Source organism: Rhodopila globiformis, assembly GCF_002937115.1.
Lineage (GTDB): Bacteria > Pseudomonadota > Alphaproteobacteria > Acetobacterales > Acetobacteraceae > Rhodopila > Rhodopila globiformis.
Genome location: NZ_NHRY01000245.1, coordinates 1 through 100874, shown reverse-complemented (window position 1 = coordinate 100874; position 100874 = coordinate 1). Strand labels below are relative to the sequence as shown.

At 68.0% G+C, this 100874-nt stretch carries 79 protein-coding genes; 46 read left to right on the top strand and 33 right to left on the bottom strand.

Annotated features, from left to right (window positions below; genetic code table 11):
- On the bottom strand, positions 1-1161 hold a 1161-nt coding region (locus CCS01_RS25155), incomplete at its 3' end, for a beta strand repeat-containing protein (RefSeq protein WP_158258589.1).
- Between the two features lie 852 nt (positions 1162-2013).
- Here CCS01_RS25155 and CCS01_RS25150 point away from each other — a divergent pair.
- Complete coding sequence (locus CCS01_RS25150) at positions 2014-2766, top strand: class I SAM-dependent methyltransferase (protein WP_146101952.1); 753 nt, start codon at positions 2014-2016, stop codon at positions 2764-2766.
- Between the two features lie 159 nt (positions 2767-2925).
- On the opposite strand, the gene CCS01_RS25145 is transcribed toward CCS01_RS25150, so the two are convergent.
- The 3 genes from CCS01_RS25145 to CCS01_RS25135 form a co-directional block, all read right to left on the bottom strand.
- Entirely contained in the window at positions 2926-3687 is a 762-nt protein-coding gene (locus CCS01_RS25145) for an SDR family NAD(P)-dependent oxidoreductase (RefSeq protein WP_104521509.1), read from the bottom strand.
- Between the two features lie 27 nt (positions 3688-3714).
- Entirely contained in the window at positions 3715-4752 is a 1038-nt protein-coding gene (locus CCS01_RS25140; protein WP_104521508.1) for an LLM class F420-dependent oxidoreductase, read from the bottom strand.
- Between the two features lie 762 nt (positions 4753-5514).
- The gene (locus tag CCS01_RS25135; RefSeq protein ID WP_104521507.1) at positions 5515-5724 is read right to left on the bottom strand and encodes a hypothetical protein; all 210 of its coding nucleotides are present in this window, start codon (positions 5722-5724) and stop codon (positions 5515-5517) included.
- 141 nt (positions 5725-5865) lie between these two features.
- Here CCS01_RS25135 and CCS01_RS25130 point away from each other — a divergent pair, with 141 nt between their 5' ends.
- Together CCS01_RS25130 and CCS01_RS25125 are read left to right on the top strand one after the other, a co-directional pair.
- A complete protein-coding gene (locus CCS01_RS25130) occupies positions 5866-7023 on the top strand; it encodes a lactonase family protein (RefSeq protein WP_158258588.1) in 1158 nt (385 codons plus the stop codon).
- Between the two features lie 245 nt (positions 7024-7268).
- Positions 7269-8165 carry a S1C family serine protease gene (locus CCS01_RS25125; protein ID WP_104521505.1) on the top strand — a complete coding sequence of 299 codons (897 nt, stop codon included), beginning with the start codon at positions 7269-7271 and terminating at the stop codon, positions 8163-8165.
- Between the two features lie 8 nt (positions 8166-8173).
- Here CCS01_RS25125 and CCS01_RS25120 read toward each other — a convergent pair whose 3' ends face one another.
- Positions 8174-9640, bottom strand: coding sequence for an oligosaccharide flippase family protein (locus CCS01_RS25120; RefSeq protein WP_104521504.1), 1467 nt, complete (start codon positions 9638-9640; stop codon positions 8174-8176).
- 489 nt (positions 9641-10129) lie between these two features.
- Between CCS01_RS25120 and CCS01_RS25115 the strand changes: the two genes are divergently transcribed.
- The 3 genes from CCS01_RS25115 (at position 10130) to CCS01_RS25105 (ending at position 13740) form a co-directional block, all read left to right on the top strand.
- A complete protein-coding gene (locus tag CCS01_RS25115; protein ID WP_104521503.1) occupies positions 10130-10801 on the top strand; it encodes a hypothetical protein in 672 nt (223 codons plus the stop codon).
- Between the two features lie 687 nt (positions 10802-11488).
- On the top strand, positions 11489-12997 hold the full coding sequence (locus tag CCS01_RS25110) for a S10 family peptidase (RefSeq protein WP_158258587.1): 1509 nt from the start codon (positions 11489-11491) through the stop codon (positions 12995-12997).
- A complete protein-coding gene (locus tag CCS01_RS25105) occupies positions 12994-13740 on the top strand; it encodes an SDR family NAD(P)-dependent oxidoreductase (protein WP_104521501.1) in 747 nt (248 codons plus the stop codon). The genes CCS01_RS25110 and CCS01_RS25105 overlap by 4 nt, the downstream gene beginning before the upstream one ends.
- 492 nt (positions 13741-14232) lie before the next feature.
- Here CCS01_RS25105 and CCS01_RS25100 read toward each other — a convergent pair whose 3' ends face one another.
- A complete protein-coding gene (locus CCS01_RS25100) occupies positions 14233-15417 on the bottom strand; it encodes a CaiB/BaiF CoA transferase family protein (RefSeq protein WP_204848431.1) in 1185 nt (394 codons plus the stop codon).
- Between the two features lie 105 nt (positions 15418-15522).
- On the opposite strand from CCS01_RS25100, the gene CCS01_RS25095 reads away from it, so the two are divergent.
- Genes CCS01_RS25095 through CCS01_RS25085 form a run of 3 tightly spaced genes read left to right on the top strand, consistent with a single transcriptional unit; the run spans position 15523 to position 18146 of the window.
- Positions 15523-16971: an MFS transporter gene (locus CCS01_RS25095; RefSeq protein WP_104521499.1), complete on the top strand. Its 1449-nt coding sequence runs from the start codon at positions 15523-15525 to the stop codon at positions 16969-16971.
- A 26-nt stretch (positions 16972-16997) separates the two neighbouring features.
- On the top strand, positions 16998-17813 hold the full coding sequence (locus tag CCS01_RS25090; protein WP_104521498.1) for an aspartate dehydrogenase: 816 nt from the start codon (positions 16998-17000) through the stop codon (positions 17811-17813).
- Between the two features lie 6 nt (positions 17814-17819).
- Positions 17820-18146 (top strand): hypothetical protein, encoded by a 327-nt coding sequence (locus tag CCS01_RS25085; RefSeq protein WP_104521497.1) that lies wholly within the window; start codon positions 17820-17822, stop codon positions 18144-18146.
- A 630-nt stretch (positions 18147-18776) separates the two neighbouring features.
- Here CCS01_RS25085 and CCS01_RS25080 read toward each other — a convergent pair.
- A complete protein-coding gene (locus CCS01_RS25080) occupies positions 18777-20783 on the bottom strand; it encodes a cache domain-containing protein (protein WP_104521496.1) in 2007 nt (668 codons plus the stop codon).
- A gap of 322 nt (positions 20784-21105) precedes the next feature.
- Positions 21106-21519 (bottom strand): Rieske (2Fe-2S) protein, encoded by a 414-nt coding sequence (locus CCS01_RS25075; protein WP_104521532.1) that lies wholly within the window; start codon positions 21517-21519, stop codon positions 21106-21108.
- A gap of 136 nt (positions 21520-21655) precedes the next feature.
- Between CCS01_RS25075 and CCS01_RS25070 the strand changes: the two genes are divergently transcribed.
- Positions 21656-22756 (top strand): ABC transporter substrate-binding protein, encoded by a 1101-nt coding sequence (locus tag CCS01_RS25070; RefSeq protein ID WP_104521495.1) that lies wholly within the window; start codon positions 21656-21658, stop codon positions 22754-22756.
- 66 nt (positions 22757-22822) lie between these two features.
- On the opposite strand, the gene CCS01_RS25065 is transcribed toward CCS01_RS25070, so the two are convergent.
- From CCS01_RS25065 to CCS01_RS25055, 3 genes are all read right to left on the bottom strand, one after another.
- Entirely contained in the window at positions 22823-24526 is a 1704-nt protein-coding gene (locus tag CCS01_RS25065; protein WP_104521494.1) for an ATP-binding protein, read from the bottom strand.
- The gene (locus CCS01_RS25060) at positions 24519-26051 is read right to left on the bottom strand and encodes an ATPase domain-containing protein (protein WP_104521493.1); all 1533 of its coding nucleotides are present in this window, start codon (positions 26049-26051) and stop codon (positions 24519-24521) included. Before CCS01_RS25060 ends, CCS01_RS25065 begins: the two co-directional genes overlap by 8 nt.
- Before the next feature lie 187 nt (positions 26052-26238).
- Positions 26239-27021, bottom strand: a complete 783-nt coding sequence (locus CCS01_RS25055; protein WP_193540167.1) for a DUF6125 family protein — start codon at positions 27019-27021, stop codon at positions 26239-26241.
- Positions 27022-27704: 683 nt separating this feature from the next.
- Here CCS01_RS25055 and CCS01_RS25050 point away from each other — a divergent pair.
- The 5 genes from CCS01_RS25050 (at position 27705) to CCS01_RS25030 (ending at position 32127) form a co-directional block, all read left to right on the top strand.
- Positions 27705-28040, top strand: coding sequence for a hypothetical protein (locus CCS01_RS25050; protein ID WP_104521492.1), 336 nt, complete (start codon positions 27705-27707; stop codon positions 28038-28040).
- Positions 28041-28043: 3 nt separating this feature from the next.
- The gene (locus CCS01_RS25045; protein WP_104521491.1) at positions 28044-28451 is read left to right on the top strand and encodes a phage holin family protein; all 408 of its coding nucleotides are present in this window, start codon (positions 28044-28046) and stop codon (positions 28449-28451) included.
- Positions 28452-28909: 458 nt separating this feature from the next.
- A complete protein-coding gene (locus CCS01_RS25040; protein WP_104521490.1) occupies positions 28910-29539 on the top strand; it encodes a hypothetical protein in 630 nt (209 codons plus the stop codon).
- 75 nt (positions 29540-29614) lie between these two features.
- Positions 29615-30145 carry a peptidoglycan-associated lipoprotein Pal gene (gene pal / locus CCS01_RS25035; RefSeq protein ID WP_104521489.1) on the top strand — a complete coding sequence of 177 codons (531 nt, stop codon included), beginning with the start codon at positions 29615-29617 and terminating at the stop codon, positions 30143-30145.
- Positions 30146-30324: 179 nt separating this feature from the next.
- Positions 30325-32127, top strand: coding sequence for a putative bifunctional diguanylate cyclase/phosphodiesterase (locus CCS01_RS25030; RefSeq protein ID WP_104521488.1), 1803 nt, complete (start codon positions 30325-30327; stop codon positions 32125-32127).
- 283 nt (positions 32128-32410) lie between these two features.
- Here the strand turns inward: CCS01_RS25030 and rlmN are convergent, their stop codons facing one another.
- Genes rlmN through CCS01_RS25015 form a run of 3 tightly spaced genes read right to left on the bottom strand, consistent with a single transcriptional unit; the run spans position 32411 to position 34741 of the window.
- A complete protein-coding gene (gene rlmN / locus CCS01_RS25025; protein WP_104521487.1) occupies positions 32411-33574 on the bottom strand; it encodes a 23S rRNA (adenine(2503)-C(2))-methyltransferase RlmN in 1164 nt (387 codons plus the stop codon).
- Positions 33571-34104, bottom strand: coding sequence for an invasion associated locus B family protein (locus CCS01_RS25020; protein WP_104521486.1), 534 nt, complete (start codon positions 34102-34104; stop codon positions 33571-33573). The genes rlmN and CCS01_RS25020 overlap by 4 nt, the downstream gene beginning before the upstream one ends.
- Before the next feature lie 49 nt (positions 34105-34153).
- A complete protein-coding gene (locus CCS01_RS25015; protein ID WP_104521485.1) occupies positions 34154-34741 on the bottom strand; it encodes an RNA methyltransferase in 588 nt (195 codons plus the stop codon).
- Between the two features lie 22 nt (positions 34742-34763).
- Here CCS01_RS25015 and CCS01_RS25010 point away from each other — a divergent pair, with 22 nt between their 5' ends.
- From CCS01_RS25010 to thrC, 4 genes are all read left to right on the top strand, one after another.
- On the top strand, positions 34764-36011 hold the full coding sequence (locus tag CCS01_RS25010; protein WP_104521531.1) for a class I SAM-dependent methyltransferase: 1248 nt from the start codon (positions 34764-34766) through the stop codon (positions 36009-36011).
- 560 nt (positions 36012-36571) lie between these two features.
- Entirely contained in the window at positions 36572-37585 is a 1014-nt protein-coding gene (locus tag CCS01_RS25005; protein ID WP_104521484.1) for an NADP-dependent oxidoreductase, read from the top strand.
- Positions 37586-37739: 154 nt separating this feature from the next.
- Positions 37740-38735, top strand: coding sequence for a glycosyl transferase family protein (locus tag CCS01_RS25000; RefSeq protein WP_158258586.1), 996 nt, complete (start codon positions 37740-37742; stop codon positions 38733-38735).
- Positions 38736-38753: 18 nt separating this feature from the next.
- A complete protein-coding gene (gene thrC / locus CCS01_RS24995; RefSeq protein ID WP_104521482.1) occupies positions 38754-40184 on the top strand; it encodes a threonine synthase in 1431 nt (476 codons plus the stop codon).
- A gap of 85 nt (positions 40185-40269) precedes the next feature.
- Here the strand turns inward: thrC and CCS01_RS24990 are convergent, their stop codons facing one another.
- Both CCS01_RS24990 and CCS01_RS24985 read right to left on the bottom strand, forming a co-directional pair.
- A complete protein-coding gene (locus CCS01_RS24990; protein ID WP_275112956.1) occupies positions 40270-40713 on the bottom strand; it encodes an RES family NAD+ phosphorylase in 444 nt (147 codons plus the stop codon).
- A gap of 26 nt (positions 40714-40739) precedes the next feature.
- The gene (locus tag CCS01_RS24985) at positions 40740-41396 is read right to left on the bottom strand and encodes an antitoxin Xre/MbcA/ParS toxin-binding domain-containing protein (protein ID WP_158258585.1); all 657 of its coding nucleotides are present in this window, start codon (positions 41394-41396) and stop codon (positions 40740-40742) included.
- Between the two features lie 384 nt (positions 41397-41780).
- On the opposite strand from CCS01_RS24985, the gene CCS01_RS24980 reads away from it, so the two are divergent.
- From CCS01_RS24980 to CCS01_RS24955, 6 genes are all read left to right on the top strand, one after another.
- Positions 41781-42761: a D-2-hydroxyacid dehydrogenase gene (locus CCS01_RS24980; RefSeq protein ID WP_104521479.1), complete on the top strand. Its 981-nt coding sequence runs from the start codon at positions 41781-41783 to the stop codon at positions 42759-42761.
- Positions 42761-44530, top strand: coding sequence for a monovalent cation:proton antiporter-2 (CPA2) family protein (locus CCS01_RS24975; RefSeq protein WP_104521478.1), 1770 nt, complete (start codon positions 42761-42763; stop codon positions 44528-44530). Before CCS01_RS24980 ends, CCS01_RS24975 begins: the two co-directional genes overlap by 1 nt.
- A gap of 394 nt (positions 44531-44924) precedes the next feature.
- On the top strand, positions 44925-45845 hold the full coding sequence (locus CCS01_RS24970) for an ABC transporter permease subunit (protein WP_204848430.1): 921 nt from the start codon (positions 44925-44927) through the stop codon (positions 45843-45845).
- Between the two features lie 286 nt (positions 45846-46131).
- Entirely contained in the window at positions 46132-47457 is a 1326-nt protein-coding gene (gene livM / locus CCS01_RS24965) for a high-affinity branched-chain amino acid ABC transporter permease LivM (protein WP_104521477.1), read from the top strand.
- A gap of 3 nt (positions 47458-47460) precedes the next feature.
- The gene (locus CCS01_RS24960; RefSeq protein ID WP_104521476.1) at positions 47461-48261 is read left to right on the top strand and encodes an ABC transporter ATP-binding protein; all 801 of its coding nucleotides are present in this window, start codon (positions 47461-47463) and stop codon (positions 48259-48261) included.
- On the top strand, positions 48258-48980 hold the full coding sequence (locus CCS01_RS24955; protein ID WP_104521475.1) for an ABC transporter ATP-binding protein: 723 nt from the start codon (positions 48258-48260) through the stop codon (positions 48978-48980). Before CCS01_RS24960 ends, CCS01_RS24955 begins: the two co-directional genes overlap by 4 nt.
- Here CCS01_RS24955 and CCS01_RS24950 read toward each other — a convergent pair.
- On the bottom strand, positions 48878-50188 hold the full coding sequence (locus tag CCS01_RS24950; RefSeq protein ID WP_104521474.1) for an MFS transporter: 1311 nt from the start codon (positions 50186-50188) through the stop codon (positions 48878-48880). The genes CCS01_RS24955 and CCS01_RS24950 overlap by 103 nt on opposite strands.
- A gap of 541 nt (positions 50189-50729) precedes the next feature.
- Between CCS01_RS24950 and CCS01_RS24945 the strand changes: the two genes are divergently transcribed.
- Positions 50730-51791, top strand: a complete 1062-nt coding sequence (locus CCS01_RS24945; RefSeq protein WP_104521473.1) for a ketopantoate reductase family protein — start codon at positions 50730-50732, stop codon at positions 51789-51791.
- Positions 51792-52002: 211 nt separating this feature from the next.
- Here the strand turns inward: CCS01_RS24945 and CCS01_RS24940 are convergent, their stop codons facing one another.
- On the bottom strand, positions 52003-52773 hold the full coding sequence (locus CCS01_RS24940) for an ABC transporter substrate-binding protein (protein ID WP_204848429.1): 771 nt from the start codon (positions 52771-52773) through the stop codon (positions 52003-52005).
- The gene (locus tag CCS01_RS35785; protein WP_204848428.1) at positions 52670-53212 is read right to left on the bottom strand and encodes an ABC transporter substrate-binding protein; all 543 of its coding nucleotides are present in this window, start codon (positions 53210-53212) and stop codon (positions 52670-52672) included. Before CCS01_RS35785 ends, CCS01_RS24940 begins: the two co-directional genes overlap by 104 nt.
- 237 nt (positions 53213-53449) lie before the next feature.
- Here CCS01_RS35785 and CCS01_RS24935 point away from each other — a divergent pair, with 237 nt between their 5' ends.
- Together CCS01_RS24935 and CCS01_RS24930 are read left to right on the top strand one after the other, a co-directional pair.
- The gene (locus tag CCS01_RS24935) at positions 53450-54823 is read left to right on the top strand and encodes a paraquat-inducible protein A (protein WP_104521472.1); all 1374 of its coding nucleotides are present in this window, start codon (positions 53450-53452) and stop codon (positions 54821-54823) included.
- Entirely contained in the window at positions 54820-56520 is a 1701-nt protein-coding gene (locus CCS01_RS24930; RefSeq protein ID WP_104521471.1) for a PqiB family protein, read from the top strand. The genes CCS01_RS24935 and CCS01_RS24930 overlap by 4 nt, the downstream gene beginning before the upstream one ends.
- Positions 56521-56729: 209 nt before the next feature.
- On the opposite strand, the gene thiD is transcribed toward CCS01_RS24930, so the two are convergent.
- From thiD to folP, 3 genes are all read right to left on the bottom strand, one after another.
- Complete coding sequence (gene thiD, locus CCS01_RS24925; protein ID WP_104521470.1) at positions 56730-57533, bottom strand: bifunctional hydroxymethylpyrimidine kinase/phosphomethylpyrimidine kinase; 804 nt, start codon at positions 57531-57533, stop codon at positions 56730-56732.
- Complete coding sequence (gene glmM / locus CCS01_RS24920; protein WP_104521529.1) at positions 57533-58903, bottom strand: phosphoglucosamine mutase; 1371 nt, start codon at positions 58901-58903, stop codon at positions 57533-57535. The genes thiD and glmM overlap by 1 nt, the downstream gene beginning before the upstream one ends.
- Before the next feature lie 69 nt (positions 58904-58972).
- Positions 58973-59836 carry a dihydropteroate synthase gene (folP, locus tag CCS01_RS24915; protein WP_104521469.1) on the bottom strand — a complete coding sequence of 288 codons (864 nt, stop codon included), beginning with the start codon at positions 59834-59836 and terminating at the stop codon, positions 58973-58975.
- Positions 59837-60959: 1123 nt separating this feature from the next.
- Here folP and CCS01_RS24910 point away from each other — a divergent pair.
- The 3 genes from CCS01_RS24910 to CCS01_RS24900 are packed head-to-tail and all read left to right on the top strand — an operon-like array spanning position 60960 to position 65811.
- The gene (locus tag CCS01_RS24910; RefSeq protein ID WP_104521468.1) at positions 60960-62906 is read left to right on the top strand and encodes a PrkA family serine protein kinase; all 1947 of its coding nucleotides are present in this window, start codon (positions 60960-60962) and stop codon (positions 62904-62906) included.
- A gap of 38 nt (positions 62907-62944) precedes the next feature.
- The gene (locus tag CCS01_RS24905) at positions 62945-64249 is read left to right on the top strand and encodes a YeaH/YhbH family protein (RefSeq protein WP_104521467.1); all 1305 of its coding nucleotides are present in this window, start codon (positions 62945-62947) and stop codon (positions 64247-64249) included.
- Positions 64246-65811, top strand: a complete 1566-nt coding sequence (locus CCS01_RS24900) for a SpoVR family protein (protein ID WP_104521466.1) — start codon at positions 64246-64248, stop codon at positions 65809-65811. The genes CCS01_RS24905 and CCS01_RS24900 overlap by 4 nt, the downstream gene beginning before the upstream one ends.
- A 207-nt stretch (positions 65812-66018) precedes the next feature.
- Here the strand turns inward: CCS01_RS24900 and CCS01_RS24895 are convergent, their stop codons facing one another.
- The gene (locus CCS01_RS24895; protein WP_104521465.1) at positions 66019-67452 is read right to left on the bottom strand and encodes an NAD-dependent succinate-semialdehyde dehydrogenase; all 1434 of its coding nucleotides are present in this window, start codon (positions 67450-67452) and stop codon (positions 66019-66021) included.
- 253 nt (positions 67453-67705) lie between these two features.
- Here CCS01_RS24895 and CCS01_RS24890 point away from each other — a divergent pair, with 253 nt between their 5' ends.
- A complete protein-coding gene (locus CCS01_RS24890; RefSeq protein ID WP_104521464.1) occupies positions 67706-68176 on the top strand; it encodes a copper chaperone PCu(A)C in 471 nt (156 codons plus the stop codon).
- A 193-nt stretch (positions 68177-68369) separates the two neighbouring features.
- On the opposite strand, the gene CCS01_RS24885 is transcribed toward CCS01_RS24890, so the two are convergent.
- A complete protein-coding gene (locus CCS01_RS24885; RefSeq protein WP_158258584.1) occupies positions 68370-69905 on the bottom strand; it encodes a peptide ligase PGM1-related protein in 1536 nt (511 codons plus the stop codon).
- A gap of 329 nt (positions 69906-70234) precedes the next feature.
- Between CCS01_RS24885 and CCS01_RS24880 the strand changes: the two genes are divergently transcribed.
- Positions 70235-72025 carry a cation:proton antiporter domain-containing protein gene (locus CCS01_RS24880; RefSeq protein WP_104521463.1) on the top strand — a complete coding sequence of 597 codons (1791 nt, stop codon included), beginning with the start codon at positions 70235-70237 and terminating at the stop codon, positions 72023-72025.
- Positions 72026-73908: 1883 nt separating this feature from the next.
- On the top strand, positions 73909-74223 hold the full coding sequence (locus tag CCS01_RS33175; RefSeq protein WP_146101951.1) for a hypothetical protein: 315 nt from the start codon (positions 73909-73911) through the stop codon (positions 74221-74223).
- A 130-nt stretch (positions 74224-74353) separates the two neighbouring features.
- Here CCS01_RS33175 and CCS01_RS24875 read toward each other — a convergent pair whose 3' ends face one another.
- The 4 genes from CCS01_RS24875 to CCS01_RS24855 all read right to left on the bottom strand — a co-directional run bounded on the left by CCS01_RS24875 (position 74354) and on the right by CCS01_RS24855 (position 79788).
- Positions 74354-76684 (bottom strand): xanthine dehydrogenase family protein molybdopterin-binding subunit, encoded by a 2331-nt coding sequence (locus tag CCS01_RS24875; protein ID WP_104521462.1) that lies wholly within the window; start codon positions 76682-76684, stop codon positions 74354-74356.
- Positions 76685-77410: 726 nt separating this feature from the next.
- Positions 77411-77941 carry a DUF3617 domain-containing protein gene (locus CCS01_RS24865; RefSeq protein WP_104521460.1) on the bottom strand — a complete coding sequence of 177 codons (531 nt, stop codon included), beginning with the start codon at positions 77939-77941 and terminating at the stop codon, positions 77411-77413.
- A gap of 84 nt (positions 77942-78025) precedes the next feature.
- On the bottom strand, positions 78026-79243 hold the full coding sequence (locus tag CCS01_RS24860; protein WP_104521459.1) for an AmpG family muropeptide MFS transporter: 1218 nt from the start codon (positions 79241-79243) through the stop codon (positions 78026-78028).
- 26 nt (positions 79244-79269) lie between these two features.
- Positions 79270-79788, bottom strand: coding sequence for a GNAT family N-acetyltransferase (locus tag CCS01_RS24855; RefSeq protein WP_104521458.1), 519 nt, complete (start codon positions 79786-79788; stop codon positions 79270-79272).
- Positions 79789-80605: 817 nt separating this feature from the next.
- On the opposite strand from CCS01_RS24855, the gene CCS01_RS24850 reads away from it, so the two are divergent.
- From CCS01_RS24850 to CCS01_RS34450, 10 genes are all read left to right on the top strand, one after another.
- Complete coding sequence (locus tag CCS01_RS24850; protein WP_239992387.1) at positions 80606-82816, top strand: peptidase domain-containing ABC transporter; 2211 nt, start codon at positions 80606-80608, stop codon at positions 82814-82816.
- Positions 82779-84194: an HlyD family type I secretion periplasmic adaptor subunit gene (locus CCS01_RS24845; protein WP_104521457.1), complete on the top strand. Its 1416-nt coding sequence runs from the start codon at positions 82779-82781 to the stop codon at positions 84192-84194. Before CCS01_RS24850 ends, CCS01_RS24845 begins: the two co-directional genes overlap by 38 nt.
- A 32-nt stretch (positions 84195-84226) precedes the next feature.
- Positions 84227-86029: a tetratricopeptide repeat protein gene (locus CCS01_RS24840; protein ID WP_104521456.1), complete on the top strand. Its 1803-nt coding sequence runs from the start codon at positions 84227-84229 to the stop codon at positions 86027-86029.
- Between the two features lie 3 nt (positions 86030-86032).
- Complete coding sequence (locus tag CCS01_RS24835; RefSeq protein WP_104521455.1) at positions 86033-89122, top strand: glycosyltransferase; 3090 nt, start codon at positions 86033-86035, stop codon at positions 89120-89122.
- 182 nt (positions 89123-89304) lie between these two features.
- The gene (locus tag CCS01_RS24830) at positions 89305-90297 is read left to right on the top strand and encodes a hypothetical protein (protein WP_104521454.1); all 993 of its coding nucleotides are present in this window, start codon (positions 89305-89307) and stop codon (positions 90295-90297) included.
- Positions 90298-90473: 176 nt separating this feature from the next.
- On the top strand, positions 90474-91802 hold the full coding sequence (locus tag CCS01_RS24825) for a glycosyltransferase family 4 protein (RefSeq protein WP_104521453.1): 1329 nt from the start codon (positions 90474-90476) through the stop codon (positions 91800-91802).
- Positions 91803-91947: 145 nt separating this feature from the next.
- Positions 91948-92790 carry an enoyl-ACP reductase FabI gene (gene fabI / locus CCS01_RS24820; protein WP_239992386.1) on the top strand — a complete coding sequence of 281 codons (843 nt, stop codon included), beginning with the start codon at positions 91948-91950 and terminating at the stop codon, positions 92788-92790.
- A gap of 11 nt (positions 92791-92801) precedes the next feature.
- Positions 92802-93905, top strand: coding sequence for a chorismate synthase (gene aroC / locus CCS01_RS24815; RefSeq protein ID WP_104521451.1), 1104 nt, complete (start codon positions 92802-92804; stop codon positions 93903-93905).
- 590 nt (positions 93906-94495) lie between these two features.
- Entirely contained in the window at positions 94496-95677 is a 1182-nt protein-coding gene (locus CCS01_RS24810; protein ID WP_104521450.1) for a hypothetical protein, read from the top strand.
- A gap of 111 nt (positions 95678-95788) precedes the next feature.
- Complete coding sequence (locus CCS01_RS34450) at positions 95789-95965, top strand: peptide chain release factor 1 (RefSeq protein ID WP_193540166.1); 177 nt, start codon at positions 95789-95791, stop codon at positions 95963-95965.
- Here CCS01_RS34450 and CCS01_RS33170 read toward each other — a convergent pair.
- Complete coding sequence (locus tag CCS01_RS33170) at positions 95933-96307, bottom strand: hypothetical protein (RefSeq protein ID WP_146101950.1); 375 nt, start codon at positions 96305-96307, stop codon at positions 95933-95935. The two genes, CCS01_RS34450 and CCS01_RS33170, sit on opposite strands and share 33 nt — an antisense overlap.
- 33 nt (positions 96308-96340) lie before the next feature.
- On the opposite strand from CCS01_RS33170, the gene CCS01_RS24800 reads away from it, so the two are divergent.
- A complete protein-coding gene (locus CCS01_RS24800) occupies positions 96341-96610 on the top strand; it encodes an HU family DNA-binding protein (RefSeq protein ID WP_104521449.1) in 270 nt (89 codons plus the stop codon).
- Between the two features lie 350 nt (positions 96611-96960).
- On the opposite strand, the gene CCS01_RS24795 is transcribed toward CCS01_RS24800, so the two are convergent.
- From CCS01_RS24795 to CCS01_RS24780, 4 genes are read right to left on the bottom strand one after another with little or no spacing between them, the layout of a single operon-like run.
- Entirely contained in the window at positions 96961-97710 is a 750-nt protein-coding gene (locus tag CCS01_RS24795) for a TlyA family RNA methyltransferase (protein ID WP_104521448.1), read from the bottom strand.
- A 10-nt stretch (positions 97711-97720) separates the two neighbouring features.
- Positions 97721-97966: an exodeoxyribonuclease VII small subunit gene (xseB, locus tag CCS01_RS24790; RefSeq protein ID WP_104521447.1), complete on the bottom strand. Its 246-nt coding sequence runs from the start codon at positions 97964-97966 to the stop codon at positions 97721-97723.
- A gap of 12 nt (positions 97967-97978) precedes the next feature.
- Entirely contained in the window at positions 97979-98911 is a 933-nt protein-coding gene (locus CCS01_RS24785) for a histone deacetylase family protein (RefSeq protein ID WP_104521446.1), read from the bottom strand.
- A gap of 1 nt (position 98912) precedes the next feature.
- Positions 98913-99164 (bottom strand): sulfurtransferase TusA family protein, encoded by a 252-nt coding sequence (locus tag CCS01_RS24780; RefSeq protein WP_104521445.1) that lies wholly within the window; start codon positions 99162-99164, stop codon positions 98913-98915.
- A 77-nt stretch (positions 99165-99241) separates the two neighbouring features.
- On the opposite strand from CCS01_RS24780, the gene CCS01_RS24775 reads away from it, so the two are divergent.
- Positions 99242-100144: an ROK family protein gene (locus CCS01_RS24775; protein ID WP_104521444.1), complete on the top strand. Its 903-nt coding sequence runs from the start codon at positions 99242-99244 to the stop codon at positions 100142-100144.
- The last annotated feature ends 730 nt before the right edge of the window (positions 100145-100874 follow it).

Sequence of the window (100874 nt, the reverse complement as noted above, 5' to 3'; positions counted from 1 at the left end):
GCCACCGAGAGTCACGGTCTGGTTGGCGGCGCTCGCCGATATCGTGGCGTAAGCGCCGGTGACCGAGGCATCCAGCACCGAACCAGTTGTCGTGTCGCCGAGGACGGCGACGCTGTCGCCGGTGACCATCAGGTTGTTGGTGCCGGAGCCGGCCAGATCGAGGCCATTCGAGCCGCCGAGCGTCGCGTTCACCGTTCCCGTGCCGCCGGCCAGGGTGGCGGCGCTGCCGGCGACGGAGATATTGCTGGTGCCGGAGCCAACGAAATAGAGGGCGTTGGCGCCATCGGTCGGGTTGGCGCCGCCGAGGGTCACGTTCGCGTCCCCCGTGCTGCCGGCCAACGTGGCGCTGGCGCCGGTGACCACTAGGTCGTTTGTGCCGGAGCCGGCGAAATCGAGTGCGTCGGCGCCGCCGAGGGTCACGGTCTGATTGTCGGCGCCTGCCGACACCGTGGCGTAAGCGCCGGTGACCGAGGCGACCAACGTCGCACCAGCGGTCGCGCCGCCGAAGATGGCAACACTGTCGCCGCTCGTGTTGACGGTGGTGGACCCGTGCGCGGCGACGATCGTGTCGCCGGTGCCGCTCGCGTTGATCGTGGCCAGGTCGCCTGCGGCGATGATCCGGTCCTGGTCGCCCTGCGACACCACAAGATCGCCGGTGCCCGTGACGTCGATGATATTGAGGCCGCCGCCGAGCCCGACGGTGCCCGCGCCAGCCGCAAAGATCGTGTTGAACCCGAAGGCGCTGGAAATCATATAGTTGCCCGTCGCTCCGACGAGGAGGTTCCCGTTCGTCCCCGCCACGGTGCTGTTGCCGGAGACGATGAACTCGCCGCCGTAGTCGTTGACGAGAAGGGCGGTGTTGCTGGCGACCACCGTCGATGCGGAGCCAAGGGTATCAGCGGCAACCACGGCGGTCCATGACGGGGAGGACGCCGGAACGTTGGCGCTGGTGACGTCGCCTGTCAGCAGCAGTTCCGTGACCGGGGTTGTCGCCGGCGCTGACCCGTTGACGGTTACGATATCAAGTGTTTTCGGCGTAGCATTCCAGGCTGCCCCCAGCATGGCGCTGATTTGCTGGGCCAGACCCATGACATCGCCTGAACCGTGGCTGACGGTGACAACACCGTTCGGACCAGGAACCGTTACCCCTGCTGTCGCCATCGTCCTCTCCGTTTGTGTCTCGGCTGCGAGCCGTAGGTTGGCCAGCCGCCATGACACGTTGGCCGACCCGCGATCACTTGGTCACACAGCCTTCTGGCGCGGCCGGAGGGCCGCCAATGGCTGCGGAACTGAACCGATCGCTGACAGTATAGCGGAGACACATTATCACACAAGTATGAAAATTACGACTTCATGTTTGTTCCGAAAAGTTATCCACAGCCTATCCGGAGTCAGGAAGCCGGCCTTTGCGCCCTCCGTCCTGTGCGGACCGCAGACGGACCCGAGGCAGCGTGGCGCGGCCCCCGGCATCCAGGCTTCGGCGCCATGATGCACCGGCGCGCTCCAGGCTGTCGCAAGACCTGACCGGGCCATATACTTGCCGATACTGTACCCGGCCGGATTCGGCCGGGCCGATCTTCAGGCGCGCCGGATGTGCGGCATGGTCCGGATGTGCGGCATGGTGAAGCGGCCGGCGGCGGCATGACGGCAGATTGACACCGCACGCCGCGGCCGCGAGGCCGCCCGGCGCCGTGCAGGCAAGCGTCCCGCCCCCGTCGGCCCATGCACCGGATTGGCCCGCCGGCTGCCGCGATCGGCACATCCGTCACCGCCAAACACATCCATACCTATATAATATGTCAGTATATGCAACCGGCATGGCTCGGCCGGAGCCGGCCGCGTTCGCCGATCCGGGCCGCGGCCCTGGTGGATCGCCAGGTGGCGGCGCAAGCCGCACACCGGCGGGCAGTCCGCCGGCCGGTTGGCGCGCGGCGCCTGACCGGGGGGCGGCGGTTTCCTGTGGACGCGCGCGTCCGCTCCTGCCATGACCGTGCCATCATGGAGGGTCCCCGCATGTCCATCACTGCCGACACCGCGCCCGTTCCCATGCTGACCGGCCCGCGGCACGAGGAAGTCCTGGCGGCGCTGCATCAGCTTCTGACGCCGCGCACCTACCTGGAGATCGGGATCGAACAGGGCCAGACGCTGCGCGCGGCGCGGTGCCCGAGCATCGCCATCGATCCCGTCTTCAGCATCGACCAGAGCATCATCGGCGAGAAGCCCGAGTGCCTGCTGTACCGGATGCCCAGCGACCGGTTCTTCGACAAGCATGATCCGGTGACGCTGCTGGGCGAGCAGCTCGACCTGGCGTTCCTCGACGGGCTGCATCTGTACGAATTCCTGCTGCGCGATTTCATCAACGTGGAGGCGTGCTGCCGCCGGAACTCGGTGATCGTGCTGCATGACTGCGTCCCGACCGACCTCTACCTGGCGCGGCGGGATCGTCAGGACGAGTCGCTGCGGGCGCAGACCCGAATTCCCGGCGGCTGGTGCGGCGACGTCTGGAAGACCGTGCTGATCCTGCGCGCCTACCGGCCCGACCTGCGGATCGAAACTTTCGATTCGGCTTACACCGGCGTGGTACTGGTCACCAATCTCGATCCGGAGTCGCAGGTCCTGACCGAGCGGTATGTCGAGGCGGTGGAGTCGTTCGCCGAACTCAGCCTGCAGGACTACGGCCTGCACCGCTACATCGACGAGCTGGCCATGCGCGACGCCCGCAGCCTGTTCGACCCAGTGCAATTGGCGCGCTACGTCTGGATGTAGGGACGACCGCGGCGCGCCGGCCGTCCGCCGGGCCGATGGCGGGCGCGGCAGGGCGCTGGAGCGTTTTCAGCCTGACTGGAAACGCTCCAGCTCATAATTTCACGAGCAATTTCATCGGCCTGAAATCGCTCCGCGATTTCCAGTCAGGCCGATATTGCTCTAGCCGGACAGGCCGCCGGTGACGTCGATCGTCAGGCCGGTGACGAAATCCGCGTCCGATGAGGCCAGGAAGCAGATCACCCTGGCCTGGTCCGCTGCCTCCGCCACGCGCCGCAGCGGCGTGGATTCGATCTGCGCCGCCTGCGCCTCGGGCGAGCGCTGGTTCCAGTGCGGGCGAATCCGTTCCGTCAGCGTCAGGCTGGGGGCAATGGCGTTGATATTGATCCCGAACGGGCCCAGCTCGAACGACAGCTTACGGGTGAAGGCGATGATGCCGCCCTTCGCCGCGGCATAGGCGGCGCCGCTGGCCGCGCTGGTGCCGCGGCCTGCGATCGAGGCGAGGTTGACGATCTTGCCCGCCTGCTGGCGCTTCATCACCGGCACCACGGCATGAGTAAACAGGAACGTGCCGTCCAGGTTGAAGGCGATCACTCGGTGCCAGTCGTCCAGCGAGTGCTCCTCCACCGTCGCCGAGGGCTTCGCAATGATCGTGCTGCCGCCGACGGCGTTGACCAGGATGTCGATGCGGCCGAACTGCTTCACCACGCCGTCGACGGTGGCGTCGACCTGCGCCTGGTCCAGCGCGTCGCACAGCCGCCCGTGCGCCTGTGGGCCCAGCGCCTGCACCGCGGCGGGCAGGCGGTCCGGATGGTTGTCCACGCAGACCACGGTGGCGCCCTCCCGCGCCATGATCTCGGCGGTGGCGCGGCCGATGCCGTTGGCGGCGGCGGTGATCAGCGCGATCCTGCCAGTGAAGCGCATTGTCGTTCCTCCCTTCGATGACGGCGGTCAGGCGTGGCGGGCGGCCTCGGCCATGATCTCGATCGCCTCGGGCTGGGCCGAGCGCACGGTCAGGCCGGTGGCGCCGGAGTCGGCCCAGGCGCGGAAGCGCTGGCGGATGCGCGCGGGGGGGCCGACGAGGGATTTCATGTCCACCCACTCGTCCGGCACCGCGGCGGTGGCTTCCTCCTTGCGGTGCGCGAGGTAGAGTTCCTGGATGCGGTCCGCCGCGTCGCCGAAGCCGCGGCGGATCATCTGGTCCTTGTGGAAGTTCTTGTCCTTGTGGCCCATGCCGCCGACGTACAGCGCGACCTCGGGCTTCAGCCGGGCGAGCGCGGCCTTCACGTCGCCGGCGACCTCGACGTGCGCCGTTGCCTGGATCTCGAAGTTTTCGAGGCTCTTGCCGGTGCCGGCGCGGCGGAAGCCTTCCTCCAGCCAGGGGCGGTATTCGTCCATGCAGCCGGGGACGAAGCCCATCGGCAGCCAGCCGTCGGCGATCTCCGCCGTCAGCTTGACGGTCGATTCGTTGCCGGTGGCGAGGAAGATGGGGATGGCGGGGTTCATGTGCAGGATGGACTTCAGCGGCTTGCCGACGCCGGCGGCGCCCTCGCCATGATACGGCAGGCTGATTTCCTTGCCGTCGTGCGTCACCGGTTCCTCGCGGCGGAAGATCTTGCGCATGATGGCGACGGTGTCCTTCAGCCGGTAGTACGGGCGGCCCCAGGGCTGGCCGTACCAACCCTCGACGATCTGCGGGCCGGACACGCCCAGCCCGGCGATGAAGCGTCCGCCGCCGGCCAGCGCATCGACGGTGCCGGCGCACATCGCCGCGTTGGCCGGGGTGCGGGCGGCCAGCTGCATGATTCCGGTGCCGAGACGGATTCGTTTCGTCACCGCCGCCAGGAACGCAAGCGGCGTGACCGCGTCGGAGCCGTACGCCTCGGCCGACCAGACGGAATCGTAGCCAAGCTGTTCGGCGCGCTGCACCAGGGCGACGGGCAGGTCCATCCGCGCCTTGGAGTATCCGATCGACAGTCCGAGTTTCATGGTGCGCTCCTGTGCGGAACCGGGTGGGGATGTTGTTCCGGCTGGATCGTGCCGGCATGGTCCATGTGAGGCGGATCGCGCCGTTGCAGTCCCGGCACGGCGTGGGCGCCGGGGAGCGGAGCCGTTGCGTGCGTGAACGGGCCTGGCGTTGCGCTTTGTCGTGGTGGTCGGGCGGGTGATCCAGTGCGTCCCGGGATGGGGCCGGGGCGCGCCCGGCTCCGCATTTTCGACACGGAGTTAGCCAGCCGGCGCGCCGGCACCGCAATGGCCGAAAATGGGCGAGATCGGTGCCACCCCGTCATGGCCCGGCTTGTCCGGGCCACCCGTCGCGGCATAAGTGCTTGAATAGGTGGCCCGGACAAGCCGGGCCATGACGCTCGCGAACAAGCGTCCCGAAGCGTATTTTCATGGTAGAAGACGGAGATTCCACGAAGGGCCACGAAGGTGTCCGGGGGCGGCGACCCGGTCGGGCGACTGGCCCCTTTCGGCGGCATCAGGCGCTTCGCGCGAAGCGCAACAGTCCCTTCCTTCGTGGCCCTTCGTGGAATCGCCGTCTTCTCCGTGTTGAAAATCGGCTGGTGCGACGGCACGATCGTGGACCGGTAGCCGCCACTGCCAGCCGCGTTCCTGCGCACGCCCGCCGCACCCGCGGCGCCATCACCGGAAACGAAATGCCCGGATCGCCCGATCGTCTTCAAATCGCCGGTTGCCCGGACGGTTGCAGCGGCAACCACGGCCGTGACATGGAAGAAACGTTCCCTGTTACGCTCGATGCCCATGACAGCGCTCCGCCGCCTGGCGCCCCGCTTCCGCCATGCGCTGCTGCGGCTGCTCCGGCGTCAGCCGCACGATGTCCTGGTGCGGGATCTTGCCGGTCTGGTTCAGCGGGATCATCTGGCCGACATGCGCGTACTCGCTGCCGGCCGACCAGGGGCGCGGCAACGGGCGTTCGTGGAACACACCGAATTTCATCGACGCTCCTCCTGCCGGCCACGCTTGCAGTGCCCCCGGAAGGTGTCAAGCCGAGCGGCGCCCGGTTGCGGCCCTCCGGCCGATGGCATAGCCTGCCCGTAACGATAAGCCTGAGATGCCAAGCCTGGGGGGAAGATGACCATGACGCTGCGCTTCGCGCTGATGACCGCTTGCGGGCTGCTGGCGGCGATGCCGGTCCGTGCCGGCACCCATGACATCCTGATTGGCCTGGACGAGAAGATCAGCTTCGGCCCCAACGGCCAGGTCAACGGCCCGCCGGGCAAGGACGCCGTGCTGGTCATGGACGTCACCGATCCCGCGAAGCCGCGCATCCGCGCCTCGCTGCCGCTGATGAACTCGCTGCTCGGGCCGCCGGTGAACCTGCAGATCACGCCGGACGGGCGGCTCGGGCTGGTGGCGAATTCCGTCGTGATGAAGCAGGACGGCGGCGCCTGGAAGCCCGTGCCGGACAACCGCCTGTTCGTCATCGACCTGACGGCCGACCCGCCGAAGCTGGCGGACACCGTGACGGTCGGATCGCAGCCCTCGGGCCTGGCGATCGCCCGCAACGGCGCCCTCGCGCTGGTCGCCAACCGCGCGGGCAAGAGCGTGTCCGTGTTGTCGATCCACGACGGCGCGGTGAAATCCCTGGGCGAGGTGCCGCTGGGGCACCAGGCCGCGGCGGTGGCCATCACCCCGGACGGCAAGCGCGCCTTCGTCTGCCTCAACAAGGCCAACGCCGTCGCCGTGCTGGACATCGACGGCGACAAGGTCAGCTACGACAAGGCGCTGGACATCCCCTCGGCGTTCAATCCCTACAACATCGACGTCACGCCGGACGGCAAACACGTGTTCGTGGCGAATACCGGGGCGATGAAGAACAATGCCGACGCCATCGTGACGATCGAGGCCACCGGCCCGCATCCGCACGTGGTCGACATCATGACGCCCGGCAGCGGCCCCGAGGGATTTGCCGTCGCGCCGGACGGCAAGTGGGCGGCGACGCCGCTGCTGCTGGGCACCGTCGCCAAGGACAGCGACTGGTTCAGGACGCGCGACGGCGAACTGGCGGTGATGGCCATCGGCCCCGACGGCCGGCTGGCGGTAACCGGCCGGGCGAAGCTTGGGGCAATTCCCGAGGGCATCGCCTTTAGCCCGGACAGCGCCTACGTCTACGTCGGCAACGACCGCGACAGGACCCTGCAGGTGTTCCGCATCGCCGACGGCAAGCCGCAGCCCGTCGGCGGAGCCATCACGCTGCCTGGTTCGCCCGCCTCGATGCGCGGCCCGGCCCATTGAGGCCGGCCAGGAGGCGCGGAACCAGGCAGGCCCCCACCGGCAGCGCACCGGCAGGGCGTTGCAACCGGCACCCAGTCTTCCGCAATTTCACGTAACATTCTCTGGCAATGATGATCTGGACTTGCGATCATGCAGCCGATATCAGCGGGGAGTTTCAGGTCACCGGACTGGTCGTGGAATGATGATGGGTGCATGCGTATCAGCCAGCCGATCGGCCTGCCGTGGCTAATCGACCCGGAAATACAATGACATTCCCGCTCGCCGCGCTGTCCGATTCGATCGCCCATCTCGCCGGGCTTGCGGCGCCGTTGCTCACGGCCATCCGCACCGGGCCGAACCGGCACGTGACTGGGCTGCTGTGTCCAGGGGCGGTGATCGTCACCACCGACCAAGCGCTGCCGGCGCTGGCATCCTATACCGTGGTGCTGCCGGATCGCTCGCTGGCGCCGGCGGGCCCGGGCCCGCGCCACACCGCGTCCAACCTGGCGACGCTGCGTCTCGACGCGGCCACGCCAATCAGCCTGCCGGAGATCGGCCTGGCGGCCCTGGGGCGCCTGGTGGTGGTGCTCGGGGCCGACAGCGACGCCACCCCCACCGTGCGGCTGACGGTGATCCACAGCTTCCTGCGCACGCCGGAGGGACCGGCCCCGGTGCTCGACATGGCGGCGGACACGCTCAACCCGGGCAGCCTGGCACTGGATGCCGAGGGCTGCCTGCTCGGCCTCGCCGCCGCCGGGCCGAACGGCGAGGCGATGGTCATCCCCGGCGCCGCCATCGGCGGCATGCTGCGGCCGCACCAGACGGCCCGGCTGTCCGCGTCCGCCGCGTTTCCGCCGCCCGCCCGCCGGCGCGGCTGGCTGGGCGTGGCCTTGCAGCCGATAACCGTGCCGGACCAGCTTGTCGCGCGGGCCGGCCAGGCCTCCGGGCGGATGGTCATCAACATCACCACCGGCGGTCCGGCGGACCGCGCCGGGATGCTTGTCGGCGACGTGCTGCTGTCGCTGAACGGCACCGGCGTCACCGGCCAGCACAGCCTGCGCGACTTCCTCGCCGAGGAACGCATCGGCAGCACGGTGGAGGTCCGGCTGCTGCGCGACGGCGCGCTGGTCACCACGCACCTGATCATCGCGCAGCAGCCGTAGGGCAACGCCTATTCGCCGGGAACCGGCTGCTTCTGCCGCATCCGGCGGCGGAGCCATTGCAGCGCCAGCGACCGCACCTCACCCACGTCGAGCGCCAGCGCGCTGGCCACGTAGAGCCCGGCGCCGAGCGCGACCGCTGCGAACAGGCCGGACCAGCCGAGCGGAAAGCGGACCAGGACCAGTCCCACGCCCATCGGCACGACGGCCAGCACGCAGCGGATCGCCTGCCCCAGCGGCAGCCAGACCGGAAACAGCCGCCTGACGAGAATCCAGCCGCTGACGACCGTCAGCCACTGGCACAGCAGCGCGGTCCAGGCGGCGCCGAACATGCCGTAGCGGGGTATCAGGATCAGGTCCAGCGCGATGTTCAGGATCATCGCCGGGACATACGTCCACAGCATGGCCAGCGGGTTACCGGACAGATGATAGCCATGATCGACGAAATGCGCCCGCAGGCCACGAGCCAGCGCGGTGTGGCACATGATCGGCAGCAACGCGGCAACGCCCGCCCGGAAGGCGGGGCCCACCAGGGACGCGGCGACATAGTCCGAGGTCAGCGCCAGCCCGACGCAGGTCGGCAGGGTCACCGCCAGCAGGGCGACGCCGTTCCGCCCGACCTGCAGCCGTGCCGCCTCCTGGCCCTGGTGCTCCAGCACCTGCACGACATAGGGAAACGTCGCGGTGGTGATCGAGGTGCAGATCACCGTCGTCGGCCGCTCCACCAGGCTGTAGGCGACTGCGAAAATGCCCAGCGCCTCGGCCCCGCCCAGCGAGCCCAGCAGGAACCGGTCGCTGTTCTGCAGGATGGTGCCGGTCGCCGCCACCGCCACCAGCGGCGCGGCATAGGCCAGCAGCTTGCCCAGCTCCGTCCTGTCGAGTGGCACGGCCCCCGGCTGGAACGGCGAGGCAACGCGGCGGATATCAGCCAGCGAGCACAGGATCGCGGCAATCAGCAGCCCGAGGATGATCGAATCCGCCCCGCGGCCCAGCAGGAACAGCGCCAGCAGACCGAGGCCAAACCCCAGGATGGCGTGCACGCACTCGATCGTGTTGTAGCGCCGCATCCAGTTGGCCGAGCGGTTGACCGACTGGTTGAGCTGCACCAGCGAACGGAACAGCATCATCGGCAGGGCCAGGATGGCGGCCAGGCGGTACTGCGCCGGCAGGTCCACCAGCAGCATCGCGCCGATGGCGGGCGCGGTCACGGCGGCGGCCAGGGCGTAGAAGAGGATGTAGGCTTCCTTCAGCAATCCGCCCTCGCGCCTGGCCAGGGCGGCGCCGGGGAAGAACCGCATCACCGCAACCGGCAGGGCGTAGAACAGCGACCCCTGCAGAACCAGGGCGGCCGAGAAGATGTAGCTGTACGTGCCGAACCCGGCCGGCGACAGCAGCCGGGTGTAGGCGAAGATCATCAGGACCGCAACGATCGCCGGGATGACGTTGGCTGGGATGTAGCCGAGTATCTGTCGGTACAAGGGTGCGATGCCTCATGAGAATGTGACGGCCGCACCCGCTCCTACGTCCGACACGTCTGTACGGTCCTGGAGATCCAAAACCGTCTCCAGTGCGTATATGGTCGCCAGCACGCCGGACGCTTTGGCCGCCGTAATAATGGCCGGGCGCGCCGGAGGGTACCAAATCACGTTGGCATGACGATCCATGATGCCGGCCGCATCATATTTAGCCGCGAAGGCCGGTGGTGGGAAGGACGATAATGCCTGCCTCCGTCGCGTCGCACCGCGCTGACGGACCGGCTTCGCACGGAGGAGCTGGCCTGTGTCGCCGCGTTGCAGACCCGGGTAACCCGGGATTTCGCGCCTGAATGGGACGCCGCCGCCATCATCGCGGCGGTGCCGCTCGAGGCGATCCCGGCCGGCCATTGCCCAGGACATGCTCGAGAGCGAAGGCGCCGCCGGCCTGCATCGCACGCAGGCCGACGACGCGCCGTACATCCTGACATCCTGGTGCCGTACGGGCCGAGCTGGTCGCTCGCGGCCAGTCACCTGGTGCTGCAGATGCTGGCCAACCCGACGGGCGCCGCGCGCCGCCGCGGGCCGTCGGCGCTGTCCGGGCAGGGGACCGTGGAATACCTGGTCGATGTTTGCGCGCCCTGCCAGGACGTCACCGCGGCCTATGCCATCGACGGCATCGCGGTGTCGGACTTCTGCACCCGCCGGTTCTTCGGCGGCCCCGCCCCCCCGGGCGCCGCCAGCTTCACCGGCGCGGTGCGGGAGCCGTTCCAACCCGCCGCCGGCGGCCAGGTGACCTGGCTGGCCGACGACGGCCTGCTGTACCAGGCGCACGCCGACGAGACCGGGCGGAGCCGGGTGCAGGGCGGGTTTTCCGCCGCCAGCCGCGGCAGCCTGTCGCTGCGCGAGCTGACCGACCTGCTGACCCCGCACCGGCTGGAGGCCCTGGCGAATGCCTCGCCCACGGCCGCCCTGCTGGACGCCCGGCAGGACGCGCGCCGGGTCCGGGTGGCGAACCTCGCGCGTTACCGCGACGACATCGCCTGGCGCTTCGGCCACGTGGCCTGGCCGGCGCCGCAGCCGCGCCCGGAGCCGATGCCGCGCGTCCGGGTGGCACGGCATCTCGGCAGCGAACCGATCATCTACGCCGCCGGCCCCGCCGCGTAAGCGCCGCAGCAGACCGCAGGTCGGTTGGGACGGGAGGACGGCGTTCCTTCATCGTCATGGCGGGCGCAGTCCCCATTGGCGTTAAAATAGGGCTGGCTGTTGCCTCCTCGTCATGGCCCGGCTTGTCCGGGCCACCTATTCCAGCACTGTGCCGCGACAGGTGGCCCGGACAAGCCGGGCCATGACGGAATGGCAAGCATCGTGCCGCCGCCACGCTATTTTAACGCCAATGGGGCGCAGGCTCGCCATCCACGCCTGGCGGTGTCGAGGCCGTGCAAAGGCGTGGCTGGCGGCCCGGAGCCTGTGCCAGGGCTTGTCCCATGCGTCTCAGGATAAGCGGGCTTGCGGAGCAAGGGTTTCTCCCTCACCGTCATGGCTGGGCGGCAGTCCCGGCCATCTGCGCTGCAACGGCGGGGGGTGGGTGGCCGGGACTGCCGCGCGGCCATGACGGAGAGAGAACGGCCGCGGCACCAAATCCTTCTCCAGCCATCGTCTTATCCTGATATGAATGGGGGCTTGTCCCGGGTAGCCCTCCTTGACGGGAAGAGGCAGCCTGCCTCGAGCACGATTCCCGAAAGGAGGGAATCTTGCGCCGCCGGCTTCCCTGCGCCGGTTCCCGGTCCATCATGCAACCCGCGTCTCCGGGCTTGCGTCCGGAATACCCTCAACCATCGGACAGGTTTCCCAATGTTGCCGATCGTCATGTCGCTTGCGAGACTGATTTGGCTGTTCCTGCTCGTCCCGGCCATCGTTGCGTCGCCAGGATGGGCCGCCGAACCGGCGCACGTCGCGGAGCCGGCGCACCTGCCGCCGGATGTCACGTCGCATCAGACACTGGACCTGCCGGGGCGCGTGCTCCACTTCACCGCCACCGCCGGCAGCGTCCGGCTGCGCGACGGCAAGGAGTCGCCGCTGACCGACATCGCCTTCGTCGCCTACCAGATCGAGCAGGCCGATGCGGCGCGGCGTCCGGTGACCTTCGTGTTCAATGGTGGGCCTGGCATGGCCTCGGCCTGGCTGCAGGTCGGCGGCGTCGGACCGTGGCGCGTGCGGCTGGATCCGCGCACCGACGGCCCATCGGCCTCGCCCGTGCCGGTGCCCAATGCCGATACCTGGCTGGATTTCACCGATCTGGTGTTCATCGATCCGCCAGGGACCGGCTATTCGCCCGTCCTGACGACCGACTCCGACGCCCGGCGACGCCTGTGGTCGGTTGGCGGCGATATCGACGCGCTGGCGCTGGCGATCCGCAAGTGGCTCGATCACAGCGGCCGGATCGTCTCGCCGAAATACATCCTGGGCGAGAGCTATGGCGGCTTCCGCGCACCGCGCCTGGCCCGCAAGCTGCAGTCCGAGGACGGGGTGGGCGTCAGCGGCCTGGTGCTGCTGTCGCCGCTGCTGGACTCGCACGACGAGAGCGGCTTCGCCGACGCCCTGGGCTGGGTGGACCTGCTGCCGACCGAGGTGGCGGTGGCGCGCGCCTTGCACGGACCGGTCTCACGGGCCGACCTGGCGGATGTCGAGGCGTACGCGGCCAGCGACTACCTGGTCGACATCCTGCGCAGCGAGCACGATCCGGCCGCGGCCGATCGGCTGGCCACGCGGGTGGCGGCGTTGACGGGGCTGGATCCGGCGCTGGTGCGGCGGATGCGCGGACGGCTGGATCCGGATGTGTTCCAGCAGACGGTGGCGCCGGGGCGCGTGGCCAGCGTCTATGACGGCACCGTGACCCGTCCCAATCCGACCCCGCGGCAATTGTCCGCCTCGTTTCCAGATCCGGTGCTGGGGGGGCTGGCCGCGCCGGTGACCGAGGCGATGCTGGCGCTGTACACCGGCCCGCTGAACTGGCGGCCGGACCGGACCTATCACCTGTCGAACGATGCGGTGTTCGAGCACTGGGACTGGGGCCATGGCCTCAGCCGCCCGGAGTCGCTCAGCGCCTTGCAGGCGGCGCGCTCGGTCGATCCGCATCTGCGGGTGATGGTGGCGCACGGGCTGTTCGACCTGCGCACGCCGTATTTCGGCTCGGTCCGGCTGCTGGGCATGCTGCCGCACCTGGACGGCGTGGCGCCGGTGGTGCTGCGGGTCTATCCGGGCGGCCACATGTTCTACTTCGGCGATGCCGCCAGGGCCGCGTTGCATGACGACGCCCGGAAGGTGTTCGATCCGTCCAGGCCACTGGAGGACACGCCATGAACATCGACTTCACCGGCCGCCGGGCAGTCGTCTGCGGCGGCAGCCGCGGCATCGGACGTGCCGTCGCGCTGGGTTTCGCGGCGGCCGGCGCCGACGTCTCGATCTGCGCCCGCGGCGCCGGGACGCTGGAGGAGACCCGGGCGGAGATCGCGGCGCACGGCCATCAGGCGCATGCCGGGTGCGTCGACCTGAGCGATTCGACGGCCATCGGCGGCTATGTCGCGCAGGCGGCCGCGGCGCTGGGCGGGATCGACGTGCTGGTGAACAACGCCTCGGCGTTCGGTTCGGCGGACAACGAGCAGGCCTGGGTGGACAGCCTGGCGGTGGACATGCTGGCGATCGTGCACGCGACGCAGGCGGCGCTGCCGTTCCTGAAGCAGTCGAAGGGGAGCGTGATCAACACCTCCTCGATCGCGGCGCTGCGCTCGGCGGCGCGGCAGCCGCCGTATGGGGCGATCAAGGCGGCGGTGATCCACTACACCAACACCCAGGCGGCGCTGTATGCGCGGGACGGCATCCGGGTGAACGGCGTCGCCCCCGGGTCGATCGAGTTTCCCGGTGGCATCTGGGATCGGCGCAGGACGGAGAATCCCAAGCTGTACGATGCCGTGCTCGGCACCATTCCGTTCGGGCGGCTGGGGCGGCCGGAGGAGGTGGCGAGCGTGGTGATGTTCCTGGCCTCGCCGCTGGCGGGCTGGGTCACCGGCCAGACCATCGTGGTGGATGGCGGGCAGACGCTGTAGCGGGGGGCGGTGCAAGGTCGTCTCCCTACCGTCATGGCCGGGCGTGTCCCCATACGTATCAGGATAAGCTGGCGACTGGAGAAAGGTTCGGCGGCGCGTGCCGTTTCTCCCTCGTCATGGCCCGGCTTGTCCGGGCCACCTGTCGCGGCACACGTGCTGGAATAGGTGGCCCGGACAAGCCGGGCCATGACGATCAGGGAAAGGCCGTTCTCCAGCCACCGCCTTATCCTGATACGCATGAGGCGTGTCCCGTCCATAACCGTTAGGCAACGAACCTCGCCCGTTGCCTCTCATCGCGGTGCGGGCGCAGCACACTGGTTGGCCCCGTGCATCGGTGTGTGTATCCGCGGAATCCGTGATGAACCGATACTCCCGCACCTCGCGATCGATGACGGTGTCGGCACCCGCATATGGTCCGCTGTGGCCATGAGACAGCTCCGGACGCCGCCTGTGCAAAGCGCCTGCTGACAGGGAAATCCGAAATCCCGTTCGTCAGGCCGGCGCGATGGACTCTATTTCTTGGTCGGAATATCCAACCTCCTTCAGGATCTCCCGCGTGTGCTCGCCCAGCGCCGGCCAGGGGCGGTGCACGTTGGGCGGGGACTTCGAGAACCGGGCCGGGATCGCCGGGATGATCGTGTCGCCTTCGGTTGGATGCCGGTACGGCTCGAAATAGCCCGTCTCGGCCAGGTACGCATCGCCGAACAGGTCGGCCAGCGTGTTGGCCTTGCCGCAGGGGATGTCGGCGGGGCGCAGTTCCGCAAGCCATTCGTCGGTGGTGCGCTGCTTCATGCCCTCGGTCAGCGTGGCGTACAGCGCGTCGATGTTGGCCGAGCGGGCCTGCACCGAACTGAAGCGCGGATCGTTGATCAGGTCCGGCACGCCCATGGCCTCGAACAGCTTGCCCCACTGCGCGTCGCTGTGGGCGATAACGCTGATGTAGCCGTCCTTCGTCCGGTACGGGCGGCGGTGCGGGGTCAGCATCCTTGGATAGCCGAGGCCCTTTTCCGGTTCGTTGAAGGTGCCGTGCCACAGGTGCTCGACCAGCGTGAAGGACAGGATGGTTTCCATCATCGGCAGGTGGATTTCCTGCCCCTCGCCGGTGCGCTCGCGGTGGAACAGCGCCATGCCGATCATCGAGGCGAGCATGGCGCCGGTCAGCTTGTCGACGATGACGGTGGGGAAGTAGCGTGGCGCCCCGTCGGGCCCGGCGTTCAGCGCAGCAATCCCGGACACGCCCTGGATCAGGTCGTCGTAGGCCGGGAATTCCTGCATCGAGCTGCCCTTGCGGAAGCCGCTGGCGCAGGCGTGGATCAGCCGCGGGTTGCGCGCCGACAGCGTTTTGTAGTCCAGCCCCAGGCGCTGGGCGGCGCCGAGGCGCATGTTGTGCACGAACACGTCCGCCGTCTCGGCCAGGCGCAGCAGGGCTGCCTTCGCCGCCGGCTGCTTCAGGTTCAGCGCGATGCTGCGCTTGTTGCGGTTGAGGTTGGCGAAGTAGCTGCCCATCCCGGGCGCGCGGCTGGGGCCGATGTGGCGGGTGGAGTCGCCGTCGGTGGTTTCAACTTTAATGATATCGGCGCCCATGTCGCCCAGGATCTGGGTACACATCGGGCCGAGCACGACGGTGGTGACGTCGATGACCCGGATGCCGGCGAGCGGGCCAGTGGGTTTGGTCACGGAGGTTTCCTCGGTTGCTTTGCGTGTGCGCAGCATCACCGCCAGCCCGGCTCCTGGCAATGGCCGCCATCGCCACAGCCGCGTTGTCCGCGTTAGTCTGCGCCCATGTCCGCGCCGCCCGAAGCCCTGGCTTCCCCTCACCGCCGCGTCCGTCCGCGCACCATCCTGATGATCGTCGCCAGCGCGATGTTCATGGAGCAGCTCGACGGCACCGTGCTGGCCACCGCGCTGCCGACGATGGCGCGCAGCTTCCATGCCGATCCGCTGCACATGAACGTGGCGCTGACGTCGTACCTGCTGACGCTGGCGATGTTCATCCCGGCCAGCGGACGCATCGCGGATCGTTTCGGGTCAAAATCGGTGTTCCGGGCCGCCATCGGGTTGTTCACGCTGGGCTCGATCTGCTGCGCGCAGGCGCCGACGCTGTGGGCGCTGGTGGCGGCGCGCATGCTGCAGGGCGCGGGCGGGGCGATGATGTCGCCGGTCGGGCGGCTGGTGATGCTGCGTGTCGTGTCGAAGGCGGAACTGGTGCAGTCGATGGCCTGGCTGATGATCCCCGCCACCATCGGGCCGATCGTCGGGCCGCCATTGGGTGGTTTCATCGTCACCTACCTGTCGTGGCACTGGATCTTCTATGTCAACGTGCCCATCGGCATCCTCGGGATCGTCCTGGTGACGATCTTCATCGACGAAATGAAGGAGCCGGTGCGGACCAAGTTCGATCTGCGCGGCTTGTTCCTGTCCGGCACCGCGCTGGCCTGCCTGATGTTCGGCATCGAGGTGGCGAGCCGCGGCGTCGGCTCCGGCTGGATCATTGCCGCGCTGCTGGGCGCGGGGGCGGCCTCGGCCGGGCTGTATACGGTCCATGCCCGCCGCACCGAACGGCCGATGCTGGATTTCCGCCTGCTGCGCATCACCACGTTCCGCATGTCGCTGCTGTGCGGGTCGCTGTCGCGCATCGCCGTGGGGGCGATGCCGTTCCTGCTGCCGATGATGTTCCAGCTTGGCTTCGGCATGTCGGCGGCCGAGAGCGGATCGGTCACCTTCGTCGGTTCCATCGGCTCGCTGGCGATGCGGGCCTGCGCGCCGGCTTTCCTGCGCTGGCTGGGCTTCCGCACCGTGCTGACCTGGGTGGGCGCGCTGGCCACCGGGCTGTTGGCGGCCAGCGCCGCGTTCCGGCCGGACTGGCCGCTGCCGCTGATCTATGCCGTTCTGCTGGCGAACGGGTTCTTCCAGTCGCTGCAGTTCATGGCCTACAACACCATCGCCTATGCCGACGTCACCGGCGAGGACATGAGCGCGGCGACCAGCTTCTACACCACGTTCCAGCAGATGGCGCTGACGCTGGGCATCGCGGTGTCGGCGGCGGCGCTGGCCGCCTCGATCGCGGCGACCGGCCACGCCCAGCCGATGCTGCCGGACTTTTCCGCCGCGTTCCTGTTCGTTGCAGCCGTATCGTTCCTGGCGCCGCTGCTGGCGACGCGGCTGGACAAAGGCGCCGGAGCGGAACTGTCCGGCCATCGGGAACGCCCCGGCAGGGCAAAAATCGTGTAGGATGCGGAACCGGGAGGGCAGAGAACATGAGCAGCACGGTCAGCAAGACGGTCGCCATTGCGGGCCTCGGCGCAATCGGCTTGCCGCTGGCGCGTGCCCTGGACGCCGGCGTCGAGGGCCTGCGGCTGATCGGCGTCGCCTGCCGCGATCCGGTGAACGCGCGGGCGCGGCTGGCCGACTTCCAGGCCGAGCCGCGGCTGATGAGCCTGGCCGAGCTAGCCGAGGCCGATATCGTGGTCGAGGCCGCCTCGGCGGCGGCGTTCGAACAGGTCGCGCTGCCGGCGATCGAGGCCGGGCGGATTTTCGTTCCGGCCTCGTGCGGCGCGCTGCTGCCGCGGATGCACCTGGCGCGGCTGGCGCAGCAGACCGGCGCGCGCATCGTCGTTCCGACCGGCGCCCTGCTCGGGCTGGACGCGGTGCGCGCGGCGGCCGAGGGGCCGATTGACAGCGTAACCATCGAGACGCGCAAGCCGCTGGCCGCCCTGGCCGGCGCGCCATACCTCGTGCAGAATGGCATCGAGGTGGCGGACCTGAGCGAGCCGCTGCTGGTGTTCAACGGCAACGCGATGGAGGCTGCGGCGGGCTTTCCGGCGAATGTGAACGTGGCGGCGGCGCTGGCGCTGGCCGGCGTCGGGCCGGTGCGCACCAAGGTGCGGATCTGGGCGGACCCGTTCGTGACCCGGAACGTCCATACCATCAACGTCGATGCCGAAGCGGCCCGGTTCAGCATGACGATCGAGAACGTGCCCAGCGCCGGCAATCCAAGGACCGGCCGCCTGACCGGGCTGTCCCTGCTGGCCTGCCTGCGCGGGCTGGTTTCCACGCTCAAGGTCGGAAGCTGAGCCGCCGTGGGCGAGGCGCTGACCTACCTGTCAACGATCGCCCTGTTCAGCTTCGTGACCAGCGCGACGGCGCTGATGCGGCACGAGATGATGCTGCTGGCCTGCATTCCGGCAGTGTTCGTGGCGCTGATCATGGGCTTCGTCATGGCGATCTACACCCAGGAGACATTCGGCTGGCCGCTGACCGTCGCGGCGCTGGCGGTGGGCGTGCCGCCGGCCTGGCTCCTGGCCCGGCGGCTTCGGCCGAAGGACCTGCTGATTGCAATCTATCTCGTCTGGGCCGTGGCGCTGGTCCTGGTTCTGGTCGCGGTCGGCTTTCCGGATCGCAGTTGAGCGTCGGTGCCGGCGGGGAAGGCTGGCCGGCGGCGCGATCGCGGACAATGGGCAAGGGGCCGTTGCTTCTCCGTCATGGGTGGGCGTGCCCGCATAGGTGAGGCGAGTTCGGAGAAAGATATGGCGGCCGGGACCGTTCTCTCTCCGTCATGGCCGGGCGTGTCCCGATGCGTATCAGGATAAGACGACGGCCGGAGAAGGATTTGGCGCCGCGGCCGTTCTCTCACCGTCATGGCCGGGCGTGTCCCTACGCAATGCACACATCTCGGAAACGGTCCGCCGCGGCGTTTCCCTTTCGTCATGGCCCGGCTTGTCCGGGCCACCTATTCCAGCACGTGTGCCGCGACAGGTGGCCCGGACAAGCCGGGCCATGACGATGGGGGAACGCTCTCGGAGCCCAGGCAAGCACTTGATTTTACGGTCATTTCCGACTCGTTTCAGAGATCTGTGCATTGCGTAGGGCGTGTCCCGGCCATCTGCGCTTCAACGGTGGGGGGTGGATGGCCGGGACACGCCCGGCCATGACGATAGAGAGACGACCTGGCGGCGCGAAGGGACGACCCTTGCGACGCAAGGAGAGGACCTCGCGATGCAAAGCGACGACCCTTGCGACGCAGGAAGACGCCCCCGCTACGCCGCCGCCGCCCGCTGCCGTGCGGAAATGCCGTCGAGCGCGCGATCGAGCTGGGCGAGCGCGGCGGGATCCTGCCGGAAGGCCAGGGCGATGGATTTCCCGTCGGCGCGGACGACGCGGGCGAGGACGCTCGCCGTGGCGCCCGGCAACTCGACCCGCACGTCGTTGCCGCGCTCCAGCTTCGCGGCGTGCCGCAGCGCCATGCCGCTGCGGGAGATGTCGATGATTTCAAGCGTCACATCCGGCTGTCCGGCGATCTGCAGCCGGGCGGTGGCGCCCTGGCCCGGGATGCGCTCGTAGCGGCGGCGGTCCTGCTCGGCGGTGTTGGCCATGGCGTCGAGGAAGTTCCTGATCTCGCCGTCGAGGGTCTCGGCGGTGTCGTGGAACTCCCCCGCCACCTGCAGCACGCGGTCGCTGGTGTGGCTCGCCGTCTCGGACATCGCCGAGGCATCCTGCATCGCGCTGGCCGCCTGCCGGGTCGCCGACGTGACTGCCTGGACGCTGTCCACGATCCCGCGCGTCACCGCGGCCTGCTGGTCGACCGCGGTGGCGATCGCTGCGGCGATCTGGTCGATCTCGCCGATGGCGGTGCCGACGTCGCGCACGGAGCCGACGGCGTCGCTGGTGGCGGCGCGCACGGCGACGATCTGGTGCGTGATGTCGTCGGTCGCCTTCGCGGTCTGTGTCGCCAGCGCCTTCACCTCGCTGGCGACCACGGCGAAGCCCTTGCCGGCCTCGCCAGCGCGCGCCGCCTCGATGGTGGCGTTCAGGGCCAGCAGGTTGGTCTGCCTGGCGATGCCGGCGATCAGCGCGGCCACGTCGCCGATCTGCTCCGTCGCCTTGACCAGGCTGCTGATTTTCGCGTCGGTCGCGGTCGCCCGCTCGACCGTCAGGCGCACGGCGTCGGTGGCGCGCGACACCTGCCGGTGCACGTCATCGATGGTCGTGGACATTTCCCCGGCCGCCGCCGCGACCGCTGCCAGGTTCTGCGAGGACGCCGTGGCGCCGTCGGCGGTTTCGCCGGCCAGTTGCCGGGTGCGGCCCGCGGCGGTGGACATGTCCGCGGCCTGGGCGCACATCGCATCCGCCGCGCGGCTCAGCCCGCTCATGACGCTGGAGATCGACTGGCTGAAGTCCAGCGTGTTCTGGTCCATGGCGGCCTGGCGGCGGTCCTTTTCCCGGCGCACCACCGCGGCCTCCTGCTCCAGCGCCCTGGCGTGCCGCGCGTTCTGCCGGAACACCAGCATGGCCTGCGCCATGCGGCCGATCTCGTCGCCACGGTCGAGCGCCGGGATGTCGGCTGACAGGTCGCCGTCCGCCAGGCGCCGCATGGCGGCTGCCATGTTCATCACCGGCCGGGTGATGCCGGTGCCCAGGATCCAGATCAGGCCGCCGACGACGATGCTGGTGACGGTCGTTACAATCGCAAGGACAGCCGCGACGTTGTGACGGGCCTGGACGACGTCGTCGATATAGACGCCGGAGCCGACGACCCAGCCCCAGGGCTTGAAGCCTTCCACGTACGACAGTTTCGGCACCGGCGCGGTGTCGCCCGGCCGCGGCCAGAGATAGGACACCGTGCCGGAGCCCGCGCGGCGCACCGTCTCGACAGCCGCAACGAACAGGCGCTTCCCGTTGGGATCGGCAAAATTGCTCAGATCCTTGCCGTCGAGCCCCGGCTTGATCGGGTGCATGACCATGCGCGGCTGCATGTCGTTGATCCAGACATACTCGTTGCCGAAGTAGCGCACCATGCGGACCGCCGACAGCGCGGCCTCCTTGGCCTGCGGTTCGGTCATGCGGCCCTGGCGGACCTGGGCCTCGTAGCCGGAGACGATGGCCACGGCGCTCTGCACCACGCCGCGCAGCGTGGCGACCCGGCCTGCTTCCAGGCGTTGGGCTTCCCAGGCGTAGGCAGTCGCCGCGGCCAGGCCCAGGATCAGCAACGTTGCCGCGGTGACCAGGTGAAGCCGCCACGCGATAGGCAGAGCCTTGAGAGTCACGATTGCCTCATGGAATCAGGTTGCGGATTGGCTTTAATGATCCGTCCGTAACTTTGTCCATGGATTTTGAGTTTTTGCGGATTTCCTTTGTTGCGACTTGTGTTTTTCGATTGCGACCGGCGCGGCGCATCGTCATGGCGGCCGCAGGGCCGCCATCCACGACTTGCGGTGCCGATATCAGCAGAAGGCGTGGACGGTGGGCCTGCGCCCACCATGACGTTGTGGCAACGGCCGTGCCGCCGGCCCACTAAGTTGGCGCCTATGCGGACAAGCCGGGCCATGACGATGGAGCAATGACCCCGCCCGCGCGACCGTCGCCGCCCTAAAGCTCCACCACCACGTACTGCTGTTCCACCGTCACCGGGATGGTTTCGGCGACGTACGGCCCCTGCACCACGCGCTGGCCCTCGGCGACCTCGACGGGATAGCTGCGCAGGCTGATCTTCGCCGGGTCGCAGAAGCTCTGGCCGGTGCGGATGTCGAACTCCCAGCCGTGCCAGGGACAACGCAGGATCTCGCCCTTGCGGGAGTAGCGGTACTCGCCGGGCTGGCTGGATTCGATCAGGCCGGTCAGGATGCCCTCGCACATCGGACCGCCCTGGTGCGGGCACCGGTTGAACAGGCCGAAGAATTCGCCACCCAGGTTGAAGACGGCGATCTGCCGCCCGCGGATGGTTACCAGTTTCCGTTGCCCGGGCGAAATTTCCGCCACGGTCGCCACGACATGCTTGCTCATGATCCCGAACGTTCCCGTCTGCTGGATGGCGCCGGCCAAACCGCCGGCAGGCTAGCCAGGGGACGCCGCCGCCGCAACCGCTTGACCCGGGCCGACGCCGCGCCTATGCGCTGCGCGAAACAACACGGAAACGATCATGCGCCGGCTGCCGCGTCGGTTACTTGTCGCGCTTGCGTTACTGTCCACTGTCGCAACGGCCCGTGCCGGCAGCATCCGTTTCGGCGCCGTGCTGCCTCTCACCGGCCCCGCCGCGCCCATCGGCGCGCAGCAGAGGATGGGCATCCAGGCCGCGGTGGACCAGGCCAATGCCGCCGGCGGCGTGCGCGGCAACCGGATCGATGTCCTGTTCGAGGACAGCCAGGCCAACCCGCACCAGGCGGTCCTGGCCTTCAACCGGCTGGCGGATACGCAGGACGTGCCGGTGATCTTCACCGCCCGGTCCGGACCGACACTGGCGATGGCGCCGCTGGCGACGCGCCGCAAGATCCTGCTGGTCAACGCCGGCGCCCAGGCCGACAGCCTGGCAACCGCCTCGCCGTACCTGGTGAACACCGTGCCGCCAATCCGCGACGAAATCGCAATCCTGTCGCAGTACCTGGTCGCCGAGGGCCGGAAACAGGGCGTCATCCTGTACGAGGACGCCGCCGCCGGCATCGCCGCCCGCGACGACTACGTGAAGTACTTCGCGGAAGCCGGCGGCACCATCCTGGCGCAGCAAGCGTGGCAGTTCGGCAAGACCGACTTCCGGCCGGCGCTGCTGGATCTCGCCTATGCCAGGCCCGACGTCATGCTGGTGGCGATCACCGCCGGCCTGCTGCCGATGGCGGAGCAGTACAGGCATCTCGGCCTGGACTTCATGGTCGCCGGCACGACATGGCTGGCCGATCCCGCGATGATCGCCAGCCTGGCGGCCGAAGGGTTTGTGCATACACAATTACGCATCGATGCGCCGCCGGAACTGGCAGCGGCGTTCAAGGCGAAGTTCGGGATCGGCATGGACGAGCCCGCCCGCCAGTACTGCAACGCCACGCAGATTGTCCTGACCGTGGCCGACCGTGTCCTGGCCGAGGGCAAGACGCCGACGGGCACGACCATGCGCGACACGCTGTTGCGGATCCGCACGTTCCAGGGGCTGGTTCCGCTGACGTTCAACGGCAACACCGCCTCGGCGCCGCTGGAGATCGATGTCATCAGGGGCGGCAAGGACGTCACCGTAAAGCCGAGCGGCATCGACTGACCGAAGCGGCCTGACGCCGCGGCGATACGCTGCGGAAACGGCCCCGGATGGTGCTGCCGCCTGCCCTCACGGCCCGGGCAACAGCTCCCTGATCCGGTTTGCCAGGGCGTCCAGCGCGAACGGCTTGGTCATGACCTGCGCGCCCGGTCCCGGCCATCCGCCGCGCGACCGTGTGGCCTCGGCATAGCCGGTGATGAACAGCACCTTCAGGCCGGGCCGCTCCCGCCGGGCCGCGTCGGCAAGCTGCTGGCCGTTCATGCCACCCGGCAGGCCCATGTCGGCGACCAGCAGGGCGACGCCAGGCGACGATTTCAGCAGGCGCAAGCCGGCCGGGCCGTCCGGGGCTTCCAACGGCTCGCAGCCAAGCGTCCTGAGCACCTCGGTGACCACCGTGCGGACGGCGGGCTCGTCGTCCACCACGAGAACCGTTTCGTGCCGGCCGAGCGGCCGGGCGGCCAGCGGCGCCGGCCCGGCGGCCGTCGTCTCCTCCGCCCCGTCATGGCGCGGCAGGTAAAGCCGCACCGTCGTGCCCTGGCCGAGGTCGCTGACAATCTGCACATGGCCGCCCGACTGGTGCAGGAAGCCGTAAACCATCGACAGGCCGAGCCCGGTGCCCTCGCCCTGGGGCTTGGTCGTGAAGAACGGATCGAACACGCGGGCGATGACCTCGGGCGGGATGCCGGTGCCGGTGTCGGTGACGCCCAGGGTGACGTAGTCGCCCGGCCCGGCTTCGCGCAGACGGGCGGCGGCGTCCGGGGTCAGGTGCGTGTTGGCCGTCTCGATCAGCAGCCTGCCCCCCTGCGGCATGGCGTCGCGCGCGTTGATGCACAGGTTCAGCAGCGCGTTCTCCAGCTGGTGCGGGTCGCACAGGGTCAGCCAGGGCTCATCGGCCAGCGCCGTCTCGATCGTGATCCCCGGGCCGATGGTGCTGCGGACCAGGTCCAGCATGTCGGTGACCAGCCGGTTGACCCCCGTCGGCTTCGGCTCCAGCGTCTGCCGCCGCGAGAAGGCCAGCAGGCGGTGCGTCAGGCCGGCGGCGCGGTGGGCGGCGTGCTGCGCCATGGTGATGTAGCGGTCGAGCTGGGTGATCTGGCCCTTCGCCAGACGGGTCTGCATCAGGCTCAGGCCACCAATGATCCCGGCCAGCATGTTGTTCAGGTCGTGCGCGAGGCCGCCGGTGAGCTGCCCGACCGCTTCCATCTTCTGCGCCTGCGCCAGCGCCGCGGCCATCTGCCGCCGCTCGGCATCGGCGGCTTCCAGCGCCGCGGTGCGCTCGCGCACCCGTTCCTCCAGCAGCGCGGCGGCGCGCTCGGCCGCGCCAACCTGCGCGGCCAGGTAGTCGCGCACCTGCCGCTGCCGCTGCCGGGCGCGCAGGGCGCTCTTCACGGCGCTGACCAGGCTGAGCGCCTGCAGCGGCCGTTCCAGGAACAGCACGTTGCCGAGCGTGCCGGCCAGGTTCGTCCCGGTGGTCGGCCGGCGCACGGCCGTGCCGGCCCGGGTGAGTACGACGAAGGGCAGATCCGACCACGGGGGCTGCGCCGCCAGCCACGCGGCCAGCACCGAGGTATCCGCCCCGATGACCGCCTCGTCGGCCAGCAGCACCATGCCGGCGGTATCGTCCAGGGCGGCCTGCAGCGCCTTGAGCGTCGGGACCACCGTCGTCCCGATCCCTTCCGCGGCCAGCAGCCCGGCCGCCACGTCCGCGTCGCGACCAGTCGGCGTCAGGATGAGCACCGGGCCGGCTGGCGGCGCTCTGTCGCCGTCATGCATCTGACGAACGCTCCTTGAGCAACGGCCCGGCCTGTCCCTTGTAGATCGGCGTGCCGCTCAGCACGCCTTCGAAGTCGGTCAGCGGCTCACCGATGCGCAGCCCCGCATGGTCGATGCGCAGCTCGCGGATGGTCGTCTCGTGCGGGCCGCCGCGGTTCTTCAGCACCGCCAGCGCCTTGCGAATACGGCCGGCGGCCTCGAAAAAGCGCATCAGCAGCACGGTGTCGGCAATGTAGCTGACGCTGACGTCGGCGATCGTCGAGTCGATGAGCGCGTGCTGCGGATAGAGCAGCAGGGTCATCACGCCCTGGTGGTTCAGGTTGGCCAGCAGCTCGTGCATCTGCAGAATGAGCTGTCGTTCCTGCGGCATGGCCGCCTCGAAACCGCTGAGCGAGTCGATGACGACCAGCCGCACGCCCTCGGTCTCGACTTCGCGCCGCAGCATCACGGCGAACTCGCCCGGGGACAGCTCGGCCGGATCGACCTGGCGCAGCCGCAACTGGCCGCTGTCGATCCAGGACGTCAGGTCCATCCCCTGCCTGGCGGCACGGGTCATCAGCGTCCCGACCCGCTCGTCGAATTGGTACAGCACGCAGCGCTCGCCCCTGACACAGGCCGCGACCACGTACTGCAGGGCCAGCGTGGTCTTGCCGGCGCCAGGCGGGCCGCTGATCAGCATGCATGTCCCGCGCAGGGGGCCGCCGCCGAGCAGGGCATCCAGCTCCGGCAGGCTGCTCGGCACCGGGTCGCCGGCAAACGGCCGGTGGTGCTCGGCGGCGATCAGGCGGGGGAACACCTCCAGGCCGCCGCGCCGGATCGCCAGGTCGTGGTAGCCGGCCTGGAAATCCATGCCGCGCATCTTCTGCACCTGCAGGCGCCGCCGGGCCGGGCCGAAATCGAGGGTCAGCCGCTCCAGCGTGATCACGCCGTGGCACAGGCTGTGCAACTGCAGGTCCTGCCGGCCATCGGCGCCGGTCAGGTCGTCCAGCAGCAGCACGGTGGCATGACGCCCGGCGAAGAACTGCTTCAGGGCCAGGACCTGGCGGCGGTAGCGCAGCGGGTCCTGGGCCAGCAGGCGCAGCTCGGACAGGCTGTCGAACACCACGCGCGTCGGCTGCGTGCGTTCGATCCGGCCGGTAATCAGCCTGACCGTGTCGCCGAGTTCCTGCTCCCACGGGTGCAGCAGCGTCGTCTCGCTGGCGGCATCCAGGGCGGTCTGGGCCGAGGTGAGGTCGAACACGTCGATGCCGTCCAGCGTCAGTCCGTGCGAGGCGACGACCGCCGTCAGTTCCTCGGTGGTTTCGGACAACGTGACGTAGAGGCAGCGTTCGCCGGCGGCGCGGCCGGCCGAGAGGAACTGCAGCGCCAGCGTCGTCTTGCCCGATCCTGGCATGCCTTCGACCAGGAAGAGGCGATCGGGGGCGAGGCCGCCCTTCAGGATCGCATCCAGGCCGGCGATGCCGGTCGTGACCCTTGTGGTTGGTAGCTCCCCGGGACGAGGTGGGTAAGCCGGTTGCTCCTGCATCTGGTTCACCGGTTCGTTGCGCGTGGCCCGGGTTCTAGCCGATTGGATGGCGGAGTCCGATCACATTCCCCGAGAGCAGGAGGCGCCCTGCCCTGCCAGCGGGTTCAGTCCCACTGCCGCAGGATCAGCTTCGCGCCGCGGTGCCCGAGTCCCGGCGTTTTGTATTTATCCCGCAACAACCGCCCATTCAGGCGGCGGTGCCGGACAGGGCGCCCCGGGCCACCGCTCCTGCCGCCTGCGCGCCGGCGCTGTCGCCGATGCGGAACCGCCAGGCGCAGAACCAGTCCGCCGGGTGCGCATCGGGCGGACATGCAATGCATTCGCAGGTTATGCGCGGGTCGATGGCGCGGGCAAAGCCGGTGTATTCGACCACGCCGCCGGATTTGCACGGATAGTCGGCGAGGCCCTTGCGCTGGCGTGCCGCCTGGACACGGCATTTCGTCATTTGCAGCACCAGCGAGCCGTCGTGGTCGAAGAACACCCTCTGCTCGTTGATCGCCGCATAAAGGCGGTGGGCGAAGGCCGCGGCGAGCGCATCCAGGCCGCCGGTGTCCGGCAGCGTCTGCGCGGCCTTGATCCGGGCCGCCTCCAGCGGCGAGAAATCCGCCCAGCAGGCGTCATTGACCGCCTTCGCCGCAGCCATGCCTTCGCGTTGCTCCACGGCCTGGAACCAGACACCGTCGAGCACCAGCCAACTGACCGCCAGGGCCTTGACCAGAGCCTGCAACTGCGCGGCATCCAGGGCGGCGAGCGGGGTCGGCACGCCCTCGGTGCTCGTGGTTCCCAGCGTGGCGCAGAGGCGCTCGACCAGGATGGCGGTGCCGCGGTCACCCGCCTCCTGTTCCATGACCAGGGCGTCGTCGACGCCGAAGCGGCTGGCGGCGTTGGCGAACCATAATCCGTAGTGGACCGCCATGCGGCGGATCGACTCCAGCACGGCATTGGCCAACTGTTTCGTTTCGTCGTCCATTATGTGCTCCTTCGGCAACCGAAATGCGCCGGTTTGGCCGCCGGCCGTAGCCGGCCGCGGTTGGCGGCCGGGACTCCGGCCAGGATGATCCGGTCGCCTGCGCGGCGACCGCGCCGTTGCCCGGGCCGATCAGGCAAGGACGCGACGGGGCTGCCCCGCTGGGCCGATGTGGCCGCGGGCGTTCCGGCTGGTGGCGGGAGTCTCCCTGTCCGGGCTGTGCCTTCGGCTGTGACCGGCCTCGATGCAATACAGGTATATAAGATATATCGCAATTATTCTGAATGCAAGCAATCCTCCGAGGCAGGACGCCTGCCTCGATCAAAGCTCCCTGGCGGTAACGGATGACGCGCATGCCCGGACAACGATGCGTTGGCAGCGGCTGCGGATCATGAGGCGACAGGTTTGGGCGCTCCGCCCGGCAGCGGGCCGGCGGCCGGGGGAACCGGCTCGAGCCATGCCAGGGGCGCGGGCAGGGCGGTCATTACGGCATGTTACTGACGCCGCAGCGGCTACGCAATGGTATCGTTATGAGCCCGTATATCGACCGATACGCCGGCGGCCTGTGCCCCGCTCCATCCCGCCGCCCGCACGCTCGCGAAAGGGTGCGGGCGGCGGGGGTTCGTTATGCAACCCGATTACCTAGATCTTGTTCTGAGCCACAGTGCACTCGGAAGGAGACAGTCATGGCCTTCACCAGTACCACCCGCAGCAAGCTCGACGATGCCCAGGACCAGATCGCCCGGCTGCGCCACCAGGTCGAGGGGCTGATGCGCGACCGCGTCCAGCCGGCGATGTCGGACTATGCCAGCCGCGCCAACGAGGCGGTGGGCAACGCCTCCGGCGCGATGCGCGGCGCCATGGACAGCGCGTCCGGCGCGATGCGCGGCGCCATGGACAGCGCGTCCGGCGTGATGCGCGACCAGGCCGAGATGGTCTCCGGCCGCGTCCGGGAACAGCCGCTTATCGCGCTGCTGGTCGCCGCCACCGTCGGGTGGATCATCGGCCGCGTGATGCGCTGACCGATGCTGCGACCGGTCCGGCTCGCACGCATCGCCGCGGAGGCTGAAAGTGTCCGCCTGCGCGGCCTGGTGTCCCGCGTCGCGACGCGGGCGGCGATGGCGGGCGTGGCGCTGGTGTTCCTGCTCGCCGTCCTGGTGTTCGTGCACATCGCCGCGTTCGACGCGCTGTGGATTCATGCCCGCCTGTCGTTCCTCGCCAGCACCGGGATCGTCGGCGGCGTAGATCTGGTGATCGCCATCATCCTGGGCCTTGTGGCGCGTAGCTCGACGCCGAGCGAAACCGAGGTCGAAGCGCTGAATGTCCGCCGCCGGGCGGTCCAGGGCCTGCCGCACACGCTCAGCGCCAGCCAGATGATGCTGCCGGTGCTGGAAATGGCGGCCTCTGCCCGGCAGAGGAAGCAGCCCCGGTAGGCGCCCGGCGGCGGCCGCCCGGGTTGCACCGGCGGGGGCCGCCCGGGTTGCGCAGAATGGCCCGGTGCCGGCGTACAGGCGCCAACATGGGAGGCACGTTGCTTATCCGTCATGGCCCGGCTTGTCCGGGCCACCTGTCGTGGCACAGGTGCTGGAATAGGTGGCCCGGACAAGCCGGGCCATGACGAGGAGGCAATGACCGTGCCACCAGCTCGTTAAGGTAGCGCGTGCGGCTGGTTCTGGCCACCCGTTGCGGCACAGGTGCTTGAATAGATGGCCCGAACCAGCCAAGCCAGGACGATTGGGAGGCGGGGGAATGTGCCCCGCTGTATTATCGCCTGTGCGGTGCCCCCTTCGTCCCATCCCGACCCGCACGGCGCGCAACGCCCCCCGACGGCATTAACCACTCGCTAACCCGCGCGTCGTACAACCCACCGCATCCCACCGCGTGAGGATGCATGCGCTCGCTGCCCTGGCTCGAGGATTTCAACACCTACCTCCATCCCAATACCGTCGCCGAGGCGCCACCGTCGCCGCCGGACGAGCCCGACCCGCGGATCGAGGCCTGGACCGAAGGCTTCCTCGCCGGATGCCGCGCTGCCCGGGCCGACGCCGCCGGGGCCGGGCAGGATCTCGCCGCGGCACTGGTCACGCGCATCACCGCCATCGAGCAGGAACTCGCCGCCATCGCCGATCGATCGGCCGTGACTGTCGGCGGCATGCTGATCGACATCCTCGCCGCCGCTCTGCCCGCCGGATGGCCGGCCACGCGGCTGGCCGCGATCAGCGAGGCGATCCGCCCGATCTTTGAACTGGAGCCCCGGCTGCGGCTCTGTCCGAAGCAGCCGGGGGAGATGTCGTTCCGTGACCTGCCCGCGCTCCAGGCCGCGCTTGACTCCGGCGACTGGGACCTCGCCACGAGCTGGCACCAGGCCGCGGCGGACATCGATCCGGCCGCCCTCGCCGATCGGCTGCGGCAGCCGATCGGCGCGGACGCGGACACCGTTGCCCGATCGCATCACGGCGAGGCCGGCGTGCCGGCGACGGCCGATCCGGCCGGCCTGAAGGTTTCGTCCTCTCCGGATTAAGGCGTAGAAGTCGCCCGCGACTCGGGATCGTTGCGCTATACCCGCGATCGCGTGATCCCCACCCGGAGATTTTCCATGAAGCACTGGACTGTTGCCTGCCTGCTCGCCGCCGCCCTGCTCAGCGGCTGCTCGTCGTCCGACGACTCGAAGAACGCCAGCGGAACGGGCAGCCAGGCCGCGGGAGCAGGCGGCTACAGCGAAGGCGGCCCGGGCGGAGCGGGGGGAGCGGGCGGCGCCGGCCGCGCGGCGCCCGGCTCGCAGGAGGACCTGGTGCAATCCGCCGGCGACCGCATCTTCTTCGACACCGACCGGAGCAACCTGACGCCGCGGGCGATGACCACGCTGGACCGCCAGGCGTCGTGGCTGCAGCAGTATCCGCAGGTCAACATCTGGATTGCCGGCAACTGCGACGAACGCGGCACCGAGGAGTACAACCTTGCCCTCGGCCAGCGCCGCGCCAACGCGGACCGCGATTACCTGGTGGCGCACGGCGTCAACCGCGGCCGCATCCAGACGATCAGCTATGGCAAGTCGCGGCCGATCGACCCGGCCAGCACGCCCGAGGCCTGGGCGCAGGACCGCAACGCCATCACCTCGGTGCGGTAATCGCCTGCAGAGCAGGCATGGGCCCGGCCGGATCGCTGCGTGATCCGGTCAGGCCGATGCAACGGCTCGCCCGGCACACGCGAAACCCCTGGCCTTCTGTGCCGGCACAAATCCTGGCGGCGTTAACCATCCGCTAACCCTTCCGATTGATACTTCCCCAATCTGTCAAGGGGAATTTCATGCTGAAGGCCGCCGGATGCCTCGCCTGGAACGACAATCTGGCACTGGCCGGGCTGACTGTCCTGGCCGGCGTGCTGCTTGGCGCCGCCCTGTCCTGGCTTCTGGCCGCCCGGCGGCTGCGCCAGGTCCACCATCTTCGCGGCCTGGCCGATGCCACGCTTGAAGGCATCATCCTGGAGCGGGACGGTTTCATCCGCGACGTCAACCCGGCGCTCTGCGCCATGGCCGATCGGCCTGCCGAGGCACTGATCGGCCGCCGGCTGACCACGCTGATCCGTGGCCTGACGCTGACCGCGGCCGATCGGCCGGGCGAACACGACCTGATCCGCCCGGGCGGCGATGCCCACCCGGTCGAGGTGCTGTGGCGGGACGGCTATGCGCCCGGCGGGCACGTCATCGCGGTCCGCCATCTGTCGCTGGAGCAAGCCACGCAGCACGACCTCCAACGCCTGGTGCAGTTCGATCCGCTGACCGGCCTCGGCAACCGCGAGTTGTTCGAGCACCAGTTGCGGAAGGCCCTGGCCCTGTCGCAGCGTGCCACGGTCGGCGTTGCCGTGCTGTTCGTCGAGCTCGACCGGTTCGGCGGCATCCGCGACGCCATCGGCCCGCTGGCGGCGGACCAGGTCGTCATCCAGGCGGCACACCGGCTGCGGCGATGCGTGCGGGACACCGATACCGTCGCCCGCCTGGGGCCGGACGATTTCGCGATCATCCAGCCGCTGGCGGACAAGGCGGCCGACACCGCGGCGCTGGCGGAACGGATCATCGCCGAGCTGGCGCTGCCGTTCGAGCTCGGTGGCCCACCGGTCGTCCTGACGGCCAGCGTCGGCCTGGCGCTGTACCCGAGCGACGGCGCCACGGTCGCCGCCATGGCCAGAAGTGCCGAGCAGGGGCTGGGCCGTGCCCGCCAGGCAGGCGGCGGCACATGGTGCCACGCCGAAGCCACGACGGATGAAGAGCTGCAGGAGCAGCAGTCGCTGGAGCAGGATCTGCGCATCGCGCTGCGGGACGGCCAGTTCTCGCTGGCGTACCAGCCGTTCCTCGATGCCGCGACGATGGAAGTCGCCGGCTACGAGGCGCTGCTGCGCTGGCAACATCCGCGGTGCGGCGCCATCCCGCCGTCCGCGTTCATTCCCGTCGCCGAAGCCTCCGGCCTGATCGTGCCGATCGGCCAGTGGGTGCTGGCGACGGCGTGCGCCGAGGCAGTAGCCTGGCCGCAGCCGCTGACCCTGGCGGTGAACCTGTCGCCGGCCCAGTTCATCCAGCCCGGGATCGTCGGCACCGTGGCCGACGTGCTGCGGCAAACCGGCCTGCCGGCGCATCGGCTGGAGCTGGAAATCACCGAGACGACCCTGATGGACGACACGCAGAACGCGCTGCGCGTCCTGCAGGCGCTGAAGGCGCTGGGCGTCAGCATCGCCATGGACGATTTCGGCACCGGCTACTCCAGCCTGGGCTATCTGCGCAAATTCCCGTTCGACAAGATCAAGATCGATCGCAGCTTCATCAGCGATGTCGAGGAAGGTGACGCGGAAGCCGAAACGATCGTGCAGGCGATCATCGCCATGGGCCGCAGCCTGCGGCTGGATGTAACGGCCGAAGGCGTCGAGACGGCGCAACAGCTTGCCATGGTGAAGGCACTGGGCTGCACCTTCGTCCAGGGCTACCTGCTGGGTCGGCCTGGCCCGGTGGGCTTCCCGGACAAGGTGGCCGACGGGACTTACCCGCCCCCAAACTCTCCGGCGCATCCGCAGAGCGCCTGGGAGCGCGAGGAGGTAACCGCGGGCAACCGGTCGGCCTGATCAGGCCGCGACGGACCCCATAGTTCACCACCGGCCGGCGCGGCCGGCCCACTCTGTATGAAGCTATGGGGCGACCACGGCAGGCTCGTCCCCCACCATCGGGGTAGTTTCTTGTTAGATATCGGGATAGGGCGATTGGTGGAGAAGGATTTGGCGCCGCGGCCGTTCTCTCACCGTCATGGCCGGGCGTGTCCCGGCCATGACGGTGAGGGAGAAGCCCTTGCTCCGCCAGTCCGCTTATCCTGATGCGTATGGGGCGCTTTCCTGCCAGCCATGGCGGCGATCACCGGACTCCTGCCCGCTCCCGCCGGCTCTCGGTCCGCAACTGGCCGCATGCCGCCAGGATATCCTGCCCCCGCGGTGTCCGTATCGGCGAGGCGAACCCTGCCGCGTTGACGATGGCGGCGAAGCGGTCCAGTGCCGCCTTGGTGCTCGGTTCGAAGCGCGAGCCAGGCCAGGGATTGAACGGGATCAGGTTCACCTTGGCCGGCAGCCCGGCGATCAGCCGCACCAGTTCGCGGGCCTCGGCCTCCGAGTCGTTCACGCCCTTCAGCATGATATATTCGAAGGTGATCCGCCGGGCGTTCGAGGCGCTGGGGTAGCGGCGGCAGGCGGCCAGCAGTTCCTTGATCGGGTATTTGCGGTTCAGCGGCACCAGTTCGTCGCGCAGGTCGTCGCGCACCGCGTGCAGCGAGATCGCAAGATTGACGCCAAGCTCGGCCCCCGCCCGGTCCATCATCGGCACCACGCCGGAGGTGGACAGGGTGATCCGCCGCCGCGACAGGCCGATGCCTTCGCCGTCCATGACGATCTTCATCGCCTTGGCGACGTTGGCGTAGTTGTACAACGGCTCGCCCATGCCCATCAGCACGATGGTGGACAGCAGGCGCGGCGTCTCGCCCTTCGGCGACGGCCATTCGCCGTAGGAATCGCGCGCCGCCATGAACTGCCCGACGATCTCGGGCGCGCCCAGGTTGCGCACCAGCGTCTGAGTGCCGGTATGGCAGAAGCGGCACGACAGGGTGCAGCCGACCTGGCTGGAGATGCAGACGGCGCCGCGGTCCTCGACGGGATCGGGGATATAGACGGTCTCCGCCTCCTGCCCGTCGCGGAAGCGGAACAGCCATTTGCGCGTCTCGTCGGTGCTGGTCTGCTGGGTGGCGACCGCCGGGCGGCCGATGACGAACCGCTCGGCCAGCTTCGCCTGCAAGGGCTTGGCGATCGACGACATGCGGCTGAAATCGACCACGCCCTGGTGGTAGATCCAGTGCCACACCTGCTTGACGCGGAACGCCGGCTCGCCGATGGCGGCCAACTCGGCCGCCAGTTCCGCCCGGTCCATGCCGACAAGATCCCGCCGCCCGTCGGGCAGAGCAGCCGGCGGCGGGTCGAACAACGCCGACTTCGCCAGGATGCGATCCCGGTCCGCGGCGGTCAGGTCACTCATTTCGCCGGGCAGGCCTTGACGATGGCGGCGTAGGCGGGGCTGAAGCCCCTCAGGCTGAACGTATCGGTCACGGCTATATCCTTTGGCCCGGGCGAGCGGGCGATGGCGCGGCCGCCCTTATGTAGGGCGGCAACCGCGGCCTTGCCATCCCGCGCGAAGGCGGCGCGGTGGGACGTATAGAATTCCAGCCCCACCTGATCCACCTGCACCGTCACCGAGGCATGCGCCGGATAGGTGAATCCCGACTCGATCGCCACCGCGTCGCGGCCCGAGGGCCGTTCGGTGACTGTCAGGACGACGCCGCCGCGGCCGGGCAGCGCCGGGGTGGAGCTTTGCGCCCGGGTGAAGGCATAGCACACGGTCTGCCCCGACTCCTGGTGCGTCGCGGCCGTCCAGTCCTCGAACCTGCCGATGGACCTGGGGGCATTGGACGCGGGCACGTGTGCGGGGGCCGGTTTCCGCGATTCCGCTGCCACAGGCAGGGCGAGAATCGGGACGATGAGGGGAATCCAGAAGAGGCGCTTGATCATGCGGCGCAGCAATAATGTCCGCGTCGCCGCCGAATCAAGCGCGACGGAATCATGGCTTCTTCGCATTCTCGTCAGGCGGCGCCAGCCAGTCCGGGATGGTCCGCCGGAACCGCGGCGGTCCGTGTCCCGTCGGCCCCGGTGCCTCGATTGGCCCGAGCGAGCCGACGGGACGCTCGGCGAAACGGCCGTGCTGCAACAGGCGGTCGTACAGCACCAGCGCGCCGGCCACCGCCAGGTTCAGCGAGAAGCGGGTGGGGATCTTCACCACGTGATCGCAGCGGGCGAGCAGCGCCGCCGACAGACCGGCCCGTTCCGGTCCCAGGACGTAGGCGGCATTCAGCGGATGGCGGAAGGACGGAAGGTCGATCGCGTCCTCCACCCGCTCCACCCCCACCAGCTTGCAGCCGCGCGGCAGCGACAGGTCGGCCACCGTGGCGTAGCGCCACATCGGCACATGCAGCGGCGTGTCGGCGGTATCGGCGGTGCGCCCGGCGCGCGAGTCCCAGCCGGTGCCGATGGTGAAGCAGAACGCCGCGCCGAACGCATGCCCGGTGCGCAGCAACGCGCCGACATTGGCGGACTTGGAGATACCCTCGGCGCCGATGCCGAAATAGCCGCGTGATCTGGCCTCAACCATGCCGGCGGTCTATGCCGGCGGCATGAGCGATGCAACCGACCAAAGACTGGCCGAGCAATACGAAGCCTACCCATATCCCCGGCGCGACCCGCGCGACGAGGCGAAGCGGCTGATCGTCGGCAGCCCGGGCCACCTGCGCGAGATCGACCACTGGGTGTTCGGCGCCGCCCGCCCGGCCACGCGGCCGCTGCGTGCGCTGATCGCCGGCGGCGGTACGGGCGATGCGACGATCATGCTGGCGCAGCAGATGGCGCGGCTGGGACGTCCCGGGCGGGTGACCTGGCTCGACCGCTCCGCCGCCGCGCTGTCGGTTGCCCGGGGCAGGGCGCAGGTGCGTGGCCTGGAGAACATCGCCTGGGAGCAGCGCTCGCTGCTCGACCTGCCCGGCTTGGGCCTGGGTCCGTTCGACTACGTCGATTGCTGCGGCGTGCTGCACCATCTGCCCGACCCGGCCGAGGGACTGCGCGCCCTGCTGTCGGTGCTGGCTCCGGGCGGTGGCCTGGGGCTGATGGTTTATGCGCCGCACGGCCGCACGGGGGTCTATATGATCCAGGACGTGCTGCGCCGCCTCGCCCCGGCCGAGGACACGCCGCAGCAGCGGCTGGATGTCGCCCGCCGGGTGATCAAGCACCTGCCGGACACGCAGTGGCTGAAGCACAACCGGTACTTCGGCGATCATATCGATGGCGGCGATGCCGGGCTGTACGATCTGCTGCTGAATCCGCGCGACCGCTGTTACACCGTGCCGGAATTCCATGCCCTGCTGGCGTCGGCCGGCCTCCGCGTCGTGTCGTGGATGGAGCCGATGCGTTACGACCCGGTGCCGCTGTTGCCAGACCCGAAGCTGCGCGCCCGGCTGGAGGGGATGGACGTCACCGAACGCGCCGCGCTGGCCGAGGCGCTGGCCGGCAACATGTCGGTGCACATCGTCTATTGCGTGCGGACCGGCGATCCGGTCCGCCGGCCGGACCCGGGCGCCGCCGAGGCCGTGCCGATCTGCCGGGAGATCGACGGCGAGACGCTGGTGCGCGGCATGCGGCCGGACGGGACGCTGTTGGCGGCCTTCGACGGCCTGCGCATCCCGGTCGCGCTGCCGCCGCTGGCCCCGGCGATCCTGAAGCTGATCGACGGGCAGCGCAGCGTCGGCCAGATCGCGGCGGTGCTGGCCGGGCGCGGTACGAAGCCGGAGGCGTTCGCGAAGGCCTGGCAGCAGACGTTCACGGCGCTGGAGCGGATCAACCGGGTGCTGCTGGCGGCGCCGGCCGGGTAATGCTCGATCGGCTCTTTATCAATCGTCACACCCGAGACCTCCCGTGCAACAAATTATGGATCCGGCCCTCATTGTCTTGAATGCATTGTCTTGAATGCCGGGCCGCGAGTCGCGCCAGGAACAGCCAGGCCGCGTTCGAGCCACCGCGGTTGCAGGCCGCAATGAATTCTTCTCTGCGTGCTCTGCGCCCCGCTCTGCGCGCTCTGCGTTGAATCGCGGTGGGCGGGGCGCCACCGTCGTTGGAGGTTAGGCGGCTCACCGGCAACGCCGGTCTTTGTTGCGGCACCGCATTTCTAAAACGCAGAGATCGCAGAGCGGGGCGCAGAGCACGCAGAGAAGGGATTCGGGCGGCCTGCGGCCGCGCGATGGCCGTCTGTTGATCACCGTGTCTTGCTTGTCATGGCAAAGACAATGAGGACCGGGTCTGTAAGAAGCGCTTCACCGCCAGATGATTGCCTGAATTGCCAATCGTCATGAAAAGCATTGCGGTCCGGCCATGGGCGATCATAGGCTGACGGGCGATTTCATAAGAAGAAAATCCAGATTGCAGGGAGAAAACGATGGTTTCGGCAACAAACCGCCGTTGGCTGCTCGCGCGCCGCCCCGAGGGCATGATCCGTGACGAGGATTTCCGTCTGGTTGAGGAGCCTGTCGGTGACCTCGGATCCGGCCAGGTGCTGGTCCAGGTCCAGGTTCTTTCCTGTGATCCGACACAGCGCGGATGGCTGGCTGCCGATACCTACATGCCGGCCGTCGGCATCGGTGAGGTTGTCCGCTCGGTTGGTGCCGGACGCATCGTGACCTCCCGTCATCCTGATTTTGCCGAGGGTGACATGGTCGCGGGCCTGCTCGGCTGGCAGGATTTCGCTGTCGTCGATCCCGGCGGCACGTGGCCCCTCGCCAAGCTGTCGCCTGGCATGCAGCTTGAGACCGCGCTTGGGGTGCTCGGCCTCAACGGCCTTACGGCCTATTTCGGGCTGCTGGATATCGGCCGACCACAGGCGGGCGAGACGGTCGTGGTTTCCGGTGCGGCCGGTGCGACGGGCTCGATTGTCGGCCAGATCGCGAAGGTAAAGGGGTGCCGCGTTATCGGGATTGCCGGGGGCAGTGAGAAATGCCGCTGGCTGACCGAGGTAGCCGGATTGGATGCCGCCATAGACTACAAGAGCGAAAACGTTGCGGAGCGGCTTGCCGCCTTGTGCCCGAACGGGATCAACGTCTATTTCGACAATGTCGGTGGTGAAATCCTCGAAGCGGCGCTGGCCTTGCTTGCCAGACATGGCCGCGTGGTGCTGTGTGGCGCAATTTCCGGCTACAACGACCTGGAGCATATGCAGCCTCCTCGGAACTATCTGATGCTGCTGCTACGCGAAGCCCGCATGGAAGGATTCCTGGCCCCCAGCTTCATTCATCGGCAGCAGGAGGCATTGGAGGCGCTGGCGGGCTGGCTGTCCGACGGCCGCATCAAACATGAGGTGGACATCCAGCACGGACTGGAGAATGCGCCTGCGACACTGCGGCGGCTATTCGAAGGACGTAACATAAGCAAGCAGTTGCTGCGGATTTCCGGATAGAGGCCGGATGCCCACTTGGTTGTGAGACTGTCCCGGCGCGGTCAGCGACCAAGCGGGCTTTGGCGATAGCGCATGGGCCGGCCGTCATCGCTGACTTGGCCGGGTGGCGCCGTTCCGTGTCACCGGACCGCCGCCCATGCACTATGCTCCCAGCATGACAGACACCCACGCCGCCTTCGCCACCTATGTCGCCACCCTCGGCCGCGGCCCGGGCCGCTCGCGCGCCCTGACGCGGGAGGAGGCGCGGACGGCGTTCGGCATGGTGCTGCGCGGCGAGGCCGATCCGCACCAGGTCGGCGCCTTCCTGATGCTGCTGCGCTTCCGCGGCGAGGATGCGGAAGAGATTACCGGCATGGTCCAGGCGGCCCGCGACGAAGCCGGACTTGGGGGCGGGCGGGGCTTGGATGACCTGGGGATCGACCTCGACTGGCCGTCCTACGGCGCCGGGCGGACGCGCGGCGCGCCCTGGTTCCTGCTGGCGGCCCTGGCGCTGGCCCGGTCGGGGACCAGCGTGCTGATGCACGGGTCGAACGATTTCTCCGCCGGCATCAGCGTGGCCGAGGGGCTGGCGGCGCTCGGCCTGGCACCGGCCGGCGACAAGGCTTCTGCCGCTGCCGCTCTGCGCCCCGGGCGCTTCGCCTACCTGCCGCTGCACGTCCTGGCGCCGGCGATGGATCGGCTGCTGGACATGCGCCGGCTGTTCGGGCTGCGCTCCCCGGTCAACACCGCCGCAAGACTGCTCAACCCGGCGGATGCGCCGTTCGGCGTCGATGGCGTGTTCCACCCGCCGTACATCGACGTGCATCTCGGCGTCGCGGAACGCACGGGGCGGCATCGCCTGCTGGTGCTGAAGGGTGGCGGCGGGGAGGCGGAACGGGTGCCGCTGAAGCCGGCCACCGCCTCGCTCTGGGACCATGCCGCCGGCCGCGGCGAGATCGCGCTGCCTGCGGTGGAGGGGCTGCGGCCGCATCCGCCGGCGGGCGACACGGCAGACCTGGTCTCCGCCGTCTGGCGCGGCGAGGCCGCCCCGGAGACGCCGGTGCAGACGATCCGCGCCACCATCGCGCTGGCTCTGCTGGCGATGCGGCGGGCGGAAAATCCGAGCCAGGCGATGGACCAGGCAGCAACGATCTGGTCGCAGCGGCTGTGAGCGCCTAAAAGGCCGCCCATGCGCTATATCTCCACCCGCGGGCATTCGCCCGACATCTCCACCCGCGGGCAGGCGCCCGCGCGCGATTTCGCCGATGTCCTGCTGGCTGGCCTGGCCGAGGACGGCGGCTTGTTCATGCCGGAAACCTGGCCGCATTTCAGCCCCGCCGACTGGCGCGCCCTGCGCGGCCTGCCATATGCCGACGTCGCCGCCCGGGTCATGCAGCCGTTCGTCGGCGGCGCGATCCCGTTCGAGGTGCTGCAAGGTATCTGCCGCGACGCCTATGCCGGCTTCGGCCACCCAGCGGTCGCGCCGCTGGTGCAACTGGAAACCGGGCTGTTCACGCAGGAGCTGTTCCACGGGCCGACGCTGGCGTTCAAGGACATGGCGATGCAGGTGCTGGGGCGCCTGTTCGACCACGTGCTGGCGCAGCGCGACAAGCGGGTGACCATCGTCGGCGCCACCTCGGGCGACACCGGGTCCGCCGCGATCGAGGCCTGTGCCGGGCGCGACCGCGTCGATATCATGATCCTGCATCCGCACGGCCGCACCAGCGAGGTGCAGCGCCGGCAGATGACCACCGTGCTGGCGCCGAACGTCGGCAACATCGCGGTGCAGGGCACGTTCGACGACTGCCAGGACCTGGTGAAGGCACTATTCGCCGATGCCGGCTTCCGGGATGAGGTGCGGCTGTCGGCGGTGAACTCAATCAACTGGGCGCGGATCGCGGCGCAGATCCCGTATTATGTCGCCTCGGCGCTGGCGTTGGGCGCGCCGGACCGGGAGGTGGCGTTCAGCGTGCCGACCGGCAATTTCGGCAATGTGCTGGCGGCCTGGGTGGCGCGGCGGATGGGCCTGCCGGTGGCGCGGCTGGTGGTGGGCTCGAACCGCAACGACATCCTGGCGCGGTTCCTGGCGGCGAACGACATGTCGATGCAGCCGGTCGAGCCGTCGCTGTCGCCGAGCATGGACATCCAGGTCAGCTCGAACTTCGAGCGGCTGCTGTTCGAGCTGCTGGATCGTGACGCGGACCTGACCCGGCAGACGATGCTGGATTTCCGCCGCACCGGTCGGATGACGGTGGCGGCCCCGGTCTGGCATCACGCCCGCACGCTGTTCCATGGGTTCCGGCTGGACGATCCGGGCACCGAGGCGGAAATCCGCCGCCTGCATGCCGCCTGTGGGTATCTGGCCGATCCGCACTCGGCGGTCGGCATTGCCGCGGCGCGGGCGCTGCCGGCGGGCGGCGGGGTGCCGACGGTGGCGATGGCGACGGCGCACCCGGCGAAGTTCCCGGACGCGATGGAGATCGCCACCGGCCACCGGCCGGCGCTGCCGCCGCGCATGGCGGATCTGTTCGGGCGGGAGGAGCGGTTCAGTGTGCTGCCGAACGATCTGGGTGCGATCGAGGCGGCGGTGCGGGCGCTGGTGGGGCGGAACCGGGTGTAGGTCCGGGCAGCCATATCCGGTGATCGCAATTCACCCGGAACCTTGGTCGATGGTTGGGATGGCGAGCAATCGCAAGGGCAACCGGTCAGCGTCCGAAGAGCCGCGGGTCGAGCCTGACTGGTGTCTCAGGTCCGGCGGCGATCGGGGCAGCGTCGGGATGATCCGGGTTCACCACAACGTTCAGGTCAAGCCCGGCGGTGACAATGGAGGGGACGACCAGGAGGGCTGATCTGCGCTCCCGGATCCAGGCCTCGCCGAAAGCCCGGGCGATCGAGATGTCGCGTGGATCGTCCCACCCGGGGTGAAGGCCGGGAGCGAATGTCTCGCGGGAGACATCGTCGGGGACAACGGCTTCGACGTATCGGGCTGCGCTCGGAGGCGTCCTGCGATTGGCATGGACAAGGACCTCGACAAGACAGACCGCGAAGCTCGTGCCCGTGTAGATGGCCGGCAACCCCGGCGGATTCCAGCGCTGGCCAAACAGCCGGGCGCCTTCGCCGGACCAGATCGCATGGGCGCCGGTGGCAATGCGCCAAAGGCGCAGAGGCGTGGTGGTCAGAGGGCAAGACCGTATTCGAGCGCGTTGAGGATCTGTTCGGTCCGGCGGGTGCCCAGATCCGTCCTGGCTGCATCAAGCGGACTGCGGCCCTCGAGTTGCGGATGCGGCGTCGTCATGAACTCGCGCGCCTCCGCCTCGCTGCCGAGAGCGCGGCGGGCGTGCACGAACAGCCGGGCGACGCGCTCCGTCCGCTCGCTCTCCTGCGGCGAAAGCTGCTTCTCGCGGCGTTCAAGCGTCGTTTTCGGAACGACGCCCCATTCCAGCGAAGAGATTTTGGCCTTGTCGCCTCCGGCCAGCGACTCCGCGACGTGCCGGAGTGCTTGCCGGGGAAGGCCCTTTTCCACCGCCTTCTCAATGAAGAGGGGAGACGGCGACGACACCGGGTCCATTCCATGACCGGGCCAGCGGCTGATGCGGTTGTTTGACGGACCGAGCCGTGCGGGCCTGTCCGGCGTGCCCGCCTCGACGACGAGTATGGTGGCATCATCGACGCGAATGACAAAGTCGCCAGCGAGACGGTCACCGGGCAGCGCGAGGCCCGCGTTCGTCGTCTTGTCTGGTGTTGCCACAAGTGAAGACTCACCGTCGGGACTCCGCAGGAAGGCGATGCCCATCACGTCCGCGACGGCCTTGGCATCGTAATCAGTGAGCATCCGAGGTCTCCTTGACCAACTGGTCAAGAATGGTGTCCCAGATGGAAAAATGCAAGCGAGTACCCGGCGGAAACGGCGGCGACTCATCGTTTCGACATCTTACGTCGAGTATCCAGACTGCCGGCTTGTTGTCCGGGCCAACTGTCAGCGTGTGTCGCCCGTGGCGGTCGCTCGGGCAAGCCGCGCCATGACGGAAAGAAGACGCGATCGGCTTGTCTCAGTCAGACCGTGGTTTGCGATGGCCAAGGCACTGGAGGTCAGGATCGAAGATCTGCTGGCTGGGGCACGGACGAGCCGGCCTCCCGTTATGCAACGCCAGTCCGGCACGACAACAACGGCCATCGGCGCTGTGCAATCCGCCCGCCGCATGGCACGCTCCCCGCCATGCGCATTCATATTCAGAACCCTGAGAATGATCCGCTGTTCGATTTTTCCCTGGCCATGTGGGATGCAGCCGCGGCCCGGGCGCCGGACATAGGCTTCGGACACAGCGTCAGCCTCGGCACCACCCCCGCCGATTTCGCCGCGGCCATGCAGGACGCCGAGGCGCTGGTGACCGACGTCAGCGTGATCAAGGCGCTGTTCCCCTGTCCGGCGCCTCGCCTGAAGCTGATTTTCCTGACCAACGCCGGCCTCGACGGCCTGGCGCCGTTCACCTGGCTGCCGCCCGGCGTGGCGCTGCTGAACAACCGCGGCACGCACGCGGTGAAGGCGGGCGAGTTCGCCATCATGTCCATCCTGATGCTGGCCAACCGCGTCCCCGCCATGGTGACCAACCAGCGTGCCGGCACCTGGCGCAAGCTGTGGGGTTCGGGTCTCGGCGGCCGCCGCGTGACGATCGTCGGCCTCGGCACGCTCGGCGGCGCGACGGCCGAGCACGCCGCCCGCTTCGGCCTGCGCGTCACCGGCGTGCGCGCCCATCCCGCGCCGCATCCGCACTGCACGTGCGTCATCGGCACCGATGCCCTGGACTCCGTCCTGCCGGAAACCGATTTCCTCGTCCTCGCCTGCCCGCTGACCGACGCCACGCGCGGCCTAGTCGACCGCCGGCGCCTGGGGCTGCTGCCGCAAGGCGCCGGCGTGGTCAACATCGGCCGCGGCGCGCTGCTGGACCAGGACGCGCTGTGCGACCGGCTCGATGACGGCCACCTGTCCGGCGCGGTGCTGGACGTCTTCACGCCGGAGCCGATCCCGCCCGGGCACCGGCTGTGGTCCACGCCGAACCTGATCATCAGCCCGCACACCGCGGCAGACGATCCGGCGACCTACAACCCGCTCAGCCTGGACATCTTCCTCGACAACCTCCGCGCCTGGCGGGACGGCCGGCCACTGCCCAACCGCTTCGACACCGGGCGTGGCTACTGATGCTGCCGACCCTCGTCGCCCTGCTGGGGGCCGCCACGATCGCCGTGCCGCTGACGCGGCGGTTGGGGCTTGGCAGCGTGCTCGGCTACCTGCTCGCCGGTGTGCTGATCGGTCCGTCGGGGCTGCGGCTGGTGACCGGTGTCAGCGAGATTTCCGACATCGCCTCGCTCGGCGTAGTGATGCTGCTGTTCCTGATTGGCCTGGAGCTGCGGCCGCGGCGGCTGTGGGTGATGCGGCAGGCGGTGTTCGCGCTGGGCCCCGCCCAGGTGGTGGTCAGCGCCGCCGTGCTGGCGGCGCTGGCGCACCAGGCCGGCATCGGCTGGGCCGGCGCGACGGTGCTGGGCGCCGGGCTGGCGCTGTCCTCCACCGCCATCGTCCTGCCGATGCTCGCGGAAGCGGACCTGCTGAAAAGCCCCGCCGGGCGCGACGGCTTCGCGGTGCTGCTGTTCCAGGACCTGGCGTTCATCCCGCTGGTGGCCGTGGTGCCGCTGCTGGCGGAGAAATCCCTGCCCAACCACGTGCCCTGGCACGACGTCGCCAGCGCCGCCGCCGCGGTCGCGGTGATCCTGGTGGGCGGGCGCTTCGCCGTGCCGCCGCTGATCCGCGCCATCGGCGGCGCACGCACGCCGGAGTTGTTCACCACCGTCTCGCTGCTGATCGTCGCCGGCACCGCCTACATCGCGCATCTGGCCGGCCTGTCGATGTCGCTCGGCGCGTTCATGGCGGGGGTGTTGCTGTCGCAGTCGGAGTATCGCCACGAGCTGCAGGCCGACATCGCGCCGTTCGAGGGACTGCTGCTGGGCTTCTTCTTCATCTCCGTCGGCATGTCGGCGGACCTGGGGCTGGCGCGTGCGCATCCCGGCCTGCTCGCCGCCGCCACCGCCGCGCTGCTGCTGGCGAAGGTGGCGGTAGCTTTCCTCCTGGCCAGGGTGGCGCGCCAGGGCCTGACCGACGCGGTGCGCTTCAGCCTGGCGCTGAACCAGGCCAGCGAGTTCAGCTTCGTGCTGTTCGGCGCCGCCGTCGCCGCGGGCGCGCTGGCCCCCGCCACCGCAGCCGTGGCGACGCTGGTCGCGGCGGTGTCGATGGCGGCCACGCCGGTGCTGTTCGCTCTGTCGGAACGCTTCCTGATCCCCCGCCTGCAGCCCGAGCCGATGCCGGATTTCGACACCATCGAGGCCGCCGACGCGCCGGTCATCATCGCCGGCTTCGGCCGCTTCGGCCAGGTCATCGGCCGCGTGCTGCGCATGTACGGCATCCGCTTCACCGCGCTGGAGCGCAACATCGGCCAGGTCAACGTCGTGCGCCGCTTCGGCAACAAGGTCTATTTCGGCGATCCCACCCGGGCCGAGCTGCTGCGCGCGGCGGGCGCGGAGCAGGCCAGGCTGCTGATCATCGCGCTCGACCATCCCGAGGATTCGCTGCGCATCCTGGAGACGGCGCGGCGGGCTTTTCCCCAGTTGAAGATCCTGGCCCGCGCCCGCAACCGGCGGCACGCCCACCTGCTGATGGACCGCGGGGTCGATGGCCTGGTGCGCGAGACCTTCCACTCCAGCCTGAAGCTGGCCGAGGAGGCGCTGGAAGTGCTGGGCGTTCCGCCGGAGGAAGCCGTCCGGTCGGTGACGCTGTTCCGCGACCACGACGAGCGCAACCTGCGCGAAACGCTGGCGATCTACCGCGACGAGCAGCAGTTGATCCAGAGCACGCAGCAGGCGACGGAGGAACTGACCGCGCTGTTCGAGGCGGACCAGCGCAGCCAGCCCGCTCGTTGATCGCAAGGACGGCGGGGGTGGATATCCGGGACACGCCCCATCAGCGCCAACTTTATGGGTTGGCGGACGGCCGTTGCCACAACGTCATGGTGGGCGCAGGCCCACCATCCACGCCTGGCGGTGTTGAAGCCGCGGAAAGGCGTGGATGGCGGCCCGGAGCCTGTGTCCGGACTCGTCCCGGGTAGCCGCCATGACGACAGGGGTGATTTGCCGCTCCCGGCCGCCTGAGTTAGTCGCAGATAGGGACACGCCCGGCCATGACGATGGGGCGGAGACCTTGCCCCATCCAATCATCGGTGCCTGCGGAGCCACCTTCCACAGCAGGCCGCCAACCGCTCTTGCCGGTACGTCGCTTGCATGGTTCCATGTCCGAAACCCTGGACCAGGAGTGGGATTGGACTACGCATACGCACTGCAGCAGTTGATCAACGGCGTCACGCTCGGGATGATCTACGGCCTGATCGCCGTCGGCTACACCATGGTCTACGGCATCATCGGCATGATCAACTTCGCCCACGGCGACATCTTCATGGTCGGGGCGTTCCTGTCGATGATCGCGCTGCTCGGCCTGGCGGCGCTGGGCATCACCTGGGTGCCGCTGGCGCTGGCGCTGACCCTGCTGTTCGCCGCCGCCATCACCGCGCTGTATGGCTGGACGGTGGAGCGGGTCGCCTACCGACCGCTGCGCGGCTCGTTCCGCCTGGCGCCATTGATCAGCGCCATCGGCATGTCGATCACGCTGCAGAACTACGTCCAGGTCAGCCAGGGCGCGCGGGTCAAGCCGATCGAGGCGGTGATCCCGGGCGGCATCCAGGTGATGAACCAGGGCGGGTTCACGGTGGAGCTGTCCTGGATGCAGATTGCCATCGTCGCCACCACCCTGGCGATCCTGGCGGTGTTCACCTGGCTGGTGAAACGCACGCCGCTCGGCCGCACGATGCGCGCCTGCGAGCAGGACCTGAAGATGGCCAGCCTGCTGGGCATCGACACCGACCGGACGATCAGCCTGACCTTCGTCATCGGCGCCGCGCTGGCCGCGGTCGCTGGGTTGATGTTCCTGCTGTACTACGGGGTGATCGACTTCTACATCGGCTTCATCGCCGGCATCAAAGCCTTCACCGCCGCGGTCCTGGGCGGCATCGGCAGCCTGCCGGGCGCGGTCCTTGGCGGCCTGCTGATTGGCCTGATCGAGGTATTCTGGTCGGCCTATTTCAGCGTCGAATACAAGGACGTGGCGGCGTTCTCCATCCTGATCATCGTCCTGATCTTCATGCCGACGGGCATCCTCGGGCGGGCAGAGGTGGAGAAGGTATGAGGCCGGTGGCCGCATGCGCGATGACTGTCTTGCCTGGATGGAACGGATGGCGCGGCACGGCGGCCGCCTGTTCGCACCGCCCTCATCTGTGTGCATCTGTGTTCATCTATGTTTCCCCAATCCGGCGCTTTCAGCGCGGCACGAAATGGCCGCCGGTGCTCAGGCCGGGATGCAGCGCGCTTGTTGGTCCTACGGATTAAGGGGAAACACAGATGCACACAGATGCACACAGATATTCTGTGGTTCCGCCGGCTCTGTCCGGTCACGCAGGCCGATCGGCACCGGCATGACCCCCCTGCGCGACGCCTTCCTCTCGGCTGCCGTCGCCCTCGGCCTGTTCGGGCCGATGGTCGGCCTGCTGACCGTCAGCGGCGAGCACGGCCTGTCGCTCGAGCTTCGCCCCATCGCCACCGCCGTGATCGTCGGCCTGGTGTTCCTCGGCCGCCTGCTGGTCCTGTCCTGGCGGGGGCGCGGCCGCGTCGAAACCTACAAGACCAACCGTGCCCTTGCCGAAGGCATCGCCCATGCCGGCAAGTTCATTGCCCCGGTGCTGCTGGTCGCGGCCGTTGCGCTGCCCTTCACCGGTTCGCGCTACTATGTCGATCTCGGCACGCTGGTGCTGACCTACATCATGCTGGGCTGGGGGCTGAACATCGTCGTCGGGCTGGCCGGGCTGCTCGACCTTGGCTACGTCGCCTTCTATGCCGTCGGCGCCTATTCCTATGCGCTGCTGTCCACCACCTATGACCTGGGATTCTGGACCTGCCTGCCGCTGGCGGGCCTGTTCGCCGGATGCGCCGGGGTCATGCTCGGCTTCCCGGTGCTGCGGCTGCGCGGCGACTACCTCGCCATCGTCACCCTGGCGTTCGGGGAGATCATCCGCATCGTGCTGACCAACTGGGTGTCGCTCACCAACGGCCCCAACGGCATCACCGGCATCCCCCGGCCGACCCTGTTCGGCCTGCGCTTCTCCATGGAGGGCGGCGAGGGCACCTTCGCCGGCTTCTTCGGCATCGAGCCGGCAACCATCCAGCGCGTCATCTTCCTGTACTACGTCATCCTGGTCCTGGCCCTGCTGACCAACTGGGTGTCGCTGCGCCTGCGCCGCATCCCGCTCGGCCGCGCCTGGGAAGCGCTGCGCGAGGATGAGATCGCCTGCCGCTCCCTGGGCATCAACGTGCGCAACACCAAGCTGACGGCGTTCGGCATGGGTGCGATGTTCGGCGGCCTCGCCGGCGCCTTCTTCGCCACCCGCCAGGCCTTCATCAGCCCGGAGAGCTTCACCTTCATCGAGTCCGCCACCGTGCTGGCGATCGTCGTGCTGGGCGGCATGGGCAGCCAGCTTGGCGTCGCCCTGGCCGCCATTGTCATGGTCGGCGGTCTGGAAACCCTGCGCGATGTCCTCAGCTTCCTCGGCGACCAGATGAACAGCCCGCTGTTCGCCGGCATCGCCGGCCAGTTGCCGCTGTACCGCATGCTGATCTTCGGCCTGGTGCTGGTGGTGATGATGGTGCTGCGGCCACGCGGCCTGATCTCCGGCCGCACGCCGACGGTGGCGCTGGGGGCGCGAAAGGAGATCGCGGCGGAACTGGTGGCGCAGGGACGCGGCTGAGCCATGCTGGCGGTTTCCAACCTCGTCATGCGCTTCGGCGGCCTGCGCGCAGTGGACGGCCTGTCGTTCGAGGCACGCGCCGGCGACATCACCGCCGTCATCGGCCCGAACGGCGCCGGCAAGACCACGGTGTTCAACTGCATCACCGGCTTCTACCGCCCGACCGCCGGCGCCATCACGCTGACCCATCGCAACGGGGAGAAATTCCCGCTGCACCGCATGCCCGGCCACCGCATCGCCACCGAGGCGAAGGTGGCGCGGACCTTCCAGAACATCCGCCTGTTCGCCGGTATGACGGTGCTGGAGAACCTGCTGGTGGCGCAGCACAACAAACTGATGGCGGCGACCGGCCTGGGCGTGCTGGCGATGCTGGGCCTGGGCCGCTACCGCTCGGCCGAGGCCGCCGGCATCCGCAAGGCCCGCCACTGGCTGGATGCCATCGGCCTGACCGAGCGGGCCGACGACCCCGCCGGCGCCCTGCCCTATGGCGCGCAACGCCGCCTGGAGATCGCGCGCGCCATGTGCATCGACCCGGTGCTGCTGTGCCTGGACGAACCCGCCGCCGGCCTGAACCCGCGCGAGTCGGAGGAACTGAACCGGTTGCTGCTGCGCATCCGTGACCAGGGCTGCTCGCTGCTGCTGATCGAGCACGACATGGGCGTGGTGATGCGGATCTCCGACCACATCGTGGTGCTGGACCACGGCCGGAAGATCAGCGACGGCACCCCGGCCGAGGTGCGCGCCGATGCGGCGGTGATCGCCGCCTACCTGGGCGAGGGCGAGGACGACGAGGTGGAGGCATGACCGCGCTGCTGTCGCTGTCCGGCGTCACCGCGTTCTACGGCGCGATCCAGGCGCTGCGCGGCATCGACCTGACGGTGCGGCGCGGCGAGATCGTCACGCTCATCGGCGCCAACGGCGCGGGCAAGTCCACGCTGATGATGACGATCTGCGGCAACCCGCGGGCGCGGACGGGGCAGATCCTGCACGAGGGCCAGGACATCACGCAGTGGCCGACGCACCGGATCATGCGGCGCGGCATCGCCCAGGCGCCGGAGGGCCGCCGCATCTTCGGCCGCATGACGGTGCACGAGAACCTGCTGATGGGCGCCGAGGTCGCCGGCCGCACCGACATCCCCGATCGGCTGGAGCAGGTGTTCGCCCTGTTTCCCCGCCTGAAGGAACGCATGACCCAGCGCGGCGGTACGCTGTCCGGCGGCGAGCAGCAGATGCTGGCGATCGGACGGGCGCTGATGTCCCGTCCGTCGCTGCTGCTGCTGGACGAACCCTCGCTGGGCCTGGCGCCGCTGGTGGTGCGGCAGATCTTCAGCGCCATCCGGGACCTGAACCGCGCCACCGGCCTGACGGTGCTGCTGGTGGAGCAGAACGCCTACCAGGCGCTGCGGCTGGCGCACCGCGGCTATGTGCTGGTGAACGGCGCGATCACCATGGCCGGGACCGGAGCGGAACTGCTGGCGCGGCCGGAGATCCGGGCGGCGTACCTCGAAGGCGGGCACGCCTGAGCTTGCCGGCCGCGCGCCCGGAAGCGGGCTTCCGCATGGATCACCACGCCGGACGCGATACGCTGCGCGAACCGCGACTCCGCGCCGACGCAGCGATGGATCACCAGCACGCCCAGGGCGGCCGGCGCCACCGCCAGCGTTATCGGCGCGCCGCTGTAGGCGACGGCGGCGGAGGCCAGGCAGCCCAGGATGGCGCCGGCGTCCCAGCCCGCCTCGGCCGACAAATGGAACTGATAGGCCGTGCCGGATCGTTTCGCGCGATCGTAGATGACGCTCATGACGACCGGGGCATAAAGCCCACCCACCGCGGCGCCGACGGCGTTGGCGGCGAAGGCCAGCCACGGCTCCCACCCGGCGACGACGCGCAACGCCACGCTGATCAGCAAGGCGACCGTAACGCCGTGCGACAGAGCCTGCCGATGACCGCGATCGATCGCGATGCCGCAGGCCACGCCGGCCAGCGCGCCGGCCAGTGCGGCGGCGCTGCTGGCCCAGCCGAGCGCGCAGAAGGACGATCCCAGCGTGGTGAACAGGATCAGCGACCACGCAACCCCGGTGCCGGCGCACATCCAGCCGTCGGCCGCGAGCGCGAACCAGCCGACACGATCGGCCCCGGTCATCGACTGGCGCATCGTCGGGACCGGGCCGAGCGCGATGTCGCCCATCCACAGCAGCGGCGTTGCCGAAACGATGCAAAGCACCGTTGCCAGTCCGAACTCCGCGACCGGTCCCAGACGGGTCAGGATGATGCCGCCCGCGAGCGGCCCGACGACCGAGATCAGCGTGCTGGCCAACTGGCGCCAGGCGATCTGCCGCCCGCGCCGCCCGCCGCCGCCGCACACCGCGTTGGCGGCGTGGAAGATCGGCCAGTACAGACACTCGCCCACCGCAACGACCAGCACCCAGACGCCCAGCCATAACGGCCGATCGGCCCAGATCAGCGGGATGAACTGTAAGGCGACGACGACGGCGCCCAGCAGGATGGTCCGCTGCATGCCCAGGCGCAGGACCATCGGCAGCATGACGGCGCGCAGGGCGAAGCGCACCACGAGCATCAGGGCATACAGCGCGATGGCCGTTGCGACACTGAAACCGAGGCGCAGCAGGTAGGCGCCGACGAAGCCGCCGGCCAGGGACATGGCAAGCGACCACAGGACGCAGTGAACCATGAGCAGGCGGAACTGCCGCCCCTCGCGATCGAGGTTCATCGGTCAACCCTTACGATTTAGGATTATTCTGGAAGACGTCCGTGGACGCTTGAGGTATTCGTTTCGAACCTGCTGGGGTCAGCGGTGTCCGAACCGGCGCTGGTACGACACGACGCCCGGAGATCTCATCCAGGATGTCCCTCGCTGCGCGAGGCTTGGTGGCTGCTGCATAGGACCTCCGGTAAGGTAATAATGCGCAGCCGGGATAAATCGATTGTGATTACCGGGTCAAGATTTTCCTGTTGCCCACGCGAAAGTGGCGAACAGGAATTGTCGTCAGGCCATATTTTTATATTGATTGTGGAATTTAAACTGTTATTGTAAGGTCGAAATCCGGCAAAACCAGCCTGGATAGATGATATAATAGCATATTAACAGTGACGCACAATAAAGCGGCATTTTGTGTCGCTCCACAAAATGGCAACAGAAAGGCAGCGTGTGTAACCTGATCGGCGGTGGGGCTGCCGCCTGGCCGGCGGTTGCGTTTCTCCCGCGCCGCGGCAGACTGTGTCCCGGCCGACGCCATCCTGGGGAGGGAAACATGGGCAACAAGATCGCGATCATGGGCACCGGCGCGGTGGGCGCCTACGCCGGAGCGCACATGGCGCGGGCAGGCGAGGACGTCACCTTCGTCGATTCGTGGCCCGCCAACGTCGAGACGATGCGGGCCCGGGGGCTGACAGTGTCGCACATCCGCGACGTTCCGGAATGGTCCACCCCGGTGCGCGCCCTGCACCTGACCGACCTGCAGCAGGTATCGAAGGAAAAGCCGTTCGACATCGCCTTCGTCTGCGTGAAATCCTATGACACGGCGTGGGCGACGACGATGATCGCCCAGTACCTGGCGCCCGGCGGCTTCATCGTATCATTGCAGAACTGCATGAACGAGGAAACCATCGCGGGCATCGTCGGGTGGGGCAAGATCGTCGGCTGCATCGCCAGTTCGATCACCGTCGACCTGTGCGAGCCCGGCCACGTCCACCGCGCCGCCGGGAAAAGCGGCGAAAAGCACACGGTGTTCCGCACCGGCGAGGTGCACGGCCGGATCACCGGCCGCGCGCGGGAGATCGAGCGGCTTGTGGCGCTGGCCGACTCCGCCCTGGCGACGACGAACCTGTGGGGCGAGCGCTGGTCGAAGCTGGTGACCAACGCGATGGCGAACGGCATGTCCGCCTGCACCGGCCTGATCAGCAAGGACATCCTGCGCAACGATACGCTGCGCCGCTTCGGCGCCCGGCTGGGCAGCGAGGCGGTCCGTGTCGGCCAGGCGCTGGGGTATCAGCTGGAGGAGATCCATCATATCGATCCCGAAGTCATCGCCCGGGCCGGCGAAGGCGATCCGGCGGCGACGCGGGAGTACGATGCGCACCGGCTGGAGGAGGCGAACCGGGGCGGCGGCGAGCATCGTCCGTCCATGGGCCAGGACATGATGAAGGGCCGCCGGACGGAGATCGATTTCCTGAACGGCTTCATCGTCCGCAAGGGCGAGGAAATCGGCCTGCCGACGGCGGCCAACGCGGCGCTGACGGAGATCGTCAAGCGGGTCGAGCGCGGGGAACTCCAGCCCGATCCGAAGCATCTGATCGATCTGCGGCTGAACTGACAGCGGGGGCGGATAGCCCGGGCAAGCCGCAGCGGCGCTACGTAGGTTGGGACGCGCAGTGGCTGCCTCGTCGTCATGGCGGGCGCAGGCCCGCCATGACGACGAGGGGCTGGTGCGCCCGGCATGACGTTGTGGCAACGACCTTGCCGCCCTCCCACTCGGTCAGCGCCAATGGGGACAGGCCAGGCTACGACGGAAACGCAATGAACGGTCAGCTCGCGCCCTCGATAATATCCCCGAACCGTTCCCACGTCTTGCCGTTCCACTTCTGCAATTGCATGGTCCGGATCGGATGGAAATTCGTCGGGCTGGTGTTCACCGTGATCCCCGGCAGCAGCACCGGGTCATACGCATCGTGCAGGTTCGTCGCCTGCTTCATGATGTTGGCGCGGGAGAAATCGCCGTTGCACTGCTTCAGCACCTGCCACATCACCATGCTGACCCCGTAAGCAAACGAATAATTGCCATCGGTCAAATCCGCTCCCGGCATGTATTTCGCCATGAAGGACCGCCACTCGTTCATTCCCGGATCGTCCTTGAACGCCGGATCGGTCGGGTCCTTCATATAGCCCGTGGTGATAATGCCGATCCCGTTCTCCGGCCCGGCCGGGTTCATCACCGAACCGACGGAAATCGACACGTCGGTCAGGAAGAACGTCGGATGCCAGCCCAGCTCATGCACCTTCCGGATCGCCTGCGCAGCGAATTTCGGCGTCGCCGCCACCAGCAGCAGCACGTTGGCGCCCGAGGCCTGCAGCATCGTCAACTGGCTGTCCACTGTCGCGTCCGAGGTCTCGAACGTGGCTTCCTTGACCACGACGCTGCCGTACTTGTCGCCCAGCACGTCCTTCACGCCGGCCGGATAGTCCTTACCAAAATCATCGTTCTGGTAAAGGATCGCCATCTTCGCGTTCGGCTGCGTCGACAGCATGTACTTCGTATAGATCCGCGCCTCGGTCCGATAGCTGGGCTGGTAGCCCATCGTCCACGGAAAGTGCTTGTAGTCGCCCCATTTGTCCGCCCCGGTTCGAGATGAACAGGTGCGGCACCTTCTTCATGTTCACACAGCGCTGGATCGCCGTGTTCGTCGGCGTGCCCAGGTTCTGGAACAGGAAGGCGACCTGGTCCTCCTCGATCAGCCGGCGGACCTGCTCCACCGTTTTCGGCGGGCTGTAGGCGTCGTCGTAGGAGATGAAATTTATTTTATGACCAGCGACGCCGCCCTGGTCGTTGACCATGCGGAAGAACGCCGCCTCGGTCTTGCCGATCACCCCATACGCCGAGGCCGGTCCGCTGTAGGCATCCGTGTTGCCGATCCTGATCTCGGTCGCCGTCACGCCCGGCAGGTCCCTGGCCAGCGCCGGCACCGCGCCGCCCGCCAGCAGCGCCGCCAGCAGCGGGCCGCCCAGCGACCGCAGCAACCGGCGATGGTCGCGCCGCGCCGAACAGCCCCGTACCGTGGTTCATTTTTGTAGCCATCCGTTATTCTCCCTTTAGCAACCCGTTCTTGCCCGTACCGCCGCCAAAGGGGAGGCCGGCGATACGGATGTCACGACGCTTGGGTCAATTTTGCACTGTATCCGTGTTCTGCCTCTTTTTTGGCCGCCATCCAATGCCACCTGACGCCCATGCCGCACCCGTCCCGCGCCTGCCGCTGAATGAGCACCACCACGGCTCCTGTCACGATGATCGCGGACGCCGTGCCGATGACCGCGCCGAAGCTCTACGAATGTCCTGATTGCGGGCAGATGCAGGTCGTTCCGGCCATGCCGCCCGCAGCCCGCGCCCTGTGCCTGCGCTGCGACGCCGTGCTGCGTCATACCCGCCACCATCCGCTGGGACTGCCCGCCGCGCTCAATCTCTCGGCGCTGATCCTGTTCGCCATCGCCGGCACCCTGACGATCATGTCGGTCACCACCGCGGGCCTGTCCCGCGCCGCCAGCCTGGTCAGCGGCCCGGCCGAACTCGATCACTACGGCCTGTGGGAACTCTCGCTGGTCGTCCTGGTCACCACCTTCGCCGCGCCGCTGGCCCGGGTGCTGTGCATGCTGGCGGTGCTCGGCGGCCTGCAATTGCGGCGGCCGCCGGCAGAACTGCGGGCGATCTTCGCCTGGGTCGAGCGGCTGCGGCCGTGGTCGATGATCGAGATCTACATGCTCGGCCTGTATGTCGCCTATGTCCGGCTCGGCGCCATCGCCCATGTCAATCTCGGACCCGCCACCTATGCCCTGCTCGGCCTCATCGTCGTGGTCTGGCTCGCGGACCTGACGCTCGACGACCAGGCGGTGTGGGAGGCGATGGAGCCGCCGAACCGCCGGCGGCTGGCGCATATCCGCAGCCGGCGGCTGGCCGCGGCCTGCCTCACCGCGCATCGCTGGCGCATCGGCTGCGACGTCTGCGGCCTGGTCAGCCGCGCCGCTCCGGGCACGCCCTGCCCACGCTGCGGCTACCGCCTGCGCGACCGCAAGCCGCACGCCATCCAGCGGACCTGGGCCTACGTCATCGCGTCGCTGATCCTGTATATCCCCGCCAATGTCTATCCGGTCCTGACCGTGATCCGCCTGGGCGCCGGCCAGCCGAACACGATCCTGGGCGGCGTCAAGGAACTGATCGATGCCGGCATGTGGCCGCTGGCGGCGCTGGTGTTCTTCGCCTCCATCACCGTGCCGGTACTCAAGCTGATCGGCCTGTCGTTCCTGCTGGCCGCAACACAACTCGGCACGCCCTGGCGCCTGCATGACCGCACCGTGCTGTACCGCATCGTCGATGCCATCGGCCGCTGGTCGATGATCGACATCTTCATGGAGTCCATCCTGGTGGCTCTGGTCCAGTTCGGCACGGTCGCGAGCGTCTATCCCGGGCCGGGCGCGGTTGCCTTCGCCGCCGTGGTCATCCTGACCATGCTCGCCGCGCGCAGCTTCGATCCGCGGCTGATGTGGGACAGAATGTCCGGCCACGTGCAACCCGGCACAGCGCCCCGGCCGGTGCCTCGGGCAGCCCGCCAGGCGGCGGCGCAGGCGGCCGCGTCATGAGCGACCGCGCGCCCGCCGCGGTCGTCCGCGCGCCGATCGACCACAAGCGCCGGCTGTCGCTGATCTGGGCGATCCCGGTGGTGACGCTGCTCGTCGGCGCCTGGCTGGCCTGGCAGACCTTGTCCGCGCAGGGGCCGCTGATCACCATCACCTTCGAGACCGCCGAGGGTCTTCAGGCGAACCAGTCGCATGTCCGGCACAAGGAAGTGGACATGGGCGTGGTGAAGAAGATCGCCCTGACCCCGGACCTGCGGCGCGTGCTGGTGACGGTGCGGATGAACAAGGAAGCCGAGCCGCTGCTGACCGACAAGGCGCAGTTCTGGGTGGTCCGCCCGCGCTTCTTCGCCGGCTCGATCAGTGGCCTGTCCACCCTGGTTTCGGGCTCCTACATCGACCTGCTGCCGTCGGCCGAGGGCGGGAAGCCGCAGCGCAACTTCGTCGGGCTGGAAAATCCGCCGGTGCTGCAATCGGACGTTCCCGGCCGCAACTTCCTACTGAAGGCCGACACGGTCGAGGGACTCAACCTCGGCTCGCCCGTCACCTTCCGCGACCTTGAAATCGGCGAGGTGCTTGGCTGGGACGTCGGCGAGATGGCGCGGAACATCACCATCCATGTCTTTGTCCGCGCCCCGTTCGACAAGTACGTGCACGACGATTCCCGGTTCTGGAATTCATCGGGCGCATCGGTCCAGCTCGGCGCGAACGGGCTTCGGTTCAAGGTGCAGTCGCTGCGCTCGATGGTGCTGGGCGGCATCGCGGTCGAAACGCCCGACGAGTCGACGGGCACCGCCGAAAGCCCGGCCAACCACGAATTCACCCTGTACCCGACCAAGGAAGCGGCCGACGCATCGACCTTCAAGCGCAGCATTCAGTTCGTTGCCAACTTTACCACATCGGTCAGCGGTCTGGCGGCCGGGGCGCCGGTGACGCTGCGCGGCCTGAAAGTGGGCGAGGTGTCCAGCGTGTCGCTGGAGTACGACAAGGCAATCGACAACGTCGTGGTGCCCGTGCACTTCAACGTCGAGCCCGGGCGCATCGCCATGCTCAAGCTGCCCACCGGCGGCGGGCTCGACTCGCGGATGCGGGAACTGATCCGCCGCGGCCTGCGGGTCAGGCTGGAAACCACGAATTTCCTGACTGGCCAGAAGCAGCTCGACCTGGATACCTTCCCCAATGCCGGCTCCAACGCCGGCCAGGAGGAGCTGAAGAAAGAGGGCAATGCCTACGTCGTTCCGGTGCTCGGCGGCAGCGGCACAGATGTTGCTACCGCGGCGAGCAACCTCGTCAGCCGCCTGGACAGCATACCGTTCGAGGCCATCGGCCAGAATCTGAACCAGACCCTGGCCGGCGCCAACGCCCTGGTCAACAACAAGCAGTTGCAGGAGTCTCTCACGACCCTGCGCAGCACGCTTGCCAGCACACAGGACCTTGTTGACAACCTCAACCAGGGCGTCGCCCCCCTGGCGAAGCGCCTGCCGGCGATGGCGGCCGGGCTGGAGGACGCCGTCAACCGCATGAACAAGCTGATGGGGTCGCTCCAGAACGGCTACGGCGAGGACTCCTCCTTCAGCCACCAACTCGATCGGCTGATGGGGCAACTTTCCGACGCCACACGCTCGATCCGTGTCCTGGCCGATCTGCTGACCCGCCACCCGGAGGCCCTGATCCGCGGCCGCGCCAACACCGGCTACCAGTGACGGTGGATGTGGGGCGGTTGGGATAGGAAAGGCGAGGGGCGCTGCCCCTCGACCCCGCCATGGGCCCTTGGAACCCGGTAATGGCGGATGGACAGGAGGGGGCAACACAGCGGTTGCAACCGGCACGGTCGCCCCCTCCTGTCCATCCGCCGTCATGGGATCAAAGGGGCTTCGCCCCTTTGCGGGTCCAGGGCGGAGCCCTGGCCTTCCTACCCCAACCGCCCCACGTCCACCGTCACCGCGTGGTCGAGCGGCCCGTGGCCGTGACCGAAGCCGGGCGCCCCGGCGAGAGCGGCGCGGACATAGGCGCGGGCGCGGAGGACCGAGTCGCGCAGGGTCAGGCCCTGGGCGAGGCCGGCGGCGATGGCCGAGGCAGTGGTGCAGCCGGTGCCGTGGATGTGCCGGGTCTTGATGCGCGGCGCGGCGAACGCCTCGGTGCCGGCGGCGGCCAGCAGGTCGGTCACGGTGTCGGAGGCGAGATGGCCGCCCTTCAGCAGCACGGCCGGAGCGCCGAGCGCCAGCAGGGACGCGGCGGCGGCGTGCATCTCAGGTTCCGTCGTGATGGTTAAGCCGGTCAGCGCCTCGGCTTCCGGCAGGTTCGGGGTGATCACCGCGGCCATCGGCAGCAGGCGCCGGCGCAGGACCTCCACCGCCTGGGCGGCCAGCAGCGGATGGCCGCCCTTGGCGACCATGACCGGGTCGAGCACCACCGGAATGCCCGGGGCAAAGGCGGTCAATGCGTCGCAGACCGTCTCAATGGTGGTGGCATCGCCGAGCATGCCGATCTTGATGACGTCGGCGCCGACGTCGGACAGCACGACCTCGATCTGCTGGCGGATGAAGGCGGGCGGCACCGGCAGCACGCCGTGCACGCCCAGCGTGTTCTGCGCCGTCAGCGCGGTTATTGCGGTCGCGGCGAACGCGCCGAGCGCGGTGATGGTCTTGATGTCGGCCTGGATTCCGGCGCCGCCGCCGGAATCCGAGCCGGCGATGACCAGGACCCGTCCCTGCATCAGGCCACGGTCTCCTGCGGCCGGGCGGCCCGGGCGACCAGCTCGCACAGCGAGTCCACGACGTCGGCCACCAGATCGGCATCCTCGCCCTCGGCCATCACCCGCACCAGCGGTTCGGTGCCGCTTTCGCGGATCAGCACGCGGCCGGTGCCGTTCAGGCGCGATTCCTGGTCACGGATCGCTGCCTGGACGTGATCGTTCCGCAGCGGCGACGCGCCACTGAACCGGACGTTCTTCAGCCGCTGAGGCAGCGGCGTGAACACCTGGCAGACCTCCGACGCCGGGCGCTGTTTCTGCACCAGCACCGCCAGCACCTGCAGCGCCGCCAGCAGGCCGTCGCCGGTGGTGGCGAAGTCCGTCAGAATCAGGTGGCCGGACTGCTCGCCGCCGACATTCATCCCGTTGGTGCGCATGTGCTCGGCGACGTAGCGGTCGCCAACCTTGGTGCGGTGCAGCGCCAGGCCGAGCGCGCCGAGGTGCCGCTCCAGCCCCAGGTTCGACATCACCGTCGCGGCGATGCCGCCGCCGCGCAGCGTGCCCGCCTGGTGCCAGGTTTCGGCGATCATGCCCAGGATCTGGTCGCCATCCACCAGTTCCCCATGCTCATCCGCCAGCACCAGCCGATCGGCGTCGCCGTCGAGGGCGATGCCGAGATGGGCGCTGTGCTCCAGCACCTGGGCGCAGATGTATTCCGGCACGGTGGAGCCGCAGCCCCTATTGATATTGAAGCCGTCCGGCGTGACGCCGGCGGGGATGACGGTGGCGCCGAGTTCCCACAGCACCGACGGCGCGACCTTGTAGGCGGCGCCGTTGGCGCAATCGACGACGATGCGCATGCCATCCAGGCGCAACCCGCGCGGGAAGCTGGCCTTCGCCGCCTCGATATAGCGCCCGGCCGCGTCCTCGAGCCGGGAGGCGCGGCCCAGCCGGTGCGGCTCGGCCAGCCTGTTGCAGATGCTGCTGTCCATCAGCGCCTCGATCTGGCACTCCATCGCGTCCGACAGCTTGTTGCCGTCGGGACCGAACAGCTTGATGCCGTTGTCCTCATACGGATTGTGCGACGCCGAGATCATCACGCCCAGATCGGCCCGCAGCGAGCGCGTCAGCATCGCCACGCCGGGAGTCGGCAGCGGGCCGAGCAGGGTGACGTCCATGCCGGCGCCGATGAAGCCGGCGGTCAGCGCGGGCTCGATCATGTAGCCGGACAGCCTGGTGTCCTTGCCGATGACGACGCGATGGCGATGCTCGCCGCGGGTGAACAGCAGGCCGGCCGCCTGCCCCAGCCGCAGGGCGATCCCTGCTGTCATGGGCTCCGCGTTCGCCTTGCCCCTGATGCCGTCAGTCCCAAACAGCCGCCGAGTCTTCGTCATGTCGAACCTGTTGTTCCGCTGCATTGCAATTGCGACACCATACCACGTGGACGAAAGCTGAACCGCGCGTTATCGGCATAACGCATGCCATACGCGAAGGGCCTGTACGGTTTCACGAACATCGTGTACGCGAAAGATTGTGGCGCCGTGCAGCGCGGCAAAGATCGCAGCGGCGATGGATCCGCCCAGCCGCCGGGCTGCCTCGGGCTCGCCGGACAAGGCGCCGATGAAGGCCTTGCGGGAGACGCCGACGAGCACCGGATAGCCGAGGCCGGCGAAGACCGCCAGATCGCGCAGGATCGCTTGGGACTGCGCCGCCTGCTTGGCGAAGCCGATACCCGGGTCGATGGCGATATTGTCCCGGGCGATTCCCACGGCCTCGGCCGCCGCCACCCGCGCCAGCAACTCGTCACGAACCTCGGGCACGACGTTGGCATAAGTCGCCAGGCTGTTCATCGTCGCCGGGACGCCGCGCATGTGCATCACGACGATCGAACAGCCATAGGCCGCGACCGTGGCGGCGGCGCCCGGGTCGTGCGCCAGCCCCGAGACGTCGTTGATGATCCGCGCGCCGGCATCGAGCGCGGCCCGCATGGTGGCGGCGTTCCGGGTATCCACCGAGACGCATATCCCGGCGCGCGCCAGAGCCTGCACCACCGGCATGACGCGCGCCTGCTCGACCTCCGGCGGAACCGCGCCGGCGCCCGGGCGGGTGCTTTCGCCGCCGACGTCGATGACGTCCGCGCCATCGGCCGCCATCGCCAGGCCGGCCGCGATGGCATCCGCGGGACCGACCCGACCGCCGCCGTCGCTGAAACTGTCGGGCGTGACGTTCAGGATGCCCATCACCCGGGGACGATCAAGCGAGAGGCCGGCCCACTGGCTGGCCGGACGGAGGCTGGCCGGATAGGGGCCGGCGGTGGACGAAGGCATGGCGGCGCCTGTGCTGCGACGGTGTGGCGAAACGAGTGACGCGGGCTTTTATCATCCCGTCACGAGTTCCGTCAGAGGATATGATAGTGGACGGAAACGAGCCGCTGCCACCGGGACGGCGGCGCCGCGGCCGGATGACGCCGCTTCCGCCGCGATTGTTTGTTACTTAACACCATTCGCCGCCCGCCCGTGATAATCCTCGGTTTCCGGTTGGCCGGAGGCAGGCATGGCGCTGATGGGAAAATCGCGGCAGCACGCGGATAAGACGGGGGATTATTGGCCCTCGCCGGTGACGGCTCCCAGCGGGATGGCCGGTGGGGTAGCCAATGGGATGACCAATGGGATGCATCGCGCGATGCCAAGGCACGTGCCTTCCGAATCAGCAATGGCTGCACAGCGACAGATCATACAAAGATTTTCAGCCACTCCGGATAATTCCTGGTGTAGCGTCTCACAATGAGCAAAAACTTCGGAACGAAAACGGCACGCGTTAACCTTTGCTTAAGAACATCTGTGTATTCTGTTTGCCTCGGTGTGGCCAAATTTTCGGCCCATCGCTGGGTCTGGAGGCGCTCATGATGCACCTGACAGCCGCCACACCGCTCGCCACGCCGGGTGAGGCGCAGCGAACCGGCCGCACCGCGCTGACTTGTCGGTTCAGGAAACGCACCCAATATATTCCTCCGCGACCCGCTCCTTTGGTTTTTCGCAGTCCCCGTGCGAATCTTCTTGAGTTCGCCGGCGCGGGCTTTCACTATTCGGTGATTGGTCGCTTAGACGTTGCCAGACGGGCCGCTGGTTCTTCCTTGAATGCGTATCGGCTGCCCGGGATGTGCGGTGCAGTGACTCCAGGTGCGGTTGCACAAGGAAATGATGGACAGTGCCTCAACCCAAGCACGCCAGTTCCGGTTTCGAACCGGCGACAGGACATTTCGATGCGAAGGACTTCAGGAATGGCCGCTCCATGACGGCGGCAGGGCTCGACGCGAAGGTTCCATGATGCGACTCGGCGAAAACATTCCCGCGACGCTACCCACTTACGCTACGATTGCACCCATCTTGCATGCCTGGACGCATGTGACCCCGACGCAGCGTGGCACCACCCTTAACGAAGGAGCGGCCGATGCAGCCGGTCGATGACATTTTCACCGCCTACGCCCGAAGCTTCGAAACGACCCGCGAAGCCGAGATGTCGTTGTCCGAGTACCTGGAAGCCTGCCGCTCGGATCAGATGATGTATGCGACGGCGACCGAGCGGCTGCTCGCGGCCATCGGCGAGCCGGAGATGGTCGATACCTCGAAGGACGCCCGCCTGGGGCGGATCTTCATGAACCGCACCATCCGCGTCTATCCGGCGTTCAATGAATTCTACGGCATGGAAGAGACGATCGAGCGCATCGTCGGCTTCCTGCGCCACGCCGCCCAGGGCCTGGAAGAGCGCAAGCAGATCATGTACCTGCTCGGCCCCGTCGGCGGCGGCAAGTCGTCGTTGGCCGAGCGGCTGAAGGCACTGATGGAGACCTACCCCATCTATGTGCTGAAGGCCGGCGACCAGCTCAGCCCGGTATTCGAAAGCCCGCTCGGCCTGTTCGACCCCGAGCGCATGGGGCCGGTGCTGGAAGACCGCTACAACGTCCCGCGCCGGCGGCTGACCGGGCTGATGAGCCCGTGGTGCATCAAGCGGCTGGATGAGTTCAGCGGCGACATCTCCCGCTTCCGGGTGCAGAAGCTGATGCCGTCGCGGCTGCGCCAGATCGCCGTCGCCAAGACCGAGCCGGGTGACGAGAACAACCAGGACATCTCCTCGCTTGTCGGCAAGGTGGACATCCGCAAGCTTGAGTTGCATGCGCAGAACGACCCGGACGCCTACAGCTACTCCGGCGGCCTGAACCGGGCCAACCAGGGCATGCTCGAGTTCGTCGAGATGTTCAAGGCGCCGATCAAGATGCTGCACCCGCTGCTGACCGCGACGCAGGAAGGCAATTACATCGGTACCGAGAACATCGGCGCGATCCCGTTCTCCGGCATCATCATGGCGCACTCCAACGAGTCGGAGTGGCAGAGCTTCAAGAACAACAAGAACAACGAAGCCTTCATCGACCGCATCTACGTCATCAAGGTGCCGTACTGCCTGCGCGTGACGGAAGAGCAGAAGATCTACGAGAAACTGGTCTCCCGCTCCGAGCTCGCGGCCGCGCCCTGCGCGCCGGCGACGCTGGAGATGCTGGCGCGGTTCTCGGTGCTGAGCCGGCTGCGGCGGCACGAGAACTCCACCATCTTCGCCAAGATGCGGGTCTATGATGGCGAGAGCCTGAAGGAGACCGATCCGCGCGCCCGCAGCCTGCAGGAGTACAAGGACACGGCCGGGGTCGAGGAAGGCATGGATGGCGCCTCCACCCGCTTCGCCTTCAAGGTGCTGGCGGCGACGTTCAACCACGACACGACCGAGATCGCAGCGGATCCGGTGCATCTGATGTATGTGCTCGAGCAGGCGATCCGGCGCGAGCAGATGCCGCAGGATACCGAGAAGCGCTACCTGGAGTTCATCAAGGGCGAGCTCGCGCCGCGTTACGCCGAATTCATCGGCAATGAGATCCAGAAGGCCTACCTCGAGTCCTACCACGACTATGGCCAGAACCTGTTTGACCGCTATGTGTCATACGCCGACGCCTGGATCGAGGACATCGACTTCAAGGATGCCGATACGGGCCAGTTGCTGAACCGGGAACTGCTCAATCAGGAGTTGACCAAGATTGAGAAGCCGGCGGGCATTGCCAACCCGAAAGACTTCCGTAACGAGGTGGTGAAGTTCTGCCTGCGTGCCCGGGCGAACAACAACGGAAAGAATCCGTCGTGGACGAGTTATGAGAAGATCCGCGACGTGATCGAACGGCGTATGTTCAGCCAGGTTGAGGAGTTGCTGCCCGTCATCAGCTTCGGCTCGAAGAAGGACAGTGAGACTGAAAAGAAACACACCGAGTTCGTCGAGCGCATGACCGCCCGCGGTTACACGGAACGGCAGGTCAGACGTCTCGTAGAGTGGTATATGCGTGTGAAGCAGGCGGGCTGATTAAGTCCGCCCAGGCTGAAAGGTGTCACAGGCACATTATGCACATTGTCGACCGCCGCCTGAACCCGAGTGGGAAAAATCTGTCAAACCGGCAACGCTTCATGCGGCGTGCCAAATCGCAGATCCGCAAGGCCGTGCATGAAAGCGCGGGGAGCCGCAGCATCAAGGACGCCGACGAAGGCGGCGAGGTGGTGCTGCCCGCGCAGGGTGTCCATGAGCCGTCGTTCCGGCGCGGCAGCGGCGGCGGCATCCGCGACTACCTGCTGCCCGGCAACAAGGAATACATCGCTGGCGATACGATCCAGCGGCCGCCGAGCGGCGGCGGCGGCGGCGGATCGGAAGGCAGCCCGGATGGCGAGGGCGAGGACGATTTCCGCTTCGCCCTGTCGCGGGATGAATTCGTCGACCTGTTCCTGGAGGACCTCGAGCTTCCCGACCTTGCCAAGCGGAAGGTCGTGAATGCCGAGGCGATGGTCTGGCACCGGGCCGGCTACTCGGTGACCGGCTCGCCCGCCAACCTCGCGCTCAACCGCACGGTGCGGAACAGCCTTTCCCGCCGCATCGCGCTGCGCCGTCCCAAGCCCGACGAACTGCAGGCGCTGCGCGACGAAATCGAGGAACTGAACGACGGCAGCGATGAGGAACGCCGCATCCGGCTGGAGGCGGAGCTTGCGCGCAAGGTACGCCGCATCGGGTTGATCCCCTACATCGATCCGCTGGACGTGCGCTACAAGCGGTTCGACCCGCAGCCCAGGCCAGTGGCGCAGGCGGTTATGTTCTGCCTGATGGACGTCTCCGGCTCGATGACCGAGCACATGAAGGACCTCGCCAAGCGGTTCTACGTGCTGCTGTACATCTTCCTCAAGCGCCGGTACAAGAACGTGGACGTGGTGTTCATCCGCCACACCCACCAGGCGTCGGAAGTTGACGAGGATACCTTCTTCAACAGCCCGGAAACCGGCGGCACTGTCGTGTCCACGGCGCTGGAGGAGATGCAGCGCGTCATCAAGGACCGCTACAACCCGGACAGCTGGAACATCTACGCGGCGCAGGCGTCCGACGGCGACAACACCGCGAGCGACAACGACAAGACCGCCGCGCTGCTGACCAAGGTGCTGCTGCCCTGCTGCCAGTACTATGCCTACCTGGAGGTCGGCCGCGATTCCGAGCACTTCCCGCCGGGCTTTATCCGCCGGGACAGCGACCTGTGGCAGACCTACTCGACCATCATCCGCAATGGCGCACCGATGGCAATGCGCAAGGTCGGGCATCGCCGGGACATCTATCCGGTGTTCCGCGAGCTGTTCGCCAAGAAGCAAGGAGCGGAGGCCCACGCCGAATGAGCACCACGCTGATCAAGGCCGAGCGCCCGTTGTTCGAAGGCGCCGATTGGGAGTTCAGTACCATCCAGCGCTGCCATGACGCGATCGAAAAGGTCGCGCTGGGCGAGATGGGGCTGGATGTGTACACCAACCAGATCGAGGTCATCGGCACCGAGCAGATGCTGGATGCCTATTCCTCCATCGGCATGCCGCTGTTCTACAAGCACTGGTCATTCGGCAAGCACTTTGCCCGCAATGAGGCCATGTATCGCGCCGGCATGCAGGGCTTGGCGTACGAGATCGTCATCAACTCGAACCCGTGCATCAGTTACATCATGGAGGAAAACACCGCCACGATGCAGACGCTGGTGATTGCGCACGCGGCGTTCGGGCACAATCATTTCTTCAAGAACAACTATCTGTTCCAGCAGTGGACCGATGCCAATGGCATCCTGGACTACCTGGAATTCGCCCGCGACTACATCATGTCGTGCGAGCAGCGCTACGGCGAGGCCGCGGTCGAGCGGCTGCTGGACGCCGCGCACGCGCTGATGAGCCAGGCGGTGCACAAGTATCCGCGCAAGCGGACAAACGACCTGCGCTCGGAAGAAAAGCGCGAACGCGAGCGCCGCGAGCACGACGAAAAGGTGTTCAACGACCTGTGGCGCACGGTGCCGGGGAAGGACAACACCCGCAGCAACCCGACGGCCGAGGAACAGCGCAAGGCGCTGCTGCAACTGCCGCAGGAAAACCTCCTGTACTTCATGGAGAAGACCGCGCCCCGGCTGCAGCCCTGGCAGCGGGAGGTGCTGCGCATTGTTCGTATCATTGCACAGTATTTCTACCCGCAGTCGCAGACCAAGGTGATGAACGAGGGCTGCGCCACCTACACGCACTACCAGATCATGAACCGGCTGCACGCCAAGGGGCAGCTCACCGACGGCGCGATGGTGGAGTTCCTGCAGTCCCACACCAATGTGGTGTTCCAGCCGGATTTCGACGACCGCCGGTATTCCGGGCTGAATCCGTATGCGCTCGGCTTCTCGATGATGCAGGACATCGAGCGCATCTGCACCGAGCCAACCGAGGAAGACGAGCAGTGGTTCCCCCACATCGCCGGTTGCAACGACCCGATGAACGTACTGCGCGACGTCTGGGCGAACTACCGGGACGAGAGCTTCATCCTGCAGTACCTCAGCCCGCGGCTGGTGCGGAAGTTCGGTTTGTTCCACGTGCTGGATGATTCGAACGAGCCGAACCTGCGGGTCGAGGCGATCCATGACGAGCGTGGCTACCGCAAGATCAAGCAGGCGCTGGCTCGGCAGTATGACGTGGCGTGGAATTCGACCGACATCCAGGTGGTGGACGTCAACCTCGCCGGCGATCGGCGGCTGATCCTGCACCATCGCGCGCTGAACCGCATCCTGCTCGACGAGAAAGACGCGCGGATGGTGATGCAGCACTTGGCCGATCTGTGGGGCTATGACGTGCTGCTGAAGGAGATCGATCCGGCGACCGATGCGGTGCTGAAGGAACACGCCGCCTCGCCGCGGCCGGGGATCGTGAAGATCGAGACGAGCTAGGGCTGGGCGAGGGTCGTTTCCCCACGCGTATCAGGATAGGGCGACGGTTGGGGAAGGATTTGGTGCCTGGTCCGTTGCCTCACCGTCATGGCCGGGCGTGTCCCGGCCATCTGCGCACAGGCGGTTGGGGGTGGATGGCCGGGACTACGCCCGGCCATGACGTAGGGGCAATGGACCCGCCGAACCTCCGACCGGATCCCGTTTGGCCTACAACTCCGCCTGGGTGACGAACTTGGAATTCAGGTAGGCCTCGATCGCCTCCGACCCGCCTTCCGAGCCATAGCCCGAATCCCTCACGCCACCGAACGGCGTCTCCGGCAGCGCCAGGCCGTGGTGGTTGATCGACATCATGCCCGCCTCGACGGCCGCGGCGATCGCATTGGCGGTCTTGGCCGAGCGGGTATAGGCGTAGGATGCCAGGCCATACGGCAGGCGGTTCGCTTCCGCCACGGCATCCTCGAAGCCGCGGAACGGCGAGATCAGCGCCAGCGGGCCGAACGGCTCCTCGTTCATCACCCGCGCTTCCGTCGGCACGTCGGTCAGCACCGTCGGCTCGAAGAAGTTGCCCTTGTTGCCGATGCGGTTGCCGCCGGTGCGGATCGTCGCGCCCTTCTGCTGCGCGTCGCCGATGAAGGTCTCCATCGCGGCCACGCGGCGGGTGTTGGCCAGCGGCCCCATGGTGACGCCGCTTTCCAGGCCGCTGCCGATCTTCAACGCCTTGCTGTGGGCGACGAAGCCATCGACGAATTGCTCATAGACGCTCTCCTGCACCAGCATCCGCGTCGGCGAGGCGCAGACCTGCCCGGCGTTGCGGTACTTCGCCGCGGCCACCAGCTTCGCGGCCTTGGCGATGTCGGCGTCATCGAAGACGATGACCGGCGCATGGCCACCCAGCTCCATGGTCACCCGCTTCATGTGGGCGCCTGCCAGTGCCGCCAACTGCTTGCCGACGGCGGTCGAGCCGGTGAACGAGATCTTCCGGATCGTCGGATGCGGGATCAGGTATTCGGAGATCTCCGCCGGCACGCCATAGACCAGGTTCATCACCCCCGCCGGCACCCCGGCATCGGCGAAGGCGCGGATCAGCTCGGCCGGCGAGGCGGGGGTTTCCTCCGGCGCCTTGACGATGATCGAGCACCCGGCGGCGAGCGCGCCAGACAGCTTGCGCACCACCTGGTTGATCGGGAAATTCCACGGCGTGAACGCGGCGACCGGCCCCACCGGCTCCTTGACGACAAACTGGTAGACGCCTTCGGCGCGCGACGGGATCACGCGGCCGTAGGTGCGGCGGGCTTCCTCGGCGAACCAGTCGATCACGTCGGCAGCCGCCAGCACTTCCCCTTTTGCTTCCGGCAGGGGCTTGCCCTGCTCCATGGTCAGCAGTTCGGCGACGGCGTCGGCGCGGCCGCGCAGAATGTCGGCGGCCTTGCGCATCACCTTGGAGCGATCGAATGCGGACACCTTGCGCCAGGTGCGGAACCCCTTCTCGGCCGCTTCCAGGGCATGGTCCAGATCGGCTCGCTCGGCATGGGCAACGCTGCCGATCCGGTCGCCGGTGGCGGGATTGACGACGTCGATGGTGCGGCCCGACGCGGCCTTGGTCCAGGCGCCGTCGATGAAAAGCGAAACGTCCGTATACATGTTTCCTGTCCTTCGAAAGGTCTTGCGGAGATGGCGCCCGATGCCGGGGCATTCAACCGGGGGTCCTGCCGCCGTATCCATTGGCGCACGACGCAGCCATGCCTTTCCTCGCACCTGGTACGCCGCTTGCCAAGTCCCGCCGGCCGGAGGGAGCCGATCTTGCAATGCCGGCGATACGGTGCTTGAAGCGCGACGGCCATCCAACCCTTTCCTGGTCAGGCAGGTTTTGATGCTGAATCTTTGTTCACGCCCCATGGCGTTGCTTGCTGCCGCTCTGATCCTCGCGTCGATGCTGCCCGCCGGCGCAGCCACGCCCGCGGCCGAGGCCGGGGGCATACAGGTCGAGCATCCCTGGGCTCGCGCCTCGGCGGGTCCCGCCACGAACGGCGCGGTGTACCTGACGCTGAAAGGCGGCGCACGGCCTGATTCCCTGACCGGCGCGAGCACGCCTGTCGCCGCGTCCGCCGATTTGCATGTGAGCATGAGCGAGCAGGGGATCATGACGATGCGGCCCGTGCGTGCGGTGCCAGTGCCGCCGCACGCCGCCATGACCCTCGCGCCGGGCGGCTACCACATCATGCTGATGGGATTGAAGCAGCCGCTGGTGGCGAACCAGACCTTTCCGCTGACCCTGACCTTCGCCCATGCCGCGCCGATGACCGTGGACGTGCAGGTGCTGCCTCTCAACCATGCGATGCCGATGTCCGGGCACCACGGGATGTGATGCGGGTGGTCTTAAAGGGAGAGACGAGTCCATTGCCTCTCGGCCATGGCCGGGCGTGTCCCGGCCATGACGATAGGGAGATGACCTCCCCCGTTTCCGACGCTGTCAGCGCTTCTGCGGACGAACCCGGCCATGACGGTGGGGAAACGCTCCCGGCCGCTGGGCAAGCGGCTCATCACGCGGCTGCTTGATATCAAGCGGCGCCGTCCTGCTCCCGGTCCAGGATGTCAACGGTCCGGCGATACAGCGCCAGGGCGCGGTCGGGCGAGGAACCGACGCAGACAACGCCCAGCTTGCCGAACTCGGACAAGGCGCCAATCAGGTGGAACACCACCCCTTCCTGCGTGGTGCCGTCGTAATGCAGCCCGTTCAGCACGGCGATATCCACCAGATCCGCCGGCGTCAGGCCCCGGTAGCGTGGCGACTCCAGGTTGTCCGAGGCGTAGTAGAAGCGCGGCTGTCCCGGCGGCGTGCGGAACAGGCCGCTGGCGGGATCGTAGCGGCCGCCGGTCAGGAACTGCAGCATCAGGAACGGATGCGTCGTGCCGCCCTTGCGCAGGTTGATTTCGATGCCGTAGTTGCGCCACACATTGCCCTCACGCACCGAGACGAAATCGACGCCGAAGCGCCCCAGCACGCCGCGCCCGGCCAGCAGGCGGGCGACCTTGGCGCCCTCGGTCTGGATCGCCAGCCGGTACGCTTCGTCCGCCGGGAAGGCACAGCCCAGGTAAACCTGCCCGCCAGGACCGCCCAACACCTGATCGTGGGTCGACACGTACTCGATCTCGCCGAACGGGTCGATGCGGAACTGGACCGAGGGTGAGCGCTTCTCCTCGCCCGCCACGAACGCCTCGACGATCGCGCCCATCTCCCGCGCCTTTCCCAGGTAGGTGTCCCAGGTCATGCCGCGCGCCTCGAACGCAAGCTGTGGCAGGCGTGCGGCGATCCAGGCGTCCAGGGCTGATCCAGTGGGCGCGCCGTCGAAGCGGAACAGCGCGTTGCCCTCGCCCGAGAACCCGTCGTTCAGCTTGACCACCGCACGCCGCAGACCGGGATCGCGGGATTTCAACGCAGCCAGGCCGGCGGCGATGCCGGTTTCGTCCGTCAGGTCCTCGATCCCATCCGGCATCGGCACGCCGGCCTCGCGCATGATCTGCCGCCCGCCGCTCTTCGAGCCGAACTTCTGCAGCGCCGGATCGCAGCCGTAGATCGGGATGCCAAGCCGCACCGCGAGGCTGCGCTCCAGCCCGGACACCACATAGGCGGCGATGTGGGCGGCGGCCGGATCGCCGATGGCGTCGCGCAGACGGGCCATCAGGCGCGGGCGCTCCAGCAGTTTCGCCGTCAGCGGCCGGGGGCTGCCGTCGAAGCAGGACAGCAGGGTCAGGCGATTGCGGGCGTGCTGCGCCGGGACGCCCTGCAGCAGGTGCAGGTAGTAGTCGATGATCGCTTCCGGTATCGGCTGGCTGGTCAGGTAGATCAGCCTTGTGCGCGGCAGCCGCAGCAGCATCAGCATGCCGAGCATCCGCTCCTCGTAATGATGCGCTCCGGCGATCTTGGCGATGACGTCCTGGTCGATGCTCAGGCTGGGCACCACCACCACCGTCCGCGGCGCGGTGCGATCCGGGAAGACAGTGCGGAACTGGACCGGCAGTTTGGCCTGGAGATGCTTGAAGATCAGGCACTCCTCGGCCGAGCCCGGGACGACGTTGCTGGTCAGGCCGATCATGCGGGGTTCTCCCCAGGCGCGGTTTCAGTCGCTTCGGCGGCGCCAACCGCGAACCCGCGCCGACTGGTGACTGTCGGGCGACAGCGCAACGATGGAATTGATCCAGGTCAAGGCCGGTTGCCGGCGGACCATCGCCTCCGTGGTTTTTTGCGCTGTCCCGTTGGCTGCTGCGGGCACGGTCCTGCGTGGTTCGGACAATGCCGGCGGGATTGGGCCGTCGCCAGCCTGCCCTTGGCCGCCTGGACGCCACAACCGCAAGCGCGTGCAACCGCAAATTCTTCACAACGCGAGCGGTTCGATCCGTCCGAGGACCTGCTAACCTGCACGGCATGGCCGTCTCGCACGATACAACCGTCTATCAGGAAGCCCTCGTCGTCCTTGGCGCCGCGGGCGTCGTCATCCCGCTGTTCCACCGCCTGCGCCTGAGCCCGGTGCTCGGTTTCATGCTCGTCGGCGCCGTGGTCGGCCCGTTTGGCCTGGCCTCGCTGGCGCCCGGCCTGCCGTGGCTGGCGGCAATCACCATCAGCAACCCCGATTCGATGCAGCCGATCGCCGAACTCGGCGTCGCCCTGCTGCTGTTCATGATCGGGTTGGAACTGTCGTTCGAGCGGCTGTGGCTGATGCGCCGGCTGGTGTTCGGACTCGGCTTTCTCCAGGTCGCGCTGTGCGCCTCGCTTCTGACGGCGATCGAGATCGAGCTGGGGCAGGACTGGACCGCAGCCCTGGTCATCGGCCTGGCGCTGGCGATGTCGTCCACCGCCGTGGTGGTCCAGGTGCTGTCCGAGGAAAAGCGGCTGAACTCGCCCACCGGCCGCACCAGCTTCGCCATCCTGCTGTTCCAGGACCTGGCGGTGGTGCCGGTGCTGTTCGCCGTCGGCGCGCTGGACCCGGCGAACCGGGGCAGCGGCAGCGCCGAGCTTGGCATCGCGCTTGGCCGGGCGGCGGTGGCGGTGGCGGTGATCGTCGCCCTCGGGCGGCTGGTGCTGCGCCCACTGTTCCGCAGCGTCGCCCGCACCCGCAGCGCCGAGCTGTTCGTTGCCGCCTGCCTGTTGGTGGTGCTCGCCACCGGCCTGGTCACCTCGGCCGTGGGCCTGTCGATGCCGCTGGGCGCGCTGATTGGCGGGCTGTTACTCGCGGTAACAGAATACCGCCGGCAGGTCGAGGTGACGATCGAGCCGTTCAAGGGCCTGTTCCTGGGCGTGTTCCTGATCTCGGTCGGCATGAGCCTGGATGTCCGCACGGTGGCGGCGCATCCGGCGCTGGTGTTCGACGGCATCGTCGGCGTGGTGGCGCTGAAGCTGCTGGTCATCGCCCCGCTGTCGCGCGCCTTCGGGCTGACCTGGGGCACCAGCCTGCAGACCGGCCTGCTGCTGGGCCCCGGCGGCGAGTTCGGCTTCGTCATCATCGCCGTGGCGCTGAACGCTCACCTGCTGACGCCGGACATCGCCAGCCCGGTGCTGTTCATCACCGCCCTGACGATGGCGACGATCCCCGGCCTGTCGATGCTGGGCAACCGGCTCGCCCCACGGCTGGCGCCGAAGGCCGAGGTGGATTCGGCGCTGCTGCTGCCCGACACGCCGTCGCTGCCGCGGGTGATCATAGCCGGCTTCGGCCGGGTCGGGCAGACGGTCGCCGCGATGCTGGAGATGCACAAGGTGCCGTATGTCGCGATCGACTCCAACGTGGATCGCGTTTCGGCTCAGCGGCGCCAGGGCAAGCCGGTCTATTTCGGCGACATGACGCAGATCGAGTTGTTGCGCCGCGTCCACCTGGATACCGCCCGCGCCCTGGTCGTCACCCTGGACGCCTCCGAACCGGCCGATCGGCTGGTGGCGGCGGCGCGGGCGGAGCGCGGGGACCTGCTGATCGTGGCGCGGGCGAGGGATGCCGCGCATGCGGCGCATCTGTATCGCACCGGCGCCTCGGACGCCGTGCCGGAGACGATCGAGGCCAGCCTGCAGCTGTCCGAGGCGGTGCTGGTGGATGTCGGCGTTCCGATGGGGCCGGTGATCGCCACGATTCACGAGAAACGGGCGGAATTGCAGGCGGCGATCAAGGCGATGGCCCCAGGGGCCGAGGTGCGGCCGCTTGGCCGCAAGCGGCTGCGCGATCGGCTGTAGGGAAGCGCGGATCACCGTCCGCCACGGAGGGGGTCCCTCTGGTGGGAAGGTGCCGTCTTCCTGTGGAATCCGGCTACCGCCGTGACTTTGCGGGCCGCCCCCAACCTGGCATGCGGACCGGTCGTCCTTTCGGGGCCGCCGGGACCACGCGCACGATGCTCGTATTATGTTCCAGCCCGGCGCTAGTACCGCTTGCCGGAAGAGTCGATCCTATTGGACGTGGCGGAGGGTGCTCCGCCGCTTGCCTTGGCCATGGGCCGCAACGACCGGGGGGCTGGGTCTTTGGCGGATGGTGCCAGGGTCATCCGGAACCGTCCGTGCTTGTTCATCCTTCCGTAATTTTCAACACGGAGAAAGCGGAGGACCACAAAGGGCCACGAAGACCGGACCTTGCTGGCGGATCGGGACCTGGCCAGCCGCATGATCGGGCTGGCGCATCGCAGCACCCGCGCTACAGCAGGCCGCAGGTCGCTTGAGACAGGGCGACGGCGCTCCCTCATCGTCATGGCCCGGCTCGTCCGGGCCACCTATCGCGGCACATGTGCTGGAACAGGTGGCCCGGACAAGCCGGGCCATGACGATGAGGACAGGGGGCCTCAGCGTCCCAACCGACCTGCCATCTGCTTGTAGCCTGCTCGGATGCCCACATGCCGCGCGCCTGAAGGCGGGGCCGCACTGCTTCATGGCCTGACTCGTTCACACCCTTCGTGGCCCTTGGTCGTCCTCCGTGTTGAAAATCGGTTGGCGATCCAGGCTTCGCCGCCGCCTTCGACCCACCGGGGACAGTCGCACCGCTTGCCGCAAACGCCCGTTGCCGTTCGGCCCGTCATGGTCCGCAAGGGCTGGAGGAACAGGCGCTGAATTTCCGACGGGCGGTACTAAACCGCGTCCACTTTGAGAACGATGGTTGGGTCGGCCCGCAATCAGGAAACGTTCGCCTTCGCGGCGCCTCAGGTCCGAACCGCCGGACTGTGGTTTTCGAAGTGGACGCGGTTTAGTTATGCGGGTACGCCGATAGTTATATCAAGTAAAGGTTGCAAATCCAAAAATTGTTTGGCACGGTGTCGGGGTCTCCGTTTCACGAGCCTCAATGTCTGGCTTACCCACCACCTTGATCGATCTATATCGCATCGGTGACCTTGCCGGAGCAGCCCTCGTGGCGGTTCGGATCGATATCGATGTGACGGATTTTACCGAGCCGGACGGCAGCATCTGGGTGAAAGGCACACCGAACGGTGGAGCGTCGATGACCTCGGCCCCCTACCGTCTCAGGCGGCCGCAGCCCAGCCGGTGGTGGAGACTGCCAGCGGGCAGCCCCTATCCCGGCATTTTGACCCTACGGCACGATCACGGAAGCCATTGAATGTCTCAGTGTCTGTCCGAGAACTTTCCCTTATCTTCCAATTTGTTACGGGCGGCGCGGTGTCGTTGATCGGCGGAAACCGCCACTACTTTCGGAACTGTTCCGCCACCAACAGCGGGTTAGCCCCCTGATTTCATTGGCTTCCTTCTCGGACAGACACTCAGGTCTCCCCTCATTTTTGGTTACGGGCCAAATTGGACACGGCCAACTGCGCTTGGTCAGCCCAGCCTCGTTGCCTATCAGCTCAAGCAACAACTCGCGTTTACATCGCGCCGTGCCCTGCAACGCGTCAGCACGTCTGTCTTTTCGTTTCAGCCGGTCCGAGCTAACCCACTGAATTCGCCGACTTACTATGAGGGGAGACCTGAGATTGGATGTTCGAACCATGCAAAGATATGCCGCTCGTCGACTATCTTGCCGCCTTGCGATCTGTAAACAATCTGTTTGTTTGAAAAGCCTCTTGTTTGTGAGAGTATGAGATATGGATACGCTATCGCCTACAGCCCGGCGATTTATCGCGTTGGCGCTGACCCAGCAGGGTGACGAGCGTCAAATCGAACAGTGGCACGCCTGGACACTGTCCGGAACGTCCGCCGTGCCGGCTCATCTTGCGCAGATCGCGCGCCGTGCCCTGTCTGGCATGTCAAGAGCCATCGAACAACAGCTGGAGGCTGCTTCCACAAGCAGTACAGCAGCCGCGCAGATGGAAAACGACCTGGGATATATAGCAGACGTCGAAGCTTATCTGGCCGAAACACTGCAGAGGCCAGTGGCAGCCTGCGGCCAGGGCAATGTCGCCCTGACCACGTCGCCTCAGGCAAAAGCCTCAGTATAGCGCATAGTCGCCGGCTGAGATAAATCCACCGGCCGGCCGCCGTCCGCTCAAAGCCATGGGCGGCAGGCATCGCCGCCCAGCGGCATGAGGCCGCCCCCGGCAAAAGCCGGGGGCGCAGCGTCTCGCCGCCTTACGCGGCCTTCGCCATCGTAATCGCGCGCCAGACACGCTCGGGCGTGGCCGGCATGTCGATATGCGTCACGCCGTCGGTGCTCAAGGCGTCGATGATGGCATTGATCACGGCCGGCGGGCTGCCGACGGCACCGGCCTCGCCCGCGCCCTTCACGCCCAGCGGATTGGTGGCGCAGGGAACTTCCAGCAGTTCCACCTCGATATCCGGGAACTCGTTGGCGCGCGGCAGAGCGTAGTCCATCAGGCTGCCGGACAGCAGCTGGCCGGAGTCCGGATCATACACCGTGCGCTCCAGCACCGCCTGGCCGAAGCCCTGGGCGACGCCGCCGGCCACCTGGCCACGCACGATCAGCGGATTGATCGCCTTGCCGACGTCGTCGCAGACGCTGTAGCGGATCAGTTCCACCATCCCGGTTTCCGGATCGACTTCGACCTCGGCCATGTGGCAGCCGTTGGGGAAGGTGTGGGCCGGGATGTCGGCGACCTCGGCCGAATCCAGGATCGTCGCCGGCTTGCCGGCCGCGGCCTTCTTCCGCTGGCTCTCCGCCAGCGACAGGATGTCGATGTCGCGGTCGGTGCCGACGATCGAGAAGCGGCCGTCGGCGAAGGTGATGTCGGCGACGGAGGCTTCCAGTTCCTCGGCCGCCGCCTGCTTGCCCTTGTTGATCACCGACTCCGACGTCTTCAGGATCGCCTGGCCTTCGGAATACAGGCTGCGCGCGCCGCCGGTGCCGCCGCCGACGGGAATGGTGTCGGTGTCGCCCTGAACAATGCGGATCTTGTCGCCGTCGATGCCCAGGTTGTTTGCGGTGAGCTGGACATAAGCCGTCTCGTGCCCCTGTCCGGTGGACTGGGTGCCGACATAGACATCGACACAGCCGTCGTCGGCGAAGCGGATCTCGGCGCGCTCGGTCGGGTCGCCGCCGGTAGCTTCCAGATAGTACGACAGGCCGAGGCCGCGCCGCTTGCCGCGCTTGGCCGCTTCGGCCCGCCGCGCCGGGAAGCCGTCGTAGTCCATGTGCTTCACCGCGGCATCCAGGATGACGCGGAAGTCGCCGCTGTCGTAATCCTTGCCGACGGGCGTGCTGTGCGGCATGGCGCTCGGCGGCACCATGTTGCGGCGGCGCAGTTCAACGCGGTCGATTTTCAGCTCGCGCGCGGCGGCGTCGACCAGGCGCTCGATCAGGTAGTTGCTTTCGGGTCGGCCGGCGCCGCGATAGGCATCGACCGGGACGGTGTTGGTGAACACGCCCAGCACGTTGGCGTAGATCGCCTTGAAGCCGTAGACGCTGGCCAGCACGCTGGTGCCGGCGTAGGTCGGGATGTAGGGCGCGAAGCTGGACAGGTAGGCGCCCATGTTGGCGATGTTGCGGGTGCGCAGCGCCAGGAACTTGCCGTCCTTGTCGATTGCCAGTTCCGCCGAAGTAACGTTGTCCCGGCCCTGGGTGTCGCACAGGAACGCCTCGCCGCGGTCCGCCGCCCACTTCACCGGGCGGCCGAGCTTGCGGGCGGCGAAGCAGGTCAGCACGTGCTCGGCGTACAGGAACAGCTTCATGCCGAAGCCGCCGCCGACGTCGGGGGTGATGACGCGGAACTTGTCCGGCTCGGTGCCGAACACCGGGCCGAGCAGGGCCTTCACGAACCACCCGCCCTGGGTGTTGGCGTACAGCGTCCAGCGGCCGGTGCCGCTGTCGAAATCCGCCACCGCGGCGCGCGCCTCCATCGAATTCACGACAATGCGGTTGTTGACGACGGTCAGCTTCGTCACATGCGCCGCCTTGGCGAATTCCGCGTCGGTCGCCGCCTTGTCGCCGATCTCCCAATCGAAGGCGAGGTTCTGCGCGACGTCGGGCCAGACCTTCGGCGTGGCGTCATCCATGGCGGTGGCGGGATCGACGGCGGCGGGGATGATGTCGTAGTCGACCTCGATCAGTTCCGCCGCGTCGCGCGCCTGCTTCGAGGTTTCGGCGACGACGAACGCCACCGGGTCGCCGACATGGCGCACCATGCCGTCGGCCAGCACCGGATGCGGCGGCGCGGCCTGTGCCGAGCCGTCGCGGTTGGCGACCAGGGCGACGCAGGGCTGCGGGTTGATGCCGTCGGCCTTCATCTCGGCCGCGGTATAGACGCCGGCCACGCCCTGCTGCTTCGCCGCCTGTGTGGTGTCGATCCGGGTGATCTTCGCGGCAGCGTGCGGGCTGCGCAGGACGACTCCGAACAGCATGCCGGGCAGGACGATGTCGTCGGTGTAGCGTCCGGCGCCTTTCAGCAGCCTTGGATCCTCCACCCGGCGGACGGGCTGGGCGAGACCGAATTTCGTGGTGGCCATGGTTCTGGATCTCCCGGCTAGGACGTTTCACTGTTGGACGACAGCATGTACGCAGTCGGCGGTAAAGGCCAGGAGGGATGCCGCATGGCGAAAGCCGGGCCGCGGGTGGTTGTGCTCAGCGCGGGCTTGTCCAGCCTGAAGTTCGCCGGCTGTCCGCCGGCGCGGTGCAGAGCGCAGAAACCAGCGCCCTGCACCTGGACGCGCTGCGCGACCTGAAGCAGGTGAACGCGCATCTGGTTGCCGCGGCGGCCTATCCGGTGCTGGAGACCAAAGGCGAACTGCTGCCCAGCCGGCTGCGCTACAGCAGACCGCAGGTTAGTTGGGACGCAGACGGCCTGTCTTCATCGTCATGGCCCGGCTTGTCCGGGCCACCTATTCCAGCACGTGTGCCGCGACAGGTGGCCCGGACAAGCCGGGCCATGACGAGTGAGGTGCGCCGTCGCCGTGTCTCAACCAACCTGCGGTCTGCTGTAGCGCCGCGCGGCCGGCATGCACGACACCGCCGCGAGGGCCTATCCGGTGATCCGGCCAGGCGTCCGGCCGCGGCGCATGGCGTTGGTTTCCAGCGTAACGGTCCATCCGGACGGCGCCGGCACAGGCGTTGCTATAATGTCATGGTGGGAAGGCCCGCCATGGCGGGAAGAGGCAGCCCGCCTCGCTCCACATGACTTTACGCCAGACGGGCATTCGGGCCATTCGTAATGAGAGAGCAGCAGCCTGCCGCCGTTATCCGGCCGGCTTGCGCGGCCCGCCCATCATCGTCTTGACGTTCATCCGCATGCCGTTGGCCATCACGATGTCTCCCGGCTGCATGTCCGCCGGGCAAGGGCCGGTCCATTTCGCATCCTGGGACACCATAGCGGTGCTGTGACCCATCATCGGCGGGTTGAAGGTCGTGTTGATGTCGCTATGATAGGCCGTGTCGCCGCTGAAGTGAATGACCGCCCGTGTCGTGGTCTGCACGTTGCCCATCCTGCAGACGGAATCCACGGTCACGACGGCGCCGTCGCGCCTGATCGCGTTCTTGCCGCACGCGCCGTTCATGGCGTTGCTGCCCAGGCCCGACATCATGGCGTCGGTCGCCGCGTCGATGCACATGCGCACCTCGTGCGACGGCAGGTCGCCGCCGGGCGAACTGATCGCCACCACCCACAGGCCGGCCCTGTGCTCCGGCAAGGCGCCTGCCAGGGCCGCCGGCGCGGTGGTGAGGCCGGCCAAGGTGGCGGCCAGCGTGGCCAGGACAGCGGGGAACCTCATGCACGATCTCCTGAAATGGCGTCGCGACCAGCGGTGATGCACGGTTGAGCCGGCTAGCACATTCCGGCGCCCGGCGGAACAGTTTCAGGGTCCGATCTTCTGCCGGCGCAGCAGCACTAGCATCAGGGCCATGCCCGGCAGCGCGCCGGCCATGCACACGGTGTAGAACATGGTCCAGCCCAGCGACGCCGCCATGATGCCGGAAACCGCGCCGATGGTGTGGATGGCAAGCTGCGGCACCGACGACAGCAACGCGTACTGCGTCGCGGCGAACTCCCGCGCGCACAGCGCCGACAGGAACGTCAGGAACGCCGCGTCGGCCAGGCCCTGCGCGAACGCCTCGGCGGTGACCGTGGCGTACAGCACGGCGACGTGCCCCGGCGTCAGCGACAATAGTACGTACATCGCCATGGCCACGGTCTGCGCCGTGCCGGTCAGCAGCAGCGCCCGCCCGACGCCGATGCGCGCCACCAGCCAGCCGCCCACGGTGATGCCGACCAGCGTTCCGGTCAGCGAGAACGGGCCGGTGCCGGCGATCGCCCCCAGGTCAAACGTCAGGTGCCGGTAGAACGGCGCGGTCATGATCCCGGCCATCGCCTCGCCCAGCTTGAACAGCGCGACGAAGGCCAGCACCAGCCAGGCGGACGGCCGTGCCAGGAAGGTCCGCACCGGATCGATCACCGCATGCCGCAACCCGCGGCCCGACGCGGGAGCGGATGCATCCTCGCGCCGCGCGGCCAGCGTCACCAGGACTCCGCAGGCGATCAGCGCCGCCACGCCCAGCAGCGCCCGGTGCCACCCGACCGAAGCGGCGGCGGCGATCACGCCGGTGGTGGAAACCAGCATCGCGACGCGGTAGCCCCAGACATAGACCGCCAGCGCCAGGCCCTGGCGCCGTTCGGGGAAGACCTCGATCCGCCAGGCGTCGATGGCGATGTCCTGGGTGGCCGACAGCAGAGCGACGCAGGCCGCGGCCGCGAACGCGGCGGCCGGCGCGGCCGCGGGATCGGACAGCGCCAGCAGCACCCCGGCCAGCCCGAGCAGCGGCTGGACCACCAGCAGCCACCCCCGCCGCCGCCCCAGGCGGCGCAGCGCCCTGATCGGCGGCATCTGGTCGAGCAGTGGCGCCCAGAGGAATTTCAGCGAATAGGCCAGGCCGATCCAGGCGGTCAGCCCGATGATGGCCAGGTCGGTGCCGCTCTTGGCCAGCCAGAGACGGAAGGTGAAGCCGGACAGCGGCAGCGGCAGGCCCGAGACGAAGCCATAGGCCGCCATCGCCAGCAATTGCCTATCGGGGCGCATGGGCGGGATTCTCAGGAAGACCGTGGTCAGGCCGGGACGTTCAGGTCGCCCTTGCCCAGCGATCGCTGCATGGTGACGACGTCGAGCCAGTGGCCGAACTTGATGCCGACGGCCTTCATCGTGCCGACATGGTGGAAGCCCATGCTGGCGTGCACCCCGATGGAGCCGACGTTGTCGGCGTCGCCGATGACCGCGATCATCTGGCGCATGCCCTGCGCCGTCGCCAGCTCGATCAGGTGGGTGACCAGCGCCTTGCCCACGCCCTGGCCGCGCACGTCCTCGCGCACATAGATGCTGTCCTCGACGGTGAAGCGGTAGGCCGAGCGGTCGCGAAACGGCGCGTAGTAGCCGTAGCCCAGGACGCCGGTCGCGTCGGTGGCCACCAGCCACACGTAGCCATGGTCCACGACCTGGCGGAACCGTTCCGCCATCTCCTCGACCGAAGGCGGGGCCTCCTCGAACGTCCCGGTGCCGTGCAGCACATGATAGGCATAGATCGCCTGGATGTCGGGCACATCGACGTCCGTGGCGTTGCGGATATCCATTCAGCGGCTCTCCCTCGTCAGCGCGACAGGATACTCACAAAAACGTCGGGTTGAAGATGCTTTCCGCGACGGCTTTGCCGGGCGCGCGGTGGCAATGACCGAAATGGGGAAAATCCTGGCCGCCAGGGGTCACCGCCTGCGCGCTGCCGTCTGCGCGGCTTGGCTTGCACGGCGAGCCGTGCCACAAGGCGCCTGGACAAAGGGCTTGAGGCGAAATAACCAACCCATTTCCGGCGGCGCACCGGCCACTCGGCGTCGTCGCGGGCGAAGGCCCACCATCCACGTCTTGCGGTGCCGATCGTGGCCAAAGGCGCGGATGACGCCCCGGAGTTTGTGCCCGGGCTCTTGTCCCGGGTAGCCGTCATGACGGTTGCGGCGTCCGTGCGGCAACTGGAGCGCTTATTCTGTATCAGGCCCAAACGACGGCCACAATATGTCATATAGGCCAGGAACACCAGCGAGGCAAGTTCGAAGCCGTAATAAAAAATTTTCTTGGTTCGGGCTTTTTGTTCCGACATACTCGAAATCGTGATCGACAAATCACAAGGAGCGCGGCCGCCTGAGGATGTGGTTTGCCGCCTCACCTAGCCGCTAAATGGCATGCGTCGGATGTGTGGCGTCACGCATCCATGTTATCAAATTGGCCAGGCGCTGCGAAACCCGGACATACCGGCAACGCTGTTGTCTGATACGCCACTGGAAGGGTTCGCTCGTGGATATCTCTGACGGACATACGCCCGGCCCTTTGGGGAATAACCGCGTTCCGGCAACGCTTGCCCAGGCCGTGGCGGGTGGTGGTGGCGCATCCACGGCCGGCATGTCGTCGGCCGGCAGCGATCGGGGCCCGATCCACCCCAGGCTGCTGGCGATGATGATGGCCGCCCGGTACTATGGCCTGGAGCTGGACGCCAACGACTTCCGCCTCGGCCAGGGCGAGCCCCAGCCCAGCGCGGCCGCCCTGTCAGCCTGGGCGCAGTCGGCGGGCATGTGGTCCCGCGCGTTGCGCCTGAAATGGCGGCACCTGTTCTCGGTCACTGGCGCCGGCCCGGTCGTGCTGCTGTTCAATGACGGCTCCGCCGGCCTGCTGACCGGCGCCAACACTGAAAACAAGATTGTCTTCGTCCGCGACCCCCGCGCCCCGGAAGCCGAGCCGCCCGTGCCGGTGGACGAGATGCGCCTGGCCGAGGTCTGGAGCGGCGAGGTCGTCCTGTTGCGCGCCGAGCGCACGCAGGAGGCAGCCGATCCGCCCTTCACGCTGCGCTGGCTCGCCAGCGTCGTGATGCAGGAGCGCAAGCATCTCCGCGATCTCGTCATCGCCTCGCTGTCGATCAGCTTCCTGACCATCCTGCCGCCGTTGCTGGTGATGCAGACCGTGGACCGGGTGATGGTGCATCACAGCTATTCCACGCTGTTCCTGATCGCCTCGATCCTGGGCACCATGGTCGTCTACGAGACCCTGCTTGGGTTCGCGCGCCGGCTGATCATCCTGGTCGTGGGCACGCGCACGGACGCCAAACTCAACCTGCACGTGTTCAGCCGGCTGATCCGCCTGCCGCTCGACTACTTCGAGCGGCACCCGGCCGGCGAGACGATGTACCGGGTCAGCCAGGTCAACCAGGTCCGGCAGTTCATCACCGGCAAGCTGATGACCACGATCCTTGACATGATCACGCTGGGCGTGTTGCTGCCGTTCCTGTTCTGGCTGAACGCGACCCTGGCCTGGATCGTCCTGGCCTGCGCCACCGCCATCATGCTGATCATCCTGGCCTTCCTGCGGCCGGTCCGGGCCATCTTCGGCAAGGTCATCAACGCCGAGACCCTGAAGAACGCCGCCCTGGGCGAGACCATCTTCGGCATCAAGACCGTCAAGTCGCTGGCCGTCGAGCCGCAGCGCAAGGCGCTGTGGGACGAGAAGGTCGCCGAGGTCGGCAAGTGGCGCTGGGAACTGGGGAAGCTGTCGAACTGGCCGCAGACCCTGGTCACGCCGATCGAGCGCTTCATGTACATGGGCACGATCCTGATTGGCGCGTATCTCGCCCTGTCCCAGGACAACGGCTTCCAGATCGGCGCCATCTTCGCCTTCATGATGCTGTCGCAGCGCGTCAGCCAGCCGCTGGTCGGCCTGGCGCGGCTGATCGAGGAATGGGAAGAGGTCGGCGGAGCGATGGCCATGGCGGCCGAGGTGCTCAACCGGCCGCTGGAGGTCGACGCCGCATCCGGCGGGCTACGGCCGAAATTCGTCGGCGCGGTGTCCTATGAGGACGTCACCTTCACCTATGCCGGCACCAAGCTTCCGGCGCTCGACCGCGTCAGCTTCTCGGTCCCCGCCGGCACCACGCTGGGCCTGGTCGGCCGCTCGGGCTCCGGCAAGTCCACCATCACCCGGCTGCTGCAGGGCATCAACCGCGAGTATTCCGGCTTCCTGAAGATCGATGGCGCGGATTTGCGGGAGATCAACCTGCGCCACCTGCGCTCCAGCTTCGGCGTCGTCCTGCAGGAGAACTTCCTGTTCCGCGGCACCATCCGCGAGAACATCCTGTCCGGCCGCCCGGGCCTGACGCTGGAGGACGCGATCCGCGCCGCCCGCCTCGCCGGCGCCGAGGAATTCATCGAACGCATGCCCAACGGGTATGAAACCTGGATCGAGGAAGGCTCGCCCAACCTGTCCGGCGGACAGCGGCAGCGGCTGGCCATCGCCCGCGCCCTGATCACCGATCCGCGCATCCTGATCCTGGACGAGGCGACCAGCGCGCTGGATCCGGAATCCGAGGCCCTGGTCAACGCCAACCTCAAGCGGATCGCCCGCGGTCGCACGATGTTCATCGTCTCCCACCGCTTGTCGTCCCTGGTCGATTGCGACCAGATCCTGGTGCTGGAGAAGGGCAAGGCGATCGACATCGGCAGTCACGCTACCCTGCTGGAGCGTTGCGCCATCTACCGTACGCTCTGGAACCAGCAGAACCGTCATATGTTCAGTGAAGGATCAGGTCATGCAGCTCCTGCCCCGGCCCTCGTCCAAGGCGATTAGTACCGTGCGGGAAGATCGGCTCGATCCGACGCTGCCGGCGATCCTGGAGTACCAGTCGCCGTCCGCGGCAATCATCAACCTGCCGATGCCGCGCATCGCCCGCGGCCTGACTCTGACGGTCAGCAGCATGGTCGCGGTGATGTTCGTCCTGACGGGCGTGATCAAGGTCGATCGCGTGGTGACGGCGCTGGGCGTGGTGGTGCCACGATCGCCCACCATCGTGGTGCAACCGCTGGAAACCGCCATCGTCCGCTCGATCAACGTGCACGAGGGTGAAGTCGTCCACGCCGGCCAGGTCCTGGCCCGCCTCGATCCGACTTTTGCCGCCTCCGACGCCGGCGCATCCGCCGCCCAGGTCAGCACCTTCCAGGCACAGGTCGCCCGCCTGGAGGCCGAGATGCAGAACCGTCCGTTCACCTACAGCGGCACGAACCCCGACATGCTGCTCCAGGCGTCGATCTACGCGAACCGGCAGGCGGAGTACCGTTTCAAGCTGGAGAACTACCAGCAGAAGTTCGACAGCCTGCAGGCGACGATCGCCCGCTCCCGATCCGACGAAGCCGGTTACGCCGATCGGCTGCAGTACGCCAAGTCACTGGAGAAGATGCGGACCGACCTTGAGAGGCTGAACGTCGGCTCCAAGCTCAACACGCTGGCGGCCGAAGATTCCCGGGCGGAGATGCAACGCAACCTGAACAATGCGCGGGATACGGCGAATGGCGCGATGCGGGACCTCGCGGCCCTGGTCGCCGAGCGCAATGAATATATCCAGAGCTGGCACAACGACGTCTCGGACAAGCTGACCGACGCGCTCGGCAAGCTGTCCGACGCGCGCGAGCAGCTCAACAAGAACCAGCTCCGCCGGCAACTGGTCGAACTGCGGGCGGAGACCGACGGCACGGTGATGTCGATCAGCAAGGTCTCGGTCGGCTCGGTGCTGACCGCCGGGCAGCAGTTCATCACCCTGGTGCCGACCGACGCGCCGCTGGAAGTCGAGGCCAACATTCCCGGGGACGAGGATGGCCACGTCACCCTCGGCGACCCGGTGGACATCAAGTTTCAGACCTTCATCTACTCCCGCTACGGCATGGCGCACGGCGTGGTGCGGGTGATCAGCCCCGACAGCTTCACCGCGCAGGATGAACAGCGCAACCCGACCGGCGACGTGCCGGTGCCGCAATCGGCTGCTGGCGCCCAGTGGTACTACCGGTCGCGGATCACCCTGGACCAGATCAACCTGCACGGCGTCCCGGCGAACTTCCACCTGATCCCGGGCATGCCGATCCAGGCGGATATCAGGGTCGGCAAGCAGACGGTGCTGAGCTACATGTTGGGCAGGTTCATTCCACTGGCCACCGAGGGTATGCGTGAGCCGTAAGGCGCACGCGGTGGAACCGGACGGAGGTTGGCATGGCGCTGCTTGACAAGCTTTTCAGCGGGTTCTCGCCCGCAGCCGCCCTGAAGCGCGGCCTGCAGCTCCAGGAAGGCGGCGACGCCAAGGCCGCCTTCGCCCTGCTCTCCAAGGCGGCCAAGGCCGGCCTCCCCGAAGCGGAGTTCCGGGTTGGCCGCTGCTATCTGGAAGGCGCCGGCGTGCCGCCCAGCCGGATCGACGGCGTCCGCTGGATCGAGCGCGCCGCCACCAACGGCTATATCGAGGCGCAGGCGCTGCTGGCGACGCTGTGCCTGCACGGGATGGGACCCGGCCAGTCGCAGGCCGGCCCGGGCTACGGCTCCGGGCTGTTCGGCGGCCAGACCCTCTCCGAGCCGGATTTCGTCAATGCCGCGAAATGGGCGCGGCGCGCGGCCGAGGGCGGCTCGGCCGACGGCCAGGCGGTGCTCGGCTACATCCTGACGTCGGGGCCCGAGGAGCTGCGCAACCAGGAAGAAGGCGACCAGTGGTACAAGAAGGCGGCGGCCGGCGGCAGTCCACAGGGCCAGCTTGGCCATGCCTTGGTGCTGGCCCGCGATACCAGCGCGCCGGAAATCCAGGCGGAACTGCTGGATAACCTGCGCCAAGCCGCCGAGAAAGGGCTCGGCACAGCATTGTACCTATATGGTATGATCAACGAGCGCGGCACCGGCGTGCCGCAGGACCGGCAGAAGGCGGCGCTTTACTACAAGCAGGCGGCCGAGAAAGGCCACCGTGCGGCGCAGGCCCGCTGGGGCCTGGCGCTGATGGAGGGACTCGGCGTCGAGGCCAACCCGGTGGAAGGCGAATCCTGGCTGCGCCGTGCCGCGCTGGCCGGCGATCCCGAAGCCGCGGCGCTCGTCGGCGACATCTATGCCAAGGGCGGCAGCCTGCCGCCGAACTATGCCGAAGCGGCGATGTGGTTCCGCCGCGCCGCGGACGCCAAACATCGCGGGGCGGCCCGCGCGCTGGCCATGCTGCACCTGACCGGCGCCGGCGTGCCGCGCGACCAGGACGAGGCGGCGAAGCTGTTCCGCATCGCGGCCGAAGGCGGCGACGCCCACTCGCATGTCGACCTCGGCAACCTACTGCTGAAAGGCCATGGCGACGAGCAGGACTCGGTGCGCACCCGCGAGTGGTTTGAGCGGGCCGCGGCCTCGGGCGACCTGATCGCGGCATTCAATTTCGGCGTCTGCCTGGCGGAAGGCGTCGGCATCGAGCGTGACGACCGCAAGGCGGCGGAATGGCTGCGGCGGGCGGCGGACGGCGTGGTGAACGCCCAGTACTGGTATGGCCGCATGCTGGTCGAAGGCCGTGGCGTGATGGCCGATGCCGAGGAAGGGCGGAAGTGGATCGCCAAGGCCGCCGGCGTCGGCATGGTCGAAGCCGAGGTCATGCTGGCGGAAATGACCCTCTCCGGCCGCGGTGGCGCCAAGGACCATCCGGCGGCGCTGGCGCTGTTCCAGAAGGCGGCGGATCGCGGCCATGTCGGCGCGATGTTCGCCGTCGGCGCCATGTATGGCGGCGGCCATGAGGTGCCGATGGACCGGGCCGTCGCCCAGCGCTGGTTCCGCGCCGCGGCCGAGCGCGGGCATCCCTATGCGCAAATGATGCTGGGCCGCTACCTGTCGCGCAACCTGGCGGGCGAGCTGGATATTCCGCAGGCGCGGAAATGGCTGGAGAAAGCAGTCGCCCAGGGCCTGCAGGACGCCAAAGCCGACCTCGCGGCGCTGCCGGCTGAAGCGGGGGCAACGCCGCCCGCGACCGGATCCCAGGAGATCGCGGCCGGCATCGCAGGGCGCTGACCCATGCCGGCCGGCGATGCCGGGTCCGGGGCATCGCTGACCGCGCTTGCCCGCACCGCCATCAACGAAGGGCTGGCCGCTCTGGCGGCCAACCGGCGTGAACACGCCCTGCGCTGGCTGGAGCGCGCGCACCGGCTGCTGCCGAATGATCCCAACGCGACGCTGTCCCTGGCCAGCGCCTGCCTGGCGCAGGATCCGGGCCGGGCCGAGGCTCTGTTCGCCGGCATCGCCGCCCAATATGACGTACGGCAGGCATGGCTCGGCCTCGCCGCGGCGCGGCTGCGCGTGGCCGGCGCGGATGCGGCCGCCGAGCCCCTCGGCGTGGCGCTGTCCCGGCACGTGCTGGGGGTGGAGACGGCGTCGCTGGCGCAGCAGATCGTTTCCTGCCGCGCGCTCGCCGGCTGGTGCGGCCTGCGCTCGGACGGGCGGCTGGAGGTCCATGCCGCCGCGCCCGGACGGGTGCGCGTGAGCCTCGACGGCACCGCCCTGCGCGGCCTTCGTCTTCCCGGCGGCTGGCAGCACGGCAGCCGGATCGAGGTGCGGGTGGGGGACCTGCCGCTGCTCGGCAGCCCGATCCGGATCGACGTGATCCGGCGGGTATCCGGCTGTGTCGAGGTGTTCCAGGGCGGCGTGCGCGGCTGGGCGTGGCATCCCGGCGATCCCGGGCGTCCGGCGGAACTGACGCTGTCCTACGCGTCCGGCGGCCTGACCCAGAGCGTCATCGCCGGCGACGACACGATGCCGGTGCCCGACACCGGGCCGCTGGCGCATGCGCGATGGTTCACGCTGGCCCGGGCCGACCTGCTGGATGCGCCGGGGCCGATCCATGTGCGGGGGCCCGATGGGACGGATCTGCTCGGCAGCCCGCTGGACCCGTTCGCGGACCAGGCGCTGCATGTCGCCGCCGCGCTGCAGCTTGGACAAAGCTATCCGGCCGGCCCGCCGCGGAAACGGATGATCGCGGCCGCCGATACCGCGCATATCCTTGGCGCCTCCAACACCGTCCTGCCCGCCGACTGCCCCGCCGCCGCCAAGCCCGTGGGCGCCGATCCCGTGGGCGCCGATCGGCGGCGGCGGGCGACGGTTGTCGTCATTCCGGTGCACAATGGTGAAACAGTCGCGCTGGACTGCCTGCGCAGCGTTCTCGCCTCGATGCCGGATGATGCGCGGGTGCTGGTGGTCGATGACGGCTCGTCCGAGCCCGGGCTGGTCGCCGCGCTGGACGGCCTGGCGCGGCAAGGGCGGATCAGGCTGCTGCGCCACGCCACCGCGCAGGGATTTCCGGCCAGCGCCAACGCCGGCATCCGCGCGGCCAGGGACCAGGACGTCGTGCTGCTGAACAGCGACACGCTGGTGCCGCCCGGCTGGCTGCAACGGCTGCGCGACGCCGCCTATGCCGCGCATGACATCGGCACCGTCACGCCGCTGTCGAACGACGCCACCATCCTCAGCTATCCGGGCGTGGCGGGAAGCAACCCGGTTCCGGACCAGGGCGCGACGAACCGGCTCGACCGCATGGCGGAACGGGCGAACGGCGGCACCTTGGCGGACATTCCCGTCGGCGTCGGATTTTGCCTGTTCCTGCGGCGCGACTGCCTGACGGCGGTGGGTTCGTTCCGCACCGACCTGTTCGCCCAGGGCTACGGCGAGGAGAACGACCTGTGCCTGCGCGCCCGCATGCTGGGATGGCGGAACGTGGCGCTGACCGGGCTGTTCGTCGGCCACATGGGCGGCTCCAGCTTCGGCGCCGACGCGGCGCATCTGCGGGCGCGTAACGGCCGGATCCTGGAGCAGCTTCACCCCGGCCACCAGGCGCTGATCGACGATTTCGTCACCCGCGACCCGCTGGCGGAGCCGCGCCGGCGCATCGACCTGGCGCGATGGCGCGAGGCGGGACGGGCGTGGCGGGAGTCGGTGATCCTGGTCACCCATGACGAGGGCGGCGGGGTCGAGGCGCGGGTGAGGCAGGCCGTGGCGGCCCATGCCGCGTCCGGACGCCGCCCGGTCGTCCTCCGCCCGGCGCGGACGGCGCAGGACGAGCCGGCGATCGCGGTGCGCGACGGCGTGGCGGACGACTTCCACAACCTGGTGTTCGCCATGCCGCGGGAGCAGGCGGCCCTGCTGCGCCTGCTGCGCCCGGCCAGGGCGGTGGAGGTGCATCATTTCCTCCAGCATCCGCCGGCCATGTATGACGTCGTCGCGAAACTCGGCCTGCCGTATGAGGTGCATATCCACGACTATGCCTGGTTCTGCCCACGCGTCCTGCTGGTCGGCGGGCACAACCGCTATTGCGGCGAGCCCGACCTGCATGAGTGCGAGGCCTGCGTCGCCGATCATGGCAGCTTCCTGCACGAGGAGATCAGCGTCGCCGCGCTGCGGCAGCGATCGGCGGCGTTCCTGTCAGGCGCGCATCGCGTCGTCGTGCCATCTGCCGACACGGCCTGTCGCGTCCAGCGGCATTTTCCCGAGCTGTCGCCGGTTCTCGTACCGCACGAAGACGACCAGGACATCCCGAGGCTCGCGTCCATACGCGCTGACTCAGTGGGCGGGCGGCACGGTGGTTGCCGCAACGTCATGGCGGGAGGGGCAAGTCGCCGTGCCCGGCCGACTAAGTCAGCGCCTATGAGGCTCGCCCCGGTCCGGCCCGTCGGCGCGGGGCGGCCGCGGGTCTGCGTCGTCGGCGCCATCGGCGTGCACAAGGGGTATGACGTGCTGCTGGCGTGCGCGCGCGACGCGGCCAGGCGCGGCCTCGACATTGAATTCGTTGTCGTCGGCCATACCATCGACGATGCGCGCATGATGGCGACCGGGCGCGTGTTCGTAACCGGCCGCTTCGCGCCCGGCGAGGCGGTGGACATGATCGTCGCGCAACAGGCCCGGCTTGGTTTTGTCACGTCGATCGCGCCAGAAACCTGGTGCCTCAGCCTGGGCGACATCTGGCGGGCCGGCCTGCCGGTGGCCGCGTTCGACATCGGCGCGCCGGCCGAGCGCTTGAAAAAAACCGGTTTTGGATTTCTGCTTCCATTGGGACTATCGCCTGGTGCTATTAATAATGCACTAATCGCGGCTATAGGAACGGCGGGGGATGGCTGATTGGCGTCGGGCACGCGCAGCGCGCTTGGAAACAGCCCATGCGGCGGATTCGTTCTTATGGGGCAATTGCCGGCTCTTCCGCTCGTCTCGTATAATCTGAGAAATGAATCGAACACCTGACAGAGCGAGTTAGTCGAATGTCCGAAGCCGCAAACGCGGAACGAGCCAAAGTGAGACAGGCAATGGCCAGCGAGCCCGGCAAGGAACCGGCCGGCACAACGAACCGCGTCGCCGAACTGCAGGTTTCGGCGCATCTGATGACGCTCGAAACGGGCCTGTTCTGTGTCTTCCAGGCGCCGGGCAGCCCGCAGCCCGACCCGGTGACGGCGCTGCCCGGCGTGCGCATCACGCCGGCGCCGGGCATTGCCGGGCGACCGGAGGCGGTGACCGTCAGCACCTTCCGCGAAGATGGATGGCTGAACGGCACGGCCGCCCTGGTGCGCGTGACGGATGGCTCCGCGCAGATCCTGGTCACCATTTATCAGGTGAAGGGCGCGGACGCCGCGCCGCGGCTGCAGGTTCTGCGCCTGAGCGGCGAGGCCGCCGTGCCGGACGCCGCCGCCGCGGTGGCTGCCGAAAGCGTCGTGCCCCAGCCGGAGGCGACGCGGCAGATCATGGCGCATGTCCAGCGCACCGGCGACGTCGGCGGCAACTCCGGCGACTGGATCGGCTCCAAAGGCAGCGGACTCTGGATCGAAGGGTTCGGCTTCGCGCCGCCCGACGGCACCTCGATCCCCGAGTTGGAGTACCAGGCGGTGCTGGGGCGGAACTGGCTGTCTCCCTGGGTGGAGGCCGGCAAGTACTGCGGCAGCCGCGGCATGGCGCTGCCGCTGCTGGGCCTGAAGATCCGCCTGAAGGGCACGTCGGCGAAGAACTTCGACTGCACCTATTCCGCCACGTTCGTGGACGGCAGCGCGGTCGGCCCGGTCAGCGCCGGCGAAACCTGCGAGGCGGAAAGCCTCGCCGCGCTGGAGGCGTTCCAGGTCGTCATCCAGGCGCGGGGTGCCCAGCCGCGGGATGCCCAGCCGCGGGATGCCCAGCCGCGGGACGCCAGATCCGGTGCGGCCAGGCCGGTGGTTGCCAGGAAGATCGTTCCGCCGCCGGCCGCCGCGAAGCCCGAACCCGGCAAGGGGCGGTCGCCGCTGGCGAAGTCACCGATCAGGCCGCGCGGCTAGAGACGGCGTGGCATGGCCGCCGGGCGTGATGCTCAGCCGGTCCCGGCCGCACGAAGCCGATAGGCGCCCGGGTCCGGCGGGCCTGATCCACAGGCCGCTGCCGGCGGCGCGCGGCGGCGGCTCGATCTGAACAGGCCGGGGTCTTCGGATGCCGGATAGCGTATGGGGTATCCAGGTTGAAGTTCCTGTTCGTCCATCAGAATTTCCCCGGGCAGTTCCTGCATATTGTCCGGCAGCTCGCGGCGGATCAGCGGCATGAGGTGCTGTTCATCACCGAGCCGAACGCCAACCAGATCACCGGCGTGCGGAAAATCCCCTACGCTCGGCCCCAGCTCGACACCCCGGAGACCCACCTGTCGGCGCGCGAACTGGACAACGGCGTGCGGCGCGCCGAAGCGGTGTTCCGCGCGGCCTATGGCCTGGGGCACCTGGGCTTCAAGCCGGACATCATCATCGGCCACCACGGCTGGGGCGAGATGCTGAACCTGCGCGACGTCTGGCCGGACGTGCCGATGCTGGGATACATGGAGTTCTACTATCAGTACGACAAAGCCGACGTCGGCTTCGATCCGGAATTCCCCTCCCACCCGTTCGACTATCCGCGCATCCGGGCGAAGAACGCGATCAACCACATCGCCCTGAATCTCGGCGGCACCGGGCAGACGCCGACAAAGTGGCAGTTGTCGACCTATCCCGACTGGGCACGGCCTGGCATCGAGCTGGTCTGGGAAGGCGTCGACCTGGCGAAATGCGCGCCGGATCAGCAGGTCCGCAAGAAGAACCTGCAGGTTGGCGACCTGATCGTCCGGCCCGGCGACAAGCTGGTGACCTATGTGTCGCGCGACCTGGAGCCGTACCGCGGCTTCCACATCATGATGCGGGCCTTGCCGACGCTGCTGCGGGCACGCCAGGACATCAAGGTCGTCCTGGTCGGCGGCGACGGCGTCAGCTACGGCAGTGGCCCGCGGCAAGGCGCCAACTGGCGGGAGGTGATGCTCGCCGAGGTGGGCAAGGACATCGACCGGGACCGTATCGTCTTCCCCGGCCGCATTCCCTACGCCACCTACCTGTCCATGCTGCAGCGCTCGGACGCGCACGTCTACCTGACCTATCCGTTCGTTGCATCCTGGTCGCTGCGTGAGTCGCTGGCGATTGGCTGCCCGGTCATCGGCAGCGACACCCAGCCGGTGCAGGAGTTCCTCACCCACGGCGAGAACGGGCTGCTGGTGCCGTTCCTCGAGCCGCAGACGCTGGCGCAGACGGTGCTCGACCTGCTCGAGGACAAGGCGCTGAACCGCAGGTTGCGCGCCAATGCCCGCGAGTACGCGGAAAAGCACCTGGGGATGAAGGACTACCTGGCTGCCTACAACCGGTTGATCGAGCGCCTGACTGGCGAAAATCCCGCCGCGCCGGCGGTGCTGGCGCGGTCGCGCAAGCCCGCGGCGGCAGCCGGCACGGCGAAGGCCGCGATGCCCCGGCGGAAGCGGCTGGTGACGGCCGCCTGACGCGGCGGCGCGGCGCCGCGTGATCGTTCGATTCATACAACGGCGCCGACAAAAACGCTTCCTGCCTCTTGCTCTTTCCCGCTGCCTTGTGCCACGACGGCGGGACGGTGCGTCTCGCTGCGCATCGCCAGGAATAGGATAGACAATGGCTGACAGTGCTGCGGCACTCCTCCCCCTGCAAGGCAACCTGATGCGTGGCAAGCGGGGCATGATCATGGGTGTCGCCAATGATCGCTCGCTGGCCTGGGGCATCGCCTCGGCCTGTGCCGCCCAGGGCGCCGAGCTGGCATTCACCTTCCAGGGCGAGGCGCTGGAGCGGCGGGTGCGCCCGCTGGCCCAGCAGGTTGGCTCCGATCTCGTGTTTCCCTGCGACGTCACCGACGAAGCCAGCATCGACTCCGCCTTTGCCGGTCTGTCGGAACGCTGGGGGGGACTGGATTTCCTGGTTCACGCCATCGGTTTCGCGGACAAGCAGTTCCTGCGCGGGCGTTATCTCGACACCCCGCGGGGGGCGTTCCTGCAGGCGATGGATATCTCCTGCTATTCGTTCACCTCGGTCTGTCAGCGGGCGGTGCCGATGATGCAGCCGGGCGGCAGCCTGCTGACCCTGTCCTACCTGGGCGCCGAACGCTGGGTGCCGCACTACAACGTCATGGGCGTGGCAAAGGCGGCGCTGGAGGCGTCGGTGCGCTATCTGGCGGCCGATCTCGGCAGCGCGGGAATCCGCTGCAACGCCATCAGTGCCGGGCCGATCAAGACGCTGGCGGCATCGGGGATTGGCGATTTCCGCTACATCCTGCGCTGGAACCAGCTCAACGCGCCGATGCAGCGCAACGTCACGATCGACGAAGTCGGCGGCGCCGGGCTTTACCTGCTGTCGGACCTGGCGGCCGGCGTAACGGGCGAAGTGCACCATGTCGATTGCGGCTACCACATCGTCGGCATGAAGCATCCGGACGCGCCCGACATCGCCATCGCGGAGTCCTGATAACCCCTGCCATGTCCCATAACAGCTTCGGTCATCTGTTCCGGGTCACCACATGGGGCGAAAGTCACGGTCCGGCCATCGGCGTCGTCGTCGATGGCTGCCCGCCGCGCATTCCGCTGACCGAGGCGGATATCCAGCCCTGGCTGGACAAGCGCCGTCCGGGGCAGTCGAAATTCACCACTCAGCGGCAGGAGCCTGACCAGGTCCGCATCCTGTCCGGCGTGTTCGAGGGCTTGACCACCGGCACGCCGATCAGCCTGGTGATCGAGAACCAGGACCAACGGTCCCGCGATTACGCCGACATCGCGGTGCAGTACCGGCCCGGCCACGCCGACGTGACCTATGACCTGAAATACGGCATCCGTGATTATCGCGGCGGCGGCCGGTCCTCGGCGCGCGAGACCGCGATGCGCGTGGCAGCCGGCGCGGTGGCGCGGCGCGTGCTGGGCGGCCGGGTGACGATCCGCGGCGCGCTGGTGCAGGTCGGCCCGCACAGGATCGACCGCGGGCGCTGGGACTGGGACCAGATCGGGCAGAACCCGCTTTTCTGCCCCGATCCGGTGGCCGCTGCGGCGTGGGAGACGTACCTGTCGGAGGTGCGCAAGTCCGGCTCCTCGGCCGGCGCGGTGATCGAGATCGTCGCGGAAGGCGCTCCGCCCGGCCTGGGCGCGCCGATCTACGGCAAGCTGGATGCCGACATCGCCGCCGCCCTGATGTCGATCAACGCCGTGAAGGGCGTGGAAATCGGCGAAGGGTTCGCCGCCGCCGCCCTGACCGGCGAGGCGAACGCCGACGAGATGCGGATGCGGGACGGCGTGGTGGAATTCGCCTCGAACCATGCCGGCGGCATCCTGGGCGGCATCGCGACGGGCCAGCCGATCGTGGCGCGCTTCGCGGTGAAGCCGACTAGTTCGATCCTGTCGCCGCGGCAGTCCGTCGATCGCCGCGGCCATGACATCGAGATCGTCACCAAGGGCCGTCACGATCCCTGCGTTGGCATCCGCGCCGTGCCGGTTGGCGAGGCGATGGTGGCGTGCGTGCTGGCGGATCACCTGCTGCGCCACCGCGCGCAGAATCCGGACGCGCCGGCGATCCTGCGGCTGCCGCGGAACTGACGCGCGTCGGCGGTCCGTTGCCGCTCCGGCATGGGCCGTGCCCGGTCCGTTGCCTCACCGTCATGGCCGGGCGTGTCCCCATGCGTATCAGGATAAGCTGAGCGGCGGAGCAAGGTCGTCGCCCTATCGTCATGGCCGGGCGTGTCCCGGCCATCCACCCCCCGCCGTCGAAGCGCAGATGGCCGGGACACGTCCCATGCGTATCAGGATAGAGCGACGGTTGGAGAACGGCGTTTCCCTGATCGTCATGGCCCGGCTTGTCCGGGCCACCTGTTCAAGCACTTGTGCCGCGACAGGTGGCCCGGACCAGCCGGGCCATGACGAGGGGGAACGGCACGCGCCGCCAAATCTTTCTCCGACCGCCGTCTTATCCTGATACGCATGGGGACACGCCCGGCCATGACGATAGGGCGACGATAGGGCGGCGACCTCGCTCCGGCAGCGCTTCCGCCGCGTTCATCGCAAAAGCGTCAGCGAGGGTCGGCAATAACCAAGCTTGACGCTCGGCAATTTTCGGGCCTCAATGGTAAGTCTCGATCTCGTGATGCACCCTGAACACCATGCTCGCAAACGCCCCTGCCCCTTCGCCGTTGGACTCCTTCGTAGCGCTGGCTGGCGAGAAACGCTGGCGTCAGCGCCTTGCCGAGGTCCGCGCCCTGGCCGCAGCAGGGCCGCGCGCTGGCCAGGCGATCCGGCAACGCCATGTGCTGGAACTTAGCCTGGAGAAGTTGCGCCGCCAGCCTGATGCGCCGATGTCCGCCACCGAGGCGCTGCTGGAAGCGATCGCGCGGGAAATTCCGCTGATCGCCGCGAGCCTGACTCCAGGGGGACGCAACCGGCTGATCGAGCAGCTCGAGCTTGGCCTGGCTGGACAGAACACGCTGGTCCCGGTTTTCCACCTGATCCGTTCCGCCATGCTGCAGCGCTCGCGCGGCTTCACCGTCAGCTTTCCGGGCCTAGAGGAGGGCACGCCGCACGACCTGCTGCTGACCCGCGACCAGATCGAGGCCGAAGTCGCCTGCGACGTCGTCAGCGCCGAGAACGGCCGCGGCGTGCATCGCGGCGCCTGGTTCCGGCTGGCCGATCGCATCGACCCCGATCTGCAGACCTGGCTGGCGGCGCATCCCGGGCGCTACCTGCTGAAGATGACACTGCCGGGCGGCCTGCGCGGGGGCCTGCATGACTCCGAGCCAGACAGCGAAGCCCTGGCCAATCTGCACCAGCGCATCCGCGCGATGCTGGAGACGAAGTCGCGCCAGGACCATGACGAGGCCATCATCCTGCGGCTGGATCCGCTGCTGCTGGCCGGCGCGCAGGCCGAAGACCTGGGCCTGATGTCGTCGCTGCGGCGGGAGTTCGGGCCCGAGGCGCACCTGTCCGTCACCACCACGGGGGGCGGCGTGTTCGTCATGGCGGCGCGCGCCGGGCAGGAGAACGAGGTCGCCATCATGATCCGCCGGCGCCTCGCCGCCATTGCGCCGGTGCGGCTGACCGGGAAGCGGCCCGGCATCCTGTCGATGTTCGTCGAGGACACCGATCGGCTGGAATGGCGCGGCCTGCGTGAGCGGCTGGAACTGGAAGGCGAGGCCCGGCAGTTCATGACCAATCCCGAGGCGCGTCCGGTCGTCGCGGTGACCTTCACCTCGCGGCTGGAACTGTTCGGGCTCGGCGAGCCGCACGCCGCGCCGGGCGGCGAGCTGCGGTTCCGCAATCCCGGTCATCCCGCCGCGCGGGTAGCGGCGCTGGCGCCGGCGGTGATGTCGTCGGTTTGATCGGCCGGGACGGTCGTCCGGGAAAGGAACACCTCATATTCATCGCACTGCCGTGCCCCTGCCACGATTGTCGGGCGGGATAGCGGCATTGCGCGTGTTTGGAGGCCGACCATGACCCATGCCGAGTACGATCGAAAACTGGAGGAACTCGATCGGCTTCTGAACGATCCTGACGTTCCGATGCAACCGGACAAGATCTGGTCCCTGCTGGCCGACGTTTCCCGGCCGGATCTGGCGGCCACCGCCCGGTTTCCGTCAGCCCTGCGGCCAGACCCGGCCGCGCGCTAAACTTTCTGGCTGCATCTTGGTTTTTCCGGGCAAGGCGGTTCTGTCGCGGCCGCCGGCGCGGCCCTGCGTCATGGTGGCAATCGTTAAATCGAAGTGTTGACAATGACTTGCTGACGCCGGCGGGATTACTTGCCGCACGCCGGCCGCCTGCGCCATGGCGATATTCTGCTGCCGCCAGCGGCGTTTCCACTGTCCGGGCGATTCGCCCGTGGCGACGCCAAGAACGCTACAGATAGTCAAATATTCTTGAGAAATTGCGGAGTCGATCATTTCATCGTGCGCAAATTTGTTGACGAATCGTGCAGTTTTGGCGCACAAGGTGATCCTGGGCGAGATCAACACACCTTTTGATCTCGATATGACAAGGAATTCCTGATGTCCAAGGCGTTTATCGCCCGCGTCATTCAGCAATCAACTGAAGTGACAGGGGCTGCGGCCAACCGCGCGACCAATGACCTGATTGATGCCATCGTGAAGGAGATGAAGCGGACCGGGAAGTTCACGCTTCCAAGCTTCGGCACCTTCACCGTCCGCAAGACCAAGGCACGCAAAGCGCTGAACCCGCGGACCGGCGAGTCGATCAAAGTAAAGGCCGGCAAGACGGTGCGGTTCAAGGCGTCTCCGGTCCTGAAAAAGTCGGTTTAGCCACGGTTCACCCCCCCCCCGTCCGAACCCGGCCAGCCAGCATGAAACACTGTCTGGCCGATCGTTTGCGCCAACTGCCCGAATTCCTGACAGGCCGGCACGGACAGCCGCCACCTGTCACGGCCGCCCGTGCGGCCGCGATCTTCCGCACCAGCGCCGCAGCGCGCGGATGGTCGGCCTTGACGATGAAAAGTCGAGCCAGCGTGCAGGATTTTCGGGCACTTGGGGCTCGTCAGGGAATAACCGCGTCATAGGGCACCGGTCCCTCCGCGTCATGACGGCATCGTGCAGCCGGGGCCTCTCCATGAATGCGCCACATGCAGCGGTTATGCGCGGACGAACCCTTGGCATCAGCCGGAGTCTGTCTGGCGCCGAACTGCTCCGAGCAGGAATTCCCGGTTGCCTTCCGGGCCGGTGATCGGGCTTGGCTCGATTCCCAGAACAATCCAACCCGCCAACCCGGCCCACCACGCGCCGATGCGGTCGCAGACCGCGCGATGCATCGCGGGATCGCGAACCACGCCCTTGCTGCCCACCGAAGCGGCGCCGGCCTCGAACTGCGGCTTGATCAGCGCGATCGCCCAGGCCCCGGGACCGCACAGCGCCAGCGGCGCCGGCAGTACCGTCGCCAGCCCGATGAAGCTGGCATCGCACACCAAAGCGCCCATCGGCTCAGGGATCTGCGCACGATCCAGATAACGCGCGTTGGTCTTTTCGTGCACCACGACGCGGTCGTCGCAGCGCAGCTTCCAGGCCAGTTGCCCGTGCCCGACATCCACCGCATGCACCCGGGCCGCGCCGTGCGACAGTAGAACGTCAGTAAAGCCGCCGGTGGAGGCGCCGATGTCCAGGCAGACCCGCCCGGCCGGCGAAAAGCCGAAATGCGCCAGCCCGTGCGCCAGCTTCAGCCCGCCGCGCGACACCCACGGGTGGTCCTGCCCGCGCACCTCCAGCGGCGCGGCATCGGCCAGCAGGTCGCCGGCTTTGGCGACGCGCCTGTCACCGGAGAACACCTTGCCGGCCAGGATCAGCGCCTGCGCCCGGGCGCGGCTTTCCACCAGACCCCGCTGGACCAGCATCTGGTCCGCCCGCTGCTTCATGGTTGGCGCACTACGGCTCCAGCGGACGGGTGCCGAGCGTGCCGTCGGAGCGCTGTACCAGCGCCTCCACCCGCGCCTCGACCTCGGCCAGCTTGGCCTCGCAGTGGCGGCGCAGCTTCACGCCACGCTCGAACGCCTGCACCGCGGCATCGAGCTTCAGGGTGCCGCCCTCCAGGCCGCGCACGATCTGGTCGAGTTCCGCCAGCGCGTCCTCGAACGACAGCGTGGCGACGTCGTCCGGCTGGGTATCCGGCATCAGGCTGTTCCTCTATCCCCGCATCAGACTGCGGACATGCGCCGCCACCGAGGCGGCCAGCGCGTTCAGGTCGTAGCCGCCTTCCAGCACCGAAACCAGGCGCCCGCCGCAGTGCCTGTCGGCGACTTCCAGAAGCCGGTCGGTGACCCAGGCGAAATCGGCGGTTTCCAGCCGCAGCTGGGCCAGTGGGTCGGCCACGTGCGCATCGAAGCCGGCCGAAACGATCAGCAGGCCGGGGGCGAACGTGTCCAGCGCCGGGATGATCGTTTCCGACCACACGGCGCGGAACTGGGTGCTGCCGTCGCGCGGGCGCAGCGGCACGTTCAGGATGTTGTCCGCCACCCCACGCTCCCACACCTCGCCGGTGCCGGGGTAGCACGGATTCTGGTGCGAGGAGGCATAGAACAGGCCCGGATCCGCCGCGAACATCGCCTGGGTGCCGTTGCCGTGGTGGACATCGAAATCGACCACGGCGATGCGCGCGACGCCGTGTTTCTCGCGCGCATGCAGCGCGGCGACGGCGGCGTTGTTGAACAGGCAGAAGCCCATCGGCTTGTTCGGCTCGGCGTGATGTCCGGGCGGGCGGACGGCGGCGAAGGCGGTGCGCGCCCAGCCTTCCATCACCGCATCCACTCCCAGGCAGGCGCCGCCGGCGGCCCGTGCCGCCGCCTCGGCGCTGCCGGCGCTCATGACCGTGTCGCTGTCCAGGTTGATCGGCTCTCCCAGGTCGGGATGGATCGCCAGGATCGCCTCGACGTAGTCCCGCGGATGGACCCGGGTCAGCTGCTCGACGCTGGCCTCGGGCGCGGACTCGCGCAGCAGCATGGCGAATTCCTCGGTCTCCAGCGCCGCCAGGACGGTGCGCAGTCGTTCGGACGTTTCCGGATGGTAAGGGCCGGTGTCATGCTCCAGGCACGCTGGATGCGTAATCAACGCGGTCGCCACGTCAGCCCCCCTTTGGTACCGGATCCTCCGCCCGACGACGGATCAGGAAGCTGAATATGCCAGCTTCCTCACTCCATGCCAGCAGGGCGTGACCGGTTTCCTGACAAAAAGCCTGGAAATCGCTCACCGCCGCCCGATCCGTTGCCAATACGCGCAGACGCTGCCCGGGCGCCATGCCGCGCAGCACGCGGTTGGCCCGCAGCACGGGCAACGGACAGGTCATGCCTTTGACGTCAAGAAGAGTCTCGCTCATGCCGGCAACATGCGCATGCCGCGAAGTTTGGGCAAGATGCACTTGAGCCGCCGCGGTCTTATCGGCATGCTAATGGCATGAACCAGTATCGCATCGGGATCGACCTCGGCGGCACCAAGATCGAGATCATCGTCCTGGCGCCGGACGGCGCGGTGGCGTTGCGTCACCGCATCGCAACGCCCAGCGGCTACGAAGCCACGGTGGAGGCCATCGCCGGCCTGGTGCGGGACGCCGAAGCGCGGCTCGGCGCCAGCGCGACCGTCGGCGTCGGCATACCCGGCGTGATCAGCCCGGCGACCGGCCTGGTCAAGGGCGCCAACTCGATCGCGCTGAACGGCCATCGCTTCGAATACGACATCAGCCAGGCGCTGGCGCGGGAGGTACGGGTCGAGAACGACGCCAACTGCTTCGCCCTGAGCGAGGCGAGCGATGGCGCCGCCGCCGGATACGGCGTGGTGTTTGGCGTGATCCTGGGCACCGGCTGCGGCGGCGGGATCATCATGCACGGCAAGGTGCACCAGGGCCTGCACCGCATCGCCGGCGAGTGGGGCCACACGCCGCTGCTCTGGCCGCGCGGCGAGGACGAGGTGCCGGGCCACCTGTGCTGGTGCGGCCGGTATGGCTGCCTGGAAACCTATGTCGCCGGCCCGGCCCTGGCGCGGGACGCCGACGGGCCGGGCGCGCGTGACGCTGGCGGCCTACCGGCGCGGGCCGCCGCCGGCGAGCAGATCGCCATCGACGCCCTCGCCCGCCACGCCGATCGGCTGGCGCGGGGACTGGGGGGGGTTATCAACCTGCTCGACCCGGACGCGATCGTGCTGGGCGGCGGGCTGTCGAACATGGACCATCTCTATACCGAGCTGCCGCGGCTGATCCCGCCGCATGTGTTCAGCGACGTGGTCACCACGCCGATCCTGAAGAACAGGCACGGCGATTCGTCGGGGGTGCGCGGCGCGGCGTGGCTCTGGCCGGCCACGTAACGTGCCGCGACGGCCGTCTTGTTGTGACGCAGCCAATGATCGGCGGCGTGGTGATCGCGCCCTGCAGCGTCGCCGGGATGCGTGGCGGGACGAGCGCGATGCGCTGCGCCCATTGAGCGAGGACGGACCGTTACTGGCTCGGCGGGTCCTCGGGCTGGATCCACGGCGGGTCGATCTGCCGCGTGAAGCCGGATCAATGAGTAACACCAATCCACGTGGAATGCGACCGCTGGGCGTCTGCGCCTCGGGGTTGTGGCCCGCCTTGTCGGGGTCGGCTACCGTGGCTCCATGCCGCGCGGGCAGTGATGCGTGCCGGCCGGGGCGGGAGGAAGTGGCGAATATCGATGATGTAACAACATCGGTGACTTGGCGCGATCCGGCGGCGCCGCGGCTGCTCCGCTTTCCGATGACGCTTCCTGGAAGACTGAACCGACAGGCGTCATGCTGAACCCGTTGGGCTGGCGGCGCCGCCGATTCTCGTTTGGGGGAAACAAGCTCCGTGTCCCGAAAGGCGGCTTTGGCCAGTGATTCAACTCATAAATTTGCGCTCATTTCTAACGTAACCGGGAGTTCCCCCGGCTCTGCCGGGGAGGCAGCAGCAGTTTGACATTTGCGGGGGTAGGCCCCGGTTCGCCCATCAATGAAACTCTGGAGCGTGAGCCGCCAAAGCACACGCTGATGGAGTTCCATCAATGGACGAATTCGAGAGCCTAAATCACACCAAATGGGA

What these genes read in the sequence shown, in the direction of transcription:
- CCS01_RS24900 (WP_104521466.1), top strand. Translation starts at nt 64,246, where the DNA reads ATGAGCACCACGCTGATCAAGGCCGAGCGCCCGTTGTTCGAAGGCGCC.
- CCS01_RS25070 (WP_104521495.1), top strand. Translation starts at nt 21,656, where the DNA reads ATGCGCCGGCTGCCGCGTCGGTTACTTGTCGCGCTTGCGTTACTGTCC.
- CCS01_RS24945 (WP_104521473.1), top strand. Translation starts at nt 50,730, where the DNA reads ATGGGCAACAAGATCGCGATCATGGGCACCGGCGCGGTGGGCGCCTAC.
- CCS01_RS25015 (WP_104521485.1), bottom strand. Translation starts at nt 34,741, where the DNA reads ATGGTTGAGGCCAGATCACGCGGCTATTTCGGCATCGGCGCCGAGGGT.
- CCS01_RS25055 (WP_193540167.1), bottom strand. Translation starts at nt 27,021, where the DNA reads ATGGACGACGAAACGAAACAGTTGGCCAATGCCGTGCTGGAGTCGATC.
- CCS01_RS25040 (WP_104521490.1), top strand. Translation starts at nt 28,910, where the DNA reads ATGCGCTCGCTGCCCTGGCTCGAGGATTTCAACACCTACCTCCATCCC.
- CCS01_RS24910 (WP_104521468.1), top strand. Translation starts at nt 60,960, where the DNA reads ATGCAGCCGGTCGATGACATTTTCACCGCCTACGCCCGAAGCTTCGAA.
- CCS01_RS34450 (WP_193540166.1), top strand. Translation starts at nt 95,789, where the DNA reads ATGACCCATGCCGAGTACGATCGAAAACTGGAGGAACTCGATCGGCTT.
- CCS01_RS24985 (WP_158258585.1), bottom strand. Translation starts at nt 41,396, where the DNA reads ATGCTCACTGATTACGATGCCAAGGCCGTCGCGGACGTGATGGGCATC.
- CCS01_RS24845 (WP_104521457.1), top strand. Translation starts at nt 82,779, where the DNA reads ATGCAGCTCCTGCCCCGGCCCTCGTCCAAGGCGATTAGTACCGTGCGG.
- CCS01_RS25090 (WP_104521498.1), top strand. Translation starts at nt 16,998, where the DNA reads ATGAGCAGCACGGTCAGCAAGACGGTCGCCATTGCGGGCCTCGGCGCA.
- CCS01_RS24775 (WP_104521444.1), top strand. Translation starts at nt 99,242, where the DNA reads ATGAACCAGTATCGCATCGGGATCGACCTCGGCGGCACCAAGATCGAG.
- CCS01_RS25110 (WP_158258587.1), top strand. Translation starts at nt 11,489, where the DNA reads ATGTTGCCGATCGTCATGTCGCTTGCGAGACTGATTTGGCTGTTCCTG.
- xseB (WP_104521447.1), bottom strand. Translation starts at nt 97,966, where the DNA reads ATGCCGGATACCCAGCCGGACGACGTCGCCACGCTGTCGTTCGAGGAC.
- CCS01_RS25095 (WP_104521499.1), top strand. Translation starts at nt 15,523, where the DNA reads ATGTCCGCGCCGCCCGAAGCCCTGGCTTCCCCTCACCGCCGCGTCCGT.
- CCS01_RS24860 (WP_104521459.1), bottom strand. Translation starts at nt 79,243, where the DNA reads ATGCGCCCCGATAGGCAATTGCTGGCGATGGCGGCCTATGGCTTCGTC.
- CCS01_RS24980 (WP_104521479.1), top strand. Translation starts at nt 41,781, where the DNA reads ATGCGCATTCATATTCAGAACCCTGAGAATGATCCGCTGTTCGATTTT.
- CCS01_RS24800 (WP_104521449.1), top strand. Translation starts at nt 96,341, where the DNA reads ATGTCCAAGGCGTTTATCGCCCGCGTCATTCAGCAATCAACTGAAGTG.
- CCS01_RS24865 (WP_104521460.1), bottom strand. Translation starts at nt 77,941, where the DNA reads ATGAGGTTCCCCGCTGTCCTGGCCACGCTGGCCGCCACCTTGGCCGGC.
- CCS01_RS24895 (WP_104521465.1), bottom strand. Translation starts at nt 67,452, where the DNA reads ATGTATACGGACGTTTCGCTTTTCATCGACGGCGCCTGGACCAAGGCC.
- CCS01_RS25075 (WP_104521532.1), bottom strand. Translation starts at nt 21,519, where the DNA reads ATGAGCAAGCATGTCGTGGCGACCGTGGCGGAAATTTCGCCCGGGCAA.
- CCS01_RS24935 (WP_104521472.1), top strand. Translation starts at nt 53,450, where the DNA reads ATGAGCACCACCACGGCTCCTGTCACGATGATCGCGGACGCCGTGCCG.
- CCS01_RS25150 (WP_146101952.1), top strand. Translation starts at nt 2,014, where the DNA reads ATGTCCATCACTGCCGACACCGCGCCCGTTCCCATGCTGACCGGCCCG.
- CCS01_RS25135 (WP_104521507.1), bottom strand. Translation starts at nt 5,724, where the DNA reads ATGAAATTCGGTGTGTTCCACGAACGCCCGTTGCCGCGCCCCTGGTCG.
- CCS01_RS24940 (WP_204848429.1), bottom strand. Translation starts at nt 52,773, where the DNA reads ATGGGCTACCAGCCCAGCTATCGGACCGAGGCGCGGATCTATACGAAG.
- CCS01_RS24890 (WP_104521464.1), top strand. Translation starts at nt 67,706, where the DNA reads ATGGCGTTGCTTGCTGCCGCTCTGATCCTCGCGTCGATGCTGCCCGCC.
- CCS01_RS24835 (WP_104521455.1), top strand. Translation starts at nt 86,033, where the DNA reads ATGCCGGCCGGCGATGCCGGGTCCGGGGCATCGCTGACCGCGCTTGCC.
- CCS01_RS25065 (WP_104521494.1), bottom strand. Translation starts at nt 24,526, where the DNA reads ATGCATGACGGCGACAGAGCGCCGCCAGCCGGCCCGGTGCTCATCCTG.
- CCS01_RS25020 (WP_104521486.1), bottom strand. Translation starts at nt 34,104, where the DNA reads ATGATCAAGCGCCTCTTCTGGATTCCCCTCATCGTCCCGATTCTCGCC.
- CCS01_RS24955 (WP_104521475.1), top strand. Translation starts at nt 48,258, where the DNA reads ATGACCGCGCTGCTGTCGCTGTCCGGCGTCACCGCGTTCTACGGCGCG.
- CCS01_RS25060 (WP_104521493.1), bottom strand. Translation starts at nt 26,051, where the DNA reads ATGCAGGAGCAACCGGCTTACCCACCTCGTCCCGGGGAGCTACCAACC.
- fabI (WP_239992386.1), top strand. Translation starts at nt 91,948, where the DNA reads ATGGCTGACAGTGCTGCGGCACTCCTCCCCCTGCAAGGCAACCTGATG.
- CCS01_RS25105 (WP_104521501.1), top strand. Translation starts at nt 12,994, where the DNA reads ATGAACATCGACTTCACCGGCCGCCGGGCAGTCGTCTGCGGCGGCAGC.
- aroC (WP_104521451.1), top strand. Translation starts at nt 92,802, where the DNA reads ATGTCCCATAACAGCTTCGGTCATCTGTTCCGGGTCACCACATGGGGC.
- CCS01_RS24780 (WP_104521445.1), bottom strand. Translation starts at nt 99,164, where the DNA reads ATGAGCGAGACTCTTCTTGACGTCAAAGGCATGACCTGTCCGTTGCCC.
- CCS01_RS25045 (WP_104521491.1), top strand. Translation starts at nt 28,044, where the DNA reads ATGCTGCGACCGGTCCGGCTCGCACGCATCGCCGCGGAGGCTGAAAGT.
- CCS01_RS24875 (WP_104521462.1), bottom strand. Translation starts at nt 76,684, where the DNA reads ATGGCCACCACGAAATTCGGTCTCGCCCAGCCCGTCCGCCGGGTGGAG.
- CCS01_RS24960 (WP_104521476.1), top strand. Translation starts at nt 47,461, where the DNA reads ATGCTGGCGGTTTCCAACCTCGTCATGCGCTTCGGCGGCCTGCGCGCA.
- CCS01_RS24830 (WP_104521454.1), top strand. Translation starts at nt 89,305, where the DNA reads ATGGCCAGCGAGCCCGGCAAGGAACCGGCCGGCACAACGAACCGCGTC.
- CCS01_RS24880 (WP_104521463.1), top strand. Translation starts at nt 70,235, where the DNA reads ATGGCCGTCTCGCACGATACAACCGTCTATCAGGAAGCCCTCGTCGTC.
- livM (WP_104521477.1), top strand. Translation starts at nt 46,132, where the DNA reads ATGACCCCCCTGCGCGACGCCTTCCTCTCGGCTGCCGTCGCCCTCGGC.
- CCS01_RS25005 (WP_104521484.1), top strand. Translation starts at nt 36,572, where the DNA reads ATGGTTTCGGCAACAAACCGCCGTTGGCTGCTCGCGCGCCGCCCCGAG.
- CCS01_RS25140 (WP_104521508.1), bottom strand. Translation starts at nt 4,752, where the DNA reads ATGAAACTCGGACTGTCGATCGGATACTCCAAGGCGCGGATGGACCTG.
- CCS01_RS24850 (WP_239992387.1), top strand. Translation starts at nt 80,606, where the DNA reads ATGTCGTCGGCCGGCAGCGATCGGGGCCCGATCCACCCCAGGCTGCTG.
- CCS01_RS25010 (WP_104521531.1), top strand. Translation starts at nt 34,764, where the DNA reads ATGAGCGATGCAACCGACCAAAGACTGGCCGAGCAATACGAAGCCTAC.
- rlmN (WP_104521487.1), bottom strand. Translation starts at nt 33,574, where the DNA reads ATGAGTGACCTGACCGCCGCGGACCGGGATCGCATCCTGGCGAAGTCG.
- CCS01_RS24840 (WP_104521456.1), top strand. Translation starts at nt 84,227, where the DNA reads ATGGCGCTGCTTGACAAGCTTTTCAGCGGGTTCTCGCCCGCAGCCGCC.
- CCS01_RS24855 (WP_104521458.1), bottom strand. Translation starts at nt 79,788, where the DNA reads ATGGATATCCGCAACGCCACGGACGTCGATGTGCCCGACATCCAGGCG.
- CCS01_RS24905 (WP_104521467.1), top strand. Translation starts at nt 62,945, where the DNA reads ATGCACATTGTCGACCGCCGCCTGAACCCGAGTGGGAAAAATCTGTCA.
- CCS01_RS24930 (WP_104521471.1), top strand. Translation starts at nt 54,820, where the DNA reads ATGAGCGACCGCGCGCCCGCCGCGGTCGTCCGCGCGCCGATCGACCAC.
- CCS01_RS24975 (WP_104521478.1), top strand. Translation starts at nt 42,761, where the DNA reads ATGCTGCCGACCCTCGTCGCCCTGCTGGGGGCCGCCACGATCGCCGTG.
- glmM (WP_104521529.1), bottom strand. Translation starts at nt 58,903, where the DNA reads ATGACGAAGACTCGGCGGCTGTTTGGGACTGACGGCATCAGGGGCAAG.
- CCS01_RS24950 (WP_104521474.1), bottom strand. Translation starts at nt 50,188, where the DNA reads ATGAACCTCGATCGCGAGGGGCGGCAGTTCCGCCTGCTCATGGTTCAC.
- CCS01_RS25145 (WP_104521509.1), bottom strand. Translation starts at nt 3,687, where the DNA reads ATGCGCTTCACTGGCAGGATCGCGCTGATCACCGCCGCCGCCAACGGC.
- CCS01_RS25125 (WP_104521505.1), top strand. Translation starts at nt 7,269, where the DNA reads ATGACATTCCCGCTCGCCGCGCTGTCCGATTCGATCGCCCATCTCGCC.
- CCS01_RS25130 (WP_158258588.1), top strand. Translation starts at nt 5,866, where the DNA reads ATGACGCTGCGCTTCGCGCTGATGACCGCTTGCGGGCTGCTGGCGGCG.
- thiD (WP_104521470.1), bottom strand. Translation starts at nt 57,533, where the DNA reads ATGCAGGGACGGGTCCTGGTCATCGCCGGCTCGGATTCCGGCGGCGGC.
- CCS01_RS24885 (WP_158258584.1), bottom strand. Translation starts at nt 69,905, where the DNA reads ATGATCGGCCTGACCAGCAACGTCGTCCCGGGCTCGGCCGAGGAGTGC.
- CCS01_RS24795 (WP_104521448.1), bottom strand. Translation starts at nt 97,710, where the DNA reads ATGAAGCAGCGGGCGGACCAGATGCTGGTCCAGCGGGGTCTGGTGGAA.
- CCS01_RS25030 (WP_104521488.1), top strand. Translation starts at nt 30,325, where the DNA reads ATGCTGAAGGCCGCCGGATGCCTCGCCTGGAACGACAATCTGGCACTG.
- pal (WP_104521489.1), top strand. Translation starts at nt 29,615, where the DNA reads ATGAAGCACTGGACTGTTGCCTGCCTGCTCGCCGCCGCCCTGCTCAGC.
- folP (WP_104521469.1), bottom strand. Translation starts at nt 59,836, where the DNA reads ATGCCTTCGTCCACCGCCGGCCCCTATCCGGCCAGCCTCCGTCCGGCC.
- CCS01_RS25050 (WP_104521492.1), top strand. Translation starts at nt 27,705, where the DNA reads ATGGCCTTCACCAGTACCACCCGCAGCAAGCTCGACGATGCCCAGGAC.
- thrC (WP_104521482.1), top strand. Translation starts at nt 38,754, where the DNA reads ATGCGCTATATCTCCACCCGCGGGCATTCGCCCGACATCTCCACCCGC.
- CCS01_RS25000 (WP_158258586.1), top strand. Translation starts at nt 37,740, where the DNA reads ATGACAGACACCCACGCCGCCTTCGCCACCTATGTCGCCACCCTCGGC.